Genomic DNA, 115,343 nt, shown 5'->3' on the forward strand with positions numbered 1-115,343 from the left:
AAAAGGCAAATGATACTGCCGGTATTGGTACCCGCGAGAACGTTACCAAAGTGTATTTTATTAACGGTGAACAGGGCGACCTAGAAACCTTGGTCTTATACATTCGTGGCTACGGCTTGTGGGGCACTATGTACGGTTTAATTTCATTGCAGCCTGACTTGAATACTGTGCGCAGTGTGAACTTTTACGAGCACAGTGAAACACCTGGCTTGGGTGGTGAAATTCAAAACCCTAAGTGGGTCGCACAATGGCAAGGCAAGGAAATTTACGGCGACAACAATGCAGAAGTTGAATTCGACGTAATGAAATCGCCAAAGCAAGAAAATCATGATGTTGACGCATTATCCGGCGCGACCTTGACCAGTAATGGTGTTGATAACTTGATGGCATACTGGTTCAGCGATAAGGCCTATGGCCCACTATTAGACAAAATTCGCAAGGGGGAGCTGAACAATGGCTAGTAGCGCAAAAGAAATGAAAGAAGTCCTATTTGGACCGATCTTTGCAAACAACCCTATTGCCCTGCAGATCCTTGGTATTTGTTCGGCATTGGCGGTCACCTCGAAAATGGAAAACACCGTGGTAATGTGTATTGCACTTACTTTGGTTACTGCGTTTTCGAACCTGTTTATCTCGTTAATTCGGAATCATATTCCATCAAGTGTACGAATCATCGTACAAATGACGATCATCGCAAGCTTGGTTATTGTTGTTGACCAAGTACTGCGCGCTTACGCTTATAGCATTGCAAAAGAGCTATCGGTGTTCGTCGGTTTGATTATTACCAACTGTATCGTGATGGGACGCGCCGAAGCTTTCGCTATGAAGAGCTCACCAGGGCTTTCGTTCCTTGATGGTATTGGTAACGGTTTAGGTTATTCCGTGGTCTTGCTGTTCGTTGGCTTTATTCGCGAACTCTTTGGTTCAGGAAGCTTGTTTGGCTATCAAATTCTCTCATTAGCGTCTGAAGGTGGTTGGTATCAGCCTATCGGCCTATTGATTTTGCCGCCAAGCGCATTCTTCATTATTGGTGGATTTATCTGGATACTGCGTACTTTCCGTCCAGAACAAGTAGAGCCGAAGGAATAAGGAGCCGATCATGGAAGCTTATATTAGTTTATTTATTAAATCGGTATTCGTTGAGAACCTTGCTCTGTCGTTTTTCTTGGGCATGTGTACGTTCCTCGCGGTATCAAAAAAGGTTAGCACTGCGTTTGGTCTAGGTATTGCTGTTATTGTTGTACTGGGTATTTCGGTACCGGTTAACAACTTGGTATACCACAACATTCTGGCGCCTGGTGCGCTAGGTTGGGCCGGTTTCCCTGATGCCGACCTTAGTTTCCTACGTTTCTTGACCTTTATCGGCGTTATCGCTGCTTTGGTCCAGATTCTGGAAATGGCTCTTGATAAGTACGTACCTGCTTTGTACAACGCGTTGGGTATTTTCTTACCGTTGATTACCGTGAACTGCGCTATTTTTGGTGGCGTATCCTTCATGGTTGAGCGTGATTATAACTTCACTGAAAGTATCGTTTACGGTATTGGCGGTGGCGTAGGCTGGGCATTAGCCATCGTAGCCTTAGCGGCTGTGCGTGAGAAACTGAAATATTCAGACGTACCAGATGGGTTGCGTGGGTTAGGTATTACCTTTATTTCAGTCGGTCTCATTGGTTTGGGCTTTATGTCATTCTCTGGCGTATCGCTGTAATAGCACCGGTAACGATAGTAACGAATAATTAAGAGGTACGAGTCGATGCAAGGGCAAGATTTGACATTAATAGCGCTCGGCGTAGGCATGTTTACCCTAATCGTGCTGATTTTGGTGGCAGTGATTATGTTTGCCAAGTCAAAATTGGTGCCGCAGGGCGATGTCGAGATTTTGATCAACGATGATGATGATAAGAAAATAACTACGCAACCAGGAACCAAATTACTTGGAGCCTTAGCGAACGCAGGTATTTTCGTGTCTTCAGCGTGCGGTGGTGGTGGCTCATGTGGCCAGTGTACCGTGAAAATTAAAGAAGGCGGTGGTGATATTCTACCGACCGAACGCGATCACATTAATAAGAAAGAAGCACGTGAAGGTACACGTCTTTCTTGTCAGGTGAACGTGAAGCAGAACATGAAAATCGAACTTCCTGAAGAAGTGTTCGGCATTCGTAAATGGGACTGCACAGTGAAGTCGAACGACAACGTTGCGACCTTCATCAAAGAGTTCGTGGTGCAGTTGCCAGAAGGCGAGGAAGTACCATTCCGCGCCGGTGGTTATATTCAGATTGAAGCTCCACCACACCATATTAAGTACAAAGACTTCGTGATGGACGATAAATTCCGTGGCGACTGGGAACGTTTCGGCTTCTTCGATATTGAATCGAAAGTAGACGAAGAAACAGTTCGTGCTTACTCAATGGCGAACTACCCAGACGAGAAAGGCATCATTATGTTGAACGTGCGTTGTGCAACACCGCCGCCGAACAACTTAAGTCTGCCTGCTGGTAAGATGTCGTCTTATATCTTTAGTTTACAGCCAGGCGACAAAGTGACGATTTCAGGACCTTTTGGTGAGTTCTTTGCCAAAGAAACTGAAGCGGAAATGGTCTTTGTCGGTGGTGGTGCCGGTATGGCGCCGATGCGTTCGCACATCTTCGACCAATTACGTCGTTTGAACACCGATCGTAAGATCTCGTTCTGGTACGGTGCGCGTTCGAAGAAAGAAATGTTCTACGTTGAAGATTTCGATATGTTGCAGCGTGAAAATGACAACTTCGAATGGCATGTGGCGCTCTCTGATCCACAACCAGAAGATGATTGGGACGGCGATACTGGCTTCATTCATAACGTTCTTTATGAGCGTTACTTGAAAGACCACGACGCGCCTGAAGACTGCGAATTCTACATGTGTGGACCACCGGTGATGAACGCGGCGGTTATCAACCTGCTCAAAGACTTGGGCGTGGAAGATGAAAACATCATGTTGGATGACTTCGGCGGGTGATCAGGGTGACACAGTTATCATCACTGCGTTGGATATGGCTAGCCTTTATTGGGCTAGCCTTTTTCGTTTCATGTAGTCATGCACCGCAACAAATTGCGGTGTCTGGCGAGACCATGGGTACGACGTACCACATTCGCTACGTTTCAGCGAACCCGCGCCATGACGCGGACAAAGTGAAAGAGCGAGTCAATGGGCTGTTGGCACAAATCAATAGTCAGATGTCGACCTATGATCCTGATTCCGAACTATCAAAGTTTAACCGCCGGGAAACGACTCAACCGGTAGTGATCTCGCGTTCGTTAGAACAAGTGGTGCGACGGGCGTTAGAAATCGCTGAGGAAACCGATGGCTTACTTGATGTCACCATTGGTCCCTTGGTTAATTTGTGGAGCTTTGGTCCCGAGCAACGGCCGGAGCAGGTACCTACTGAGGCTGAGCTAGCAGCTGCCTATGAGCGCACCGGGTACCAACACCTAACGGTTGAAAACCATCAGCTACAAAAGCATATTCCGCAATTGTCTGTGGATCTGTCGACTATCGCCAAAGGTTATGCGGTCGACCGTGTCGCCATTTTGCTTGAGCAGATGGAAATACAGAATTATTTGGTCGAAATTGGCGGCGAAATGAGCATGAAGGGCTCAAAACCCGGCAATCAGCCTTGGCGTATAGCCATTGAGCGGCCAGACAATAGCCAACGAGCAGCACAGCGTATTATTGAACCTGGTACCAACGCTGTTGCGACCTCCGGCGACTATCGGAATTACTTTCAAGAAGATGGCGTGCGCTATTCGCACATTATTGACCCAAGGACTGGCGCCCCGATTCAGCATAACTTAGTGTCGGTGACCGTGGTTACGGAAAGTTGCATGGATGCTGACGCTTATGCCACTGCAATGACCGTGATGGGGCCTGAAGCAGCCTTACAATTTGCCGAACAAAAGCAGCTTGCAGTGATGCTTATCGCACGTGAAAACGGCGACTATAAAGAGTACACTAGTACTGCGTTCAAACCTTTTTTGCAGTAACTCAGGAGGTCCGCATGGGGTTATTTCTATTAGTATTTGCCATCTTTTTAGTGGTGGTTCTGGCCATGTCGGTTGGGTTTATCGTGCAACAGAAGTCAATTTCAGGCAGCTGTGGCGGTATCTCTGCCCTGGGCATGGATAAAGCTTGTGACTGTGATGAACCATGTGATGACAAAAAAGCCCGCATGGAAAAAGAACAAGAGTGGCAAAAGAACCGCATTCATTAACGTCTAACTTGTAGAGTGGTAGTTATGGTAACGCCTGTTCATATACGTCCTAAAGCTGACGAAATATATCTCGACTGCAATGCCACAACGCCGGTCCTTCCGCAGATCGCGCATGCAGTGTCACATACGATGGAACAGGTGTTTGGCAACCCGAGTAGTAGCCATATTACCGGCTTACAGGCGCGCTACATTTTAGATAATGCGCGCCGCTTAGGGCGTGAAGTGATAGGTGCGCCGCGCGGTCAACTTATTTTCACCAGTGGCGCCACCGAAGGTATTCAAACCGCGGTATTGTCGGCGCTTACTGCTGCCAAGCGAAAGGGCGCGACGACCGCTGGAAAGTATCTGCTTTATGGTGCCACCGAGCACAAGGCGGTGCCGCAAGCGCTGGCCCATTGGAATGAATTGCTTGAAACCCAAGCAGAGTTAAAGGCTATTCCGGTTGACCGTAACGGTTTGCTAGATCTTGATTTCATCGCCCAGCATCTGCCAGATGCGCTTATGATTGCAACCATGGCGGTAAATAATGAAACCGGCGTACGGCAAGACCTCGCGACCTTAGAGAAAGTGATTCGCCAACATGGCCCTGACGTACCCTGGATGGTGGATTGCGTACAAATGCTGGGTAAAGGCGAGCTGCAGTTGGCGCAAACCAGTATTGATTACGCCCCGTTTAGCGGCCATAAACTGTATGGTCCCAAAGGTATTGGCTTTTTGTATGTGCGCGAACAGGCGCCTTTTACCCCGTTAATCATGGGCGGTGGACAAGAGCAGGGGTTCCGTGCTGGAACCGAAAACTTACCAGGTATTGCGGCGATGCATACCTTATTCGAGTTGCTGCTTGATCGCGAACAAGAGGTATTTAAGTCGGTTGCAACCCTAACCAGCTATCGCGACCAGTTGTTGGCGGCGCTGCGTATGGCATTCCCCACCTTAGAGCTGAATCATGCGTTTGAGTATTCAGTACCCACGACGCTTAACTTCTCGGTGCCTGACGTGCCGTCACGCGACATCATGGATGTGTTCGACGCGGCTAATATTCGCGTCAGTTCGGGCTCGGCCTGTAGCTCGAAAGTAACGCGTAGCTTTGTGTTAGACGCAATGGGCTTGGAAGACTGGCGTTCGCAATCAGCAATACGACTGTCTTTTGGCCCAGCAACCTGTCAGCAAACCATCGATTCGGCCTGTGAGCGTATCAAAGAAGCTGCTGACGCGCTGCGTCAGTCATGTTTATTGATCAGTGATACCAATGAAGACTTTGATAGCGAACTGGACGGTGTTGTGCAGTTGCGCTTTGATACCCAATGCTGCTACTTAGTTATTGACCGAAGTGCCCGTGAAATGGCGGTGATTGACCCGATCCCACAGCTTGCCGAGCGCATCGAAAAGCTCGTTGAATGTCAGCATTATCGGGTGAAAGCAGTGCTTAGCACTGAGCCACAAAAAACCGAGAGTACCGCCGCGATGCTGGCGCAATTGCTTTGTGCCAGTGGCTGTGATGCGGCGCGCGACAGCTTAGGCTGGCCATTGGCGGCACAAGCCGATTGCAGCAGCCCGGAAGACTGCGATGTGCCCACTGATGGCTGCCTATTAGTGGGGAACCGGCGCTTGTATCGAGTAGGTCAGCGCCAGCCTGTGTATCTGTTGAGTTCACCTATTCAGCCAACCGCTGCCGCCCGTGTTGATTTTGCCTTTATCGGCGAACAGACCGCACCTGAGCTATTAGCATCGGTGCTTGGTGACAGCACCTTAGTGTGCCCGAAGTGGGACGAAGACTTTAAGGTGACCACCAAACTAAGTGAATTGAACGGTGATGCTAAGCCTTACGAGTTGGTTAATATTGCGCCTGAACAGCAGCATGAGTGGTTGCGTCGGCCTGAAACCTTAGTGCTTGATGTGCGCGAGCAACAGGAACATCAAGTGACGCCGTTAGACCTACCAGCGCAGGTGATGAACGTTCCGTTGACCCGCTTGATACAGTTTCTGTACGACTACCGAGACGACTTTAGCGGCCGTCCGGTGGTGTGTTTGTGTCGTTCGGGCAATCGTAGTGGTGTTGCCGCGCAAGTGTTAACTCGCTTTGGCTTTTGCAACGTAAGCCATGTGGCCGGCGGCATGGCACTGTTAGAGAGCTAAGCGTGCGGTAAAGCCGTCTTTGCCGACGAAGTAACATTCGTCGGCATTACATGAAGCATTCCAAATATTGGCCTCACTCAAGGTTAACCATTCACTAGCGCTTATCGACGGCAATAAAGCGGCGCCGGAAGGGTTAGTGACAATCAACTGTTGCTGATCGGTAATGGTTAAGCTGTAAAGTGCACCTTCTAACGGTGGCTCTGCCAAAGCCGTGAAGTTATCGTCTTTGTATTCAACAATGCGTGGCCGCCGCTCGGGATGATTTAAGTCGCCCCCCACCATCACTACATGTTCATGGCTAAACGGCCACACGCTGGCAATACCGGCACTAGGGCCCGCAGCAATGGGCGTATCAATGGCTTTAAAGCGAATACCAAAACTCCGTTTTACCAGTAACCGTGCCGTACTTGCGTTGGCGGTACCCATGGCCCATGCGCCTTCGGTATAGCGAACACAACCGCCGCTTGCGGCAAGGCCGCCCTCGGCGCTTTGTGGTGGGCTATCGATAGCATTGCTCGACGACAGCCAATTGCGGCCATCGGTGGCTCGTAAAAGGTCCCACTGGCCATCAATACTGTCACCATATCCCCATGCTTCGTTGGTTTTCGGCGCCACCGCAAAACAGTTGAGGAACTGCTCACCGCCGGCGCGATAACGTAGCTGCCAGCTGGAACCGCCATTATTGGTGTAGTAAATACGTGAGTTGCCATTTTTGCCAATACTAAGTGCAAAGGCGTGCTGGGTATCGAGTGCTTCGATATCGCGGAATTCTAACGCGGTATTTGAGGGTTGGCTGTAGCTCCAAGTTTTGCCGCTATCGATGCTACGCGCAATGGTCGCCTTGCTACCGCTTATCCACACCACTTCTGGGCTGGGGGAACTGACGCCAATCCAATTGACGTCTGGGCGCGAGGGGAGCGGTTGTAAGCCGCTCGCGGTAGAGTTCGCGAGAAGCGCGATCATCGTGCTCGTCATCATACTTGTGATCATAGGGTACTCAAATTAACGAATGTACCTAGTTAAGATAAACCAAGCACTGCGTCGCCACAATGCTTGTCGTCACAAGTGTTTATGATTTCGATAATTTCACTCGTTGTAATCGTAACGCGTTGACCACAACCGAGACCGAGCTTAAGGCCATGGCGCCACCGGCAAGCCAAGGTGCAAGCAGTCCCGAGGCGGCGATAGGAATACCGACGGTGTTGTAGGCAAACGCCCAAAATAAATTTTGCCGAATGTTGCGCAGGGTCAACTCGCTCATTTCGATGGCGTGCACCAAGCTATCAAGATCCGCGCGAAGCAGGGCGATATCCGCGGCTTCAATAGCAACATCCGTGCCTGAGCCCATGGCGATACCTACGTCCGCAACAGCAAGGGCTGGGGCATCATTGACGCCGTCACCAACCATAGCGACTCGTTTACCCGCCGCTTGTAGTTGCTCTATATGCTTGGCTTTGTCTTCTGGCAGCACTTCGGCGATGACTTGATCAAGGCCGAGTTCATCGGCGATGGTTTGGGCGGTGCGCTGGTTATCGCCGGTCAACATCACAAGGTTTAAATGACGTTCACGGAGCCGTTGCAAGGCCTGTTTGGAGCTTTTACGAAGCGTGTCGGCGACGGCGACATAGGCGCTTAACTGTTGGTTTACCGCAACCGCCATCACGGTTTTACCCTGTTGTTGAAGCTCAGTGAAGCGCTGCTCAGCCGTATCACTGATACTGATCCCATGGTCACGCATTAATCGTAGGTTCCCAATCAGCACTTCGGTGGGGGTGTCAGTTTCAAGTTGCGCCACGACCCCTTTGCCGTGTTCGGCGTTAAATTCGCGTACTGAGACTGGCTTATTAGAGCCGTTGTCGCTTTCGACACCGCTCACAATCGCTTGTGCCAATGGGTGTTCCGATTGTTTTTCGACGGCAATTAGATAACTGGCGAGGATTGCTTTGTCCCACTTATCACCAAGTAACTCGAAGTCGGTGAGTTTTGGCTTGCCTTCGGTTAAGGTGCCGGTTTTATCGAACACAATGGTGTCCACTGAGTGCGTTATCTCTAACACGTCACTTTGCTTAAACAACACCCCCGCCTGGGCGGCACGACCTGAACCGGCCATGATAGATGTGGGAGTCGCAAGGCCAAGCGCACATGGGCAGGCGATCACTAACACCGCCACCGTAGCTTCAAACGCCTGGCGCCAATCACCCGGTGCTAAGTAACTGATCCAGGCAATAAAGGTCAGTAGCGCAATAACCAACACGACAGGTACGAAGACGCCGGCAACTTTATCGGCTAAGCGCTGTATCGGCGCTTTTGAATTTTGTGCCTGCTCAACCACGGCAACAATTTTAGCTAGGGCAGTATCCGCGCCTGTTTGCTGAACTTTGATGCGAATAAAACCACTGGTATTTAAGGTCCCGCCGATAACCTTGCTACCGCTGGACTTGCTTACCGGCATGCTTTCACCGGTTAACATGGACTCGTCAATTGCGCTTTCACCACTGATAACCTCGCCATCCACTGGAATGGTCTGGCCGGGGCGAACCTGCACGATATCGTCGATCTGCAAATCGGCGACCGCAACTTCTTTGGTGGTGTCGGGGCCTTGCTCGACGCTAGCTTTTGCCGGTTGCAGTTCAAGCAGTTGGCGAATGGCGTTCGACGAGCGACCTTTGGCGCGAGCCTCGAACCATTTACCCAAGACAATCAGGGTGATAAGCACTGCACTGGTTTCAAAATACAAGCCGTCGTGCGGATGGTAGTCGGCAGCGAACCAAGCCAAGTAAATGCTGTAAAAATAGGCGGCTGAGGTACCAAGGGCGACGAGCACATCCATATTGGCACTACCGCCGCGCAGAGCGTGATAGCTGCCCCGATAAAATTGCCAACCGATGACAAACTGTACCGGCGTTGCCAGCGCTAATTGGAACCATGGCGACATGAGTAGATCGGGTACTGGAACACCGGCCGTCCAACTGAAATGGCCAAACATGGTGTACAGTAGCGGCAGTGAAAGTAGCGCCGCCACAATAAACTTCACAAACTGTTTATGTTGAGCCCGCTGGCGTGGGTCCGCACCATCGTTGGCACTATGATCGACCACTTGTGCATCATAGCCTGCGTCTTTTACCGCTTTAATTAAGCGTTGCGCATCTAAGTTCGAGCCTTTAACTGCTGCCACCTCGGTGGCAAAGTTAACTTGCACATCAGTGGTACCTGAAACGCTGGTGAGGGCGCGTTCAATGCTTTTTGCGCAGCCGGCGCAACTCATACCGCTTAGCTGTAATTGCAGATGTTGCTGTTTCACTTAGACCTCCGAAAGAGTTCTTGTTGGCATTGATTGCGCGTCTAACGACTGACCGTTGCTATCAATGCTGGCATCACTCATCAGGTATAAATAGGTTGGCATAAGCTCGGCCGGGGTTTTTAATTTCATGGCATCTTCACCTGGGTAGGCCCGTGAACGCATGGTGGTGCGAGTTGCACCTGGATTAATCACGTTAACGCGGACCTTAGTGCCTTCGTATTCGTCAGCCATGACCTGCGCCATGCCCTCAGTGGCAAACTTGCTCACCGCGTAGGGTCCCCAGAACGCCCGGCCCTTACGACCAACACCTGAAGAAGTAAAGACAATACTGGCATGAGGTGCTTTCTTTAAGGCCGGCATCAGTGCTTGTGTCATCATAAACTGGGCGGTGACATTGACTTGCAGCACATCGTTCCAACTTTCGTGGTCGATATGCTCAAATGGCGACAACACGCCCAATAAACTGGCATTTTGTAATAACCCGTCAAGCTGGCCAAACTGTTCTTCGATGGTTGCACAAAGGCCTTGGTAGTGTGTTTTGGTGGCACCTTTCATATCCAGCGGCACAATAGCCGGCTCTGGTGCGCCTGCGGCAACAATGGTGTCATACACTTGTTCAAGTTTACTCACCGTGCGGCCGAGTAAAATAACCGTAGCGCCGGCCTTGGCAAAAGTGACGGCAGCTTCTTTACCAATACCGTCGCCAGCACCAGTGACTAAGATTACTTTCCCTTTAAGGTCGTAATTTGCTACGTTGTGTTTATGCATATCTGTCATTTTCGGCTTACACTTGCTGTGAATGTTGGGCATCAGTTTACTGTTTTTTGCATAGATTCTCAGCTATCGGCGAGAAATTCTTGGAAAATACTTTCAACTTAGGCTGCAGCGGTGTATAAAATTTTGTTAAGTTTGAGTCTTGTCCTACCAGTTAGAAAAGGCGATGATAGGCGAGACAGATAAAAGCATCAGCAGGTGCTCAACAGATAACAACTCGAACAAGGATTGGGGAAGCCTCATGAAAAAACTCTTGCTTGTAACGGCCATTGCTAGTGCCTTTACCTTAGCTGGTTGCGGTAGCGGCGAAGAAGCGCCACCATCGGCAACCACAGAAGTCGAAGTGAATGCGACACGCGCAGTATTTGATCCCAGTAACGGTGAAATACCCGTACCTTCGAACATACTTTTAAGCGGTAGTGTTGACGGTACTTTAAATATTCCAGTTGCGGATCCATCCGATAACAGTAACCCACAAGTTGCCCTCAACGGCCTCGATGGTTGGGGAACACATTCGACATTGACCTTCAGCTTTTCATTGCCAAACGATGAAAACGGCAACCCTGTTGAAGTTGACGCAGCTTCACTTGAAGCGGCAGGTAGCATTCGCGTATTTGAAACCATCATGGGTGGCACGGCAGTGAGCCCTGAATGTGCGGCGGCGAGCCCAGCGGCGACCTGCGCGGTTGCAGCTGAACTGACACACGGTGTCGACTTTATTGTGCGGGCCACGGGCGCCGCAGGTGTCGCAGTAATCCCACTACGGCCATTGAAAGCGAAAACCGGCTACATGGCGGTGTTAACCAGCAACATTCAAGACACCATGGGTCGCGATGTTAAACCATCTCAAACCTACGGCTTGATGAAACGCGACGCAGACACTGATCCAGTGTCGGGTGATGCTTCTGCGGTAGGGTTACAGCAATTAATTAATAGCCATGAAGACGCCCTCGTTGCGGCAGGTGTGAATCGTGATGAAGTGATCATGACCTCGAGCTTCACCACCCAATCTATTACCGATGTGTTCGGCGCAATTAAAGGGTTAATGGCTCAGCAGTTCACTCAAGGCGGTGGTCCAGCGTTAATGGCACAACCAACGGGTATGACCGTAGGTGATGCATTAGTTGCTGCGGGTCGCATGCAAGCGAACCCAGAAGACCCTGCTTATCTGGCTGCGGCATCGGCACAGTTGTATCAAGGCCAAGTGACCTTGCCATACTATTCAGCGGTGCCCACAGCTGAGAACCCGCAGGCACCACTTAACGGTCGCTGGCAGGCGATGTGTGATAGCCCAGTATCTATTTTAGGTGCGGTGCAAGCTGGCGCGCTTCCAGCCGAAGCCATCGATCCGTTGGCGTTTGAAGACCCATCGCGATTACTGCCACCGTACAACTGTTATGACTTCCCTGGTATTGACGAAGAACGTCACTTGACCAAGTATAACCCAGTACCCGCAACCACAGCGGCTGTTGATGTACCGGCAATTGTGACAGTACCAGAAGTGAATACGGCCAACATGGTGCGTGCAGCACAAGGTTTAGACCCAATCTCAGAGCCTGCCAATGGCTGGCCAGTGGTTATTTTCCAGCACGGTATTACTGGCGAGAAGACTAATGCCTTTGGTATTGCTGGCACCCTTGCAGTCATGGGCTTTGCGACAGTTGCTATTGATCATCCGTTGCACGGCGATCGTGGTTATGGCCCGATCAATGCAACTACCGGTAGCGCCACGGCTTATATGAACTTGGGTAGTTTGTTGACAGCGCGAGATAACCTGCGTCAGTCGATTTCAGACTTACTTGGTTTACGTCTTAGCTTAAACGCTGCGATGGGCGCGCCTTTGAATGGTCAAGATGTCTACTTCGTCGGCCACTCGTTAGGTGCCATCGCGGGTACTGGTTTCACCGCTATGACGAACCAACCAATGTCAGGTCAGTTAGCTCCTGCATCAGCGTTGTTTAACGTTAAAGCAACGAGCTTAATGGCACCTGGTGCGAGTGTGGCGAACTTCTTGCTGGCCTCACCGTCATTTGGTCCAGTCGTGAAGAGCCAGTTGCTTTACTCAGCGAATGAAGACTTTGCTGCCGCAGTCAATAGTGCTGCGCAACAAGGTGGTGTGTCTCCAACGTCGCCAGAGTTCCAGGGCTTGTTGATTCAAGTTTATCAACAGTTCTGGGCAGGTTTGTCAGCGGCTGAGCAAGCCGAAGTCAATGGTGTGTTCGAGCAGTTTGCATTTGCTGCACAAGCAGCGATTGACTCTGCGGACCCACTTAACTTCGCTGGCCAAGTGGTTACTAACGAAAGTCCGGTACACCTGATTGAGGTGGTTGGTAATGGCAGTGATGTATTACCTGACCAAGTGATTCCGAACGCGGTTCAAGGTAAGCCATTGGCTGGTACCGAACCCTTAATCGGAGCATTGCAACTACCAGCGGTAACGCAAACGGTGGCAAGCACCGACGGCACAACGGTGTCGGGTGCAGTGCGCTTCGTGGCAGGTGATCATGGTTCAATTGTTGACCCAACGGCGTCGGCCGCAGCAACCATGGAAATGCAGCTGCAAGCCGCAGGTTGGTTTAGCACCGGAGCGACAGCGATTCCGGTCACCGACACCAGCGTGATTAAACAATAACTGTTACACTGACAGTTCGTTAAAGACTAAAAGGGCCGCATTGTCGGCCCTTTTTTATCGGACAAGGTTAATTTCGGTAGAGTGAGGGCTCGATGGACTTTTTATTAGAAATAGCTGATTTTGTGGTAAAGGCAGCGATTATCGTGATTGCAATGACCCTAGTTATTGCAGTGATCAGCAATGTTGCACAGCGTCAGAAACGCCAAGAAGGCGAACTTCAAATACGTGATCTCGCTGAAGAATTGCGCAGCGGTGCGCGGCATTTAAGCCTAAAAATGCTGAGCAAAAAACAGCGTAAACAGCAGCAAAAACAACACAAAAAAGAAGCCAAGAAGCAAGAGCCTTCTGCCCAAGCGCGCATCTTTGTGATTGACTTTAAGGGCAGCATGGACGCCCATGAGGTAGAAAACCTGCAGCGTGAAATCAACGCCATCATTGGCGCTGCCAAGGCCGGTGACACGGTGTTTGTACGGTTAGAAAGCCCAGGTGGCGTGGTGCATGGCTATGGGCTTGCAGCGGCGCAATTACAGCGCTTGCGTGATGCTGAGCTGAAGCTAATTATTGGCGTTGATAAAGTAGCCGCCAGCGGTGGCTATATGATGGCGGCAGTTGCCGAGCAGATTGTCGCGGCACCTTTTGCGATTATCGGGTCTATTGGCGTCGTTGCGCAACTGCCGAACTTCCATCGTTGGCTGAAAAAACATGATGTTGAGTTTGAACAGGTCACCGCGGGTGACTACAAGCGTACACTGACCATGTTTGGCGAAAATACCGACGCTGGTCGGCGTAAGTTTAAAGAAGATCTCGAGCAAATTCATGAGCAGTTTAAACAGCATATTGTTGACTATCGACCGCAGGTCGACTTAGCTAAAGTGGCGACTGGCGAATACTGGACTGCTCAACAGGCGATTGGCTTCGATTTAGTTGATGAGCTTTGCACCACCGATAGCTGGTTGTTACAGCGCAGCAAAGATCATGATATCTACCAAGTTCGCTACCAGAGCAAACGACCGATCGGTGAAAGGATCGGAAAGAACGTTAGCGCCGTATTGATGAGTATTCGGGAGTTTTTGACAAAGTCGTAGGCTGAGGTTGTTATGAGTGACGATTTTGATGAATTTTTACGCGAGATGGCCGGGGTTAAACCCTTGGCCAGTGATGTTATTGAGCCTAAGAAAGAAAAGCCGACTGCGGCGCAGTTAGCGCGTCGCGAGGCCGCTGAAAAACACCTTGCGGATGATATAAATTACTTGTCGATGGAGTTCGTTGAGTTTGTTGAACCAGAAGCAATGATTGAATTTCGCCGTGATGGTGTGCAGCACGGGGTGTTTAAACGACTCAAACAAGCGCAGTATGGTATTGAAGCAAGTTTAGACCTACACCATCACTCGCTGCGCCGTGCGCGTGAAGCATTATTTGAATTTATTCAGCTGTGCCATCGACGCGGTGTGCGATCGGCGATTGTGGTGCATGGCATGGGGCGGCACTCGAAGCCGCATCCGGCCTTACTAAAGAGCTATGTTGCCAAGTGGCTGAAGCAGCTAGAGCCTGTGATGGCGTATCATAGTGCGCAACGTCACCATGGCGGCGCGGGGTCGGTGTATGTGATGCTACGCAAGAACTCCGAGCACAAGAATGAAAATCGCGAGCGCCATCAAAAGCGCTCTTAAAGCCTTTAACCAAAGGGAGTCGCCCGATGAAGCACCTGGTAACGGCCGCAATGCTTGCTTTACTTAGTAGTGGCTGTGTTGAGGCAAAGCCCGAGCAAACCCTGTCTGAACACGTTGCACAACAATTGCGTGAACGGGTAGACCAGCGCTACGATGCGAGCCTGAGCTATGCGGCGTTTGAGTTAAATACCTTGACCGCAGAGCTGGTGGTCACTGATGTCGGTGTCAAGACGCGAGTAGCTGCCCTTGATGATGGCCTGAATCAATTGTTATGGGCGGAACATTTGCGACTAACGGGCGACTGGCTATCGCAACAACGTAACCAATTACAACTGGATAGTGCCTTGATAAGCAATGCTCAGTTGACGATTGCCTATTATGGGTCGGGACAGTCCAACTTACACACTCTCATTGATAATGTGCAAGCGCAGTTGCCTGTGCATCGCGCCAGTGAGGAAGTTCTGTGGCAGGTCGATAAGGTGATGCTGGAAGACGTCGTGGTGAATTTATTTGACCAAGGGCGGCCATTAGTGAGTGTTAAATTAGCTCGGTTGGAGTTACCACCTTTGCATAGCCAACAAACCAGTCAGCAATGGGTAGATAGTGTGTTAGGGCCGTTACTTGAGCAGTTGATACAACAAGTGATGCGTGGTGATAACGAAACGATGACCGTCGATATGCCAGCGTTAATGCAATTTGCTTGGCGTGAAATGGGGGCGTTTTAGTCCGCCCCCAATTTTTGCGTGAGCAGCCGACTAAAGCTGCTCGGAAATATCACGTTCTTTCAGATCAGCGTTCTGATCGTTAAACACGTCTTTGTCGAGTTCACCTTCGCTTTTCGCTACGATTAAACTCACCATGGCATCACCCGTGACGTTCACCGAGGTACGTGTCATATCGAGCAGGCGATCAACACCGATAATCAGGCCAATACCTTCTACCGGAAGCCCCACTTGGCCAAGTACCATCGCCAACATAATCAAGCCGACGCCAGGTACACCAGCGGTACCAATACTGGCAAGTGTCGCGGTCAGCACGACCATCGCGTAATCAGCAATGCTTAGGTCAACTAAGTACACTTGGGCGATAAAGACCGTTGCCACACCCTGCATAATGGCTGTGCCGTCCATATTAATGGTGGCGCCTAAGGGAACGGTAAAGGAACCGACTTTATTGCTAACGCCAAGGCGCTTAGTGACGGTTTCTAGGGTAACCGGAATGGTGGCGTTACTACTGGAAATGGTGAAACCAAAAATCTGTACTTCACGCATTTTTTTCAAGAATATCCACGGATTTAAACCGGTGAAGCCCTTGAGAATCAGTGAGTAGGTGATCACACCGTGCAAAATGAGTACAGAGAACACCAACAAGAAATACTTGCCGAGGCTAAAGATAGTTTCGAACTGAGTTTCACTGAACAGTTTCGCCATCAAAGCGAAGACACCGTATGGGGCAAGGTTCATAAGAATCACAACCAGCTTCATGATCACTTCGTTGAAGTCTTCGAAGAAGCCTTTCAGTCGATCGCTGGACTTGCCGATTAATGCCATCGAAATACCAAACAGCAGGGCGAACACGATGATTTGCAACATGTTGCCGTTGGCCATGGCCGAGAAGGGGTTTTTCGGGAACAGGTCGATAATCACTTGAGCCAAAGACGGTGCTTGAGAGGCTTCAAAGGTTGCATCAGACTGTAGCTCGACACCAGAGCCTGGTTGAATCAACACGGCCGCAAAAATTGCGAACGAAATCGCAATAGCGGTGGTGATCATGTAGAGCACCACGGTTTTGCCACCAAGTCGCCCTAGGGTCGATGGATCGCTGATAGAACAGGTTCCAAGTACCAAAGAGACGAATACTAAGGGCACAACTAGCATTTGTAGCGAGCTAATGAAGATTTGCCCGACCACATGAAAGAGCCCTTTGGTAAGGTAACCTTCTACCAGAACACTTTCAGGAAAGAGGAATTTCAGCAAAAAGCCGACAGCAATACCGGAAAACATACCGATGACGATACGCGTCGTTAAGCTGAGCTTGTTATTATTATCACTCATGGAAATACCTGTCTTTGAATGTTTGATCTGTCATAGCCTACCAGAAACCCAGCAGTGATTTCACTTTTCTGCGTCACTGATGCGGTAAAGCAGCGAAAAAAAACGCTGACCTAGGCCAGCGTTTCGATGTTTTAGTGCGAGCTCGCTAAGCGAGCATCGTTACATGTATTGCGGGCCGAAGCCGTTGGTCCAGATCATCGCCGAGGTAACCATTAATACCACCAGCATAATAAGGCCCGCGGTAACCACTGAGCTGGCGTAGATAAAGCCGCGCTCCTCGGGGATATGCATCAGGATAGGTACGCCCGAATAAAGTAAGTAAACCGAATAGGCGACGCCTGCCAGGAAACCTAGGGTAACGAACCACAGCTCTGGGTACAGTGCGGCGATACCAGACATGATTGCTGGCGTTGCAGTATAAGCTGCAAGTTCCATTGACTGGGTAAAGGTGGGGGCTGCGCCAAAGGTTTTGGCCATCCAGTGAATCAGGTATGCCAACGCAAAAGCCGCGGCAATAATACCTATGTACATGGCAATAGAAAGTGTCAGTGCACTGCTTTGGGTTAGATACGTTGCCTCTCGGGCGCCGATGCTCCAGCCCAGTTGGGCAGACGCATAATACGCGGCGATACAGGGTATTAATGCAATGATAAGGATATGACTTAAGGCAAACGTCATGCTTTCATGACGTGCATCAATACTTTTCCACTCTTCGCGTGGATGTGCATATAGTCCCCAAATGTGATTCAAAATCATGGTGAACCTCTACTTCTATGTTGTTTTGTAAAGTTTATTATTATTTTTCTACGTCGAATTTTTAGTCGACTTATCATCTATATTGGTCGGATTTTCAGCAGAGTCAAGGCTTTTTCAGTGACACTTTGGGTATTTACCGAGTACACTGGTCAACAATGAAGTCCACTTTTAAATCAAGATGTTTGATCCACTCCATGAATTCACAGACCTTTGAAAAACTGCTGCAACCGATAAATAGCTTTTTACAGTGTGAGACCCCACCCGAATGGGTCGCTGAAGCAGCGAAGCCAGAAAATTTACCGGTGTTGCTACGCGACCATATGGTTTGCGAGCTTAAAGCCGCGCAAAGTGCGATGCTATTGATTCGTCGTTATGCGGTGGATAGCGCCAGTGGTGAGGCGCTTCTGCAATGGCTAAAACCCTACGAAGATTTTACCTATAGGCTACGCGGCGACTGGCGCACCTTGTCGGCGAAAAAGGGTTTGAAAAAAACACTGACGCCACGCTCTGATGCGGTGTATAGCCAAGACCTCATTGATAAAATGGTGATGTTAATTAAAGAGGAATTGCATCACTTTTATCAGGTGCTGGAAGTGGCTGATGCCCAGGGTATTGCCTATCAGACTGTCGCTTCGAGCCGGTATGCGCGTGAGTTATTCCGTCACGTACGTACTCACGAGCCAGCAACGTTGGTCGATAAACTTATTTGTGGGGCCTACATTGAGGCGCGCTCGTGTGAACGGTTTGCCAAAATAGCGCCCCATTTGCCAGCCGACATCGGCGCATTTTATCAGTCACTTTTACGTTCTGAAGCACGCCATTATCAAGACTATTTGAGCTTAGCTGAAACGATTGCCACGACGGATATTAGCGACAGAATTCGATTTTTTGGCGAGCGCGAAGCGGAGTTAATCCAAGGCTTTGACGACGACTTTAAATTTCACAGTGGTCGCCCTAAGGTAGCGGTTGTTGAATAAGTTCTGCAGCGCTGGCTGTGACCTTTAACATACTGCCCTGAGTGTACCAATCGCCGAGCACAAGGCGTTGACCTTCTGCGCCTGAAGACAACAGGTGTTGGTGGGTGGCTGGTCGATGGGTGTGCCCATGAATCATCTGCGGCACCTTATAACGGTTAAAATAGTCCACTACCGTCTGTGGATTCGCGTCCATAATGGCTAGTTCGGCTTCGCTCAGTGGTTTCTGCGTTTTACTGGTTTGGCGCAACTTACTGGCAATTTTCATGCGTAGGCTTAAGGGTAAGCGTTGTAATGCGCTTAGCAGCCATGGTTTGCGAATCCAGCGCCGAAAACGTTGATAACTATGGTCGTCGGTGCACAACAGGTCACCGTGTAAGATCAGCGTGGGCGTACCGTAAAGGTCAATCACACAAGGGTCGGGTAATAGCTCAATACCAGTGGCATGGGAAAATCGCTCGCCGATCAGGAAATCGCGGTTACCGGCAATAAAATAAGTGGGAATGCCGTGCTCGGTATATAGGCGCAACTCCTGTTGGACTTGCGCCGCAAAGGTACTGGTATCGTCATCACCAATCCACGCATCAAAAAGATCGCCAAGAATGTAAAGGCGGTCTGCGCCCCGCGCCGAATCACGCAAAAAATCGAAAAACAGGTGCGCAATATCGGGCCGTGCAGGGCTTAGATGAAGATCAGCAATAAACCAGGTTGCCAAAGCTTAGTCGCCTTCGACGGTGGCTTTTTCAATCAATACGTCGTCTTTTGGCACGTCTTGATGGAAGCCAGCTTGGGTTGTATACACTTGACCGATTTCTTCGACGACGTCCATACCTTCAACCACTGCACCAAATACACAGTAGCCCCAACCGCCGACGCTTTCGTTTTTAAAGTTCAAAAACTCGTTATCAGCAAGGTTGATAAAAAACTGACTGGTGGCGGAATGTGGGTCTTGGGTACGCGCCATTGCCACAGTGCCTTTGGTGTTTTTAAGGCCGTTGTCGGCTTCGTTTTCGATGGCTTCATGAGGTGTTTTTTGCACCATTTCATCATTAAAGCCGCCACCTTGGACCATAAAGCCTTTGATCACGCGGTGAAATAAGGTGCCACTGTAAAAACCTTCTCGTACATAGCGAACAAAGTTCTCTACAGTTTTAGGGGCTTTGTCTGCGTACAATTCTAACGTGATCGCACCGTGATTGGTGTGCAAAGTAACTTGCATGGGCTCAACTCCATATTTAAGACAGATAGATTAGATGAGATTAAACTTTGGTATTTAATTCTGGCAATAGTTTAGCACTGTTTGTGAGATGGCTACACCATGCGTTATCATTACCAGCTTAAACAGTTTAGTTTGGAGTCGTAAATTGCATGTTGAACATTTTTGATACCCTGCGCCGCAGTAAAGACGTATTTCAACCCATCACCCCAGGCGAAGTAAAACTCTACGTTTGCGGCGTCACCATTTACGACTACTGTCATATTGGTCATGCGCGTACCTATGTTGCCTTTGACGTGGTCGTACGTTATTTGCGAGCCAAGGGCTATAAAGTTACCTATGTACGCAATATTACCGATGTGGACGATAAAATTATTCGTCGCGCCAACGAAAACAACGAAGCGATTGATGCCGTGACCGAGCGCTTTACCGCCGCCATGCACGACGACTTTGACAAGCTGAACCTGTTGCGGCCAGATATTGAACCGACAGTGACCGGGCACATGGGCGATATCATTACCATGATTGAAACGCTGATCGCTCGAGGTCATGCTTACGTGGCGGACGATGGTGATGTGTTATTTGATGTCAGTTCGTTCAACAACTACGGCAAGCTGAGTAAGCAGAATCTTGAGCAGTTGCAAGCCGGCTCGCGAGTGGACGTGGCGCAAAATAAAACCGATCCACTTGATTTTGTGTTGTGGAAACGCGCTAAAGCCGACGAACCTAGTTGGCCTTCGCCTTGGGGCGAAGGGCGTCCAGGCTGGCATATTGAATGTTCGGCAATGAACAAACGTCATCTGGGCGAGCATTTTGATATTCACGGTGGCGGCTCCGACCTTATTTTCCCTCACCATGAAAATGAAGTGGCGCAAAGCTGCTGTGCCAACGATAGCGACTATGTGAACTATTGGATGCACAGCGGTATGGTGCAGGTAGATGCGGTAAAAATGTCGAAGTCATTAGGTAACTTTTTTACCATCCGCGATGTGCTTGCCGAGTATGACGCCGAAACCGTGCGCTACTTCTTGGTTTCAAGCCACTATCGTTCGCAATTAAACTATTCGACGGATAACCTTGACCAAGCGCGAGCAGGACTTGAGCGGCTGTATACCGCGCTGAGAGACGCGGCTCCGGCCGAGTTTGATGAAACCTTGGCAGGGCCTTATGTTCGCAGCTTTGAACAGGCGATGGATGATGATTTCAATGTCCCGGAGGCGTTGCCGGTACTATTTGACTTAGCGCGTGAAGTGAACCGTGCCGAGCCCGAGCAAGCAGCCAAGTTTGCTGCCATACTTAAACATCTCGGCGGTGTGTTAGGCTTACTACAACAGGCGCCGGAACACTTCTTACAAAGCGGGGCGAGTGGCTCTGAAACCGATAATGCCGCCATCGAAGCGCTGATCGCACGTCGCAACGAAGCGCGAGCCAACAAAGACTGGGCTGCGGCAGATGCAGCGCGCGATGAATTGCTCGCGTTAAAGATCGAACTTGAAGATACTCCGCAGGGAACACGCTGGCGGCGCATCTAAATTAACCACAACGAGGATAGCTATGGCATTTCCAACAGTTGAAGTAGTTGAAAGTTACAGTGCTGCACACAACGACTACGATGCAGTGATCTTGGTGGGTGATTATGCACAACAGCTACCCGCTGAATTTGCCGACTTTGTCGAACGTGCACAACAAAATGACCAACGCATTGGTAAACAGCCGCTATTGGTGACGGCCGATGTGTTCGGGGGCCGTTTAATTACTGCGCCCACCGGGCCATTAACCCGAGATTACGACGATGTTCGCCAGCTTGCCGATGCCGCCGGTGCAGCGGCTCATATTGCCCAGCAAGCAGGCGCTACGAAACCTTTATTGGTGGTGTTTGGTACGCAGAGCGACGCCCGCTACGGACAAGCAGAAGCGGTGGCCTATTGGGGTTTATGCCAGGCACTTTATGAGCCGCTGGAAGCCCGTGAAGCACTTGGCGAAGACGCTATCGAGACGATTAGCACCGTGGGTGTAGTCGGGGCGCTCGACCATGAATGGTTAACCGCTGTTGAAGCGGGCAAGCGCGTGGCGCGTGATTTATGTGGTACCGAGCCTGAGCGTATGGCACCGCCACGCTTTGCTGAATATTGTCAGCAAGCCTTTGCCCATACGCCGGTGAAGGTAACGGTGATTGATGACATCCAGCAGTTACATCATGAGTACCCGTTATTGATGGCTGTAGGTCGTGCGTCATTAGATGTCGAGCGACACTGGCCTTGTGTGGTGCGGCTCGAGTATTGTGCGCCAGCGGCGGAGCAGACACTGATGTTCGCCGGCAAAGGCATTGTTTATGACACCGGTGGTGCCGACTTAAAAACCGGTGGCCATATGGCTGGTATGAGTCGTGATAAAGGCGGTGCGGCTGGCGTCGCGGGCTTTATGAAAACCGTTGCAGAAATGCGCCCAGACACAGTAAATGTGGTCGCTGAATTAGGCGTGGTGCGGAACAGCATTGGTGCCGAAGCCTTTGTGGCTGATGAAATTATTAAAGCCCACAGTGGCGTTCGGGTGCGCATTGGTAACACCGATGCAGAAGGTCGCTTGGTGCTTGCCGATTTACTCTCGCACCTGCGTAGCCAAGCGGGAAATTACCCACGGCCGCAGTTGTTCAGCGTGGCGACCTTAACCGGTCATGCAGCACTCGCCAAAGGCCCTTATAGTGCACTGGTACCGAATGGTCCAGCACGTGCGACTGGCTTACCTGAACGCTTGTGGGAAGCCGGTGAAGTCTATGGCGATCCAACGGAAATCAGTTGGTCACGGCGTGAAGACTTCGCGTTCGTTGCGCCGCGGACCAAAGCAGACGATGTGTTATCGAGCAATAATGGTTCGTCGGCGGCGACACCGCGCGGGCATCAATTCCCAATGGCTTTTCTAACCATCGCTGCAGGCCTTGACCATCACGGTAATGATAGTGACCATCCGATCCCTTATGTGCATGTAGATATTGCAGGTAGTGGGGTGCAAGGTGGTGATTGGCAGCACGGTAAACCCAGTGCTGCGCCGGTGACGTGCTTTGCAGGTGCTTATCTGCACAAGTAAACACTGCACAAGTAAATAGTGATAAAACGCCGGAATTATTCCGGCGTTTCTATTTTTATCGACTCGAGCTCAGCTTTGGTTTTGCCATGCGCTTCAGGTTTACGCGTGGCGGGGTCAATGTGGACAAAGACAATATCGTCGGCAACACAGATATTCTGTTTGGTTTGCTTGTTACGCACCACACAGGTTAAGGCCAACGACGTACGACCTACTTTTTTCACGCCTAAACCAAATTCAACCACATCGCCCTGATAGGCCGATGTTTCGAAGCTAATAGCGCCAATATGCTTGGTTACCAAACTCTTGGCTTCTAGCTGGCAGGCGGCAAAAATATAGGCTTCTTCATCAATCCATTCAAGAATACGACCGCCAAACAGTGAGCCAGCGAAATTGAGGTCGTTGGGCATAACTAAGCGACGGGAAAGAAAGCGCATCATAAAAAAATCACTCCGTGAGTTGCATTGATGCGCTCAGTATATCTTATTGCAAGTGGCGCGCAAAAAAGTCTGCGATCAAGCGATAGCGGTGAATCGATGTTTCACGCCCGCGTAAGCCGTGTTGTTTACCTGGATAGGCCATAAGCTCGAACGGCAGCATGGCTTGTTGCAAGGCATACGAGAGCTTCGCGGTGTGGGTATACAGCACGTTGTCGTCGGCCATCCCATGATAAATAAGTAACGGTTGCTCGAGTTGCTCTGCATAGCTCAGTACGTCTGCAGCTTGATAACCTTCAGGGTTGTCGGCAGGCGTGCCCATGTAACGCTCGGTGTAGTGGGTATCGTAAAGTTGCCAGTCGGTTACGGGGGCACCCGCGACGGCGGCATTAAAATACTCGGGGTGGCGCAAAATCAAATGCAACGCCATATAGCCGCCATAACTGTGACCAAATACGCCGATGCGCTCAGCATCGATATACGGCAGTGATTGCAAGAACTTTGCACCAACCACCTGATCGGCAACTTCGGCTTGGGCCAAGTTGCGATAAATCACTTGCTCGAACGCTTTGCCGCGTTGTCCGCTACCGCGGTTATCGAGTTGAAACACCACATACCCTTGCTGCGCTAGATACTGGCTAAAATAATCGCCCCAACTATTGGTAACACGTTGGGCTCTGGGCCCGCCGTATACCATAACAATGACCGGATAGGACTGATTATCGACCATCCGCGCAGGCTTGGTGAGCTTATAGTACAACGTCTGTTCGTCGGCGGCGCTGAGTTCACCAAATTCAGGATAAGACCAATCAGCGAGATAACTGGCAAGCGGATGTTTCTCATCGATTAGGTTTTGTTGCAACCACACGATGCGCTCTCCCGTTGGCCCGTGCAAACTCACTTGTGGTGGCTGTGTGCTACTTGAAAAAAAGTCGATGTAGCTGCGTTGATCACCGGCAAAGGTGATCGTGTGCATACCGGCACGTTCGGTTAACTGAGTCGGTTGGCTGGGGTTTGCAGTGGTCATGCTGGCGCGATAAAGGTGGCGCTCAAGGGGCGTTTTTTTACGTCCAGTGAAATACACAAAGCCGGTGGTATCGTCTACCGCACTTAACCCATCCACTTGCCAGTCGCCGCTAGTGAGCTGGCGAATTAAGCTACCGTCGGTACGGTATAGGTACAAGTGTTTGAAACCACTGCGCTCTGAGCTCCAAATGAAGTGGCGCGAGTCTTCAAGAAATTTTAAGTCGTTGTGCAAGTTAAGCCAGCTGGTACTGGTCTCAGTCAGCACGGCGGTGGCGTCGTTACCGTTTCGTGGTTGCAGGTACAGTGTCAGTTGTTGTTGGTTGCGTGTTTGCCATTGGTAGCTGACGTTGGCGCTATTCGGGAGCCAATTGACGCGGGCTAGGTAGCCTGGTTGATGGCGCTTAGGTAGTCCTAACCAACGAGTTGTACGCTGTTCAAGGTGGTAGATACCAAGGTCAACGGTGGCATTGGTCGAGCCGGTAAAGGGGTAGCGTTGTTGTACTAATTCGGTGCGCTCGGCATAAACGTCAGTGCGCGAGTGTATTTCGACTGCTGAGGTATCGACGCGAGTCAGTGCAATACTAGCTTCGTCCGGGCTCCACCAGTAACCCGTCATACGTTTCATTTCTTCCTGCGCCACAAATTCAGCGACGGCATAGCCCAGGGTAGCGGTGCCATTGGTGCTAACTTGCTGGGTTTGCTCATTAACTAAATCAATGGTGTAGAGCGTACGATCGGCAACATAGCTGACATAGTTGCCCTGCGGTGAAAAGCGCGCATCGGTCGCTTTGGTGCTGCTGTCGAGCAGGCGTTTGACCGCAACGGGCTGTTGGTCATCGGTGGTTAACGTCGCTAAGTAAAGTTGCCCGGCGATAGGTATCAGTAACTGCGAGCCATTTGGCGACCATTGATAGTCGACGATGCCACTGGCACGAATACGCAGGCGTTCACGCCGCGCGCGTTCGGCCGCAGACATAGCGGTTGGGTCGGCGACCAGTTGGCTTGCGGCAACAATTAAGCGATGGCGTTGCTGACGAACGTCATACAACCAAAGATCGTTTACCTGAGGCTGGTCGACACTGCCTTTAAGATAAGCAATGCGGTTACCATCAGGCGCAAATTGCAGGTTCACCGGTGCGTCAGCGGTTAGGTTGGGCGCCGAAAAAATGCGCTCAATCGAGAGTTGCGCACGGCCGAAATTCTCGTTGCTTGTGATGCCCTGTGCGGCCACCGCGGTGGTCACAAAAAGGCCTACTATAAAACTCAGCGCGAGGGCTCGCATGCCTGCTTTCCTTGTAAACGTTAGTGTTTAAACGTTACCAGTGTAACAAAGCAGGCAGCGAGCTTGCTCTCGCTGCGTTAAGTTGTCTAAGGAATGCGCTAGAATTCGCCACGCAAACCAATGCTGAAGTTGCGGCCGGCAACAGGGGCGTTCATTTTCAAATAAGAGGTATGCACGTAGGCCAGTTTATCGGTGAGGTTTTCCGCTTTTAGATAAATGCTTAAGTTTTGCTGTGCAAAAGCTTGCGGGAACCAGTTGAACTGCGCATTCACTAAGCCGTAGCTGGGCGTCGCTGATTCGTTTGCCGCCGTACGGTTCTGTCGACTATGCCAAATATAGCCCACTTGAGTTTCCCAATTGCCCTGGTTGTAGGTTAGATCTGCACCAATACGTTGTGACGGAATACGCGGCAAGTTGCTCTGGTCGTCGCGAGTGTAGGCGCGGGTGTAGTCACTGAACGCCTGTAAGCGCCATTGTTCGTCGAGCTGCCAGAGACCGTTGATTTCATAGCCGAACAGCACAACGTCACGCTGGGTATATTCAACCACGGTGAGCCCTTCATCATGGTCATGCTCATCGTGTTGCTCATGCTCGTCGTGTTCATCATGTTCATCGTGGCTTTCGAGGTCGGCACTGTTGACGCCCGTGAAGCTTTCGAAAATATAATTATCGATGTGGTTAGCGTAAAAATTTATATTCAAATGATGGCCGTTTGATTCAAAATGTGCGCCTAAATCAAGACCTGTTGAAGTTTCCAACGCTATGTGTTGCTGACTGGGCTCGACAGCATAGCTGTGCTCACCCTCTTGATGTAGTTCGTAACCTAGCCCTAACTCGTAGGTTTGGGTGGCCAAATGGGCGCCATTGGCGAACAGTTCATTGGCCGTTGGTGCGCGTTGTGCATGGCTAACATTAGCATTGAAACGAATTTCAGGGTGCCATTGGTAACTGGCGCCAAACGACGCCGAAAAAGGCTCGAAGTTGTAACTGTTCTGCCCCGTCATTAGGCTGGGTGCCTCGGCCGAGACTTTTTCATAACGGATACCTGTTTGCCAGTTTAGATCTGCGCCTTGGGTTTCCGCTAACCAAAAGAAGCCATGGCGGTCGGTTTCACTGGGCGGCGCATAGGCTTCTTCACCGAAGGTCGTTTGTTGTTGACTGAAGCCATGGTAACCGATCGCGCCATACCAGTTGCCACTAAGGTGGTGGTTGGCGGTCAAACGCAATTCATGCTGTTTATTGGTAAAGCTGGTCGCTGTAATGTCAGCTTCTATTTCCTGGTGCTGGTAATCCGTGTAGGCGTAGCGTACTTCAAGCTTTTCAATGCCAGCGATGGGGTCCATGACGCCAGCATGGAGCTGAAATCGATCTTGCTCCAAGTCGGCGTAGGGTTGGGCTTCGGTCTCTTCTTCGTGCTCAGCGTGTTCCTGTTCTGATTCACCTTCGTGGTCATCATGGCTATGGCCGGGAATGCCGTAGCTTTGTTCAAGTCGGCCATAGGAGATGCCGGCGTAGCCATTATCGAAAAGATAACTTACGCCTAAGGTACCGCCTGCCGCATCAACAAAAGAGTTATTAATGGTGTCGACCTGTTCACCTTCTTCATTGGTAAATGTCGGCACGCTATAATCATCACTTTGCCGGGTAAAGCCGTCGAGGTGCCATACCGAAGACCCGACATCGGTAGTGATTCCGGCATTAATGTCGCGCAGGTTATCGACGCTGGCAAGGTTGCCACCAAAGAAGCCGCGCGTACCACCCACAAAATCTTGTGCGATACGCTCATCCACCACGTTGACGACACCACCAATGGCGCCACTACCGTATAACAACGTCGCCGGACCACGCATGATTTCGACTTGTTGTGCCACTGACGTTTCAGTCGTTACCGCATGGTCGGGGCTTCCTCGTGACACGTCTGCAGTATCGAGGCCGTTTTGCATGATCTTCACTCGTGGCCCATCCAGGCCACGAATAATTGGGCTTGAAGCTACTCGGGCAAAGTGTGTGGCGTTAATGCCAGGCTCTTTGGCCAGCGTTTCACCTAGGGTATGCGCTTGTTTTTCACGCAGCTCATCACCGCTTAGCACAGAGATAGGCTGGGCTGAGTTCAGTTCAGTCCGATTTAAGGGCGATGCACTTATAACAATAACTTCAGTGTCTTGGTGTTGGTGTTCTTGGGCTTGTTCATCGGCATTCGCCGGGCTAGCAAGTGCTTGCATCACAAGCAAAGCTAAAGGACTGTACTGCAACATAACCATCTCCAGTGTTATTGGGCTACGGTAAACTAGGTACTCGCTGAGTGTAGCGGCACCCTAAACAATGTAATGTTATAATATAACACTCGCGTTGAGGTTCAAGTCTTTTGAAACAATCCATTACAAAGCTTTAGAACAAAGGCTCGTGTCTGGGCGTCAGCTTCGCTAAAATCTAGTTTTTAGCTAATCGTTGATAGAGGAAGAACTATGCGAATTCGTACTCTCGTTGCAGCAGCGGTGCTGTCGACAGGCCTTCTGGCCTGTACAGAGCAAGCCGCACCTGTTGCACATGCTGCGGTAAGTGGCGATGCCAAAGCCTTGCAAGCTCACTTAGAGTTTCTTGCGAGTGATGCATTGGAAGGGCGTGACACTGGTAGTCGTGGTCATGAAATTGCCGCGCAGTACATTGTGTCAAATTTTAAAGCTCTAGGTTTAGAGCCGGCAGGTGATAACGGTACTTACTATCAACGTATTAAATTTCGCCGTAGTAGCCTCAAAGAGGGGAGTGCGAGCTTTAGTATCGACACCGGTGAAGAAGTGGTTGAGCTGGAGTATGGTAAAGAGTTTTTAACCGGCCCTAGCGCCTATGCCGAGCAAAGCGAAGTGACTGCGCCCGTGGTCTTTGTCGGCTACGGTTTAGTTTCTGAAGAATTCGGACTCAACGATTATGCCAATGTTGATGTCGACGGCAAAATTGTGATGATGGTGAGCGGTCGCCCAGCGGATCTTCCGAGCGAAGAAGGCGCCCATTTAAACAGCAGTAAAAAGCGCTTCGCGGCAGAACGTGGTGCGGTAGGGATCATTACCCTGCATACGCCAGCGCGTGAAGAAGTTCGGCCATTCAAAGTGAGCGCTATGTACCAGCGCGCACCAAGCGTGACTTGGCTTAATCAAGAAGGCGAGCCTAACCGCGCCTATAAGTCGCTGGTAGGTGGCGCCTATATTGACTTTAATGCAGCTGAGCCATTGTTTGCCAAGGCAGCGATCAGCATGGATGAAGTTTTTGCGCAGTTAGAAAAAGAACAGCAGCCGAAACCATTCGAGTTAGGTGTTTCGGTGACGCTGAAGCTGGCATCAGAGCATGACGAAATCAGTAGTCCTAATGTGGCTGCGATTTTACCCGGCAGCGACCCTGAATTAAAAAATGAATACGTGGTGTATACCGCACATTCAGATCACATCGGTATGACTCAAGATCTAAGCCAAGACGATCACATCAACAACGGCGCCATGGACAATGCTAGCGGTGTCAGTGTGTTACTAGAAACGGCACGGATGTTCGTTGAGTCAGGCGAACGGCCGAAGCGTTCAATTTTGTTCTTGTCGGTCACCGCAGAAGAGCGTGGCCTGTTAGGTGCAGACTATTTTGCGCACTTCCCTACGGTTCCTTTGCAGCAAATCGTGGCCAATGTGAACCTCGATATGCCGGTATTGTTGTATGACTTTGCTGACGTCATTGCTTTTGGTTCAACGCACTCAACGTTAGGAGAGTCGGTTGCCGAAGCGGCTGGACAGTATGGCATTGAATTAAGTGAAGACCCTATGCCGGAGCAAGCAATTTTCACCCGTTCAGATCACTACCCATTTGTGAAGAAAGGCGTTCCTGCGGTATTTCTGATGACCGGCTTTACCGCTAAAGGTGAAGACGAAAACGGTGGCGAAATTTGGGGGCAGTTCTTTGCTGAGCACTATCATCGGCCGAGTGACCAACCTAGCTTGCCAATCAACTATGAAGCAGGCGTGGTGTTCACCAACATTAACTATGAAATCGGTAAAACCATTGCTAATGACGCAGAACGTCCGCGCTGGTTAGCTGATTCATTCTTTGCCGACCTCGACTAATCTCAAGGTTTGTAATAGACAAAAAAAACAGCGCCTCGGCGCTGTTTTTTTATGCCTTAAGAGTTCTAAGGAACCCCTTAGCGCGGTTAGATAGGTGAGCCAGGAGGTAACGCTGGTGACCCCTCTAATGGCCACTCACCCTGGTTAAATAGCTGTTCTAAGGCGTCAACCGCAAGTGTGCGTGCGGCACTTTCTGGCGCTGCTTGCCAGGCGGCATACTCAGCTTTTAAAAAGTGTAAGACCCGGCCTTTGAGCACAGCACTTAGTGGCTGTTGATATAGCTCTGCGGTGGCAGTGAGCGCTTCAAATGCGATGCGTTCTTCAACCGTTGAAGCTTGCTGCTGGCGCGCCGGTTCAATAGCTGTGGTCGCTACTTGTGCAAACACTTGTGCCACCGACAGTCCCTGTGACTGGTCGTGTTGCTGGGCCAAGCGCTCCAAACGTTGGGGGTTCAACAATAGTTTCAAACTAAACCGTGCGGCACTGGCGGCCATGGTATCTGGGTCAGGAATAAGCCCGGTTTTGCCACTAAAGTTTTCACGGCTGGCGCGACTACCGTACGCATAGGGTAGTAATACATTGGCCACATCGGCGGGTAAGCTCAATTGCTCAGCCGAGAACGTTTGCGCGAGAATGTTTAATGCGCGCTGTTGTTGATTGGTATTGACGGGGCGTCGCTCAACTTTGCTGTCACCTTTGACCGCATAGGTATAGTGCTCACCGGCGATCATTTTCACCGCGGCTTCCGCTTGGTAACGATGCAATAGATAGGTGGGTACCAAAATAGCACGCAAGTCGCTCACCGGGGCGTCGGCCTTTAAATTGGCTAAACCGAACTGCTCAAGTGCCGTCGTGCGCACCGCCAGAATGCGTTCCAGTTCAGTGACCGGATCGCTGCCATTGTCCCACAGATGGGCGTCGGGGTGCGCACCACCCACCGGCCGAGCATCGGCGTCAGAAATAAAGGCTAACCCAAGTTCACGGTTTTCTTCGATGATGCGCGCCAGTTGTTCGCCGCCTTCACCATAGCCGTAACGCACGACTTGTTTATCCCAAATGCCCATACCCTCAGCATAAGCGTCGGCTAAGCTCAATTGGCCGCTGGTTCTATCGATACTGACCAACGGATGAGGGTAGTCCATCACCGAGGCGCGGTCGTGGCTGCTGGCGGCAAAGTTATGAGCAATACCCAAGGTGTGACCCACTTCATGGGCCGACAATTGACGAATACGCGCTAACGCCATAGCTTTAATGTTTGCTTCAAGCTGTTGCTGTTGCTCAGCACTTAAATCTTCGGCATAGGGCGCTAACAGGCTTTGGGCGATGAGCATATCTTGGCGGACTCGCAATGAACCTAAGGTAACATGACCTTTAAGTATTTCACCGGTGCGCGGGTCAATCACAGATGAGCCGTAGGACCAGCCACGCGTAGCGCGATGCACCCATTGAATAACGTTATAACGGATGTCCATTGGGTCTGCTTCAGCTGGCAGTTCTTTGACTTCAAATGCGTCCGGGTGGCCAGCTGCGGCAAATGCATCTTGCCACCAACGAGCACCGTCGAGCAGCGCACTGCGCACGGGCTCTGGTACCCCTGGATCTAGGTAGTAAGTAAGGGTGTCACCTTTGGCTAAACGATGCCGTGGGATATGTTTCACCGCCATCGACGCGCCAAGCGGAGCTGCGTAGTCACGGTGCTCTTCAGCCCAAAAACCACTTTGTGGGTGGAATTTACGTGGCTGATAGTTGGCATCGGGCAGGCGAATAAATGAGTGGTGCAAGTGAAGCGTTAAATGATCAGCATCAGCGGCTACTTGGCGCACATAACGACCGTTGCCTTGACCGCTAAAAGTGACCTTGGCTTCAAGTTCTAGGTTATCGGGAAAAGCTTTGCTACGCGCGGGGTAAACCACACTGCGATCGCTCGCTACTTTATAATTGCCTTGCTCGCTTTGCCCCAGTCGCTGCACCACGCCATGGGTATCACTGAGCAAGAACGGTGTGTAATTCACCACAATGGCAGTGCTATTGCTTGCGACCACTTTAAAGCCGGCAATCACCGAGTCGGCGAAAGCTTCGTCAATACTGGCGCGCTCTGCTTGGTTATCGGTATTGGCACGAAAATAGCTATTGTGGTGTACCAACAGCGCTTTATCGCCTTCAATTTGAAAGCTTGCTAAGCGGGTGGCACCAAGTTGACCACGGTCCAAGCCAATATCATTTGAGCCAAGGCCCCAAGGTAAACTGGTTTGAAAAATAAATTGTTGCTCGTCACGCGGGATCTCTAAAAAGTATTGCCCGGTTTGGCGGTCATGGTAGTACGTGAAAAAGCCCTTGTGGGCTTCCATGTCTGCGGTAAAGTCGTTAATGGCTGGCGTCGTCGATGCATTGGCAGCTAAGCTAAAGCCTGCCATGATGGCGAACACCAATGCCAACATGAGTTTTTTCATGAGGGGTTCCTTTTTAAAAAACGAAACGAGTGATGCATGCGTTATAACAAACCTACAGATGAAAGTAACCTGTTCGTTCTTGATCAGCGGTTAGCGAACGATAGTTTGCGATTAGGGGCGTTTGAGTTGTGTGACGTGCGGTTATTTAATGATAGCCGCTACGACTGGCTCATGCTGGTACCACGGGTACCGCTGGCGGTCGAGTGGCTTGATTTATCGGAGCTTGAGCAGCAACAACTGGGGCGTGAACTAAAACATGTAAGTCAGTGTTTGAAGCACTGGCAGCCCAACGCCAAGTTAAATGTCGGTGCCTTAGGTAATGTGGTTGCGCAACTGCACGTTCATTTGCTGCTGCGCTCACCCGATGATCCGGCTTGGCCGGGCCCGGTGTGGGGGCACTCACCCGCAGTTGCTTATAGTGCTGAGGAGGCCGCGGTACAGTGCGAGTTTTGGCAACGTCGGCTGGGCTTGCTGGTCGATCAGGATTAACCTACTTCGGTCAGCTCTTGTTGTAATTGCGCAACCCACTGTTGAATACGCTCTTCGCTAAGCTCGTATTGGCTGTCTTCATCCAGTGCTAGGCCAACGAAAAACTCATCATCGGCAGTCAGCGCTTTTGAGGCAGCAAACTCATACCCTTGGTTAGGCCAGAAGCCAATGCGGGTGCTGCCACTTGCGGCAAGTTCGTCGTGCAGCATGCCGAGGGCATCTTGAAACCAGTCGGTATAGCCCACCTGATCACCCATGCCGAATAAGGCCACCACTTTACCTTCAAGGTTTAAGTCCGCAATGTCGGGCCAGTGGCTTTCCCAGTCTTCTTGAATTTCGCCAAAGTCCCAGGTTGAAAGACCAAATATTAGCGTATCGAACGACTCGGCTTCTTTAAGTGGTACATCTTTGATATTGAACAACTCAACTTGCCCCGGTGGAAATTCTGCTTGAATTTTCTCTGCAGCAATTTCTGTAAAACAGGTGGTTGAGCCGTAAAACAGGCCGATTTTGTCTGTCATTTCGTTACCTTTACGTCAAAGCTTAGGGTGCCGTTATGGGTCACACTAGTGTACCAGAAAGCCGTGGTTTTGTGGTATTCTGCGGCGCCATAAAATCATGTAATTGCAGCAACCCGTGAACAGCGCAGTGAGGTAGAACGTGCAACAGGAAAACTTTGATCAGTTTATTGAGAAGTTAGAGCTGGTTTTTGATCAGGCAGTACAACAAGGTGATGATGACGAACTCTTCGCCAGTGGCTATTTACGAGGTCATTTCGACCTTGTGGTCGCGCAAATGGAGCTGCAAGACCAAGCCCATCCTGAAGCGGTATTACCGAGTTTGAGAGCGGCGCTCGAGGCGACCAAACATGAATTGAACCCGGTCGATCAGCAGCATATTGCCGCCATGGTCAATAAGCTCGAAGCAGCCGCCGACTAATCGTGCAGCAAGCGTTGGGGTTGTAGTCGCTGCCACAGCTCGGCAGGTAACGGTAGCGGCCGCTTGGTAAGAGCTGAAGCCAGTGCGTTAGCGGCTAAGGGCGCAGCGGTAAAACCGCGTGAACCGAGGCCGCCGAGCACCCACAAACCTTGATCAATTTCACCCACTAAAGGCAGGTGATCTTTGGTAGTGTTGCGAACCGCTGCACGATTGTTAACTGGTTCAAGCTGTGCCGGCCAACTGGCCGGAGCTAAGTTATCAACCAAGTTTTGTAAGTTTTCCTGTTGGTCGGCAGCGCGCGGTGTTAGGTCTTCACCGTCCCGTTCGTAGGTAGCACCAACACAGTGTTTATGGTCCGCGACAGGGGTAAAGTAACCTTTGTAACAAACCACCAATGGGCAATCGGCCGAGGTCTTGGTGGCGCGCACTTCGGTCACTTGACCGCGCACGTTTTGTAGCCCGATGGAAAAGGGTTGTAGCAATTCACGCAGGCCCGCGCCGCAGGCCAGAATCACGACACTTCGTTGCAGTACCTTGCCGTTAGCAAACTCTAACTGCCAACGGCTACCGGAGCTTGCCTTGGTGACACTGGTTAACTCGGCAGTTGTGGTCACCTCATAGCCATTTAAAAGGGCTTCCACCGTGCGCGCCGGTGCTAACCACCCGCCATTAGGGTAATAAAGGCTGGGACAGGCGGGCAAGTGTTGCCAAAGCTGCTGGGTTTGTTCAGCATTATAGAGCTGTACTAAAGATGAATCATAACCAGGGCCACCGTTGGCTTGGCTGCGAGTGATTTTTTCATAGCGTTGCGCCCGCGCTTCGGTGTAACCCAACTGCACCACACCAACAGGGTGCCATGTAGCTGCGCTCGTTTGTGTATAAAAATGCCTAGCGTAGTCAAAGGCTAAACTGAAATAGTTGGCAAGTGGGCTGCGCTGGGCATGCAGTAACGGATAAATGGCCCCCTGGCTGTTGCCCGAGGCCGCATCAGCCACCCCGCAACTGATGATTTCGATGGTTCGACCTAACCGCTGCAGTTCATGGGCTAAGCACGCAGCGGCAATGCCGCCTCCAATAATAGTGACCGGGCTGTCGGCAGCAGCAGGTTTAGCGGTTTGCGCCGTCACTGATTGGCCGTAGAGCATTTCGCGCTTACGGCCAAAGCCTTTGTCTTTGGTTACCTCAAAGCCGGCTTTTTGCAAGCCACGGCGCACATCACCTGCCGCAGTAAACGTGGCAAAGGTGCCTCCTGCAGCGGTGCTTGTCGCCATAGCGTCGTAGATATGTTGTTGCCACATTGCGGGATTTTTATCGGGGGCGAAGCCGTCTAAAAACCAGGCGTCGACAGAGTGCTGCGCGTGTTCCAGCCACGAAGGCAATTGGTCACTGATATCGCCTATCCACAAATCAAGAATAACGCGCCCGCCGGCAAGGTAACGTCGGTGACAGCCGGGTTCTGCCGGTGGATACACCGCCAATAGCTCGTCGGCGAGTGTTGCAAGCTGGGGAAAGGCGGTGAGGGCCTGAGCAAGATCTTGCTGTCGCAACGGAAATTTTTCAAACGAAATAAAATGCAGTACTAAATCTTCCGGTGCCTGTTCAAGCAACAGTTGCCAACAGGCCAGTAAGTTGAGCCCAGTGCCAAAACCCGTTTCAGCAATAACAAAGGGAACCGCGCGGGGAATTTGCCAGCGCGGCAGTAGATCATTATGCTGAATAAAGACGTAGTTGCTTTCGGCAAGGCCATTTTCGTTGGTAAAATAGATATCATCGAAATGCGTTGCCACCGGCAACCCGAACTCATTAAAAGTAATTTCAGCGTGTGTAGAGTTTGACACCGGTGTATCTCGAAATTAATTCGTTGATCATGCGCAGTAGTGTAACAATTTTAGCTAATAATTGCGGAAAGCAGACCACTTTTTTATTGAACTAAGCTAACATACACAAGCGCTCAGCAAGACAGGAAACTAGAATGAGAAGAGCAGTGATTACCGGTATCGGCATCGTGTCGAGTATCGGCGTGAACCAAAAGGAAGTACTTGAGTCGTTGAAAAACGGTCGTTCAGGTATTGAATATTCTCAAGAATTTGCCGATATGGGCTTGCGTTGTCAGGTCTGGGGACCCGTACGCGCTGAACCTAAAGATCATATCGACCGCAAAGCTTTACGCTTTATGGGTAACTCTGCGGCCTACGCCTACATGGCTATGGCGCAAGCGGTTGAAGACGCCGGCCTAGAAGAAGCCGACGTGTCAAATCACCGCACCGGTCTGGTGGTAGGCTCTGGTGGCGCTTCTGGCGAGCATCAAGTTGCTGCGGCAGATACCTTACGCGAAAAAGGCGTGAAGCGGGTAGGCCCTTACATGGTGCCACGTTGCATGGCTTCGACCACATCGGCGTGTCTGGCAACACCGTTCAAAATTAAAGGTGTGAACTATTCAATTAGCTCAGCATGTGCAACATCAGCGCACTGTATTGGTCATGCCTTGGAATTAATTCAACTAGGCAAACAAGACCGCGTATTTGCCGGTGGTGGTGAGGAGCTTCATTGGACCCTCGGCATGGAGTTTGATGCCATGGGAGCCTTGAGTACCAAGTACAATGACACCCCGCACAAAGCGTCACGCACCTATGACACTGACCGCGATGGCTTTGTGCCTGCTGGCGGTGGCGGTATTGTGGTGATTGAAGAGCTTGAAACAGCACTTGCGCGTGGGGCTAAAATTTACGGTGAAATCGTTGGTTACGGTGCCACTTCAGACGGTTATGATATGGTTGCACCTTCAGGTGAAGGCGCCGTTCGCTGCATGCAAATGGCCATGGAAAACGTCGATACGCCCGTTGATTACCTAAATACTCACGGAACAAGTACGCCTGTAGGTGATACCAAAGAGCTGGAAGCGATTCGTGAAGTATTCCCCGAGCAGACACCGATGATAAGTGCGACCAAAGCGATGACAGGTCACTCACTAGGTGCAGCCGGTGTGCATGAAGCTATTTATTCGCTACTGATGTTGGAACATGGGTTTGTGGCACCTTCCATTAATGTGGAAAACCTTGACCCTGGTGCCGATGGCATGAACATCATCACCGAAATGAAGCCCATGGAACTCACCACAGTGATGTCGAACAGCTTCGGCTTTGGTGGTACGAACGCCACCTTGGTGATGCGTAAATATAAGTAACGCAAGGTTTTTACCCACGAATTGAGTGGGTCAATGAAGCTGAAAAAGGTGCGCTTTGGCGCACCTTTTTGTATGCTAAGGGTTTTCAACCAGAGCCCACGGAATTATGTACATACTGGCCGATGCAAACCTACCTGAGCTCGATACCCTGATTGCGGCGCTAAAGCGCCAGACCGAGATGCCATTGCAGCTTGAACGTTTCAGTGGACGCCAGCCGAGTGCCCAGCAACTTGCTGCGGCCCACGTCATGTTTATTCGTTCGATCACCCGTGTTGACCAAAAACTTTTACAGCAGGCGCCGAATTTGCGTTGGCTTGGTAGTGCGACCATAGGTACCGACCATGTTGACCAAGCTGCGCTTGCAGCGGCTGGCGTCACTTTTCACAGCACGCCGGGGGTGAACGCCAACGCAGTGGGCGACTACGTGGCAAGTGCCATCGCCGCCATCGCCATAGAACAGCAACAATTGCCAACGGGTGAAGTAGCGATTGTAGGCGCAGGAAATACCGGCCGAGCTGCGGGGCAGCGGTTGGCAGGGCTAGGCTTATCGGTGCATTACTATGACCCGCCAGCGCTGGCGCGGGGCGAACAAGTGGTACCGGTGCATGACGATTGGCAACGTGTGCTGCACTCAAAGGTGATTAGTTGCCATGTTCCGATACAGCGCCACGGTCGTTATGCGACACATCATCTATTTGATCACGCAGCGCTGGCTGAGCTAAAACCCGAAACAATTCTAGTGAATGCCAGCCGCGGTGCCGTCGTTGCTGAACAGGCGTTGATCGAGCGCTTGCAACACCGGCCTTTAACGGTGGTGCTTGACGTTTGGGAACATGAACCGCAAATGGCTCTTGAGCTGTTGCAGCAGGTGACCTTAGCGACGCCCCATATTGCTGGGCATAGTTTGGCAGGAAAACTTGGTGGCAGCTGGCAGCTGCTTAATAAATGGTTGACGGACCAACAACTAAGCCTACAATTGCCGTCGCTTGCCGAGCTGTTGGCAAGCTATCCGCAAGGGCAAACTACAGCGCTGGCGGCCCCTAATGAACCAAATTGGCGCGAGCTGGCGCAGTGGGTGTTGCATTGTTACGATATTCGTGAGGATGATGCCGCACTGCGGGCCACCGCCTGCACTGCCGAAGACTTTGACCGTTTGCGGGCAAATTACGCAGTACGAAGGGAGCTTAATCAGCTACACTTGAACACAGGTGAGTGGGCGTTGTCAGCGCTATGGCAACAGCGCTTAGCCCAGCTTACATTTCAGATGCCAAACGAAAGGAGTAACTATGTCACGAGCATTTAATGTCGCTATTCTTGGTGCGACAGGGTTGGTTGGTCAGCATATGATCGAACTTTTAGAGCAACGCGACTTTCCAGTAGCGGAATTGTTTCCGCTGGCAAGTAGCAAATCCGCTGGCACCACCATTAAGTTTCGTGGCGAAGACGTTGAAGTGTTGGACGCTGAAAGTTTTGATTGGACCCAGGTCGAATTAGGCTTTTTCTCGGCGGGCGGCGCAATTTCACGAGAATTTGCGCCTCGAGCCGCTGATGCAGGTTGTATCGTCATCGATAATACCTCTGAGTTCCGCTACGACGAAGATGTTCCCTTGGTGGTGCCAGAAGTAAATGCGCATGCCTTGGCTGACTTTAGGAACCGCAATATTATCGCCAATCCGAATTGCTCAACGATTCAAATGTTGGTGGCTTTAAAACCTATCTACGATGCCGTTGGCATTGAACGCATCAATGTCGCGACCTATCAGTCGGTATCCGGTGGCGGTAAAGAAGCGATGGATGCTCTGGCCCAGCAAACCGCCCAGCTGATGAATGGCCGACCGCTCGAAAACGACTACTTTGCGCGACAAATGGCCTTCAACTGTATTCCACAAATCGATGCATTTATGGATAACGACTACACCAAAGAAGAAATGAAAATGCTGTGGGAAACGCAGAAAATATTCGCCGACCCAAGTATTGGAGTGAACGCCACGGCAGTTCGCGTGCCGGTGTTTTATGGTCATGCCGAAGCTGTGCACATCGAAACCCAACAGCCGCTTGATGCGTTACAAGCAAAAGAATTACTGCGGCAAGCACCGGGCGTGGTAGTGTTTGATAATAACGAAGACTTTCCGACTCAGGTGAGTCATGCGACAGGTACCGACGATGTTTATGTCGGCCGTATACGAAATGATATCTCTCATCCACAAGGCTTAAACCTATGGGTGGTTGCTGATAATGTTCGCAAAGGAGCCGCGACCAACAGCATCCAAATTGCTGAACATTTGATAAACGACTATATTTGATTAAGCAATTGATTTCTTTAGAATCCGATAATAACAGCTAAAAAGGACGAAAACGCGATGGCACGGATAATCATAGTTGCATTAATTGCAGCACTGGTTGCATTCTCGGCGGCAACAATGGCGCAGCAGGGTTCGCGTGCGTCGCGTTGGCAGCCAGAGCAGTTTGGTCCTATTGTTCCGACCGATACCATGTGGAGTATCGCCACTTACTATGGCCGTCAGCGCGGGGTGAGCCTATTTGAGATGATGGATGCCATTGTCGCAGCAAACCCTCGTGCTTTCCGCGATAATCGACCGGACTTTATGTTAACCGGGTTCTACTTGGAAATTCCTGAGCTAGGCAGTCTTGCCACTGCGCAAGACACTCCCAAAGCAGCCGTTCCAGCGCCTTCGAGCGACGCAGCCAGCACGGCCGAAAGCTCTGAAGCTGAAAGCCCTGAGGCCAAAAGCCCTGACGTAGAAAGCACTGCGGTGGAGAGCACTGCGGTGGAAAGTGAAATTGCGATCTCAGTTTCAGAGATGCAAGCCTTGCGGGGTCAACTATCTGAATCTATTGGATTAATTGAAAGCCTACAAACAGAGAATAGTGATTTACAGCAGCGCTTGGAAGCAGTCACCGAAGAGTTGAATTTATTACGCCAGCGCGCCGCCGAAGAGCAGCGTGCTTCGGCCGAAATCGAAACCTTAGCCAGTGAACTTAATCGCCAAGATCAGCAAGAACTGACCACGACGGACGTGCAATCACAGCCAAGTGAACGTAATCCAGCATTAGATGTTGAGCAACCTGTCGAGCAGACGACAGCAGAGCCAGACGCTGCATCAGAGTCTAATGCCGATAGCACAACCGCAAGCGCAGCAGAGACAGACGCCGCGACGGCAGTGGTAGAGGAAAAAGCTGAGGTGGTTAGCAAGCCTGTGGTGAACCGTCCACGTAGCCAACAGCGTAGCTGGCTGGACTGGCTGCTGAAGCCACTTCATTTGGGCCTGATGGCACTGGTTTTAGTGATTGTGTTAGGCGCGCTTTGGTACCTCGCTTATGTCCGTCGACTTGAGCGGGAAATGGCTGCAGAGCCTGCCGCCGACCAGCAAAGCGATAAAGGCGAAGAGTACAGCGATAAGGGTCAAGAGCACAGCGATAAAGCTGAAGAGTCAGCAGCGGGCCAAGAAGAAAGTATAAGGGACACGAGTACAGCGGATGATGGCGATGGCTTAGCCCCCGAAGACTGGCAGGAGATGCCCAGTGAACTAATGTCGACAGCTGATGAAGATGTTGAAATCACTGACGTTGATCTTGAGGCGTACCTAAGTCAACAGTCTGATGCGACTGCCGAGAGCGACGATGATGACGATGCAATCTCTCGTGAAGTCGATGCCTTGTTGGCATTTGAGCCTAGTGAGCAGGAATCTGACGACGAAGACTCTAAAGAATCCGCCGCGCCTGAACCTGTCAACGAGTATCGACAACCTGAGCCCGAGCCAGAAGACGACTCTTTTGGTGGTTTGAGCTTAGACGATAACTTTACCACCAGCGATAGCAAGGAAAGCGACGCTGAAGCGGCGGACGATGACTACGTGTCCATTGAAAGTTTGATGGAAGAAGCTGAGAGTGAAGCCAGCGAAGAGCTCGACGACCCTTACGACAAAGATAAACTGAACGAAGCGTTAGTCGGAGATGACGATAAACCGGTTGATTACGATATCTCCACCGAAGCCATGTTAGATGAGAGCAAATCGCCCGCAGCGCGGTTGGACTTAGCTCAAGTGTATATTGATATGGGTGAAATCGACGACGCTCGTAATTTGTTAGAAGGGATACAGGGCTGCGACGACGAAGAAGCTGAACAAGAAGCCGCGGCGTTATTAAAACAACTAAGTGAACAGGGCGGTCGATGAGTAGTACGCGCTTTGCGCTAGGAATTGAATACGACGGTAGTAACTATTATGGCTGGCAACGACAACGCGAAGTGACCTGTGTGCAGGAAGTGTTGGAACGGGCCCTCAGTAAGGTTGCCAATCATCCGGTCGAGGTTGTGTGTGCAGGGCGGACCGATGCGGGTGTGCACGCCACCGGGCAGGTGGTGCATTTCGATAGTCAAGAACCACGTAATGCACCGGCTTGGACCATGGGAGTGAACAGTAACTTACCTGCGGATGTTGCCGTGCGCTGGGTACGTGAAGTACCCGCAGACTTTAGCGCACGTTTCAGTGCGACCGGTCGCCGTTATCGTTACATCATTTGTAACACACGTTTGCGCCCGGCCATACTCGGCCGCGGGGTGAGTCACTACCACTTTGACTTACAGGTAGAGCGCATGCACCAAGCGGCTCAAGCATTGCTTGGTGAAAATGACTTTAGCGCCTTTCGCGCAGCGCAGTGTCAATCGCACTCACCAAACCGTTGTGTGACCCACATAGACGTCAGCCGCCACGAAAACTTTGTGGTTATCGATATCGCTGCCAATGCGTTTTTGCATCACATGGTACGGAATATCGTCGGCACCTTGCTTGAAGTTGGCAAGGGTGAGCAGGCAGTTACTTGGCCTGGTGAGTTGCTGGCGCAGCGCGATCGCACCCTGGCAGCAGCGACCGCTAAGGCCGAAGGCTTGTACCTGGTTGCCGTTGATTACCCGGAAACCTTTGGCTTACCAACACAAGCGGTGGGGCCACTTTGGTTGCCCGAAACTAGGCCTGCGAACTGACTAATAAGACCACTTTTTACTGCAAGGTCGGGGTAGATTGTGCTTTAATATGGCAAGTTTAGGCGACACGCCGTAATCACCAATTGAGATAAATGAGACGATATGAGCTGGATAGAGCGAATTCTTGCAAAGCCAAAAAGTGGAAAACGCCGCAATATTCCTGAAGGAGTATGGGCGAAATGCACCAGTTGCGATGCAATTATCTATAGTGCAGACCTCGAGCGTAATCTCCATGTTTGTACCAAGTGCGACCATCACATGCGGATGTCAGCACGAGGCCGTTTAGATAGCTTTTTAGATAGCGACACGGGCACCGAAATTGGCGCTGAGCTAGAGCCCAAAGACATTCTCAAATTTCGTGACTCAAAAAAATATAAAGACCGTATCGCCGCAGCACAAAAGGCGACCGGTGAAAAAGACGCGTTAGTGGCACAAAAAGGCAAGCTCAAAGGCATGCCGGTAGTGGCTGTGGCATTTGAGTTTAACTTTATGGGTGGCTCAATGGCATCAGTCGTTGGCGCTCGTTTTGTTAAAGCGGCAGAGGTCTGCTTGCGCGAACGCATTCCATTGGTGTGCTTTTCAGCGTCTGGTGGCGCACGTATGCAAGAAGCGTTGATGTCGTTGATGCAGATGGCCAAAACCTCGGCCGCCCTTGCGCGTATGAGCGAAGAAGGCTTGCCGTTTATCTCGGTGTTAACCGATCCAACCATGGGTGGTGTGTCGGCCAGTTTGGCGATGTTAGGCGATGTTAATATTGCCGAACCTAAAGCGTTGATTGGTTTTGCTGGGCCGCGCGTTATTCAACAGACGGTTCGTGAAACCTTACCTGAAGGTTTCCAGCGCGCTGAATTCCTGCTGGATCATGGCGCGGTTGATATGATTGTTGATCGTCGACAAATGCGTAACCGTGTCGCTTCGTTACTGGCGAAGTTCCAGCATCACGCGCCGGTGGCGGACGAATACTAAGTCGCAGTATGAATTCAACTGTTTCAGCACCTTCAGCAACAGCCGGGCTCGATGCCTGGCTGTGTTATTTAGAAGCCCTGCACCCGACGGAAATAGACCTGGGCCTGAGCCGCGTTCAGCAGGTCAAAGAACGACTGAATATCGACCCTGGCAAAGCGCAAGTGTTGACCGTTGCAGGCACCAATGGCAAAGGCTCAACAGTGCGCTACCTTGAGAGTATTTTGCGCGCTGCTGGCTACCGTACGGGCGCCTATATTTCCCCCCATATTTATCGTTACGAAGAGCGGGTTCGACTTCATGGGGCGCTGGCAAGCGCCGATGATTTTGTCCGTGCCTTTGCCGCGATTGAACAAGCGCGCGGTGATATATCCTTAACGTACTTTGAGTTTGGCACCTTAGCTGCCTTTTGGTTGCTGCAGCGCAGTGAACTTGATGTATGGATTTTAGAAGTTGGTCTAGGTGGGCGTTTAGATGCCGTCAATTGCTTAGCTGCAGACGTGGCCATGGTAACCTCGGTAGGCATTGACCATATTGGTTTTCTCGGCAGTGATCGCAACGGCATTGCCGCGGAAAAAGCCGGGGTTTTCCGAGCTGGAAAAGGCGCGGTGATAGGGGAACCAGACTTTCCAAAACAAGTGTTAAGCGAACTGCAAACCAAGGGTATCGAGCCACAATGTGTGGGTCACCAGTTTAATTATCAGCAAACCAGTGCCGACCACTGGACCTTTACCGGGCGGCGCAGTCAATTGCAGGCACTGCCGATGCCGCAATTGCCATTACCCAATGCTGCGACGGCACTAATGGCGCTTGAACTATTGAATTTACCGGTGACCGAGCAGGCCATTCGAGAAGGTTTAGTGAAGGCGGCAGAGCCGGGGCGCCTACAGTATGTGGCCGGTAATCCGGACTATTTGTTAGACGTTGCACATAACCCCCATGCCGCTGCCTTTCTGGTTGAGCATTTACGCAACCGGTTCGGCTCACGGCCAATTTACGCGGTGTTGGGGATGCTCAAAGACAAAGACATTGCAGGTACGCTGGAACAACTCAAACCGGCGGTTAGTGCATGGTACCTTGCGGATCTTGAAGGACCTCGTGGCGCCAGTGCTAAGGAGTTAGCGTCGGCGTTAGGTGAGGTAACGAACCAGCAACCGCCGCTTAGCTATCCCTGCGTCACCGATGCGTTTCGCAGCGCCTGTGACGCTGCTAGAGAGTCGCAACAACAACCACTAGTATTGGTGTGCGGGTCGTTCTACACTGTGGCTAAAATACCCAACGCGGAGTAAGCATGGCATCGCAATTACAAAATCGTATTGTTGGCACGATTATTTTGGTCGCCTTGGCGGTCATTATTTTACCGGAGCTGTTAGATGGCAAGGAAGTTCGTCAACAACAGGAATTTGAGGCCATGCCCTTACAGCCTGAGACAGACGTGGTAGAGCAGGAGGTTCAGTTACCCGCCACCGAGCTTGAAGGCACCCCCATTGAGGTCGGCCAAACGGACGCCGCTGAGGACCCCACGCAAGCAACGCTTGAGACCGCAGCGAAGGCACCGGAGATGACCGAACCTGAACCTACTTCGACCACCAGCACCGACCAGCCGCAAACTGCACCACCGACTGAGTCGCTCGCCGAACCTGGCTATGTGATTCAATTGGGGGCTTTCAGCAATGCAGAGTCCGTTGATAAATTAATCGAACAGTTGCAAGGGCAAGGTTTTACCGCCTACGGAGAAACCGTGCAGGCGAATGGCAAACAGCTGACGCGACTGTTAGTGGGACCGGCCTTGACGGAAACCGAGTTGCAACAACAACTGCCCAAGTTAAAAGAATTGACTGGGCTCAACGGTCGAGTGGTTCGCTTTGAACCGTAAAGCTCAATAAAAAGTGGCGTTTTTCCGATCGATTTCTGGTAAACTGCGCGCCTCTTCAACAGCCTTAGGATAGCCCTTATGGTCTGGATTGATTATGCCATTTTAATTGTTATTTCGCTGTCGACACTCGTGAGTTTAGTGCGTGGCTTTGTTAAAGAAGCAATGTCGCTTGCCGTGTGGGTTGCAGCCTTCTTTATTGCCAGCTGGTATTATGCTGATCTCGCCAGTTGGTTTACCGGTCTTGATGATCCCATGATACGCAATGCGGTTGCCGCACTTGCGCTGTTCGTAAGCACCTTAATTGTTGGTGCAGTGGTCAACTATGTGTTGGGCCAACTGGTACAGAAAACCGGTCTCACCGGAACCGATCGCGTTCTAGGTGGTGTTTTCGGTGCCTTACGTGGCGTTCTCATCGTCAGTGCACTGTTATTTTTTATGGACAGCTTCACCGGCTTGGCAAGTGTCGAGTGGTGGCAGCAGTCGGTGTTGATCCCGCATTTTGGTATCTTCATTCAGTGGTTTTTTGAATATTTTGAGCAAACATCTAGTTTTCTCCCCAACTAAGCAAATGAGGTTGTCGTAGCATGTGTGGCATTGTGGGCATAGTAGGTAAAGATCCGGTCAATCAAGCGTTGTACGACAGCTTGACGATGTTGCAGCACCGTGGACAAGACGCTGCAGGCATTATGACCGTACATAATAAGACGTTGCGTTTGCGTAAAGGCAACGGGTTGGTGCGTGACGTATTTCATACCCGTCATATGCATCGTCTTCAAGGGCGTATTGGTATTGGCCACGTGCGCTATCCTACAGCGGGCAGCTCTAGTTCTGCTGAGGCGCAGCCGTTTTACGTGAATTCACCGTTTGGTATTGCCATGGCGCATAACGGTAATTTGACGAATGCCGCTGAGTTGCAAGAACGCCTGTTTGCCAAAGCCCGTCGTCACATCAACACCACGTCAGACTCAGAAATTTTACTGAACATTTTTGCCCATGAGCTCTATCAGCAGCAAAGCCTAGAACTTAGCCCTGATGATGTGTTTGCCACCGTGAGTCGTGTGCATCGTCAAATTCGTGGTGCCTATGCCGTCGTAGCTATGGTGATCGGCCATGGTGTGGTTGCCTTTCGTGACCCTTGGGGTATTCGGCCATTGGTCTTAGGACAACGAGAAACCGAGCACGGTAACGAGTATATTGTCGCTTCAGAAAGTGTCGCCATTGACGGTACTGGCTTTGAATATTTGCGTGACGTTGAGCCCGGTGAAGCAATTTACATTACTGAAAACGGTGAGTTGTATTCGCGTCAATGTGCGGATAACCCACAGCATTGTCCATGTATTTTTGAGTACGTTTACTTCGCTCGGCCTGACTCGTTTATCGACAAAATTTCCGTTTACGCATCGCGCGTGAACATGGGCCGTAAGCTAGGTGAAAAGATAAAACGCGATTATGCCGATCTAGCGATTGATGTAGTGATTCCGATCCCTGAAACCAGTTGTGATATTGCGTTGCAAATTGCCAATGTGCTGGAAATTCCATACCGTCAGGGCTTCGTTAAAAACCGCTATATAGGCCGTACGTTCATCATGCCGGGACAAACCCTGCGACGTAAAGCCGTGCGCCGTAAATTGAACGCTATTGGCGCAGAGTTCCGTGGCAAGAATGTGTTACTGGTCGATGACTCGATTGTGCGAGGCACCACATCGGAACAAATTATCGAAATGGCGCGTGAAGCCGGAGCAAAGAACGTTTACTTTGCGTCAGCAGCGCCGGAAATTCGTTTTCCTAATGTCTATGGTATTGATATGCCAAGTGCTAACGAGCTTATTGGGCATGGCCGTGAAGCCTCTGAAATCAATGCGCTGATTAAAGCTGATGGGCTTATTTATCAAGACTTATCAGACTTAATTGCCGCGGTTAAAGAAGAAAATCCATCGATTAACCAGTTTGAAACCTCGGTATTTAGCGGTGAATACATCACCGGAGATATTAATCAAGGATACCTCGATCGCCTTGATGCCGCGCGCAATGATATTGCTCGTAACGGTGAGGAAGATACTGAAGATGCAAACCTTGAGATGCATAACGAAGACGACGAAAACTAGTCGTTGTCTGCTAGGTAGCTGAAACTAAATGCCCGCGTTACAACGCGGGCTTTTTTCGTTAGTCCAGTTGGAACGGGTACACCGAACCGAGCTTTAAAATTTGAGTGAGTTCATCAAGAGCTGTGCGCGACTCAGTAAGTAGCTGGGGGTCGCGTAGATCAGCAACACTAAGTTCGTCACGGTAATGTTGGTCAACCCACTGATTCAATCGCTCGAACAAAGTGTCGTTCATCAGTACTGCAGGGTTCACCGCTGCTAATTCATCGTCGTTTAGCGCAACGCGTAAGCGCAAGCAGGCCGGCCCACCACCGTTACGCATGCTTTGTTTAACATCGAAGAAATGCACCTTCTTAATCGGTGTATCACGTTGTACCAACTGCTCTAAGTACGCCGCAACCCGTGGATTATCCTGACATTCGGTGGGGGCGATAATCGCCATGGTACCGTCAGGCATTGTCAGCAGCTGGGTATTAAACAAGTAAGTCTGTACCGCGTCAGCTACCGACACTTCGCTGGTTTTAACACAAATAAAGTGCAGCGGCTCATCGCCAAACTTTTGTTGTATTTCAGCGAGCTTGGCTTCGGTGTCTAAAAACGCTTGCTCGTGATAGAAAAGCACGTTCTGGTTACCGACGGCAATCACGTCATTATGGAATACGCCCTGATCAATAACATCGGGGTTTTGCTGAATATAAACGGTATTCTCATCACTCAAGCCATGGAGTCGTGCAATCGCTTGCGATGCCTCAAAGGTTTGGCGAGCTGGGAACTTTTGCGGCGCTGGTTGGCTGGCATCAAAGGCATAACGGCCAAAGGTGAAAATTTCGACCCCGGCATGGCCGTACTGCGAGCATAAGCGCGTATGGTTGGCCGCGCCTTCATCACCAAAGTGTTCATTATCGGGTAAATGTAAGTGATGCTCGAAATAGCGTGAATTGGCGAACATAGCTTGTAGTATTCGGCCGCTGGTCATCGGCTCAAGCGAGCGATGAAACTTATTGGTCAGGTTGGCTGGGGTAAACTGCACGCGACCATTGGCTGTGTCGGCGCCAGGAGATACCGTCGCGGCATTGGCGGTCCACATACTCGAGGCGGAGCACACCGCTTGATAAATCTGCGGCGCTTCGGTGGCGGCTTTATAAAGGACATCGCCATCGGTACCGGTAAAACCAAGGCGCCGCAATATGGTGATATTAGGGCGTTCATGGGGGGCGAACACGCCTTGCACCATACCCATGTCGTGCAGCGCTTTCATTTTTGCCAGCCCTTGCTTTGCAGCTGAACGTGGACTCGAGACCGCTTTAGCGTTCGACAGTGAGGCCACATTACCGAATGATAATCCGGCGTAGTTATGGGTAGGGCCTACTAAACCATCGAAATTGACTTCAAAGTGCTTAGTGCTCACGAATTTCCTCCATTGCAGTTGCAAGCCAGTTAACAATGGCTATTATACTCACATGTGAGCGCTTGTGTAAGCCTTACTGTCGTGCAACGCCGCGTGTTTTGAGGTGATCCGAAATGTCCCTGCATGGCTATAAGCGATAAACGAATTTTTATTAATTTTGACAGGTATGGTTGTTTCATCTGTGTAGAAACGATATATCTAAAAAAGAATCCCATCTTATTAGGTTGCAAAGAGACGCATGGCAAAATCGCTAGTTATTGTCGAGTCGCCGGCCAAGGCGAAGACCATTAATAAATATTTAGGCAACGATTTCGTAGTTAAATCGAGCGTTGGCCACGTGCGTGACTTACCCACTCGAGCTACAGTGGAAGTTGCTAAGAAGTCGCCAGCGGAAGTTCGGAAGATGTCGCCAGAGGCGAAAGAAGCCTATCGTCAAGAACGTGAGTTTCGCAAGCTGGTGGTGCGTATGGGGATTGATCCTGAGCACAACTGGGATGCCCATTACGAAGTTCTGCCGGGTAAAGAAAAAGTCGTTAATGAATTACAGAAGCTAGCCAGCAAGGCAGATGCGATTTATCTCGCAACGGATTTGGACCGCGAAGGGGAAGCTATTGCATGGCACCTGCGGGAACTTATTGGTGGTGAAAGTGAGCGTTTTCGTCGGGTGGTTTTTAATGAAATCACAGAAAATGCGATTCAAGAGGCGTTTTCAGAGCCCGCAAGCCTGAATATAGATCGGGTTAATGCCCAACAGACTCGGCGCTTCTTAGACCGCGTGGTCGGCTTTATGGTTTCGCCTTTGTTGTGGAAGAAAATTGCCCGCGGCCTTTCTGCTGGGCGCGTCCAGTCGGTTGCAGTGCGTTTGGTTGTTGAGCGGGAGCGAGAAATCAAAGCCTTTGTGCCAGAAGAGTATTGGGACATCTACGCCGACTTGACCACCGAACAGCAAGCCGCCGTGCGCATGCAGTTGGCGAAGCACTTAGGTAAAACCTTTAAAGCGACCAACAAAGAGCAAGCGCAACAGGTTGTTGAGGCCTTGCGAAAGGCTAAGTTTGAGGTGGTTAACCGCGAAGACAAGCCTACGAGTAGTCGTCCGTCGGCACCTTTTATTACCTCCACCTTGCAACAAGCGGCCAGTACGCGGCTTGGCTTTGGCGTGAAGAAAACCATGATGTTGGCCCAGCGTCTCTACGAAGCTGGTCACATTACTTACATGCGTACCGACTCAACGAACCTTAGCGGCGAAGCAGTTGCAACCTGCCGTGACTTTATCAATAAAGAGTTTGGTAAAGACTATTTGCCAGAAAAGCCCAACCGCTATGGCGCCAAGAAAAACGCACAAGAAGCGCACGAAGCGATTCGTCCATCGAGTGTCAAAGTTCGCTCTGAGCAACTGAAAGACATGGAACGCGATGCTCAGCGTTTGTATGAATTGATTTGGCGGCAGTTTGTTGCCTGTCAGATGACTCCGGCACGCTATGACGCGACCACTATTACGGTCGCTGCCAGTGATTACGAGTTGAAAGCGCGAGGCCGCGTGATGCGCTTTGCGGGTTGGACAAAGGTTCAGCCACCGGCAAGTTCGAAAAGCGCCGAAGACGCAACCTTACCGGATGTGAAAAAGGGTGATCACCTGAACTTAAAGGACATCGACCCACAGCAACACTTCACCAAACCGCCAGCGCGTTTCGGCGAAGCTTCATTGGTAAAAGAATTAGAAAAACGTGGTATCGGTCGGCCGTCGACCTATGCCGCAATCATTTCCACGATTCAAGATCGTGGTTATGTACGCGTCGAAAACCGTCGCTTCTATGCGGAAAAAATGGGTGAAATAGTTAACGACCGACTGGTTGAAAACTTTGCGCGCTTGCTTAACTACAATTTCACTGCGGAAATGGAGCAGGCCTTGGATGACATCGCCGAGGGCAACCGTGAATGGAAAGAAACCCTAGACGCATTCTATGCCGAATTTTCCGATAAGCTTGCGCAAGCAGAAATGCCTCCGGAAGAGGGCGGTATGCGTGGCAATGAAATGATACTCACGGATATCGATTGCCCTAAGTGTGGCCGTAAAATGGGTATTCGCACCGCATCTACCGGGGTATTCCTGGGGTGCTCGGGTTACGAACTACCGCCAAAAGAACGTTGTACGCAAACCATCAATTTGCTACCGGGCGAAGAAGCGGTAAAAGTCACCGATGAGGACGAAGCCGAGACCGAAGCGTTACGAGCCAAGAAGCGTTGCCCTGAGTGCGGTACAGCAATGGACAGTTACCTTATCGATAAAGAACGCAAGCTGCACGTCTGTGGTAATAATCCAGCGTGTCCTGGCCAGTTAGTCGAGCAAGGTGAGTTCCGTATCAAAGGCTATGATGGGCCAGTACTCGAGTGTGATCGTTGTGGCAGTGACATGCAGTTGAAAACCGGGCGTTTTGGCAAGTACTTCGATTGTACCAATGACGATTGCAAAAACACCCGGAAACTACTTAAAAGTGGCCAGCCTGCGCCACCGAAAGAAGATCCCGTGCCGTTTCCAGAGTTGCCATGTGAAGACTCCAAAGCACACTTTGTGCTGCGTGATGGCGCCTCGGGCGTATTTCTATCGGCCAATACTTTTCCCAAGTCGCGTGAGACTCGAGCGGTAAAAGTTGCTGAACTGAAGCGCTTCAAAGATCGCATTCCGAAAAAGTTCTATTATTTAGCTGATGCTCCGACCGAAGACAGCGCTGGCAATGAAGCCATTGTGCGTTACAGCAGAAAGCAGAAAGAACAGTACGTGATCACCGAAGAAAACGGTAAGCCTACCGGTTGGCAGGCCCATTACCGTGATGGCGAGTGGGTCGAAAAGGAAACCAAAAAACGTAAGAAATAACCCGTCCACAATTGCGTTTTCGGACGCTTGTGCGAGCTCCATCTAGCGACTAAAGTTGCTAGACATCGTCAAGGAAGGCGATGCATGAATGACATGGAGGTCGTATGTTTTTGTTCTCTACATGGACATCAGTCCTATGGCGCATCGTCGCAAGCAGTCTGTTCTTTAGCTGCTTGTCGGCGACGCCAGCTTACGCTCAGCAAAGCTGCCCACCCTTTAGTTTCGATTCGGCGCCACCAGTAGCAACCGAACGCGCCACTAATAAGGTTACCTTTGAGTTACAAGCGGGCTTACTCAAGCCGCAAATTGAGCGTCTGCTCGCCCGCCACTTTGATGTGCAAGAACTTGATTGGCAGGCCTCTCCGCATTATCGCTGGTCGACGGACTTTACCTTAACGGCGGCGAACTGGGACCTTGCACTTGAAAAGCTGTTAACCCCCTATCAGCTACACCTCACCCTCTATGCGAATCATTCTGCTGTCGTTCGTGCCAACGCTGGAGCACGGCCATGAACCTATGGCGGGGCGTCGGCAGCCTGACCTTGACGATACTGTTGCTCAGTTGCAGTGCGGCGCCTGAGCCGCAGCAACTTGCGCAACGCCAAGCGCGCGCACTTGCCGAGTTAGCGCAGTTAGCAGCCCCCGCAACCACGGACTCAATCGCCGGCACTGTCAGGCGCACAGAACAACTTTATGTACCGCAAAGCGCTGACATAGCTGCGGATCTGCCGGCATGGTACAGCAAGCCGGTCAACATTAATGCCAAAGGCGTCGCCCTCGAAGATTTGCTAGCGGATGTGTTTGCCGATCTGCAGCTGAGTATCACCTATAGCGACACGGAGTTACGGCAACAGCCGGTGCAGCTCAACTTTGCTGGCGCCCGTGGTGTCGTTTTACAACGCTTGGCAGCGCAGTTTGATTGGTATTTAGAAATGACTGAGCACAGTATTCGTTGGAGTCGTTGGCGCACAGCAGAATTTGACGTGGCGTTTATCGCTGGGGCCAGTGACTTCTTTATGGGAAATAAAGAACGGCGACAACAGCAAGCGAATCAGGGTACCGCGCAACCACGTGCAGCGATGCAAGAAAGTAGTGATCAATTCAGTAATTTTAGCCATGCAAACTTAAGCGTCTGGGATGATTTACAACGGGCCCTTGGTTTATTGCTGTCAGAGCAGGGAGTGTTGAGCATCAACCAAAGCTCGACCTCAGTGTTAGTGAAAGATCGACCGCGCCATGTTGCGCAGATAGAAGCCTATCTTAGTCAACAAAACGAACGTCTAACGCGCCAAGTGGCCATCGAGGTGCGCATTGTCGAAGTGAGCTTTAGCGATGAAGATCAACTGGCCATTGATTGGCAGGCACTGGCTCAAAGTGCCGGAGGGAATGCCGTCGTGGGGCTCGCCAGTGGGCCTCTTAATGACCTCGGCGAAGCCTTGGGCGGGCAATTGTTTTGGCAACGTCAAAGCGGCCGTGCGGCAGGCTCTGAGGTGTTTATTGAAGCCTTGCAACAACAAGGTTTAGTGACCATTAATAATCAGCCTCGCTTACTGGGGTTAAACAATCAAATTGCGAAAATTGCGCTGCAAGACAACGCCACCTACTTAGCTGCAGCGAGTACCACCAATACACTGAATGTTGGCGCGACGACAAACTTAGAGCCAGGTATTGTGACCACCGGGTTTGAGCTTTATGTGTTGCCCAGTATTCGTGAAGATGAAGTCATTTTGCAATTATCGACCGAGCTTTCTGACTTACTGCGGATCGACGAAGTGCGCTCCGGAGAACAACTCATCCAAACGCCCCATACCAATCGCAAACAGTTCTTTATGCAAGCGGTAGTGGGTGATGGACAAACGCTATTGTTGTCAGGTCTGCGTAATGAACGTGAGCAACTAACCGAGCAGCAGTCGTGGCTAAGCTTTTTGTTGGGCGGAAAGCAACAGCAGCAGCGCCACCACAGCGAAACTCTGGTACTGCTAACACCGACCATAGTGCGTCGTGGGGTGGCGCAATGAGCGACTTTTGGCTAATTGATGGTTGGCGACAACAAAGTCGTACCACTCGAGACATCGACAATTACCTGCAACAAGCTAAGCAACGTGGTTTTAAAGGTTATGTTGTAGGTCGTCAGGGGCGCACTTACTGGTTAGCATGCGGCAGTGATGCTTTAACCAGCCCTACCCATGATGCTGCACTCTGTGTGCGGAACCATTTTAAGAAGTTAAAGCAAGCGGTTTACCTGAGCTTGTGGCAGGGAATGATTGTTTGTATTGCCTGGCAGGGTGAGCGGTTACAGCATTGTTTGAGCTGTCCGCACGATACCGACGGCATGTTGCAACTAGAGCTGGTGCTGCAGCGTATTAAACGTCAGGCCGAGGCACAGGCCACGGTGTTGATCGCCAAACAAACACCGACGACCTTGGCTGAGTTTTGTCAACAGCAGTTAGCGCAATGGCAACTGCTGCTTGAACAGCCACAGTTACGAGATTTAAAACCCACCGCCGCGTTGCAGTTGCGCTCATTGCAACAGTTGCCACCATGGCAGCGTCGGCAACGTATTTGGACCAGTTGTTTGTTACTTATGCTAGGTGGTGCTGCCAGTGCTTGGTATCTATGGCCGCAATTTGAAGCGCCACCGAACGAAGTAGTGCAACGCCGATTGGCGCCACCGCCAGGTACGGCGGTGCAGTTATTAGAGCAGTTGCCGCAATTGTTTGCTGGGTTCGAACATTTCGCAGGTTGGCAATGGCGCTCAGCGCAACTTCAAGGGCAAAGTTTACAGGCCATCGTGGTTGCTAGCTATGGCCGTGATGATGAGCTCGGTAGCCAGTTACCGGCCGGTTGGCAACATCAGGAGCAAGCGCAACAAGTCGTACTGACACGCGCTGTTGTAAGCCATGAGTTAGACCTATCGAGCCCGGCGCCTGAAACAACGTGGTTGATCGAAGGCCAGCGCTATTTTCCACAGCTGAGTATCAGCCGGGTGCAGTCCAATCAGAATACCGATTACCGCTGGCAACAGTGGCAATTAACCTTGCCGACAACGACCTTGACGGAACTTACTCGCTTGGCCGCATTGCTGCAGCAGCCCAATCTGCGTATTGCCGCGTTGAAGTTACAAAATGGTAAACAGCTAACCGCACAAATTACACTACGCCTTTATGAACCTTTACCGTTAACACAAGGAGAAGCGAACTCATGATTGAATTTAGTTTTGTGATAATGGTCATGGCTGGTTGGTCAAATGACCTTGCGGTTCCTGCAACCAACACGCCGTTGCAACAGCAGCTTAAGCAGGTCAGTGAGTTGCGCATTGAAGAATTAGAGGAGTTAAAGTCAGCGGCGCAGGTTCGTAGGTTACAGCACCAACTTCAGGTGGCGCAATTGCGGCAACAGATCACCGAGGTCACCACCGGCCAGGTGACGGCAACAGGCCCCCAGCCCAGCACTAGCCATGGGCTTGATAATGTGAACTTGCTCAGTGTGGTACGCAACGGGCAACAGGTAACCATATGGCTGCAACGCGGTGAAAAACGCTTTAGCGTGCAACCGAATCGTAGCAATGGTGAACAACTGCAGGTGCAGCTACAGCGCGACGAATTAATTTTGCGCCAGGCTGGCGAGCAGCGCCGTTTTTACTTGCAAGGAGATTGGTAACATGCGCTACATCACGCCAACGGAATGGCAAGAAGTGTCCGCTGACCAGCACTATTTGAATGAGTGCTTGGCCATCACCGAACAACAGAATGAAAGTGATACGGCAGTGGTAGTGACCGCCGACGGTTGCCTCATAGCGACCGCAGAGGCTTGGCAGCATGCCTCGTTGGCACTGCTCAATTTAAAAGTAGAACTGCAAGCTCGCCAACAATTTCGCACCAGCTTGCTTGGCGAAGTACGTGATGTGCGAAGTTTTCTCCATGATGCTGAAGCAAAGCGCCAACAGCAACAGCAGCAAGCAGGGGCTGCCAGGCCGTTTGACCGAACTCGAGCCCAGCTTGCGTTAGAAGATCTCATTTCCCAAGCATTGTTGTTGGGCGCGTCGGACATTCACTTAGTGTTTGATCCACAACGGGCAAGTTTGGCGTTTCGCGTGCATGGCTGCATGGTAGGGCATGTCGAGCGCTCCCGTGAAACTCTAGCGGCAGCTATCGCCGCAGCGCTGAATACGCGTTCGGATGACTTTCATGAACTATTCGATGAGCAACGCTTGTCGAGCGCGAGTATCAATGTAGTGGTGATGCAGCATGGCGAGCCGCAACGCTTGCGTTTACGGGTGCAAAAATCACCGACCCGAAATGGCTTCGCGGTGACGATGCGATTGCAGCTTGAACGTCAATCTATTCAACGTTTTACTGAGCTGGGCGCAAGCGCAGAGCTGATCGCTAAACTTAGCATTGCGCTGGAACAGGCGAACGGTCTGTTGATTATTGTGGGGCCTACGGGGCAAGGCAAAACCACCAGTTTAGCGGCGCTTAACTTAATGATTCCACCAGATCATAAAATCATTTCACTGGAAGACCCGATTGAAATTATCCAACCACATATTGAACAAAAGCCGGTGGCAGTTGATCACCCCGAGCTGAACTTTGCCAACATGGTTAAAGTGGCTTTGCGTGAAGACCCCGATGTGATCTCAATCAGTGAAATTCGTGACGCGAAAACCGCCCAAGCGGCGTACACGGCCGCCTTAACCGGTCATCTGGTGACCGCAACCTTGCATGCACATGACTGCTTCGGGGCGTTGCAGCGGTTAAATGACTTGGGACTGACAAATCGTGTACTTGCACAGCAGGGCGTGCTCTGTGGTGTGTTAGCTCAGCGGCTGGTAAAGCAAGTGTGTCAGCACTGTCAGGGGCAGGTTCCGGCTAGTGGTTGCAGCGGCTGTCAGAATAGTGGGGTAGGCCAGCGTCGGTTGGTGACTGAGTTTTTAGAGGTGACCGGCGAACTTTGTAACGCCTTACGCAACGATGAACTTGATAACTACCGCATGGAGTTACAACAGCGTGGTTGGCGCACATTGACACAGCAACTGCAGGCGGAGGATCTATGTCAGGTTTGAAGACATCGTTGAAGCGTGCGAATCAATTGGCCTTAATTGAGGATATTGCGTTGGCCATTGGCGACGGACTTTCAGTTGCACAGGCGTGTCAGGAGCTACAGCAACATGCAATGCAGCAAGGTTTAAAGCGTGAACAACGTGCCATCGAGGCAATGCAGGGAGCCGTATTTAGCGGTGTACCGATGGCAACGGCCATGCAGCAGTGGTTCGCTAACGATTTGTGTATGTTGGTGAGTATTGGTGAGCGTAGCGGTTTGCTCGATCAACTGGTTGCCGCCCAGCGCCAGTTCGAGCAACAAAGAGCGGCGGCGATTCAAGGCTTCTGGCGGCCGCTGATTTACCCTTTTTTAATGCTGCTGATAACGATGTTTGCTTGCTATGCCGTCGGCCAAAACGTCATGCCCAAACTGGCAGGTGGCTTACCAGAACTGCATTGGCCGGTACTCAGTCACTATTTATTAAACCTGAGTTCGGGCCCCTGGCTACCGCTTCTGGGCTTGGTGTTGATAGTGGTGCTGGTGGTGACGTGGGGGCCGTATCCGTTGATTGATCTACGGCGTGCTGGTTGGCGCTGGAGCGCGGCACGAGGAGCCTTTGTGATCCGCCGCTATTTTGATGGGGTGCTGTTATTGCAATCGCTGACCGTGTTACTGCGGGCAGGCACGCGGCTCGACCGTGCGTTACAGGCAATGCAGGAGTATGGCGCAGGCTCGTTAGCTTACGCCTTACCAGAATTGCGGCAACGACTTGCCAATGGCGAGCGCCGCCTAGTGGCGATTCTTGATTGCGGACTCCTATCACCAAGAATGCTTTTTAGGCTTAGCAATGGCAGTCGTAATGCGACCGAACATGGCACCTTACAGCGAGTTGCCCGCTATGCAGCGGCGGATGCGGTAGCGGCGTTGCGGCGTTTACGGGTGACGCTACAGGCGTGTTGCTATGCACTTATTTTAGGATTGCTGTTGGTCACTGTCGGAGGCATGGGCAGTATGCTGATGGCCGTGACCCAGCAGCATGTTCGTTAAAACGTGGCAGTAAATAATCAACATGGAGTGTTAAAAATGAAGAAACAACAAGGTTTTACCTTTATTGAAGTGCTCACCGTACTAGGCATTATTGCACTAGCGACGATTGGAACATTAGCTGTGCGCGATTGGGCGGTGGGAAATTCGCGGGTGAGTGAGGCCAAAAATCAAATTATAACGGTGCAAGCGGGAGCGCAGTTATGGCGCCCGCGCAGCGGAGACTTTACCGGTATTACCATGAGCTCAATGTCTGCCATTGCGGCGGTACCTGAGGCATGGGGAGATGGTGCTGGCATCAACCCATGGGGAGGTGCCATTGCGGTCGAAGCTGACCTAAGTGATTCCACACATTATGTAGTGACTATGTCAGGAATCGCTCAAGATGGTGAAGGGGCGCGTCTAGCTCGTGATTTCACCGACTATACCATCGATAGCAGCTATACCTCGGGCACGCTGACGCTGCGCTTTCAGGGATAGGGAAGGGAGGATCACGCATGCAGCACAAACCCCCTATGGCTCATCAGTCTGGTTACTTACTCGTCGAGTGGGTGATTGCGGCAGCAAGTTTAGCGGGGTTTGCGCTATTGCTAATGACCTTACTACAGGCCCGCGAGCCTCAGTATCAAAGGCAACAGCTGCAGCAACAGCAGCAACGCGATGACCATCGACAACAGCAGCGCTTACGTGACGTAAACGAACAGCGTTGGTTGCTGCAAATGCAACAAGGACCCTTAGGATGAAACATCGTGGCTATATTTTATTTGAGTTGGTGCTGGCATTAAGCTTGCTAGCCGGTTTACTAGTATTGAGTCAGCAATGGATGGCACGTGAACAAGCGGCACAGCAACGCAGCCATTGGCAACTGGAGGCTCATGCGCTACTGACTGCGATAGAGCAGTTTTGGCTGTCTGAAGCACGCCTACCAGAGCCGTTAAGTGAGCTAATTACGAAAGGCTATATCGCGCAAATATGGCAACCATGGGGCGCGCCATGGCAGTTATCCACCCAGGCAAATTTGCTGCGCTTACAGACACCAGCAGCGTCGGTAAGTGAAGCAAACTGGTTAGCACAACGAATTGCCGGGGCCGACGTGAGTCACACTGGTGATTTGCGCTTGCATGTTTGGCAGCCGGCGGTGTTAGCGCTGCGAGAGCGCTACCTGCATCGTATTGAAGATCCGCAACATCCGCAGTACTCGACCATGGCGGCCGACTTAAATATGAATGGCTATAGCGTCAAAAATGCGGGCTTGGTCGAAGCACAGTTAGTGGTTGCCCAAAGAGCGAGTGCACAACATGCTGACATTGACGACTTACGTAGCTCAAGTTTGACGGCAGCTGATCTAACTGCACAGCAAGCGATCATTGCTGGGTATGATGTTCAAAGCGTCGTAGCGCGACTCCAGCAACTAGAACAGCAATGGCAAGCCTGTCGAACGCAAGGTGGCTGTCAGTGACTGGCTCTGGTTGGCGGCGCCGCCGCCGAGCGAATTCTCAATCAGGACAAGCCGCCGTTGAGGCATTAATTGTGCTGCCGGTGGTCGTGCTAACGGTATTGCTAGTGGTGCAACTATTGTGGTTAGTGTTTGCCAACGCAACCTTTCGCGTGGCTGTTAGTTACAGCCTGCGAGCCGGCAGCATAAACCATGGCTCGCGGCTGGCGATGGAGCGCACCTTAGTAGCGGCAATGGCAAGCCTTGAGCCAGTTTGGTTTGCCGGCGAAGCGCCAGAACCAAGTCGGTTTGAGCTGCGCCGAATGCAGTTAAAGGTAACGGCCAAACAGTGGCTGCATTACCAACTGACAGGTAGGTTGCAGGTTCATCGTCCCACTGCTGAAACGTCACGCGAGGAATCAGAGCGACGCTACGATTTAACGTCGGCGCGCTGGCTTCAGGAGCTAGCTATCGATCATGCCAGGACGCGTACGAGCCAGGCGGATGCCCAGCGTTGGCAGCGACAGCGTGAGTTAGATATTGAGGTGTGGTGGTGCCTACCGCTTGAAGTGCCCTTTGCTGCTCAGGTCCTAAGCCAGATGAAACAGTGGTGGGGCGATCCGGCTCAACGTCACTGTGCCGTGCGAGAACAACTGCTTGGCCGGCCTATGTGGGCGTTACAGCGGCGCCTAGCCGCGCCGCTGCAAAGTGGTTACCGTGAAGGGCTTAACCCTTAGCCGGGGGCATGCCAAGTGTCACAGGCTTGCAAGGTATTTTGCATTAGGGTTGCAACGGTCATTGGGCCAACGCCACCGGGTACCGGCGTGATGTAACTGGCGCGTTCAGCAGCAACTTCAAACTCTACGTCACCCTTAAGTTTACCGTCAGCGCCACGATTGATGCCGACATCAATGACGACAGCGCCAGGTTTAATCCATTGACCCGGAATAAAGTTCGTTTTGCCAACTGCAACCACCACCACATCGGCGCGTTCGACGTGCTTTTGCAGGTCGTTGGTGAAGCGATGGCAGACGGTTGTGGTTGCGCCGCCGAGCAGCAACTCAAGGCTCATGGGCCGACCAACAATATTTGAGGCGCCAACAACCACCGCATTAAGACCATGCAGGTCGAGGTCGATAGATTCAAATAGCGTCATGACACCGCGCGGCGTACAAGGGCGTAATGCTGGGTTGCGCTGAGCCAAGCGCCCCATGTTAAAGGGATGAAACCCGTCAACATCTTTAAACGGGTCAATGCGCTCGAGTAATGCTTGGGCGTCTAACCCTTCAGGAAGAGGGAGTTGCACTAATATACCGTCAACGCTGCTATCAGCATTGAGTTCATCGATTAAACTCAATAATTCACTCTGGCTGGTGCTTGCCGGAAGGTCGTAAGACTTAGAGCTAAAGCCAACTTCTTCACAAGCGCGGCGTTTACTGCCGACATATACCTCTGAGGCCGGGTCTTCACCAACTAAAATAACCGCTAAGCCAGGTGCCCGAAGCCCTTGTTCAATACGTTGCTGAACACGTTCTTTCACTTGCGTGCGAACCTGTTGTGCGACTTTTTTTCCGTCAATAAATTGCGCGGTCATGTTGCTCCTCAAAGCTCACTCTAAAAAAGGTCTATAAAGATGCTTATTTTTACACGTTTTATGGCATGATTGTAGTTAAGTTTGCGGCATCGCACGGTCGCTGGTGTTGAATTTAACGACGAATTGTTGCAAATTTCAGCAGTCAGGCGAATTCACCAAAAAAAGGTTTGACGCTGCCATGAGCAGCAGGTAATATTCGCCCCCGTTGTCAGGCCGCGTCCTGCACGGGTTTTTGAAGATGTCGGCGAGTAGCGCAGCTTGGTAGCGCACTTGTTTTGGGTACAAGGGGTCGCTGGTTCGAATCCAGTCTCGCCGACCATTTTCAGTAGTACCGCGATGTTGTACCATGCGCCCGTAGCTCAGTTGGATAGAGCAACGGCCTTCTAAGCCGTCGGTCGCAGGTTCGAATCCTGCCGGGTGCGCCAATTTGCCCTGGCAAGACATAACAACAGTAGTGGTGGCTGTAGCTCAGTTGGTAGAGCCCCGGATTGTGATTCCGGTGGTCGTGGGTTCGAATCCCATCAGCCACCCCATTTTTCTGAAAGTCCCCCAAAGATTTATACGTTCGGCGAGTAGCGCAGCTTGGTAGCGCACTTGTTTTGGGTACAAGGGGTCGCTGGTTCGAATCCAGTCTCGCCGACCATTCGTATAATCTCTTGCCGTTGTTTCAATGAACCTCCCCTATAGGTTGAAAAATTCTTAATCTTAGAGCATATTGCTTAACTATTTGTTAATAAACTAATGAATGTGTTGAGATGAACTGTGCGGTTATCTGCAGAAGGCATGACTGCAGTTCGTTTGCCGAAAAAAACAAACATAAGAATTTAAAATGGCTCAAACTTCAGACAAACCGGCTTCTGTATCAACAGAAGACAGCGCAGCAAGCTTTGCGTATCTCATTTCCGAGCTCAGCACGAGCTTAATTAATGCGGCGCCAGACGAAGCTGAACTGCATATCGAACGCTCCCTTGCGGCGCTTGGAAGTAACGACCGCAAAGATCGTTGCTATGTGTTCTTATTCACCGATGACTATCGCCATATGACGAATACCCATGAGTGGGTGAATCGCGGTATCAGTTCACATAAAGACGACTTACAAAACATTCCGCTCGAAGCCATGCCTTGGTTCTTCACCAGCATGCGCGCCGACGGTAAAGTAGTGGTTTCTTGTACCGATCAGCTACCGGACGTTACCGGTGGTTTCAAAGAAGAGTTACAACGCGAGCAGATTCAGTCGATGCTGGCCGTGGGCATGTACTTAGAAGGTAAGTTGATTGGCTTTGTCGGCTGTGACCTTGTGCAACGCAGTACGCTTTGGAGCGACGAAGATGTGCGGCAAATGCAACTGGTGGCTGACATGATCGCTAACACCATTGCCCGCCATCGTACCGAGTCACAGCTTCATCAAGTGCAAAGTGAGCTGCGCGCGGCCAACGAACGCCTTGCCCAGCTAGCTCATGAAGATAGCCTGACCGGCTTAATTAATCGACGGGGCTTAGATGCCGTGTTAGAAACTGAGTTGCGCCGCACTCAGCGTAAGCAACAGTTTTTAAGTGTTCTTATGGTCGATATCGACCACTTCAAAGCGCTGAACGACAAGCACGGGCACTTAGGTGGAGATGCTGCACTGTGTTCTGTGGCGGGTATTCTATTAAAGACCTTCCAACGTAGTGGTGAAAAAGTTGCACGCTTTGGCGGTGATGAGTTTGTAGTGATTTGTCCGGTTATGAGCGCCGAGGTTGCAGAGCAACGCGCGACGGAATTATTGCAAGCCATTGCCAGCAACACCAGTGTCGCTCCAGTTACTGTGAGTATTGGCGTGCTGAGCTTTATTCCAGCCGCAGACACCACTCCAGGTAGTGTGCTGAGACAGGTTGATCGAGCCGTTTATGAGGCGAAAGATAAAGGCCGGAATTGCTTTGTTCGGCGCCCATTCGGCTAATTTCTACGGAAAAAAATAAGTCACACTACTCGACGCGACCGCATGCCTTCGCTATAATGCGTCGTCATTTTCAAGGGCCCCAATAGTGGTGGGCTCAAGGCCATTAGTGAAGCCGAGGTAAGAAAGCAATGCAGGTTTCTGTAGAGACAACCCAAGGATTAGAGCGCCGCGCCACCATTACTGTGCCAGCGGCAACCATTGACGAGAAAGTCAAAGAGCTACTAAAAAACGAGTACCGTAATCGCCGTATCAACGGTTTCCGTAAAGGCAAGGTACCACCGAATGTATTGCAAAAATTATTCGGCAAAGAAGCTCGCGGACGTGCTGCGCAAGAATTAATGCAGAGCAAATACTTTGAAGCGATCATGCAGGAAAAAATTAACCCTGCGGGTCCTCCATCCATCGAACCTAAAGTAAACGAAGCTGGTAAAGACCTAGAGTTTGTTGCCACGTTTGAAGTTTACCCAGAAGTTGAAGTGCAAGGTCTCGACAAAATCACCGTCGAAAAGCCTGATGTAGCTGTCACCGATGCAGATGTTGACACTATGCTGGAAACCTTGCGTAAGCAACACGCTGATTGGAAAGAAGTGAAGCGTAAGTCGAAAAAAGGTGAGCGTATCACCATCGACTTCACCGGTCGTATCGACGGCGAAGAATTTGAAGGCGGCAAAGCACAAGACTTCGCTCTTGAGCTTGGCCAAAGCCGTATGATTCCTGGCTTCGAAGACGATATTATCGGTATGAAAACCGGTGAAGAAAAAACCATCGAAGTAAGCTTCCCTGACGATTATCACGCTGAAAACCTTAAAGGTAAGAAAGCGGAATTCGATATTGTTGCGAAAAAAGTTGAAGAACAGGTGTTACCTGAGCTTAACGACGACTTCGTAGCAATGTTCGGTGTTACCGAAGGCGGCGTTGACGCGCTGAAAGCTGAAGTTCGTAAGAACATGGAACGTGAACTTAAAAACACCGTGCAAGCGAAAGTTAAAGAGCAGGTGTTGAAAGGTTTGGTTGAAGGTAATGAAGTTGATTTACCAAGTGCGATGGTACAGCAGGAAATTGATGGCTTACGTCGTCAAGCAATGCAGCGTTTTGGCGATAACCAAGCGCAAATGCCAGAGCTGCCTGCGAACCTATTCGAAGAACAAGCCAAAGAACGCGTAAAAGTCGGTTTGTTACTTGGTGAAGTAATTCGTACTAACGAACTTAAAGTCGACGATGCAAAAGTAGACGAAATTATCGCTAACAATGCATCAGCTTATGAAGACCCTGAAGAAGTTATTACCTACTATAAAGGTAACGACGAGTTGCTGCAGCAAGTGCGCAATGTTGCACTTGAAGAGCAAGCAGTTGACTTCATTCTTGAACAAGCAAAAGTTTCGGCGAAAAAGACCAGCTTTGATGAGTTGATGAACCCGAAAGAGAAGTAAGTTTGTCGATTCCGTACGCTAAGCGTTGACGGAGTGACTCGCAACTTGGTTTAATGGCTCGTATAGTCTTATACGAGCCATTTTTATTTGCAGGAGTAGTTTCTATGTCGGATCTCGCGCACGATCCTATCGCGCAATTAGTACCTATGGTGGTTGAACAAACTGCCAAGGGTGAGCGTTCTTACGATATTTATTCACGCTTGTTGAAAGAGCGAGTGATATTTATGTGTGGTCAGGTTGAAGACCACATGGCTAACCTGATCGTAGCGCAGTTGCTATTTTTAGAGTCAGAGAGTCCAGATAAAGATATTTTCCTTTATATCAACTCACCAGGCGGCGCCGTGACAGCAGGTATGGCCATTTATGACACGATGCGTTTCATTAAACCTGACGTTAGCACCGTATGCATGGGCCAAGCGGCAAGCATGGGCGCCTTCTTGTTAGCTGGCGGCGCCAAGGGTAAGCGCTATTGCCTACCGAACTCGCGGGTAATGATTCACCAGCCGCTTGGAGGTTTCCAAGGCCAGGCATCGGATTTTGAAATTCATGCCCGTCAAATTTTAGATATTAAAGAACGGATGAACCGCATGCTTGCGGAAAACACCGGTCGCGATTATGAACAAATCGCTAAAGATACTGATCGTGATTACTTTATGTCGGCCGATGAAGCCGTAAATTACGGCGTGGTTGATAAGGTACTCACTCAACGAGCTGGAGAGTAGCATGACTGATAAAACCGAAGGTAATGGCGAACAGCCATTGTTTTGTACCTTCTGCGGAAAAAGTCAGCACGAGGTTCGCAAATTAATTGCTGGGCCTTCAGTTTTTATTTGTGACGAATGCGTAGAGTTGTGCAATGACATTTTGGAAGAAGAGATCCAAAATATTGCGCCGCAAGAAGGCTCAGAAAAATTACCAACACCGAAAGAGATCCGCGAACATCTAGATGCGTACGTGATCGGTCAAGAATTCGCTAAGCGGGTGCTGGCGGTCGCGGTTTATAATCACTACAAACGTTTGCACAATACAGGTAAAGGTAAAGACGAAATTGAACTAGGCAAGAGTAATATTTTGCTGATCGGTCCAACGGGGTCAGGTAAAACCTACCTTGCGGAAACCCTAGCTCGTTTTCTCGATGTGCCTTTCACCATGGCGGACGCCACCACCTTAACCGAAGCTGGTTATGTGGGTGAAGATGTCGAAAACATTATCCAGAAGCTGCTGCAAAAGTGTGACTATGACGCTGAAAAAGCGCAACGCGGCATCGTTTATGTCGATGAGATTGATAAAATCTCGCGTAAGTCGGATAACCCATCGATTACTCGTGATGTTTCCGGTGAGGGCGTGCAGCAAGCATTGCTGAAGCTGATTGAAGGTACTGTTGCATCAGTGCCGCCACAAGGCGGACGTAAGCATCCACAGCAAGAATTTGTGCAGGTCGATACCTCAAAGATTCTATTTATCTGTGGTGGCGCCTTCTCTGGGCTTGATAAAGTCATTGAGCAGCGGGTAAGTGTCGGCACTGGTATTGGTTTTGGTGCTGAAGTGAAAGCCAAAGCGACCGAGCAAATGGCCAACCTAATTAAGCAAGTTGAACCAGAAGACTTGGTGAAATATGGCTTAATTCCAGAGTTTATCGGTCGTTTGCCGGTTGTCGCAACGCTAGAAGAACTTGACGACGAAGCCTTAGTGCAAATTTTGCAAGAGCCGAAGAACGCTCTTACCAAGCAATACGCGGCGTTATTTGAAATGGAAGACGTTGAGCTAGAGTTTCGAGATGATGCGTTGCGGGCGATTGCTCGTAAAGCAATGACTCGTAAAACTGGCGCTCGAGGTCTGCGTTCGATTGTCGAAGGCGTGTTATTGGACACTATGTACGATCTGCCGTCGATTGATAATGTTAGTAAGGTTGTGATCGATGAATCGGTGATTACCGGTGAGTCCAAACCTATTATGATTTATGAAAATCAAGATCAAGAAAAGCAGGCTTCAGGTGAATAACACCTAGTTTTAGTTTGATATTTATGCAAAAAGGGCCATTTAGGCCCTTTTTTTGTGCAAAACATTGAACTTTATCTGTATAGCCTCATATTAGAGGGTAAGATAATTAAATCTGACCTGACGTCATTAAATCTGGAGACATATATGAGCGAAGAACGGGTTGAACACCTGAGTATTCCTGTTTTACCACTGCGTGATGTAGTGGTGTACCCGCATATGGTCATCCCGCTATTTGTGGGGCGCGAAAAGTCAATTCGTTGCCTAGAAGCGGCCATGGAAAACAACAAGCAGATTTTTCTTTCAGCTCAAGAAGACGCTTCAATTGATGAGCCGGAAGAAAAAGACATCCACCGGATCGGAACTGTAGCCAATATCTTGCAACTACTGAAATTGCCTGATGGCACGGTTAAAGTTCTGGTTGAAGGCTCACAGCGCGCCGAAATTGATGCCTTTGAAGCTCATGAGGATTTCTTCCGTGCCAAGGTGCATTACTTAGATTCTGAAGTGATGCCGGAAAAAGAAGAAGAGGTCATGATTCGCTCGGCGGTGAATCAATTTGAAGGCTATGTGAAGCTTAATAAGAAGATACCGCCTGAGGTGTTAACCTCTCTGTCGGGTATCGAAGAAGCCGATCGGCTGGCAGATACCATGGCAGCGCATATGCCGTTGAAGCTAAATGATAAGCAGAAAGTACTAGAAATTACCGAAGTACGAGACCGTCTCGAATTTTTGATGGCGCTGATGGAAGGTGAAATCGACCTGTTGCAGGTTGAAAAGCGGATTCGTACCCGAGTTAAAAAGCAGATGGAAAAGAGCCAGCGCGAATACTATTTGAATGAGCAAATGAAAGCTATTCAAAAAGAGCTGGGGGAAATGGAAGACGGGCCTGACGAATTTGAAGCGTTAGAGAAGAAAATTCAAGAAGCGAAAATGCCCGAAGAAGCGGAAGTTAAAACCCGTGCTGAGTTGCAAAAGTTAAAAATGATGTCGCCAATGTCGGCCGAGGCGACTGTGGTACGAGGTTATATCGATTGGATGGTCTCGGTGCCGTGGAAAAAGCGCTCGCGGATCAAGAAAGATCTCGCCAATGCCGAGAAAATTCTTGATGCCGATCATTATGGCTTAGAAAAAGTTAAAGAACGCATTCTCGAGTATCTTGCGGTGCAACAGCGTACCAGCAAGGTGCGTGGCGCTATTTTATGTCTGGTGGGGCCACCAGGGGTAGGTAAAACATCTCTTGGGCAATCCGTTGCCAGAGCAACCGGGCGCAAATATATCCGTATGGCGTTAGGTGGTGTTCGTGATGAAGCTGAGATTCGCGGCCATCGACGCACTTATATTGGTTCTATGCCAGGTAAATTGATTCAAAAAATGGCCAAAGTAGGGGTTCGCAACCCGCTGTTTTTACTTGACGAAATCGACAAGATGGCGGCCGATATGCGCGGTGATCCTGCTTCGGCGTTACTGGAAGTATTAGACCCCGAACAGAACGTTAACTTTAACGATCACTACCTTGAAGTTGACTATGATCTCTCCGATGTGATGTTTGTTGCAACCTCAAACAGCATGAACATACCGGCACCATTACTTGACCGTATGGAAGTAATTCGACTGTCTGGTTATACCGAAGACGAGAAGCTGAACATTGCTAAGCGCCACTTGTTGACCAAGCAACTCGAACGCAATGGTTTGAAAGATAAAGAGTTGTTGATCAAAGACGACGCGATCTTAGGCATTATTCGTTATTACACTCGTGAAGCTGGGGTGCGCAACCTCGAGCGTGAAATTTCTCGTTTATGCCGCAAAGCAGTGAAGAAAATTGTGCTCGATAAGCGGCTTAAGAAAGTTGAGATCAACGCCGACAACCTTAACGAGTATTTAGGTGTGCAGCGGTTTGACTACGGTAAAGCTGAAGAGAAAAATCAAGTCGGTCAGGTGACTGGCTTAGCCTGGACCGAAGTCGGTGGCGACTTGCTGACGATTGAAGCGACGAATGTTGCGGGTAAAGGCAAAATCACCTCAACGGGCTCGCTGGGCGATGTGATGCAAGAGTCGATTCAGACGGCGTTAACCGTAGTTCGCAGTCGCGCGGATATGCTGGGTATTCCAGCGGACTTCCACGAGAAACGTGATTTACACGTGCACGTACCTGAAGGGGCAACACCTAAAGATGGGCCAAGTGCTGGTACTGCCATGGTAACCTCGTTGGTTTCATCGCTGACAGAAATACCGGTGCGGGCGGACGTTGCCATGACGGGTGAAATCACCTTGCGTGGTGAAGTGTTAGCCATCGGTGGCTTGAAAGAGAAACTGTTAGCGGCCCATCGCGGCGGCATTAAGCACGTGTTGATTCCGAAAGACAACGAACGCGACCTCGAGGAAATCGCCGACAATGTTAAAGGTGATTTGACAATTCAGCCGGTGCAATGGATTGACGAGGTGTTACAAGTGGCCCTTGAACGTCAACCTGAGGTTAAAAACGCCAACTAAAAACGAGAAAATGCGGCCTTGAAGGCCTTAACATCGCTGGAGGCCGCATTCTTTCGTCAAAAAAATTGTGAAAAAGGGTTCTCAATCGAAATTGTTGTGGTAGCCTAGAGTCAAAGTGATTGGTCAAGCATAACTAATAAAAGCTCTGGCATACCACTTTAACGACAGGGACACGTAACTGTAGTCGGAGACCTGTTGTACGGCTTGAACCATATGTTCGAGCTTGTTATAACCTTCGCTGGACCATTCGAATTGCAAATGGAACCATGCAAATCTGATAATAACAATCTAAGGGGATGATACTGTGAACAAGTCTCAGTTAGTTGACAAAATTGCAGACGGAGCAGAGATTTCTAAAGCTGCTGCTGGACGTGCTCTCGACTCTTTCATCGAAGCGGTAACAGATGCTTTGAAAAAAGGTGAGCAAGTTGCACTTGTAGGTTTTGGTACATTCAGTGTACGTGAGCGTTCAGCTCGCACTGGCCGTAACCCACAAACTGGTCAAACGATTCAAATCGCTGCAGCAAAAGTACCTTCTTTCAAAGCCGGTAAAGCGCTGAAAGACTCAGTAAACTAATCACTGCGGAGCGGTAGTTCAGCTGGTTAGAATACCGGCCTGTCACGCCGGGGGTCGCGGGTTCGAATCCCGTCCGTTCCGCCAGCGAATAGCGAAAGTAACCCGAAGCATGTCTTCGGGTTATTTTTTTTCCGCGTAATGGGATAGAATAACGCGCGGTAAAAAATCGAACACTTTTTGAGGTTAATAGAATTATGTTGGACAGGATTCGTGAAGGGTCACAGAGCTTTCTTGTGAAAGCTATATTAGTACTCATCGCGTTAACGTTTGCACTAGCAGGGATCGGCGGGTATATCTCGAATACTCCTGAACCATCAGTCGCTATCGTTAATGGTGAAGAGATTACCCAGACAGAGTTTGATCGTGCAGTTGAAAATGAACGTGCACGTCAGCAACAGCAGCTCGGTGACTTCTATGAGCAACTGGCGAGAGACCCGCGCTATACGCAAAACTTGCGCAGCCGTGTTGTGAACGATCTGGTCAATCAAAAATTATTAGAGCAAGCAGCAAAAGCGCAAGGTTTGCGCGCGTCTGCGGCTCAAGTGAAAGCGGCCATTCGCGATATTTCTAGCTTTAAAGTGGCAGGTCAGTTTGACAACGAAATGTATCAAACGACCCTACGTAGCTTGGGTTATACCCCAGACGGTTTTGCCGCTTTAATTCGTCGTGACTTGGTGACCCAACAGTATGTTCAGGGCCTTGTTGATAGCGAATTCGTGTTGCCCAGTGAAGTCGATGCCACCCAGCGTTTACTTGGCCAACTACGTAGTGGCCGATTTGCCCAATTGGCAACCGCCGACTATCTCGATCAAGTTGAGGTGTCTGACGCACAAGTGCAGAGCTGGTATGACGATAACCTTGACCGCTTTGCTATTCCAGAGCAGGTGAAAGTTGCATATGTAATGGTCGATGCGGGGACTGTTGCCGAAGCCGTAGAAGTTAGCGACGAAGAAGTCCAAGCCTATTACGAGGGCAACCAAAGCCGTTATTCAAAAGCACCTCAGTATCGTTTTTCACACATTTTAATTGAGTCAGGCAATGACGCTGATGCGGCCAAAGCAGAAGCTGAAGCTTTGCGTGCTGAGCTTGAAAACGGCGCTGACTTTGCTGAGCTAGCTGCACAAAGTTCCGACGATATTTTCTCGGGTGAACAAGGCGGTGATCTTGACTGGATAGAGCCCGGTACCATGGATGCCGACTTTGAAGAGGCTGCATTTGCGTTAGAAGACGTGGGAAGTATCAGCGATGTTGTGGAAAGTAGCTTTGGTTATCACATCATCAAACTTACCGACAAGCGTCCTGGCAGTGTGACACCCTTGGCAGAGGTTCGCAGTGAAATAGTTGCGAACTTGCGCGATGAGCAGGTCAAGCAACGTTATTACGAGCTACAGCAAGACGTTACCGAGCTTACTTTTGAGGTGCCAGATACCTTTGCACCAGTGACCGAGGACCTCGGTATTCAAGCGCGCGAAACCGACTGGTTTAGTCGGAATGCGGCGCCAGGTGCGTTAAGTTCGCCAGTAGTCATTACAGAAGTCTTTAGTAACGACCTTATCAATGAAGGCCTGAACAGCGACTTGATTGAAATCAGCGACACTGAGTCAGTGGTGGTACGCGTGGTTGACCACAAAGCAGCGGCAACCAAACCATTAGCTGACGTACGTGAGCAGGTTGTTGAAAATGTTCGTCTTGAACAAGCACAAGAGCTTGCGCTGCAGGCGGCCGATGAGCTACTCACCCAGGTACGTGAACAGCAATCAGTCACCGCTGTTGAGTTCACTGAACTGAGCGAGGTTTCGCGTCAAACGACCGACCACCCGCGTGCAGTGGTGCAACGGTTATTTGATATGGCTGCGCCAGCGGCAGGTCAAGTTAGCGTAGATACTGCAACCACGAGCAATGGTGACGTGGCGATTGTGGTACTTGAAGCTGTTACCGAAGGTAATGTCGATGCAGCGCGTACTGCTCAGTTACAAGAGCAATTGAAAAACAGCTACATGCAACAGTCGTATCAGGGAGTGATTGAGGCGCTGCGCGCTGATGCCGAAATCGAATTGCGACTAAACTCGAGTAACGACGAAAGTTAACAGCTGGTTCGTTAGCGATAACCGAAAGCGCACACTGTCAGCAGTGTGCGCTTTTTTTTGTTAGCGAGGATACAGATCGGGTAATACTGAACCGGTTTCTTGTTGGCGCTGCTCAGCCGCCTTTAGCGCCGCCTGAAAAGCTCGCCAAAGGGCTTTCCCTTCGTGCCAGTTAGCGCTGCCTGCGGCAAAACGACAGCGCTGCAGGTGTTCGATTTGACTTCGTAAGGGGGCATGGTCAAGTTCGTCGGCAACGCCGCTTAGCTCGGCGCTGGTGCGACCTGCGTAGTGTCTTGCCCAACGTTTGAGCAGTAACTCTACCGCCGCCGCATCGTTGCGCGTACAAGCATGCTTTAACGCCTTGAGATGTTGCTGGTAATTGTCGGATGTTGCGTTTGTGGCGCTAGCGGACGAGTTAGCGCGTTGTTTACGCCGTGCCAGGTAGCCAACAGCGAGCAGTGTCAGTAACCACAGAAGTGCGAATAGCAGCGTTAGCAACTGCCACAGCTGTACCTGTTGGTACCATACCGTACTAGCTGCCACTGGGGTCTCCTCGACCTCAGTAGAGGTAGCTGCATTGGTTGGCGTCGATGTCTCTGCTGCGTTCGTTACCGGCTGGCTAGACTGTGGCGAATCAACGCCAGTGCCCCCGGCTTTGGCGATGATGGCAAACTGCTGAGCGGGTGCGGTGGCATTGTCCTGTTGGCGCAATTGCGTGTTAAACCACGGCAATGTTAATTCGGGCAGCCGCAATTCACCGGCTTGATGCGGAATCACCGCCACGCGCACGGTCTGCTGCGAAATCAAACGGCCATTACGTTGATTAGCACTAGACTCGGGCGCTTCTGGGTAGATACTTGCGCCTGGAATGGCGAGTTGGGCGACCAGCTCGTCGAGACGTGGCAATTGATCGGGAAGTGGACCTATCGCTGATAACCGATAGGTCAGGTTAATCGGTTCACCTTGACTAAATTGTTGTTCTTCGGTGTCTTGAGGAGCGCTCTCGCTACCCACACTTACCGACAGCGTGACCAGCTCGGCGGGCAGCCAATCGTGCCCCGTAGGCCAGCTAGGCGGAATAGGTTGCACCCTAAGTGGTAGATCTTCGGCTGCGGTAGTGATCGACTCCGTGGACGAGAACGTGGGAAATAACGTGCGTTTGCTTTTTACGTTAATTTGTCCCTGAAACAACGGCCCCTGAATCACTTGTTCACCTGAGCGTTGCGGGATCACGACGAAATCGCGAGAAAAAACTTGGAATTTACGGCCATTGATAATTTCGCTGGTTTCCGAATCGCGGCCAACTTGCCGGATATCTGCTTGCTCCAACTTAGGCGGAATGATGTTACCACTGTGCAGGTTTGCCGCGAGATAGAGTTTTGCGGTTAGTTGCACCTGTTCTTGCACATAAACTTGGTCACGGTTGAGTTCAACCTTGATAAAAGCTTTACGCTGATCAAGCAATTTATCACTCTGTTCGGCAGCAACGACTTCGAGGTTTAAACTATTACTCTGCACATCGAGCAAGTGAACCGGGCCAATGGCATAGTCACCGGCGTCAGCGGGGGCTCGCACAATGGTATTGAAAGTCGTTTGTTCGGTCGTGACACCATTAATGATTTGGGTATTACGACTACTTGAACTGCCTAACACCTCAAATTCTTGGAGGGCTTGCTGGGGCTGCCATAGGGTGTCACTCACTAACTGATTCACGGTCAAAGTTAGAATAAAGGTGTCGTTCGCCACAATTGGGTTTTTATCAACACTTATGGCAACTTCAGTGCTGTTACTTGACTGTGCGGCACTGGCGGGTAGCCAGGTCACTAAAGCAACCAAGAGCAGTGTGTTAAGTAACGAGTAAAACTTTGCGCGATACACTACCACTGTTTTTGAACTCCTTGCGGCGGACGTTGTTGGGTACGACGTTTTTTGGTTTCTTCAAGCATTTTTCGTTGCAGCAAAAAGGCTGGGTTGTCGTCGATTCGGTTCAGCCATTGTTCCATTTGCTGGCGTTGTTCTTCACTGAGCTGCTCGGCCGAGGGGCCTTGTGCCGACGGCGGTGTTTCGCTGTCCGGCTGCTCAGCGGGCTGCTTGGACTCTTGCGGCTGCGGCTTTTGACCTTGTTGCGGGTCTTGGCTCTCAGACTCGGGCGGTGATGAAGTGTCACCGGGCTCAGCCGATGATTCAGTGCCGGCCGCATCACCATCGTTAGGCTCGCCATCACCATCCTGCTGTTGTTGCTGCTGGCCGTCGCCTTGTTGCTGTTGCTGCTGTTGACGTTGCTGTTCTGCTTGTCGTTCGGCTAATGCTAAGTTTTCTTGCGCCTGAGTAAAGTCCGGGTCGCGATTGAGTGCTTCGGCGTAAGCATTGGCTGCTTCATCATAGCGTTCTAACTGCATCAGGCTATTGCCTTGGTTATAGTAACCTTGCGCATTATCCACCTGGGAAAAGTCGGTCAGCGCTTGTTCGTAGCGGCCTGCTCGATAGTTTGCCGTGCCTCGTTGCCAGGCATCTTCGGCAATTTCTGCGGCGCGCTGATAGTCTTCGTTTTTCAGGGCTTGATCCGTTTGCTGATAGGGCGTTTGCCACAATTGCTCGTGCCAAGCGAGCCCATCGTTGTCAGTTTGTGCGGCGGCAGGTGCACTTATGAACAAAGGAACGGCGCTGGTGACACTGAATAAGATGAGCAATAGGCTGCCGCGGCGAATCATCGGCAGCAATAACAAGATGCCAGCTATAATCAACCAAGGCCCAAGGTCATACCAAGCATCACCGCGTTGGTCATCGCGTTCTTTACCATCGCGCGAAAGCGGGTCCATAGCGGCCAGGTAAGCAATATCTTGAGGGTCTTGTCGTAGCTTGCTAAAGCGTCCATTGCTTAGTTCTGCGAGCTGCTCAAGCCGAGTTGGAGTAAGTCGAGGGATAACTACATCGCCCGCATTGTTGCGCAACAACTTGCCCGTTTCCAGCTCAATAGGGGCTCCTTGTTCGGTTCCCACCGCAAGCACGGCCAGACGATGCGGGTGATTACGCACGAAGCGCGTGAGCTCTTGTTGATCGCGGGTGTCTATGCCATCGGTGAACCAGTAAATATCACCCTGCGGATAACCGGCTTCGCGTAACAGTCGGTCAGCGAGATTAAGAGCGCTAATGGGATCACTGCCGGGACTTGGCATAATCTCTGGACTCAATGCGCGAATAAGGTTGCCAAGACTGCTGGCATCCGCGGTCAGTGGGCTAATTACAAAGGCATCACCGGCGTAGGCAATTAGGCCGGTATCGCCGTCAAGGTGTTCACTCGCTAATTGCATGGCCTTGTAGCGCAGTTGGGTCAGCCGATTGGGGGCGACGTCGGTCGCGCGCATCGACAGCGACATATCTAATACCACGACTTGACCAGCGTCGAGCTGATACACCGGTTGCGGTATCCGTTGCCAGGTTGGCCCGGCACTGCCTAAGGCGAACAGCAGAAGTGCTAATGGTAAAGCCCAGTAACGCGTAGCCGATTGCTTATCGGGTGCAGACGTGACGAGTAACGACGCCAAGTGGGGAGCAATAACACTATGCCAGCCACGACTGTTACGCCGCGAGCGCCAACTAAGCCAGATCAAAAGCATGATAGGTAGCACGCTGAGTAGCCACCAAGGCCGGAGAAAATGGAATTGGCTTAACACTTGCTCAATTTGCATGGTTGAGCCTCCGCAGCGATGCCAACTGTTGGCTTAACCTTAAAACTAAAAGAAGTACGAGAGCGGCACCTGCTGGCCAATAAAACAATTCCGTTTGTGGGCGCCGAAGCTGTTCGTCACCGGCAACGGGTTCATAGGCGTCTAAGGTTTGATAAATACGCTCAAGCTCTTCGGTACTGCGCGCTCGAAAATATTCGCCGCCGGTGGTTTCAGCCAATCGACGTAACATGCCTTCATCAAGGTCGCGGCTAGGGTTCACCTTGCGCTTGCCAAAAAAGCTATCGACGATAACTTCTTCCGCGCCGACGCCAATTGCGTACACCTTGATGCCATAATACACAGCGAGCCGGCGCGCCTGCTCTGGTGATACGTCGCCTGCGGTGTTCTGACCGTCGGTTAACAGGATTAGTATTTTATTGCTTTGCTCGTTATCGCGAAAGCGTTTTACTGCCAAAGCCACGGCGTCACCAATGGCGGTACGTTCGCCAATCAAGCGTAATTGCGCTTCGTCTAACAACTGTTCGACACTGGTAAGGTCGTAAGTAATAGGCGACTGAACATAAGCGGTGTCGGCGAAGAGGATTAGGCCGAGCTTATCGCCCTGACGGCGGGCGATAAAGTCACTGACTACATGCTTGACCATATCAAGACGATTGGTCTCATAACCCTCAAGCTGCATATCGGCAATTTCCATACTGCCGGAAAGGTCGACCGCTAGCATCATCTCCCGAGCTTCACTGCGTATCTGTACGGGCTCGCCAAGCCATTGGGGGCGACACGCGGCAATGATCAATAAGCTCCAAAGAAGCAACGCAAACAACCTTAGCCAACGTCGCTTCGGCGATGACGGCAGGTTGCTATGGGTGGGTTCTAAGTGAGCCACCTTTAAGGTTGAGTAGTGTGGTGGCTGCGGCCGTCGTAGCCACCAGAGTAAAGGCGCCAGGAACCAAGCCAGCGCTAACCAAGGCCAAGCAAAGTGAATCATCGATTGGCCTCGCTGGAAAGTTGTCGCTGCTTTGGTGGCAGCGCACGTTTTAACCACAATCGAGCAAATTGGTAATAGCGTTGCTGCAATGCATCAAGTTCACTCGTGTGCGGCTGATAGGCCGCTTGTTCGACGCTTGTGAGTAACTCAGCGAAGTCTGCCGCGTTCCGCGTCGCCAACTGTTGCAGTAAGAACGTACGCCACGAGCTGCCCGTTAAACCCGCCATTTGGCTGCTAGGGAAATAGCCTAAGCACGCTTGCTTGAGCACCAAAGTGGTTGTATTCAGTGGCAGGCGTGGTGAGAGTTGCCTTAGGGCCGCGCGCCGCACGCGCCGCAGACGATAGCGCCTTACCAGCCACCAGGTGAGCAGAGTTATGATAAGCAGGACCGCGCCGGCGACTATGTACCACCCCGCTGCCAAGGGCCACCAATGGGCTGCCGGTGGCGCTACAATATCGTGCAGTTGCTCGAGTTGTGACGAGGTGTCGATCATCGCATCACCTCGGGCCATTGCTGTTCGATACTTTGTGCGGCACTAAACGGGTATAAGTTAAGGTTCAACTGCTGTAGTTCCTGCATGAAGTGCTGTTGATGCGCCGCTGCGTGCTGTTGGTAAAGCTGTCGCGCTGTGCCATCACCGGCGGCAAACTGCCAGTCGTTGGTGCCGTCGCTGAGCGCAACGTTTTGCTGTTGTAACTGCTCGGGTAGGCGCGCCTCAAGTGGATCGGAACATTGAATGATCTGCAAGGAACAGTGGCGCTGCAACGCCTGTAACAGGCGCGAGGTAGACTCATTGTAATACGCAAAGTCGCTGATCACATGAATGATTGAGCCGGGCTTTGCCACATGTTGCGTGCGTCGCAGTAGGTCGTCCAACACATTAAGTGAGGTCTCGGTCGAGGCTTGCTGTTGCCAGGCGGATAAACTTTCGTTTTGCAGCTCTACCAGTTGCTGCACAATACGCATGACCCCATGCTGGCGCCCTTGGGGCCGAACTTCGATGTGCCGAGTAGGGTGGCCAATCACCGCACCGACGCGGTCACCGCGCTGTGCTGCGAGCCAGGCCATTGCCGCCGCAATATGACATGATTGCACGCTTTTAAGCAATAACTCGCTGCCCAAGTGCATCCCATAGGAGAGGTCGACGACAAATAACACTGGACGTTCTCGCTCTTCGCGAAATAACTTGGTGTGCGCCGTGCCTGTACGAGCGGTGACGCGCCAATCGATGGCACGCACATCATCTCCGGCCTGATAATGCCGTACTTCATCAAATTCCATCCCGCGGCCACGGGTTTTACTCAACAGCGCACCGCTTTGAGACTTTGGTGGGTGCAGCCGGCGATGACGCGCAAAAGCTCCCACTTTACTGCGATAATACATCAGCTCTGCGGCGCCGACGCTACGGCCGTTGCTTTGCCACTGTTTGAGCCACTCTTGCGCATCTATCATAGTCAGAATTTGTCACCTTCAGCTGTCGCCAAGCGCCGTTATGGAGTTGGAACTTCTTGTAAAATAACTTGTAGCGCTTGGTCTGCGGTCACACCGTCGGCTTCGGCCTGATAACTCAATATGATCCGATGCCGCATAACGTGCGGGAATACCGCCTGGATGTCGTCGGGGGTGACAAAGTCACGGCCGTTGAGCCAGGCTTTTGCGCGTGCACAGCGATCAAGAGCAATGGTTGCACGAGGGCTGGCACCGTAACTCAACCAACGCGCTAAATCGGCATGGTAGTGTTCTGGCTGACGTGATGCAATGACCAGTTGTACTAGGTAGTTTTCAACGTTTTCATCGATAAAGGTTTCCAGCACTTCCTTGCGCGCGCCAAATATATCGCTTTGCTGCAGTGGTGTGGGCATGGCCACTTCCCCATGCAGTTCTTCGCCGCGAGTTAAACGTAAAATGTCTAACTCGGTGTCGGCGGCTGGGTAGTCCAGGTTTAGCTGCATTAAAAACCGATCAAGCTGTGCTTCAGGTAACGGGTAGGTACCTTCCTGCTCGAGCGGGTTTTGCGTAGCGAGCACCATAAACAACTCAGGCAAGGGATACGTCGTTTGGCCAACGGTTATTTGACGCTCCGCCATTGCTTCTAACAGTGCAGACTGAACTTTGGCAGGTGCCCGGTTAATTTCATCAGCCAAAATAACATTATGAAACAAAGGCCCTTGCTGAAATACGAACTCACCGGTTTCAGGTCGATAAATATCAGTGCCGGTTAAATCTGCTGGCAATAGGTCAGGGGTGAACTGAACGCGGTGGAAGTCACCTTCGATTCCTTTGGCGAGGGCATTCACCGCGCGCGTTTTAGCTAGCCCAGGTGGGCCTTCGACGAGTAAATGGCCATCAGCCAGTACGGCGATAAGCAAGCTCTCAGTGAATTCGGGTTGCCCTAAAACCTGACTATCTAGGTAATTGCGCAGGCTTTGAAACTGTTCTGCAGCCATGTCGACCTCTAAAGTGTTAGCGTGTGTCTATACTCTATTATGCACTGTAACGAAAACAAGAGTTTAATTCTGCGGATTAAACGGCTAAAATTTGTAATAATCTATGAGGTCTGACCAGATTACGTGGTGACCTAATTTACCAACAGAGGTAGTTGAACATGACGTCACGTCAACAATTGACAACCGCAAACGGAGATCGCATTGCCGTTGTGGCCGGCTTGCGTACGCCGTTTGCGAAACAAGCAAGCTATTTTCACGGTATTCCAGCACTCGACTTAGGCAAAATGGTCGTGCAAGAAATGCTCAATCGTTACGGCTTAGACGGCAAAGAAGTTGAACAACTGGTGTTTGGCCAAGTTGTGCAAATGCCATCGGCGCCCAATATCGCACGTGAAATTGTGCTAGGCACAAGTTTACCGGTCGGTACCGATGCTTACAGTGTGTCGCGTGCCTGTGCGACCAGCTTTCAGTCGACCGTTAACGTGGTGGAGTCAATGTTGGTGGGCAATACCTCGGTAGGCATTGCCGGTGGTGCAGACTCCTCTTCGGTGTTACCTATCGGCGTGTCGCGTCGACTGGCACATGCGTTGGTCGATTTAAACAAAGCGCGCAGCTTAGGCCAAAAATTGGCGATTTTGAAGCGCTTGAGCTTTAAAGATTTGGCACCAGTACCGCCAGCTATTGCAGAATACAGCACCGGCTTAACCATGGGGGATACGGCTGAGCAAATGGCGAAGAGCCATGGCATTAGCCGCGCTGATCAAGATGCCTTGGCACACCGTTCACATTCTTTAGCCCATGAAGCATGGGAAGCTGACAAGCTCAATGACGAAGTCATGACGGCTTACGCGGAACCTTATAAAGACTTCTTGCGTCGCGACAATACCATTCGAAGCAATAGCACTTTAGATGGCTATGCCAAGTTGAAGCCAGTCTTTGACCGCAAGCATGGCTCGGTAACAGCTGCCAACAGTACACCTTTAACCGATGGTGCTGCAGCGGTGCTATTGATGACCGAAAGTAAAGCCAAAGCACTTGGCTATGAAGTTTTGGGGTATATCAAGAGCTACGCGTTTAGTGCGATTGGCGTTGAGAAAGACATGCTCATGGGGCCGTCGTATGCTACCCCTATCGCGCTTGACCGCGCTGGCATGAAGCTGTCTGATCTTGATTTGATTGATATGCATGAAGCCTTTGCGGCACAAACTTTGGCTAACGTGAAAATGTTTGGTAGCAAAAAGTTTGCCGAGGAAAAACTTGGTCGCAGCGAAGCTATCGGCGATATCGATATGGACAAATTTAACGTACTGGGTGGCTCTATTGCCTATGGCCACCCCTTTGCCGCAACGGGTGCTCGCATGATCACGCAAACCCTGCGTGAACTGCAACGTCGCGGTGGCGGCGTCGGTTTAACCACCGCCTGTGCCGCCGGTGGTTTAGGTGCAGCAATGATTTTGGAGACAAACTAATGACTGATACGCAACGCGCATTTACTTTAGAAACTCGTGATGATGGCGTGGCAGTCATTCATATTGACGTGCCTGGCGAGTCAATGAATACCCTCAAAGCAACCTTTGCTGATGAAGTCAGCGATGTCTTGGCTAAACTTGAGGCGTTATCGACCCTCAAAGGTGTGGTTGTGATAAGCGACAAGCCGGGCTCATTCGTAGCTGGTGCCGACATCAGCATGATCGACGGTTGTGATAATGCTGCCGATGCCGAGAGCCTAGCACGACAGGGCCAGGCGATGTTCGATCGTATCGAACAGTTAAAGGTTCCAGTGGTTGCGGCCATTGATGGTGCCTGTTTAGGTGGTGGCCTTGAATTAGCGTTGGCCTGTCACTATCGCATTTGTACGGACAGCAAAAAAACCGCCATTGGCTTGCCTGAAGTACAACTCGGCTTGCTGCCTGGTTCCGGTGGTACCCAGCGCCTACCGCGCTTAATTGGCATTCAGAAAGCGTTGCCGTTGATGTTAACGGGTAAGCAATTACGCGCAAAACAAGCCAAGAAGCAGGGCATTGTGGATGAAGTGGTGCCGGCGAGTATTTTGCTCGACGCTGCGGTTGAGAAAGCTCTAAACAGTAAGCCGCGCGTGCAAAAAGTTACTCACAGTCTCATGAACAAAGCGCTTGAAGGCACCAGCGCTGGGCGTGGCATTATTTTCAAAAAGGCCCGTGAACAGGCACAGAGCAAAGCCAAGGGCAATTACCCAGCCTTGGATAAAATTATTGATACCATCGCTTATGGTGCCGACCGAGGTATGAGCGAAGGCTTGGCCTATGAAGCACGGCAGTTTGGCGAATTGGCCATGACCCCGGAGTCGAAGCAGCTGCGCGGAATTTTCTTTGCCACCACGGCAATGAAAAAAGAAACCGGTGCCGGTGATACGCAGCCGGCAGCTGTGAACCGTGTAGGGGTGTTAGGTGGCGGCTTAATGGGCGGTGGCATTGCCTATGTCACGGCGATTAAAGCCGGGCTGCCGGCGCGGATTAAGGATATTGCAGAGCCTGGTATCACCCATGCGTTGAAGTACAGTTACGACTTACTCAATAAAAAAGTGAAACGTAAGCATTTACGTCGCGCTGAGATGGAACAGGCAATGTTACGGCTCAGCGGTAGTCTCGACTACAGCGGGTTTGAGCGGGTCGACGTGGTGATTGAAGCGGTGTTTGAAGACCTTGAGCTGAAGCAAAAAATGGTGGCTGATATTGAAGCTGTGGCACCTGAGCATGCGATTTTCGCGACCAACACTTCCAGTCTCCCCATTACGCAAATTGCGGCCAAGGCTGAACGGCCACAAAATGTGATCGGGTTACACTACTTTTCACCCGTAGATAAAATGCCGTTGGCGGAAATCATCACCCATGACAAGACCTCTGAGCAAACCATCGCAACCACAGTTGCGCTGGCGAAGAAGCAGGGTAAGACACCAATAGTGGTCAAAGACGGTGCCGGTTTCTATGTAAACCGTATTCTTGCCCCTTATATGAATGAGGCCGCTCGTCTGGTGCTTGGCGGTGAACCTATTGATGCGGTTGATAAAGCGTTAGTGAAGTTTGGTTTCCCAGTGGGCCCGATGAAGCTGATGGATGAAGTTGGCATCGATGTTGCTGCCAAAGTTGCGCCCATCATGGCGAATGAGCTTGGTGATCGTTTCCGGGCTCCGGATGCGTTTTCGAAACTACTCGATGACGACCGCAAAGGTAAGAAGAACAAGAAGGGCTTTTATAGTTACTCAGGTAAAAAGCCGGGTAAAGAGGTTGACGCTGAGGTCTACAGCTTGCTTGGAGTGCACCCTGAGGCCAAACTAACCGCCACCGAAATGGCGCAACGTACGGTGTTCTTGATGTTGAACGAAGCAGTCTACTGTCTGGCTGAAGGTATTATACGCAGCCCGCGCGACGGTGATATTGGTGCCATCTTTGGTATTGGTTTCCCACCATTCCGTGGTGGTCCGTTCCGCTATATGGACAGTCTTGGTTGTGCTGAGGTGGTAGGGCAGCTTCGCGCCTATGCCAAACAACATGGCGAACGTTACGAGCCGGCTCCGTTATTGGTTGAAATGGCCAACGAGGGACGTCAGTTTTACCCTGAATAAGTTGTAACAACACTGGCCAGCTGTACCTTAAGAGCACATAAGTGCAGCTGGCTAGGTGTTTTTGACGGTCGCTAAAGTGGTTCTGATATGGTCTAAGAAGTGCTCACGACGCAGCGGCTTGGCAAACAAGAAGCCTTGGGCAAACTCGCAATTAAGGGTATTCAAGGTACTGGCTTGGTCATGATCGACAACCCCTTCGGCGACCACATCGAGCCCCATGTTATGCGCCATGGCAACAATGGAAGCGACCATGTTACGGTCACGTTCTGCGCCGTTAATGTCGTCGATAAAGGCTTTATCGATTTTCAGTGTTTGAATTGGGAAACGTTTCAAGTAAGCCAGTGACGAGTAGCCCGTGCCGAAGTCATCAAGTGCCAAATGAATACCGCAGTTATTTAGCTCTGTCATGATCTCAATCGCGCGCTCAGGGTCGTCCATAACCACCCCTTCGGTGATTTCTAACTCTAGATGTTCAGCCGCTAAGCCTTCTTCCTGCAGAATCGTCATAATGCGCTTGGTTAGATCGGGTTGTAAAAACTGCTTCGCCGAGAGGTTTACTGCCACACGCCCCTGTACGGCTCCCGCCGCGACCCATTCACTCATATCACGGCAGGTTTGCCGTAATACGCGCTCACCCACATCAATAATTAAGCCAGTTTCTTCGGCAAGTGGAATAAACTCGCTTGGGCTAATCACGCCCGTATCGGGTATCTCAAGACGAACTAGGGCTTCAAGGCCAACAAACTTATTCGTACGCAACGAAACCTTCGGTTGGTAATGTACCTGTAAGTAGTTGTTCTTCAGAGCGTTACGCAGTTGGTTTTCGACCTGCAACCGGCGTACGGCGTTTTTACTCATTGATTCACTAAAGAACTGATAGGTGTTACCGCCACGATTCTTAGCGTGGTACATCGCCGTATCGGCATTTTGCAGTAATTCCTGTGACGATTGCCCGTCGTTCGGATAAACCACAATACCAATCGAGCTGGTCACTACGATGTCATGGCCACTAATATGAAACGGCTTCGACAAACACTCGAGAATACGTTCCGCAGCAGAGGTAATAACGCGCACATCGGCGGTATCTTCGAGCAGCAGGTTGAATTCATCACCACCGAGACGATAGAAGGTATCGTGTGGGCGGCCAACCTCGGCAACACGCTCAGCAACATGCATTAACAAGTGGTCACCAATTTCATGGCCTAATGAATCGTTAATTTTTTTGAAGTCATCCAAATCAAAGAGTAACAACGCATGCATAATACGTTTGCGGACTAGGTTCGAATGACTCATTTGGAAATAAGAACGGTTTGGCAGCCCCGTTAAGGTGTCGGTATTTGAAAGACGTCTTAATTCACTCTCAGCATTTTTTCGATCGGTGATATCAGAGAAGGTCGCAACGTAATAGGAAATTTCGTTGCCTTCATCGAAAATAGCATCAAAGGTGAGTTCCATTTGGTACACGGTGCCGTCTTTACGCAGGTCTTCAATTTCGCCGTGCCAACTACCGTGCTGCTGGACCATTTGAATAATTTGGTTCAAGTAATCAGGACTATAGAGTTTCAATTCAAGCTTTTGACCCAACATGTCGTCGCGCCGATAGCCGGTAATTTTACTGAACGACTGGTTGGTCTCAACGACTTTAAATTTGTGGTCATAAATACAAACACCGTCGGAAATATTGGTAATAGACGCTGCGAGCATTTTTAAACGTTCTTCAGCGGTCACGAGCGGGGTGATGTCTTTAAGTGTACCGGTCATGCGCGCGGGTTGTTGTTGATCGTCATAAGTGACAATTCGGCCTCGGTCGAGCACCCACATCCAACCTTTATCAGTGGCGATGCGATAGGTTTGTTCGTAGTGACCGGTGCGACCGTCTAAGTAGTCGCGTAATGCGCGTTGAACTTTATGAAGGTCGGACTCGTGAATATTTGAGGTGCTTACATCGATACCATCGCGGATACCGTCTTGCGGGAAGCTCTTAAGCTGGCGCCAGGTGTTATGGCGGTGTAACTCGTTGGTTTTTATATCCCAATCCCAAAGTTGGTCGCCACTTCCCCACAAGCTAAGCTTCAGTCGCTCTTCGCTGTCGCGTAATAAATGTATGGCTTGGCGTCGCGCACCTAAAATAGTACCAAAGGCTAAAAGTAACCCAAGCAGCAATGCCACATAGATCGCAATCGCCCATGGTGACAGCCACATGGGCGCGGCGACCGTCACATTCAAGCTGCGCTCACCTACCCAGGCGTCGCCATTTTCTGAAGCTTGTACAATAAATTGATAATCGCCAAAGTCGATATTGGTATAGGTTGCGCGGCGATAGTCAGCGTCGGTATAAATCCAGTCTTTATCGAAACCGTCGAGTTTATAGCGATAATAAAGTTTTTGCGCGGCAGGGGCGTAGGGCGCACCAAATTCAATGGTTAGCGGCTGGTCTAACGTTGGTAGGTGTAGGCTTTCGGCACTGTAGAGTTGGGTACGGTTCCGTTCGTCAAGCTCATTAGCATTGACCGGCTGGTTCGCAACACGCAGCGTGATCAATTCCACACGCCAGTCTTCTGCGTTTACTTGCGCAGTTACTGGAGCGATAAGCGACAAAGCTAACAGCCCAGTCAACCACCACTTAATCACTAGTGTCTTGAAACGCACGTGTCATCCCATTGTTAGGTCGTGTTCAGGCACAACTCTTATTTTTGTTATATATCCGTCAAGTTAAACAATAATTGCGCGGCTGTCAAAGCCCTTGAGGCGTTGCTGTTATAAAGCCTTGATCGTCTGCTGCAAGTAAAAGTTGACGAATGCGCTGTATAAAAAATTCGGTTGTATGGTTTTCCAGCGCTTGTGCAATAAATTCTAAACGTTCAAAGTTCACATCATGCTGCGCAATACAGGTCCATAACCGCTGGCTGCGCAATCGGAGGTTGGTATCAGGCGCGCGAAGTTTTTGCACGAGAAAGCCTCGAATGGCATCTAGCTCTTGCGCTCCAAGCTCTTCAAGTTGCTCAACAAAAGCATGTGTGAAGGCGTCAATTCGAGCACTTAAAATGTCCGCGTTATAGCTACTGCTTTGCACATATAAAAGTAGGTGCGGGCGTTGTTCAATGGGCATATAGGTGCTGCCCACCACATAACCTAACTGTTGATGAGTACGTAACTGGTTAAATAAGTGCGGTTGAATAAATTGGTTGAGTAGCAGCACGGTGGCTTGCTCTAAAATAGCCGTCGAATGCCCTTGAATCACCAATAAGGCTGCATGGTCATCATGCAAGGTACGTAATTGACCGCGTTGTTCGAATTTACCGTTACGTTTTAGTTCAGCGACCGCGTGCGTCGGCGGAACTTGTGCTTGTAGGTCGTCGCTTAATTGAAATAACCCTTGGGCGCTTTCTAAAATTGGTGCGACGCGTTCTAAGGTGAGATCACCATGGGTAAACAAACGAATTTCAGCCTCGCCGAAGAGTTGCTGATGCCATTGTTCAAAAGCTTGATGGTCGACCTTACTTAGGCTTGCTGCCAAGTCGCTTAAGGCATACATATGCGGCTGCAAAAGTACGTTGAGCCGAGCAAACAATAGGTTCAGGGGGCGATTAGCCAGCGCCGACTGCCAATTCGATTGTAGCTTCTGGTGAATATCGTGCCATCGCGCCGTACTGAACTTAGGCGCAATAAAGCGTTTCAATAAGGTTGCGGTTAGTTCAGCAATACCCGCAGAGTAACCACTTACATGCAGGGTTATACCGTAATGTTGAGGGTATATATTAAAGTGTAAGCCAGCGATTTCTGCGTCGTAGCATTCTTCGTTGAAGCGGTCGATCATTAACTCGCACCATAATCGCGCACAGGCGTAATGTTGTGCCGAACGAGTTGCTTGAGGTAACACGAACTGGCAGTAAACATGCGCCTTGGGCGCGCGGAAATCAGGGTCTTGCAGGTGCCAATGCGAAAGCCCCTCACTAACTTTATAAAAGTTGGGGGTTGAGCTTCGTGGCTCTGCTAACGCCAGCGGCGCAGCAACGGGCTTTAAGTAAGGGTTCGCAGCTGGCAGCGTGGCCCAGGCTTCACCTGGCTGCGACCATTGGGTAATCTGTGCATCAGTGAGCGCTTTAAGTTGATAGTCCGTGCCGTAGATAGGTTCATGGGTATCGACCTCAACCTGTCGATGAATGTGGGTGGCGCGCATATTTGTCGGCACCATAGCGCCCAGCAACTGGCGAGCTTTGGTAAGGTTCAACTGATCCATACGGTAGTCACCAAAAATCAAATCATGCTTTGAGTAATGGTGCATGTTGATTGCCAGTTGAGCAGCTAAGTCAGCTGTTCGTGCGGGCTCTTGAAAACGGAAGGCATTGGCAATGGCGACTTGCCGCTCGTGGTAACGCCAAGCCTCAAGGCCTTGTTGTTCAATGAGCCGCAGGGTGGCAAATACTTGTTCGATGATAAGGTCGGTGGCAGCCATTCCCTCATCGGTAAGCTGCATATTGATATTGAAGTCTTTAAAGTTGCTACCACTAATGCCACCCCCTGCCGCCAGGCTATTCACTAAGTTACGGCGGTGCAGTTCGGCAAACAAACTACCTGGCCCTTCGTAGCCAAGTAAATGGGCGATGAAACTGGTGGTTTTATAGGCGTAATCATCATCGATTCCGGGTAGGGCAAAGGCCAAAATAAGTCGCCTGGCGTCTTTAACAGGGCGGACATTGAGTTGAATACCTAACTGCTCTGGCAAATACAGGGGCTCGGTCTCGCCGGTAACGGCTGGACCCTTACCGCGAATGGCGGAAAAGTGTTCGGTTGCTAAGGCCTCTAACTCTGCAAGTGACTGTGGACCGGCCACAACTAGGGTCATGCGGTTGGCTCGATACCAGTGGTCAAAGAAGTGTTCCACCTTGGCTTTAAGCGCGTGGGTATCGCCGTTATCGGTTAAGGTTGCTAAGTTACCGACGGAAAATTTATGAAACGGGTGTGCCGGATTCGAAGTCGCTTTGTGCACTTGATACAGTCGCCGCAACTCGTCCTTTTTCTTTAGTTGAAACTCCGCTTCAATCGACTGAACTTCTTTGGTGATCCACTCAGGGTTAAACGTCGGCTGATAAAAGAACCGCGCGAAGCGATCAAGGGCGTCGCTAAAGGCGTCACTGTCACAGTTGAAGTAGTAGCTGCTAAACTCAGTACCTGTCCACGCGTTATGCTGACCGCCATGTTGGTGTATAAAATCTTGGTAGGCGGTTGCGCTTGGATAGCCTTGAGTTCCAAGAAATAACATATGCTCAAGAAAATGAGCGAGCCCTTGGTAGTCTTTTGGATCTTGAAAATGGCCCGCCGCAACCGCTAAGGCTGCGGTGCTTTGCGGTGTTTTTGCATCATGAACAAGGGTGCACTGTAGGCCATTAGCAAGGGTGACCATCGCATAATCGCGATGGTCAGTAGGGCTTTGAATACTATCCGTATAACGGTCGAGGCTGTTGCTCGGCTCCATACACTCCCCAAATTATTCGTGTGTTGCGGAGGTGCGCTGGCAACGGCCTAATTATTGATCCAGCGGCGTGTCAAAATTTTCAGGACGGTCGAAGTCACCTTGGTAGTTAGCCAGCTTGCCGTCATCAAATGTTAGCGTAACGCTCCGACGATAATCGTTATTGGTACCAGATTCCATATTAAAAACGTAATACCAAGTGTCGTTGTCAAAAGCGTTTTCTGCAACTGGAACACCAAGTACGTAGGCGACTTGTTCTTTCGTCATACCAACCCGCAGTTGGTTAACATCGCGTTGCTCAAGATAATTTCCCTGCGGTACATCAATACGATAGACAAGTTTGTCAAATACGGAGCAACCACTTAATGCGATCACCATGCCGATTAGCATAAGTTTTTTCATAAATTATAGTTTACTTCTAGTTTGAGGAACTCATTAGTAACGATGATAAACAAAGCTATCGTGAATAACTAGCCTTGCACACAAGATTGACCGCAATCTTGTGTGATTGTTCCCTTTGACTAGGATGCGGTGGCTAATAACTCAGCGGCATTTGCTTTGGTTGCCGCCGTAATACTGTCACCGCCCAGTAGGCGGGCGAGCTCTATCACGCGATGATCGTGATCTAGGGCTGTCATTTTGGTCTCGGTACTCTCGCCATCGGTGACTTTATCGACCCGTAACTGTTGATGAGCTAATGCCGCAACTTGCGGTAAATGAGTAACGCAAATGACTTGATTGTCTTTACCTAGTTGGCGCAACAACTTGCCCACAGTCGCTGCGGTGGCACCACTGACGCCCACATCGACCTCGTCAAACATAAGTGTTGGTGTTGTCATTTGGGCGGCGGTGATCACCTGAATGGCGAGGCTAATGCGCGACAGCTCACCCCCTGATGCAACCTTGGCCAAGGCTTGTAGTGGTTGGCCAGGGTTGGTCGTCACCTGGAAGCTAACGATATCGGTACCGAGCTTCGTCGCTGTAGCTTGCTCTTGGTGCTCGACCGCAATCACGAAGCGACCATGGGGCATATTGAGTGCCCGCATAGACGTTGAAATTTGTTCACTAAGCTCGGTTGCTGCGCGCTGGCGTTGCTTGGCGAGTTTAGCGGCTGCTTGACGATAATGCTGCGCTGCAGTTTGCACCTTTTGATCTGATTCGGCTAATTCAGCTTCGGCATTTTCTAGATCTTCAAGCTCTTGGCTAAGTTGTTGATGCAACTGGGGTAGCTGTTCAGGATCAAGCTGATGTTTGCGGGCAAGTTGAACTGCCTGCGTCACTCGCCGCTCAGTTTGCACGAGCAAGTCATCGTCGATTTCAATTGCGTCGCTATAGAGCCGAAGTTCACGCGCGGCCTCTTCAATCTGCACACTAGCTTCTGCGAGCAATTTCACCACGGGTTCAAGCTGGGTATCGTTACTTAATTGCTGCTCGAGGCGTTGCAGGGCATTTTGTACCAAGCCATAGGCATTATTATGCTCACCTTCAAATAAGGCATTAAGTGCGAATTGGCTGTCTTCTTGCAGCTCCGAACTATTGCTCAGGCGTTTGTGTTGTTGCTCCAACTGAGAATATTCATTTTCTTGCAGCGCAAATTGGTTCAATTCTTCGACCTGATAACGTACTAATTGAGCACGCGCTTGGCGTTCCTCTTGTTGCTGCTGTGCAAGTTTTTGTTGCTTGCGCAATTGATACCAGTTCTGGTAGCGGTTTGCGACTTCGGCGAGCAAGTCGGCGTGACGCGCATAGGCATCGAGCAGTTCCAGTTGGTGTTCCGGCTTGGTGAGGAGTTGGTGTTCATGCTGGCCATGAATATTCACCAGCAGTGGCGCCAGCTGTTTAAGCTGACTCACGGTAACGGGGTAACCATTGATCCAGGCTTTAGAGCGGCCTTCGCGCGTAATTAAACGCCGCAGCACGCAATGATCTGGTTCTTCTTCATCAAGTAACTCGCTGTCATTGAGCCAGCGCTCTGCCGGTGAAGCCGAATTGACTTGAAAGCTTGCAATCACTTCCGCCTTATCGGCTTCTGCACGAATGGCGTCGCTCTCTGCACGGTTCCCCAAGCACAGCCCTAAAGCATCAAGGGCAATGGACTTACCGGCACCCGTCTCGCCTGTGATGGCGGTCATGCCGGTGGTAAAATCTACGGTTAATTGACGAACCACGGCGAAGTTGCGAACTTGTAAATGCATCAACATGCGGAACCTCTCTTTTACACCTGTTACTGTGTTTACATACAGTAGTTATACAGTATCTATACAGTATTGCAAGGTGTGCGTTAAAAGAGTCGGCTACCCCATCCAAGTTTGTTTCTTAAAACTTTGAAATAACTATGATCTTTGGGATGAATTAAACGCAGGGTATGGGGGTATTTGCGGATCAGTACCTGATCGTTGGGCAACACTTCCATGCGTCGATGGCCATCGCAACTAATCTGTAAGTTACCATTATGCGGGGCTGGATGTAGGTGCAGGGTACAGTCCGCATCCACCACGATAGGGCGGCTACTTAAGGTATGGGGAAACATAGGCACTAACGAAATGGCGTTAAGATTTGGGGTCATGATGGGGCCGCCGCCAGACAACGAATAGGCGGTTGAGCCAGTAGGGGTGCTGATAATGAGTCCGTCAGAGCGCTGGCTGTAGACAAAATCACGGTCAACGTAAACTTCAAACTCAATCATATGAGCCACTTTGTCGGAGTGCAGCACTACTTCGTTAATGGCACGCCCAACTTCTTTGCGTTGGCCGTCACGAATCACTTCTGCCTGAAGCAAAAAGCGTTGTTCGGCGAGGTACTCGCCGCGTAACACGGGCAACAGTTGTGCAACCACATGATCTGGGTCTAAGTCGGTTAAAAAACCAAGGTTGCCGCGGTTCACGCCGATCACGGCAATGTCGTTTTCACAGAGCACACGAGCGGCGCCGAGCATATTTCCATCGCCCCCCACTACCACCGCAAGGTCGGCCGCTTGACCAAGGTCGTCAAGGCTAAAGGTTGGGCTATCACTCTCAGCTAGTTGTTCAGCGGTGCGCTGCTCGATAATCACGTTGACACCAGCAGCTTTAAGCTCGCGTTCAAGCGTCAATAGTGTCGTACGAGTGGCTTCATGGTTGACCTTGCCCAAGAGCGCAATACGCTGAAAGGCGAAGTGTTGCGTTGCTGCCATGTAAATATCCTCAATTTTGTACGGTTTAGCCTTGAATCGTCAACGAGCGCCCCCATAACTGACGGCAAGTGAGCACACGCTTAGTTATACCACACTGAAAGAGTAACGAAACATGACAAAACACGATTCTGCTGAGGAAAATAAGCAAACTGAAGTTGAACTGGACAATCAAGAGCAGGCGACGGAAGCAGCGGCCTCTGAACAGAAGCATGATGACAACGAGCAACCTGCCGAAGAACAAGCAGCCGTTGAAGGCGACCCAACAGAGGAACGTTTAGCGGAACTTGAGCTAGCACTAGCGCAGGCGGAGCAACGCGCGGAAGAATCAAAGGATCGTGCGGTTCGTGCTGTTGCTGAAATGGAGAATGTGCGTCGGCGGGCGAGCATTGATATTGAGAAGGCACATAAGTTTGCCTTAGAGAAGTTCGCCAATGAATTGCTCACCACCGTCGATAACCTCGAGCGCGCTTTAGCAATTGCGGCTGAGGAAGACAGCATCAATGCGAACTTCCTGGAAGGTATCGAGTTGACCCATAAAGGGTTACTGACGACGCTGCAAAAGTTTGATGTTGAGCCAGTGGGCGAAGAAGGCGACGCCTTTAACCCAGATCTGCACCAAGCAATGTCGATGCAGGCGGCGGAAGATAAAGAAAATAATACTATTTTGGCAGTGATGCAAAAAGGCTACACCCTAAGTGGTCGTCTATTGCGCCCCGCCATGGTAATGGTCGTAAAAAACTAGCAGTTGCAATGCTGCTCGGGCTGAATAAATAAAGGTTGGCAAAAATTTTTACAATGCTGCAGTTGCGGCTCTTGTAATTCTCGATCGAAGCCCCATTTATCAGTCACTTTAATGATGATTCTGCTGTGGAAGGCATTGAAAATGACTCAATGCACCCCATATCAGGAATAACGAATTAGTTTTGAATGTTGGAGTTGGAGACACACATGGGCAAAATTATTGGAATCGATTTAGGAACCACAAACTCGTGCTTAGCGGTACTTGATGGTGATAAGCCGCGCGTCATTGAGAACGCGGAAGGTGAGCGTACTACGCCTTCGGTTGTTGCATTTACCGATGACGGCGAAACGTTAGTGGGCCAGCCGGCGAAACGCCAGGCGGTGACAAACCCTAACAAAACATTGTTTGCGATTAAACGCTTAATCGGACGTCGTTTTAAAGACGAAGAAGTACAGCGTGATATCGGCATTATGCCGTATAAAATTATCGAAGCTGAAAACGGCGACGCTTGGGTCGAAATCGGCGACGACAAAAAAGCACCACCACAAATCTCTGCAGAAATCTTGGCGAAAATGAAAAAGACCGCAGAAGATTATTTGGGTGAAAAAGTAACGGAAGCGGTCATTACTGTACCAGCTTACTTTAACGATGCTCAGCGTCAGGCTACCAAAGATGCGGGGCGTATCGCTGGCCTTGAAGTAAAACGTATTATTAACGAGCCAACAGCTGCTGCCTTAGCCTATGGCCTCGACAAGAAGAAAGGTGATAACACTATCGCAGTGTATGACCTTGGTGGCGGTACCTTTGATATTTCAATCATCGAAATCGATGAAGTTGAAGGCGAGCACACGTTTGAAGTATTGGCGACCAACGGTGACACGCACCTTGGTGGTGAAGACTTTGACAACCGTTTAATCAACTACTTGGTTGAGCAATTCAATAAAGACCAAGGTATCGATTTACGCAAAGATCCACTTGCAATGCAGCGTCTGAAAGAAGCTGCCGAGAAAGCGAAAATCGAATTGTCGTCAGCACAACAAACGGAAGTAAACCTACCGTATATTACTGCTGACAACACCGGTCCTAAGCACTTAGCAATCAAAGTAACGCGCGCCAAGCTTGAGTCGTTGGTTGAAGACTTAATTAGCAAGTCGCTAGAGCCAGTGAAGCAGGCGCTTGCAGACGCAGATTTATCGGTGAGCGATATTCAAGACATTATCGTGGTTGGTGGTCAGACACGGATGCCAAAAGTACAGCAAGCTGTGACTGACTTCTTCGGTAAAGAGCCACGTCGCGATGTCAACCCTGACGAAGCCGTTGCCGTAGGTGCAGCCGTACAAGCAGGTGTCTTGCAAGGTGATGTGAAAGACGTATTGCTACTTGACGTAACTCCATTGTCGCTTGGTATTGAAACCATGGGCGGGGTCATGACCAAGCTAATTGAGAAGAATACGACGATTCCAACCAAGCAATCGCAGACGTTCTCAACAGCGGAAGATAACCAGTCAGCGGTAACCGTGCATGCGATTCAAGGTGAACGTAAGCGCGCCAGCGATAACAAGTCACTGGGTCAGTTTAACCTTGAAGGTATTCGTCCTGCACAACGTGGCGTGCCGCAAATTGAAGTAACCTTTGACCTTGATGCGGACGGTATCTTGCACGTGTCAGCAAAAGACAAAGACACTGGTAAAGAACAGAAGATCACCATTAAAGCTTCTTCAGGCTTGAGCGACGACGAAGTTGAAAACATGGTTCGTGACGCCGAAGCACATGCTGAAGAAGATCGTAAGTTCGAAGAAATGGTGCAAGTTCGCAACCAAGCAGATGCCTTGGTTCACGCAACCCGTAAGCAACTTGAAGAAGTTGGTGAAGGTTTAGATAGCGCTGAGAAAGAAAAAATCGAAGCGGCTATCGGTGAGCTAGAAACCGCTGTGAAGAGCAACGATAAAGAAGAAATCGAAGCGAAGCAGCAGGCATTGGTTGAAGCTTCTGGCAAGCTGATGGAAGCCGCACAGCAACAAGCACAGCAGCAACAAGGTGCTGAAGCGGGTGCTGAAGGCGAACAAGCGAAGCAAGACGACGACGTTGTTGACGCTGAGTTTGAAGAAGTGAAAGACGAAGATAAAAAGTAATCATACGCCCACCGGGTGTCTGTAATCGAAGCGCACGGGGGTTGCCAGTAGGTGGCCTCCGTGTATTCGTTTCAGAACGTAGCTAAATAGGAAAGTGGAAGACGCAACATTATGGCGAAACCAGATTTGTATGAAGTGCTGGGCGTAAGCAGAGATGCCAGCGAACGCGACATCAAGAAAGCCTACAAGCGTATGGCGATGAAGTACCATCCAGACCGTACCAAAGGCGATAAAGACCTTGAAATGAAGTTTAAAGAGGTTAAAGCCGCTTACGAGGTGCTTTCGGATCCACAAAAACGTGCTGCTTATGACCAATATGGTCATGCTGCATTTGAGCAAGGCCAAGGTGGCTTTGGTGGCGGTGGTGCCGGCGCCGCAGACTTCGCGGATATTTTTGGTGATGTGTTCGGTGATATCTTTGGTGGTGGCGGTCGACGTGGCCAGGCACAAGCTGCGCGTGGTTCAGACCTGCGCTACAACCTCGAGCTGTCCCTAGAGGAAGCTGTACGTGGTAAAGAAGTCGACTTGAAGATACCTAAGCTGTCTGAGTGTGACGATTGTGACGGTTCAGGTGCGCAGAAAGGTTCAGGTGCGGAAACCTGTTCGCACTGTCATGGCAGCGGTCATATTCAAATGCGCCAAGGGTTCTTTGCAGTACAACAGCCTTGTCCGCACTGTCGTGGGCGCGGTAAAGTGATTAAGAATCCGTGCCGTACCTGTCATGGTGACGGCCGCGTTGAGCGCACTAAAACGCTGAATGTAAAAATACCAGCGGGCGTGGATACCGGTGATCGAATACGCCTCAATGGTGAAGGTGAAGCCGGCGAAATGGGCGCTCCAGCGGGTGACCTGTACGTACAGGTGCATGTTCGCGAGCATTCAATTTTTAAACGCGATGGCAATAACCTATATTGTGAAGTACCTTTAAGCTTTACCCATGCTGCGCTGGGTGGCGACATTCAGGTGCCAACTCTGGAAGGTAAGGTTAAGCTTAAGATACCCACTGAAACGCAAACTGGAAAACTATTCCGCCTGCGTGGCAAGGGGGTTCGCTCGGTCCGCACGGGCGCTGTTGGTGACTTAATTTGTAAAGTTGTTATCGAGACACCGGTGAACCTTTCCGAAGAGCAGCGTGAGCTGTTACGACAACTTGATGAATCTATGGGAAGTGGCGATGAAGCTGCGCGCTATCGGCCGAAAGAAAAAGGCTTTTTTGATGGCGTAAAACGCTTTTTCGATGACCTCCGCGGTTAAGCCTCAGCCCGCTTAAACAGATTGGAGAAACGCGATGCGCACCCTAAAATATGGACTTGTTGCCGCCGGTTTATTAAGCCTTGTGGCTTGTACGCAATCACCGACTGGTCGGTCGCAGTTACAATTGTTCAGTAGCAATGAAATTGCGCAACTGGGTGCGCAAAGTTATAGCGCTCTTAAAGAGCAAGAAAAGGTCTCCAACGATCCCGCATTAAATCGTTATGTGCAGTGTATTACCGACGATCTTATAGCCGCGCTGCCAGCGCCATGGGCACAGCAACAATGGCAAGTGACGGTGTTCGACAGTGAAGCGGTGAACGCGTTCGCACTGCCAGGCGGTAATATTGGCGTTTACACAGGCCTTATTGAGGTTGCTGAAAATCCAGCTCAGCTTGCAGCGGTCATTGGCCATGAAATTGGTCATGTGATTGCACAGCATAGCAACGAGCGGATGTCGAACCAATTTGCGGCTGGCTTAGGCATGCAGCTTGGTGGCTTGTTGATCGGCCAAGAAATGGAAAGCGAAGAGGCGGCACTGGTCATGGGCGCACTGGGCGTTGGCGTGCAATTAGGTTATTTACTTCCGTATTCACGGATTCACGAAAGTGAGTCAGACGAACTAGGTCTCGGCTACATGGCAGCCGCCGGTTATGACCCTCGCGAAGCCGCTGAGCTATGGCGTAATATGGCGCAGCAGGGCGGTCCAACGCCACCGGAATTTCTATCGACGCATCCGTCGCCACAAACGCGAATTGAGAAGCTTGAAGAGTTAGCGGTTGATGCAATGCAAACCTATCAACAAGCCCCCAAAGCCAACTGCCGCTTATAGAAAAGCGATGTTAGCTGTTTGCTGTTAGCTGTTCGATAAGAGCTGAAACATAGAGCGATGTTCGCTGTTTGCTGTTAGCTGTTCGATAAGAGCTAAAAACTAGAGCGATGTTCGCTGTTCGATGTTTGATGTTCGATAAGAGCTGAAACATCGCTTTCGCCTTTTCCAACATCGAACATCAAACATCAAACATCGCTTTCGCCTTTGTGCATAACGCATAACTTTTCGTTCTAAACCATTCCCCCTTGCCGCCCGTATAATTCCCCATTTCCATCTGATGCGAGGAACTATGCTTAAAGCTTGGTTTGCAATCCCTTTTTGGCAACGTGTGCTCGGAGCCTTTGCTATTGGCGTCGTGGCGGGGCTGATCGCGCCTGATTTTGCCGTGGCCCTTAAACCGCTGGGCGATCTATTTATACAAGCCTTGAAGATGTTGGTTGCGCCATTGATCTTCTGCGCCATAGTGAACGCGATTCTGCAATTCGGGGAAGGTGAGAACTTAGGTCAAATCGGTGCCAAGACCGTTGGACTCTTTTTGCTGACAGCGGTGATAGCCAGTGTCATTGGCTTGAGCGTCGGTAGTTTACTTGATATTGCACCAACCCATGAGTTGGCGGCTGCGGCCGATCACCAAAATAAAGTCGTGCCGGGTCCGGTCGAAGTCTTCCTCAATATGATCCCAGTGAACCCTTTTGCTGCTCTTAGTGAAGGGAAGATTTTACAAATTGTGGTATTTGCCGCGTTGGTTGGTATCGCGATTCGGCAGGTAGGTGCGCCAGCACAGCCATTGGGTGACACCCTTAAGGCTGGCGCGCAAGTGATGTATCGCATCACGAAAATGGTGTTAGAGCTCACGCCGTTGGGAGTTCTTGGCTTAATGGCATGGGTTGTGGGGCACTACGGATTAAGTAGTTTAGCGCCGTTAGCGGCATTTGTCGGTGCGATTTATTTGGCCTGCTTGATTCATATCGTGGTGGTGTATGGCGGTATGGTTAGGATGGCCGGCATGTCACCGTGGTTCTTTTTTAAATCGGTGTTCTCGGCGCAATTAGTCGCCTATACCACCTGCAGTAGCTTCGGGACCATTCCTGCGGCACACCAAGCCATCACCGAGCGGCTAGGGGTTAAAAAGTCGTATGCCAGCTTCGTATTGCCGTTAGGGGCAACGATTAACATGGACGGCTGCGGCGGTATCTATCCGGCGATAGCTGCGATATTTATCGCGCAGTTGTACGGTATTCCACTAGAATGGATGGATTATCTATTAATTACCGGTACCGCAACGCTCGCCTCCATAGGAACCGCGGGCGTGCCTGGAACTGCGTTGGTGATGCTGACAGTAACCCTTAATGTGATAGGCTTACCGCTTGAGGGGATTGCCTTTATTGCCGCCATCGATCGAATTATTGATATGGCCAGAACGGCAACCAACGTGACCGGCGATATGGCGGTGGCCGTCGTTTTAGGGCGGAGCAACCCAAACAACCCTGAAGCTATGAGTGCAGAGGTACAACAATCGACATGAAAATAGCGGTGATCGGCGCCAGTGGGCGTATGGGAAAGGCGGTCATAGATGAACTGGCGCAGCAGCAATTAACCTGTGTTGCGGCGATTGTCGGTGATCAGTCAGCGTCATTAGGCCAACGCGTTACTACAGCGCCAGAGCAAGCGCTTTTCTACACAAGCGGAGATGAGCTAACGACGGCCGATATCGATGTGGTGATCGATTTTAGCTTGCCTGAAGCTCTCGCCCACAACCTGACGCTGGCAGAGCGACTCGGAGCGGCCATGGTGGTGTGTACCACTGGCCTCGAGACTGAACAGCAGCAATTGTTACAGCGCGCTGCAACGTCGATACCTTTGCTTTATGCGGCAAATACCAGCGTCGGCATCTGCGTGCTTGAGCAGCTGGTTGCAGTGGCCAGTGCTGCCATGCCAGCGACAGATATTGAAATTTTAGAAGCCCACCATAGTGCCAAACGTGATGCACCTTCAGGTACCGCGCTTGCGTTAGCGCAGGCGGCTGCAGGTGGGCGAGGGCAAGACCTTGCCGCTTGCGATGCGCAGATCCGTGGGCCGTCGGCACGTCGCCCGGGTAGCATTGGCTTTGCGGTTCAGCGCGCCGCTGACATTATCGGTGAACATAGTGTGTTAATGGCACAACCGGGTGAACGCCTTGAACTGAATCATCGAGTCAGTGACCGTCGGGTGTTTGCCCGCGGAGCTGTGCAAGCGGCACAATGGCTGGCGCAGCAACCTGCAGGCTATTACCAGATGCGCGATATGCTTGATCTGAACGCCGTGCTAAAGCAATTGCTGGCGGAAATTTAACTAGACGTGGTGGCGGTTTTTCATTAAAATAGTCCCAATTTGCCAACCTGTGGTTGGTAAGCTGAAAACGCGCACTTTTTAGCTGGTGCAAGGTAATCAACGGGGAAGTCATTCAATGATTCACCCGTTTTTTTATGTACGGAGGTTAACCTTGAGTATTCTAGCAAGCCATTCAGCGAGCAAAGCCATATTGGTGCTTGCGGATGGAACTGTTTTTCACGGCACTGCCATAGGTGCTGGTGGCACGGCAGTCGGCGAAGTTGTTTTTAACACCGCAATGACTGGCTACCAAGAAATTCTCACCGATCCCTCCTATGCTGAACAAATCGTAACTCTTACTTATCCCCACATTGGCAATTACGGCACCACCCACGAAGACGAAGAATCAAACCGCGTTTGGGCGAAAGGTCTGGTGATCCGTGATTTATCTCTCAAAGCGAGTAACTTCCGTTTAGAGCAGTCATTAGGTGACTATCTTCGGCAGCGCAATGTGGTAGGTATTGCGGATATCGACACCCGTAAACTCACGCGTTTACTGCGTGAGAAAGGGGCACAGAACGGTTGTATTATGGCCGGCAATGTCGATGGTGAGTTAGATATTGATAAAGCATTAGAGTTGGCTCGCGGCTTCCCTGGCCTTCAAGGCATGGACCTCGCAAAAGAAGTCACCATTCGTACGCCCCATGAGTGGACCAGCAAAAGTTGGCAGCTTGGCAGCGGTTTTAGTGAGCTTGGCGAGGCGAAATTTCACGTTGTGGCCTATGATTATGGCTGCAAACGAAATATTTTACGGATGCTTGCCGACCGAGGCTGTAAAGTCACCTTAGTGCCTGCCGAAACACCGGCCAGCGAAGTAATGGCAATGCAGCCCGATGGCGTGTTTTTATCAAATGGCCCGGGTGACCCAGAACCTTGTGACTATGCCATTAAAGCGATCCAAGAGTTGATTGCCGCCGAAGTTCCGGTATTTGGAATTTGTCTTGGCCACCAACTTCTGGCGCTCGCCAGTGGTGCAAAAACCGAGAAAATGAAGTTTGGTCACCATGGCGCCAACCATCCCGTACAGGATCTTGCCAGTGGGCGCGTGATGATTACCAGCCAGAACCACGGCTTTGCGGTTTCCGAAAACAACCTTCCGGACAACCTTAAGGTGACACATAAATCACTGTTTGACGGTACTTTACAAGGTATCCATCGTACCGACGTTCCCGCCTTTAGCTTCCAGGGACACCCTGAAGCCAGCCCGGGACCGCACGATGCAGCACCTTTGTTTGACCACTTTATTGATTTAATGAGTCAGCGCGCGCAGTAAGCGCTGCCTGAACGGAGGACGAACCGACTTATGCCTAAACGTACCGACATAAAAAGCATCCTCATTCTTGGCGCTGGCCCAATTGTCATTGGCCAGGCCTGTGAGTTTGACTATTCCGGCGCGCAAGCGTGTAAAGCGCTGCGCGAAGAGGGTTACAAGGTCATCTTGGTAAACTCGAACCCGGCAACCATCATGACTGACCCAGAAATGGCCGATGTGACCTATATCGAGCCGATTCATTGGGAAGTTGTGGCAAAAATTATTGAGGTTGAGCGGCCTGATGCAGTGCTGCCGACCATGGGTGGACAAACAGCACTCAACTGCGCACTGGAACTCGACAAGCATGGTGTGCTCGATAAATACAATGTCGAAATGATCGGTGCGAACGCCGATGCGATTGATAAAGCAGAAGACCGTGATCGCTTCGATAAAGCCATGAAAGCGATCGGCTTAGAGACCCCTAACGCCGAGGTGGCACACGATCTTGATGAAGCCTTTGATATAGTCGGTCGCCTTGGTTACCCCTGTATTATTCGACCGTCGTTTACCATGGGCGGCAGTGGTGGCGGTATTGCTTATAACCGCGAAGAGTTCGAAGAGATTTGCCGTCGTGGTCTTGACCTCTCGCCCACCAATGAATTGTTAATTGACGAATCTTTGATTGGCTGGAAAGAATACGAGATGGAAGTTGTCCGCGACAAAGCCGACAACTGCATTATTGTTTGTGCTATCGAAAACTTCGATGCCATGGGTATCCATACGGGCGACTCCATTACGGTCGCACCAGCACAAACCTTAACCGATAAAGAATACCAAATTATGCGTAACGCAGCGCTGGCTGTATTGCGTGAAATTGGGGTCGAGACAGGTGGCTCTAACGTGCAGTTTGGTATCGACCCAGATACCGGTCGTATGGTGGTGATCGAGATGAATCCGCGGGTGTCGCGTTCATCGGCGTTGGCCTCAAAAGCGACGGGCTTCCCGATTGCCAAAGTGGCTGCGAAATTAGCTGTCGGTTATACCCTGGATGAACTGGAAAACGAGATCACTGGCGGTCGCACACCGGCTTCTTTTGAGCCAGCACTCGACTATGTCGTGACCAAAATTCCACGGTTTAACTTCGAGAAGTTTGCCGGTTGTAACGATCGCTTAACCACCCAAATGAAGTCGGTAGGTGAGGTTATGGCGATTGGCCGTAACCAACAAGAGTCGTTACAAAAAGCTCTACGCGGTTTAGAAATTGGCGCGACGGGATTCGACCCAATGGTCGACCCGAACGACCCTGAAGCCCGTGGCAAAGTTATTCGCGAGCTCAAAGAGCCGGGTGCTGAGCGGATCTTCTATATTGCCGATGCCTTCCGTCTTGGCATGACTGTACGTGAAGTGTTTGAACAAACACGCATCGACGAATGGTACCTGATCCAAATTGAAGAAATTGTACTGTTAGAAGCTGAAATTCAGAAGCTTGGCATGACCGGACTTGATGAACGTGTGTTGCGCGTGTTGAAACGCAAAGGTTTTGCCGATGCGCGCATTGCCGACATTTTGGATGTTGCAGAAGCGGAAATTCGCCGCCGTCGACACGAGTTGGGCGTGGTTCCGGTTTATAAGCGAGTAGACACCTGTGCCGCAGAGTTTGCCTCGGATACAGCATACATGTATTCGACCTACGACGAAGAGTGTGAAGCGGCACCAACGGATCGCGACAAGATCATGGTGATCGGTGGCGGACCTAACCGAATTGGTCAAGGTATCGAGTTCGATTATTGCTGTGTTCATGCGGCGCTAGCGTTGCGTGACGACGGCTATGAAACCATTATGGTGAACTGTAACCCAGAAACGGTTTCGACCGATTATGACACGTCAGATCGCTTGTACTTTGAACCCATCACATTAGAAGATGTACTTGAAATTGTTCGCGTTGAACAGCCAAAAGGTGTGATTGTTCAATACGGTGGACAAACACCGCTTAAATTAGCGCGTGAACTCGAGGCCAATGGTGTGCCAGTGATTGGTACCTCGCCTGATGCCATTGATCGCTCGGAAGACCGCGAACGTTTCCAAAGCGCAGTGCGTCGCTTGGGCCTTAAGCAACCCGAAAATGCGACCGTCACCAAAGTAGACGAAGCGTTACGCCAAGCAGGGCGTATTGGTTATCCACTCGTGGTTCGGCCGAGCTACGTGTTAGGTGGCCGAGCGATGGAAATTGTCTATGATGAAAGCGACTTACACCGTTACCTCACTGAAGCTGTGAAGGTTTCTAACTCAGCGCCAGTGTTACTCGACCGCTTCTTAGACAATGCCGTTGAAGTCGACGTGGATGCAATTTGTGACGGTCAAGATGTGTTTATTGGCGGTATTATGCAGCACATCGAGCAGGCCGGCGTTCACTCCGGTGACTCTGCCTGTTCATTACCGCCTTACTCGCTGAGCGATAAAATTCAAGATGAGTTACGCGACCAAATGCGTAAACTTGCGTTTGAGCTAAACGTTCAAGGCTTGATGAACGCACAGTTCGCGGTGAAAGGTGATGATGTTTACCTGATTGAAGTGAACCCACGCGCCGCCCGAACCGTACCTTTTGTTTCAAAAGCGACGGGTGTTCCGTTAGCCAAAATTGCTGCGCGCGTAATGGTTGGGCAAACCCTTAAACAACAAGGCTACGATAAAGAGGTGATTCCACCTTACTACTCAGTAAAAGAAGTGGTGATTCCTTTTGCCAAGTTCCAAGGTGTAGACCCTATTCGTGGTCCAGAGATGCGCTCAACGGGCGAAGTGATGGGCGTCGGTGAAAGTTTCGAAGAGGCCTATGCGAAAGCCAATTTAGGCGCGGGTGAAGCCCTTGCCAAAGCAGGTAAAGCGTTATTGTCTGTGCGTGATGGCGATAAAGCGCGCCTATTCGACTTGGCGCGCGGCTTAATAGCTCTCGGCTTTTCACTTGAGGCGACGCGCGGTACAGCAAAAATGCTGGGCGAGGAGGGCATTAGTTGCTCGGTCGTCAACAAGCTGCAAGAAGGCCGACCGAATATTGTTGATGCCATCAAAAACGGCGAGTACAGTTATATTATTAATACTGTTGAGGGCCGCCAGGCGATTGAAGACTCGGTCTATATTCGTCGCGAAGCACTCTTGAATAAAGTGATTTACACCACCACCTTAAATGCTGCCTTTGCAACGGTTAAAGCAAATACAGCAGACGATCGGGCGCGGGTGAATTCACTGCAGTCACTACATAAAAGGGTTGAAACAGCATGAGCCAGATTCCAATGACAACCCGTGGCGCGGAAATGCTACGGGAGGAATTGCAACAATTAAAAAGTGAAGATCGACCGCGTATTATCGCGGCGATCGCTGATGCGCGCGAGCATGGCGATTTAAAAGAAAATGCTGAGTATCACGCGGCGCGAGAGCAGCAAGGTTTTTGTGAGGGGCGCATTCAAGAAATTGAAGCGAAACTTTCAAATGCCCAGATCATCGATGTCACCAAAGTGCCGAACCAAGGCAAAGTTATTTTTGGTGCCACCGTTACCTTGTATAACACTGCGACCGACAAAGAAGTCACCTACCGGATTGTTGGTGATGATGAAGCGGATATTAAGCAGAACTTGATTTCAGTCAACTCACCCATCTCACGTGCGCTTATCGGCAAGCAAATCGATGACGTTGCGCGAGTCAATACGCCAAACGGTGAAGTGGAATATGAAGTGGTGTCGGTCGACTACCGCTAACCCATCGCTAGGCCGACGTACTAACTTTTATCATTTAAGAGCGCGACGAGTTCGCGCTCTTTTTGATCGCGCTCTATTTTGCTGCTCGGGGTAGGCCGATGATAGCTCTCTACGTCTGGGAACACCTCTTCTATGGGGTGACCTAGGGCCTTTGCTATCGCGTGCGCGACCGAATGCGAGCGCGCCTTACGGGACGCCACCTTCGAGATCAACGAAGGGCTTTTCCCTAGAGCTTTAGCAAGCATCGAAAAATCAAATCCTCGCTGGGCTAATTCCTTTTTAATTTTATTACTATCCATCGTCGCTCTGCTGTGGTTGAATGTGTTCAATGTGAACTTAAATGGAGTTCACAGTGTATTCAAATGAACTAAAAAGTGGGTCAAAAGACAAAAATTAAGGAAAAATAATGTCAAATGACACAAAAATAAATACTACACATAGGGCGCTAAAAAGCAAAGTAGAAATACTCAGTATGGACGAGTGCATTGCCAGGTTACGGCTTTATTTTGGTGACCTACCACTGGCAAAAATGATGCGTAAGCTCGGTATTCCCAACTCGACCTATGCAAATTGGCGAAAAAGAGGAACCGTAACGAGTGACCAATTAGTCGTTGGCTTGATTAACGCAGGTATTTCTTTAGATTGGTTTTTCTCACCGAATAAGCAGCTGAACTATCCAACCCCGTCGCAGCTTCATATTGCCGAAACGGTACAGTCTGATTACCAACGTGAGTCGGAGCAGCGCACACAGGTGATTAAGGCGGTAGAGGCGGTGGAGCCGTTGTTTGAAATGTTTAAACTACGCAAGACGGAAGAGAATCAAGCGTTATTGGTGGAGACCTACCTAGCCAAACGCAGTGACCATGTAACCGTAGGTTTTGCTGTTAAACAAGTCGCAAAAGCGCTGGCGCACGCGCAACGCTCTGCTAAGGGACCGCGCAACTAATTGCGCGGTAACTGAATCTTACCTTCTGGGCTGGGCTTATAAAGGGTGACTATTTTACCGACCACCTGCACCCGATACGCGTGCGTATGCGCCAAAATCGTTGCATAGACTTGCTCACGTAACTCACGATCTTCTTCAGGTACCTTCACCTTGATCAGTTCGTGGTGATTAAGTGCAAGTTCAATTTCTGCCATAACCCCTTCGGTTAAGCCATTGGCGCCTAATAAAACCACCGGTTTTAGGCTATGCGCCAAGCTTTTTAGGTGTTGTTTTTGTTTATTGCTTAAAGTTAACCCTTCAGCCATGTAATAATATCCTACTATCTCTTGAATTTTCGCTATTCTACCGCCATCTGGGTAGTAGAAGCTAGTTTGGTATTGAGACAATGGGCAAAAAACGATCAGCAAGTAGCACACGATGGTTACAAGAACACTTTAGTGACCACTATGTACAGAAAGCGCAAAAGCAAGGTTTGCGTTCGCGCGCCGTGTTTAAAATTGACGAGATCCAAAAAAAGGATCGCATTCTAAAACAAGGTATGACCGTGGTTGACTTAGGTGCAGCCCCGGGTGGTTGGTCCCATTATGTGGTGGAGCAATTGGCCGGCAACTGCCAAGTGATCGCTTGTGACATACTGCCGATGGATCCGATTGCGGGCGTCGACTTTCTCGAAGGCGATTTTCGTGAAGAGGCGGTTCTCGACGCCTTGCTGACCCGAATCGGCGGTAAGAACGTAGATGTAGTATTGTCGGACATGGCACCGAATATGAGTGGCAACGACAATGTTGATTTGCCGCGCTCAATGTATTTGGTGGAGTTGGCGCTTGATATGTGCCGGCAAGTCTTAAAACCAAATGGCAGCTTTGTTGTTAAAGTGTTCCATGGACAAGGATTTGAAGAATACCTAAAGGCGGTTCGCGCGGCCTTCACCACGGTGCGAACACGTAAACCAGACTCGTCTCGGGCACGCTCTCGAGAGGTCTACTTGGTAGCGACGGGATACAAATTGTAGTACGCTGTGGCAAGCGAGCTAAGCAACGCAAATAAATGAGGTAGTCAGCTTTGAGCGATATGGCAAAAAATTTAATTCTTTGGCTAGTGATTGCTGTCGTATTGATGACAGTGTTCAATAGTTTTAGTCCTGGCGGTGGCAACAACGCCCAGGTTCCGTACAGCCAATTTGTTTCGCAAGTAAACAACGGCGGTATCCGTAAAGCTGATATCGACGGACGGGTTATTACTGCGCAGTCACGGACAGGCGATTCGTTTACCACGGTGATTCCGATGAATGACCCTGAGTTGATGAATGACCTGCTGAAAAACAACGTCGAAGTCGTCGGCAAACCACCAGAAGAGCCGAGTATTCTTACCTCGATCTTCATTTCTTGGTTCCCGATGCTGTTGTTAATTGGGGTATGGATTTTCTTCATGCGTCAAATGCAAGGCGGTGGCGGTGGCCGCGGAGCCATGAGCTTTGGTAAAAGCAAAGCACGGTTAATGAGCGAAGACCAAATCAACACTACGTTTAGCGACGTTGCCGGGTGCGACGAAGCCAAAGAAGAAGTGACAGAGCTGGTCGACTACTTGCGTGATCCGACTAAATTCCAACGTCTGGGCGGTAAAATTCCTAAAGGCGTGTTGATGGTTGGCCCTCCGGGTACGGGTAAAACCTTGCTTGCGAAGGCGATCTCTGGTGAAGCGAAAGTACCGTTTTTCTCGATTTCAGGCTCTGACTTTGTCGAGATGTTTGTCGGTGTGGGTGCCTCACGTGTACGTGACATGTTCGAGCAAGCAAAGAAATCTGCGCCGTGCATCATCTTTATTGATGAAATTGATGCCGTAGGTCGTCAACGTGGTGCTGGCCTTGGCGGCGGACACGATGAACGCGAACAGACATTGAACCAAATGCTAGTTGAAATGGATGGCTTTGAAGGCAACGAAGGCATTATCGTGATTGCCGCGACCAACCGTCCAGACGTATTAGACCCTGCATTGTTGCGCCCTGGTCGTTTCGACCGTCAGGTGATGGTCGGCTTGCCAGATGTGCGTGGTCGTGAACAAATTTTAAAAGTGCATATGCGTAAAGTCCCACTTGGGGACGATGTCGATGCCTCGTTGATCGCTCGTGGTACGCCAGGCTTCTCGGGTGCTGACTTAGCCAACTTGGTGAACGAAGCTGCGCTGTTTGCCGCCCGCTCTGATAAGCGCGTGGTTGCGATGGAAGAGTTCGACCAAGCAAAAGATAAGATCATGATGGGGGCTGAGCGCCGGTCAATGGTCATGACGGATGAAGAAAAAGCACAGACTGCCTATCACGAAGCAGGTCATGCCATTGTTGGCCGCTTAGTGCCAGAGCATGATCCGGTTTACAAGGTATCGATTATACCGCGTGGGCGAGCGCTTGGTGTCACTATGTACTTGCCGGAGCAAGACCGCGTAAGCCATTCGAAACAACACCTTGAAAGTATGATCTCAAGTTTGTTTGGTGGACGTATTGCCGAAGCTATTATTTACGGTGATGAAAAGGTGACGACAGGCGCATCGAACGATATCGAACGTGCCACCCAAATTGCTAAGAAAATGGTGACGCAATGGGGCTTGTCCGAGAAAATGGGACCTTTGCTTTACGCGGATGACGAGAACGAGGTCTTTTTAGGTCGCTCGGTAACACAGCACAAGCACATGTCAGATGAAACTGCGCGTGCCATCGACCAAGAAGTGAAGCTGTTTATTGACCGTAACTACGATCGTGCACAGCGGATATTGGAAGAAAACGAAGATATCTTGCACAGCATGAAAGACGCGTTGATGAAATATGAAACCATCGATGCCGCTCAAATAGATGACTTGATGAATCGTCGCACGGTGCGTGAGCCAAGAGATTGGCAAAAGAAAGACCGTAACGATGATACTGGAGGAGGCGCAGCTACCAGTGCGGATGACGAGCCGCTAACTGGAAAGCCTGGTGACGCCCCAGCAAGTTAACAGCTAAGAGCCCCGGAAACGGGGCTTTTTTTTGAGGAGCTAAAATTAAAATGATGGAAGACGTAGCTCAACCCCAAGTGATGGGCATTCTCAATGTGACTCCGGACTCTTTTTCCGATGGTGGTCGGTTCAATCGTATTGACAGCGCCCTGCGCCAAGCCGAACAGATGATAGCCGATGGTGCGGTTTACCTTGATGTTGGTGGCGAATCAACGCGACCAGGTGCGCCATCAGTAGGCGTCGACGAGGAGCTGGAACGGGTGATACCCGTGGTCACCAAACTGGCGCAGGAATTCGATGTAAAGCTGTCAGTAGACACCTGTAAAACTGCGGTGATGGCCGAGGCGCTGGCCCATGGTGTTGGCTTCATTAACGATATCCGTGCCTTGCAAGACGATGGCGCCTTAGCGCTGTTGGCGCAGCACGATGCCGATGTGTGTTTGATGCACATGCAAGGTGAGCCAAGAACCATGCAGCAACAACCGCGCTACGACGACGTAGTGACTGAAGTGAAAGGTTTTTTGCAGGAGCGCATTCGTGCCTGTGAAGACGCGGGCATTTCGCGTGAGCGGATTTTTCTCGATCCAGGCTTTGGATTTGGCAAAAGCGTCAGGCATAATTACCAGCTGCTGCAACGTATGCAAGCACTACATGAATTACAACAACCGCTGTTGATCGGGCTCTCACGTAAATCGATGCTTGGTCATGTGACTGACCGCGAGGTGAGTGAACGGTTACCAGCGAGTATTGCCGCGGCGACCATTGCCGCGATGAAAGGGGCGCGAATTATTCGCGTACATGATGTCAGGGAAACGGTTGATGCAATGAAAGTCGTTGCAGCAACCTTGGCTGGAGAATTCAGTTGAGTCAACGTAAGTATTTTGGCACCGATGGTGTCCGTGGTCGGGTAGGCGACTTTCCAATTACACCGGACTTCGCAATTAAATTAGGTTGGGCTGCAGGTACCGTTTTATCGCGCTCTGGTAACCAGCGCGTGTTGGTTGGTAAAGACACCCGCCTGTCGGGTTACATGTTAGAGTCTGCCTTGGAAGCTGGCTTACTGTCGGCCGGTGTCAGCGTCGAATTCCTCGGCCCTATGCCAACGCCAGCAGTGGCCTATCTAACGCGTAACTTTCGCGCCGCAGCGGGCATTGTGATTAGTGCCTCGCATAACCCGTATTACGATAATGGTATCAAGTTCTTCTCCGACTCGGGGAGCAAGCTGCCTGATAGTGTGGAAGCGGAAATTGAGCGTTTGCTCGATGAGCCTTTGGTGTGTGTGCCGTCGGAGCAAATGGGGCGAGCGAGCCGCATCGACGACGCGCCCGGACGCTACATTGAATTTTGTAAGAGTGCCTTCCCGTCGGAACTATCGTTAACGGGTTTGACCATTGTTGTTGATTGCGCCCATGGCGCAACCTACCACATCGCGCCCGATGTGCTCCGTGAGTTAGGTGCGACAGTGCATGAGATTGGTACTGCCCCTAATGGTATTAATATCAATGCAGATTGTGGCGCAACAGACTTAGCAGCGTTACAAGCAAGCGTGCGCGAGCACAAAGCGGACCTGGGTTTTGCCCTTGATGGTGATGGTGACCGCTTAATGATGGTAACCCCAGACGGCAGAGTCGTTGATGGCGACGATGTGATCTACATTCTGGCGCGGGCAGCCCAGCAAGATGGCTTGTTACAAGGTGGTATTGTCGGCACATTGATGTCTAACTTCGCCTTAGAAAAGTTTTTCTCTGAGCGCAATATTCCTTTTGTGCGGGCCAAAGTGGGTGACCGCTATGTGATGGAAGAGCTGGTGAAACGCGACTGGAAAATTGGTGGCGAAAACTCAGGCCACCTGATCAACCGTCAATTTCATAGCACAGGTGACGGCATTATTGCCGGCTTGCAAGTGCTGACAGCCATGCAGCGCGAGCAATGCAGCCTTAGTGAATTGTTGCGCGGCTTTGAAAAATACCCTCAAGCACTGATTAACGTACGTTTCAAGGCGGGCTCAGACCCACTCGCAGATGCAGCCGTACAATCGGCGGTGGCGGATGTTGAACAGAAGCTGGGTAACGAAGGGCGGGTGCTACTGCGTAAATCGGGCACCGAACCCTTGATTCGCGTGATGGTTGAAGGTCGTGAACCGAGTTTAGTTAAAACCTTAGCGCAGCAAATCGCTAGCGAAGTTGAAGCGGCGGCGAATTAATAAGCAGTCTCGCGCTTTTGTGGTATTCAGTACTTGTAAGTTGGCGGCAGGTTATGTAATATCTCGCCGCTCTTAAGGTCGCATTTAGAACGCACTTAGTAGAGGCATTTATGCAACGGCAACCGTTAGTTATAGCGAACTGGAAAATGAATGGCAGTCGCCAACTTACCAGCCAGCTGGCGCAAGCGCTGCGTGCTGACACAGGGTTGTTAAATGATGTCACTGTGGTGGTTTGTCCCCCTGCAGTATTGTTGCCGGCCTGGCAACAAGAAGTGTTCTACGATGATGTGCACTTAGGTGCCCAAGACACCAACGAGAATAGCGCAGGCGCGCACACTGGCGAACACAGTTTGCCATTGGTGAGCGAAGCTGGCGCGGAATATGTGCTGGTGGGGCATTCTGAGCGTCGCCAAGCCTACGGTGACTCAGACCAACGCGTGCAGGCGAAAGTCGATTCGATTTTAGCCTTCGCGGGGCAGAAATTAAAAGTGGTCCTCTGTGTTGGCGAGCAAGAACATGAGCGCGACAGTGGTGACACAGTTAAAGTTATTGAACGACAGTTAGCTACAGCGTTAGCTAATGTCAGTGCGGGGCAACTGGCACATGTAGTGGTTGCTTACGAGCCTGTTTGGGCCATTGGTACCGGTAAAACGGCGAGCCCAGAACAAGCACAAGACGTACACGCATTTATACGGAATTGGTTGCAGCAACAGTATGATGCTGCAGCAGAAACAGTGCCATTGCTGTATGGTGGCAGTGTCAAAGCAGATAACGCTCCAGCGTTATTCGCAGAATCAGACATTGATGGCGGCTTGATTGGCGGCGCAAGTTTAGAACCAGAGGCGTTCCTTGCAATTTGCCGCGCAGCGCAAGCCCGGAGAAGTTAACTATGTACGAATTTTTATTGATTGCCTATCTTATTGTAGCCATTGTCTTGGTCGGATTTATTATGATCCAGCAAGGTAAAGGGGCCGACATGGGCGCATCTTTTGGTGCTGGCTCATCGAACACAGTGTTTGGATCAGGCGGTTCGGGTAACTTCTTGACCCGTACAACAGCGGTTATCGCGATTGTATTCTTTATTTTGAGCTTAGTACTAGGTAATTTGTCGTCAGGAACCGGTGACGTAGAGAGCGAATTCGATACTATCGAAACGCCAGCACCTGTTAGCGAAGAAATTCCGACCTCAGGTTCTGGTAGCGACGTACCAGAGTCTAACTAAGTTAAGATTTATGCGGATGTGGTGGAATTGGTAGACACGCTATCTTGAGGGGGTAGTGCTTTAGGGCGTGCGGGTTCAAGTCCCGCCATCCGCACCAAATTTGCAACCTGTTAGCGGTTGCGTTTCCTTCGGGAATCTTTATAATATGGACACGTTTTCGGACGCGGGGTGGAGCAGTCTGGTAGCTCGTCGGGCTCATAACCCGAAGGTCGTAGGTTCAAATCCTGCCCCCGCAACCATTTAACAAAGGGTCCAGTGTTTTAAAAGCCCCGCAGCAGTTCGGGGCTTTTTACTATGTGACCTCTGCTGCAATGCCGTACGACATTAGATGTCGAGCGAATTAGCAGTCATAACACTGGGCGTTTACGCCCTTTTTTTGTTTCAGGAGTTCAGGAATTTGGCACGTATTGAAGAACGCTTAGTCACCATGATAGAGCCAGCGGTTGCGGCGCTAGGCTTTGAATTATGGGGCGTTGAATTTGTCCGCGCAGGTAAACATTCGACCTTGCGCGTGTATATTGACCATGACAATGGTATTGGTGTTGACGACTGCGCAGATGTAAGCCATCAAGTAAGCGCGTTGTTGGACGTCGAAGACCCGATTAATAGCGAGTACTACTTAGAAGTGTCTTCGCCGGGAATGGAACGTCCGTTCTTCAGTGCGGCGCAAATGAACGACTATTTAGGTGAAACCGCAGTAGTAGAGCTGACGATGGCGCAGCAAAATAGACGCAAATTTAAGGCTGTCATTAAGGCAGTTGATGGCGATGCCGTCGAATTCGAGGTCGAGGGTGAATCAATGAAGGTGAACTACTCGACAGTGAAAAAAGCTCATTTAGTTCCTCAGTTAAACTAAGGATTGCGCAGGCGAGGCAAGATAATGGCAAAAGAAATTTTATTAGTTGCAGAAGCTGTTTCGAACGAAAAAGACGTTTCGAAAGACAAAATCTTTGAGGCTCTCGAGTCTGCGTTAGCGCATGCAACGAAAAAGAAATATGACGGCGATATCGAGGTACGCGTAAGTATCGATCGCACCACCGGCGATTTTGATACCTTCCGTCGCTGGCTGGTAGTAGACGATACTGAACAACCACTAGAAAATCCGTATCGCGAAATCAGCTTAGCAGCAGCACAGTATGAAGATGAATCTGTGCAAGCCGACGACTACGTTGAAGAACAAATTGACTCGATTGAGTTTGACCGGATCACAACCCAAACGGCAAAACAGGTCATCGTGCAGAAAGTACGTGAAGCTGAACGGGCGAAAGTGGTTGACGAGTATCAGGATCAGGTCGGTGAAATGGTAACAGGTACCGTTAAGCGAGCTAACCGTGAACATGTACTACTTGATTTAGGTAACAACGCTGAAGCGATGATCTATCGTGAAGAAATGTTACCGCGTGAATCGGTACGTACCGGTGACCGGGTGCGAGGTTTGCTTTACGAAGTGCGTCCAGAAGCGCGTGGTGCACAACTCTTCGTGAGTCGTACCAACCCTGATTTCTTGATCGAATTATTCCGCATCGAAGTGCCAGAAATTGGCGAAGAGATGATTGAAATTCGTGGTGCTGCGCGGGACCCAGGTTCACGGGCGAAAATTGCTGTGAAAAGCAACGACCGCCGCATTGACCCGGTGGGTGCTTGCGTAGGTATGCGCGGCGCACGCGTGCAAGCAGTTTCAGGTGAACTCGGTGGCGAGCGTGTCGACATTGTGTTGTGGGATGACAACCCAGCACAGTTTGTGATTAACGCAATGGCGCCTGCTGAAGTGGCATCTATTGTGGTTGATGAAGACGCCCACACTATGGATATCGCTGTGGAAGAAGGCAACCTAGCCCAAGCCATAGGTAAAGCTGGCCAAAACGTACGTTTGGCAAGTCAGCTCACCGGCTGGCAGCTGAACGTGATGTCAGTAGATGAATTTACTGAGAAGAATGAAGCTGAAGCACAACGTCTGCTCGATTTATTCACCAAGCACTTAGCTATTGATGAAGATTTCGCAGCAGTATTGGTCGACGAAGGATTCTCTTCACTTGAAGAAATCGCGTATGTGCCAATGGACGAATTGTTAACCATCGAAGGTATGGACGAAGATATCGTCGATGAGCTACGTAACCGCGCGCGTGGTGTTTTAACCACCAAGGCGTTGGCGGATGAAGAATCGCTCGAGAGCGTCGAACCGGATGAAACCTTACTTAACTTGGAAGGTTTGGACCGTCATTTGGCTTATGTATTAGCTAGTAAGGGAGTTGTTACTCTTGAAGACTTGGCTGAGCAGGGCATTGACGATCTCGCAGAAATTGAAGAGTTAACCGAACAACGGGCTGGTGAGCTAATTATGCAAGCGCGTAATATTTGCTGGTTCGGTGACGAAGAATAAGATCAACGGGGGTACGACAGACTATGGATGAAGTAACGCTGGATAAACTAGCTAAAGATGTAGGTACGACAGTTGATCGTTTGGTGACGCAATTCGCCGAGGCGGGCATGAAGAAGCAGCCGGGCGACTCCGTTACAGAAGACGAAAAGCAAGTGTTATTAGCGCATTTGAATAAGGCCCATGGCGGCAAAGGCCCGCAAGAGCCAAGTAAAATGACGCTTAAACGCAAAGAAAAAAGCACGCTTAGCATTGGCGGTGGCCCTGGCAAGAGCAAGTCAGTGCAAGTGGAAGTGCGCAAGAAGCGTACCTACGTGAAGCGCTCTGCAATGGAAGACCAGCAGAAAGCTGAGCAAGAGAAAGCCGAACAAGAGAAGGCTGAGCAAGAACGCATTGCGGCAGAAACGAAGCGCAAAGAAGAAGCGCAGGCAGCCGCGGAAGCGAAAGCCAAAGCTGAACAGAAAGCGGCTGAAGAAAAAGCGAAGCAAGAAGCGGCTCGCAAAGAAAAAGAGAAAGCTAAAGCCAAGGCTGACGCAGAGAAGCGTGCGGCAATGACCCCTGAAGAGCGCAAAAAAGCAGACGAAGCGAAAGCTGAAGCTGAACGTTTGCGTAAAGCACAGGAAGAAGAAGCTCGTAAGAAAGCCGAAGCAGAAGCGAAAGCGCAAGCCGAAGAAGCTCGTAAACTAGCGGAAGAAAACTCGGCGCGTTGGCAAGAAGAGGAAGCGAAGCGGAAAAAAGCGGAACAGGAAGATGTTCACTTTACCACCTCGCAGTACGCGCAAGAAGCTGAAGACGAGCAAGACGTTGACGAAGAGCGTCGGAATCGTAAAAAACAAAAACGTCGTCGCGGTGATGATGATCGTGATGATACCCCACGTCGTGAGAAACGTCGTAAAGGGTCGAAGCGCTCAAGCTTACAGCATGCGTTTAATAAACCTGCTGCACCGGTCGAACGCGAAGTAAAAATTGGCGAAACCATTACGGTGGGTGAGCTGGCGAGCCGCATGGCCATCAAAGCGAGTGAAGTTATCAAAGCGATGATGAAAATGGGCGAAATGGTAACCATTAACCAAGTGCTTGACCAAGAAACTGCTACGTTAGTAGTGGAAGAAATGGGGCATAAGGTTGTTGTTGTCAGTGATAATGCCTTGGAGCAAGAAGTTCTTGCTGATCGTAATGACGATGAAACCACGCAAAAAGCACCACGTGCGCCGGTTGTGACCGTTATGGGTCACGTCGACCACGGTAAAACTTCATTGCTGGACTATATCCGTAAGGCCAAGGTCGCATCAGGCGAGGCCGGCGGTATTACCCAGCACATAGGTGCGTATCACGTGGAAACGGATCATGGCATGATCACCTTCCTCGATACCCCAGGACACGCAGCGTTTACCTCAATGCGAGCGCGCGGCGCAGGTGCAACGGATATCGTTATTTTGGTGGTTGCTGCCGATGACGGCGTGATGCCACAAACCATTGAAGCCATTCAGCATGCCAAAGCAGCTGAAGTGCCATTAGTGGTCGCAATTAACAAAATGGATAAGCCAGAAGCAGATCCAGATCGTGTGAAGAACGAACTTGCCCAACGTGACGTTATTCCTGAAGACTGGGGTGGCGATGTACAGTTTGTGCCAGTGTCGGCACACTCTGGCGACGGCGTAGATGCGTTACTTGAAGCTATCTTGTTGCAGTCTGAAGTACTTGACTTGCAAGCCATTACAGATGGCATGGCGCACGGTATTGTGATCGAATCTCGACTTGATAAAGGTCGTGGTCCAGTGGCCTCGATTCTGGTTCAAGAAGGTACCTTGAATCAAGGTGACATCGTCTTATGTGGTTTGGAATACGGCCGTATTCGTGCGATGCGCGACGAACTTGGGCGCGATGTGAAGCAAGCAGGACCATCGATTCCAGTGGAAATTCTGGGTCTATCAGGGGTTCCGCAAGCCGGTGATGAAGCGACCGTTGTTAAAGACGAGCGTAAAGCGCGTGAAGTCGCGAACTACCGTCAAGGCAAGTACCGTGAAGTGAAACTCGCCAAGCAGCAGAAAGCGAAACTGGAAAACATGTTTGCCAACATGCAAGAAGGTGACGTGAGCGAATTGAATATCGTCTTGAAATCAGACGTTCAAGGCTCGCTGGAAGCTATCGCCGAATCGGTACAGAAGCTGTCAACGGATGAAGTTAAAGTGAACATCATCGGTAGTGGCGTAGGTGGAATCACCGAAACCGACGCATCACTTGCGGGTGCTTCAAACGCCATTATTGTCGGCTTTAACGTTCGTGCTGATGCGTCGGCCAAGAAAGTTATTGAGCAAGAGTCTGTGGACCTAAGGTACTACAGTGTCATTTACGACTTGATTGACGAAATCAAGTTGGCAATGGGTGGCATGTTAGCACCAGAATTTAAGCAACAGATTATTGGTCTTGCTGAAGTTCGTGATGTCTTTAAATCACCGAAAATTGGCGCCATCGCTGGTTGTATGGTTACCGAAGGTATCGTTAAGCGTTCAGCACCGATTCGTGTACTGCGCGATAACGTGGTTATCTACGAAGGCGAGTTGGAATCACTGCGTCGTTTCAAAGACGACATCGCAGAAGTTCGCAACGGTATGGAATGTGGTATCGGTGTGAAGAACTACAACGATGTCAAAGTTGGCGATCAAATCGAAGTCTTTGAGACCATCGAAATCGAGCGGAGCCTCTAAGTTATATGGCGAAAGATTACAGTCGCACGGAACGAGTAGGGCAGCAGTATCAACGTGAAATCGCGTTGATACTGCAACGCGAGATTAAAGATCCGCGGGTCGCCATGGTGACGGTTTCGGCGGTAGAAGTGTCGCGTGACCTTGCCTATGCCAAAGTGTTCATCACCTTCATGCAGGACGACGACGAACAAGTCAAACAAGGCCTCAAAGTCTTGAATGCAGCTTCCGGTTTCGTCCGTTCGATGTTGGGTAAGCGGGTACGTGCGCGTATTGTGCCGGAACTACGTTTTGTGCACGATCCTTCACTTAACGAAGGTATTCGCATGTCGAAGTTGGTTGATGAGGCAGTGCGTCGCGATGAGCAACGTCAGAAGCCAAAGGATGAACACGGAGACGATTAATGGGACGACGTAAATCGGGCCGCACAATTAGCGGTGTGATTGTCTTAGATAAGCCTCTGGAATTGACCTCAAACGCTGCACTACAAAAGGTGCGGCGTTTTTTTAATGCCCGCAAGGGAGGTCATACCGGCGCCCTTGACCCGCTGGCTACCGGAGTATTACCCCTTTGCTTTGGCGAAGCCACAAAACTTTCGCACT

96 protein-coding genes and 7 tRNA genes (2 of these 103 running past the window's edge) are annotated in these 115,343 nt (G+C 50.5%); 75 read left to right on the plus strand and 28 right to left on the minus strand.

The features are described 5' to 3' along the window. The 7 genes in view from PSI9734_RS00320 to PSI9734_RS00350 are tightly spaced (at most 60 nt apart) and all read left to right on the plus strand, a layout consistent with a single transcriptional unit that may run on beyond the window. Nucleotides 1–461, plus strand: the 3' portion of a protein-coding gene (locus tag PSI9734_RS00320; protein WP_173919137.1) for a Na(+)-translocating NADH-quinone reductase subunit C. Its footprint begins 328 nt before the window's first position; 461 of the gene's 789 nt are visible here — the last part of the coding sequence; its start codon lies off the left edge, out of view; the stop codon is at nucleotides 459–461. Next, on the plus strand, nucleotides 454–1,089 hold the full coding sequence (locus tag PSI9734_RS00325; RefSeq protein ID WP_173919138.1) for an NADH:ubiquinone reductase (Na(+)-transporting) subunit D: 636 nt from the start codon (nucleotides 454–456) through the stop codon (nucleotides 1,087–1,089). The genes PSI9734_RS00320 and PSI9734_RS00325 overlap by 8 nt, the downstream gene beginning before the upstream one ends. Nucleotides 1,090–1,099: 10 nt before the next feature. Next, the gene (gene nqrE, locus PSI9734_RS00330) at nucleotides 1,100–1,708 is read left to right on the plus strand and encodes an NADH:ubiquinone reductase (Na(+)-transporting) subunit E (RefSeq protein WP_173919139.1); all 609 of its coding nucleotides are present in this window, start codon (nucleotides 1,100–1,102) and stop codon (nucleotides 1,706–1,708) included. A 60-nt stretch (nucleotides 1,709–1,768) separates the two neighbouring features. Further along, nucleotides 1,769–2,995, plus strand: a complete 1,227-nt coding sequence (gene nqrF / locus PSI9734_RS00335) for an NADH:ubiquinone reductase (Na(+)-transporting) subunit F (protein WP_173919944.1) — start codon at nucleotides 1,769–1,771, stop codon at nucleotides 2,993–2,995. Between the two features lie 5 nt (nucleotides 2,996–3,000). Beyond that, nucleotides 3,001–4,020 carry an FAD:protein FMN transferase gene (locus PSI9734_RS00340; protein ID WP_246194656.1) on the plus strand — a complete coding sequence of 340 codons (1,020 nt, stop codon included), beginning with the start codon at nucleotides 3,001–3,003 and terminating at the stop codon, nucleotides 4,018–4,020. Nucleotides 4,021–4,034: 14 nt separating this feature from the next. Further along, nucleotides 4,035–4,247, plus strand: coding sequence for a (Na+)-NQR maturation NqrM (gene nqrM, locus PSI9734_RS00345; RefSeq protein ID WP_173919140.1), 213 nt, complete (start codon nucleotides 4,035–4,037; stop codon nucleotides 4,245–4,247). Nucleotides 4,248–4,271: 24 nt separating this feature from the next. Continuing rightward, nucleotides 4,272–6,383 (plus strand): aminotransferase class V-fold PLP-dependent enzyme, encoded by a 2,112-nt coding sequence (locus PSI9734_RS00350; RefSeq protein WP_173919141.1) that lies wholly within the window; start codon nucleotides 4,272–4,274, stop codon nucleotides 6,381–6,383. Here the strand turns inward: PSI9734_RS00350 and PSI9734_RS00355 are convergent. From PSI9734_RS00355 to PSI9734_RS00365, 3 genes are all read right to left on the minus strand, one after another. Beyond that, nucleotides 6,372–7,361 carry a WD40/YVTN/BNR-like repeat-containing protein gene (locus PSI9734_RS00355; protein ID WP_173919142.1) on the minus strand — a complete coding sequence of 330 codons (990 nt, stop codon included), beginning with the start codon at nucleotides 7,359–7,361 and terminating at the stop codon, nucleotides 6,372–6,374. The genes PSI9734_RS00350 and PSI9734_RS00355 overlap by 12 nt on opposite strands. A 91-nt stretch (nucleotides 7,362–7,452) precedes the next feature. Next, nucleotides 7,453–9,684 (minus strand): heavy metal translocating P-type ATPase, encoded by a 2,232-nt coding sequence (locus PSI9734_RS00360; RefSeq protein ID WP_173919143.1) that lies wholly within the window; start codon nucleotides 9,682–9,684, stop codon nucleotides 7,453–7,455. Continuing rightward, nucleotides 9,685–10,452: a YciK family oxidoreductase gene (locus PSI9734_RS00365; protein ID WP_217420751.1), complete on the minus strand. Its 768-nt coding sequence runs from the start codon at nucleotides 10,450–10,452 to the stop codon at nucleotides 9,685–9,687. Nucleotides 10,453–10,699: 247 nt separating this feature from the next. Between PSI9734_RS00365 and PSI9734_RS00370 the strand changes: the two genes are divergently transcribed. From PSI9734_RS00370 to PSI9734_RS00385, 4 genes are all read left to right on the plus strand, one after another. Then, entirely contained in the window at nucleotides 10,700–13,090 is a 2,391-nt protein-coding gene (locus PSI9734_RS00370; protein ID WP_173919145.1) for a VolA/Pla-1 family phospholipase, read from the plus strand. A gap of 92 nt (nucleotides 13,091–13,182) precedes the next feature. Continuing rightward, nucleotides 13,183–14,175, plus strand: coding sequence for a protease SohB (sohB, locus tag PSI9734_RS00375; protein WP_173919146.1), 993 nt, complete (start codon nucleotides 13,183–13,185; stop codon nucleotides 14,173–14,175). Between the two features lie 12 nt (nucleotides 14,176–14,187). Continuing rightward, the gene (smrA, locus tag PSI9734_RS00380; RefSeq protein ID WP_173919147.1) at nucleotides 14,188–14,760 is read left to right on the plus strand and encodes a DNA endonuclease SmrA; all 573 of its coding nucleotides are present in this window, start codon (nucleotides 14,188–14,190) and stop codon (nucleotides 14,758–14,760) included. Between the two features lie 26 nt (nucleotides 14,761–14,786). Next, a complete protein-coding gene (locus PSI9734_RS00385) occupies nucleotides 14,787–15,485 on the plus strand; it encodes a hypothetical protein (protein WP_173919148.1) in 699 nt (232 codons plus the stop codon). 30 nt (nucleotides 15,486–15,515) lie between these two features. Here the strand turns inward: PSI9734_RS00385 and PSI9734_RS00390 are convergent, their stop codons facing one another. Both PSI9734_RS00390 and PSI9734_RS00395 read right to left on the minus strand, forming a co-directional pair. Beyond that, nucleotides 15,516–16,814, minus strand: coding sequence for a dicarboxylate/amino acid:cation symporter (locus PSI9734_RS00390; RefSeq protein ID WP_173919149.1), 1,299 nt, complete (start codon nucleotides 16,812–16,814; stop codon nucleotides 15,516–15,518). Between the two features lie 159 nt (nucleotides 16,815–16,973). Continuing rightward, on the minus strand, nucleotides 16,974–17,570 hold the full coding sequence (locus PSI9734_RS00395) for a Yip1 family protein (RefSeq protein WP_173919150.1): 597 nt from the start codon (nucleotides 17,568–17,570) through the stop codon (nucleotides 16,974–16,976). 194 nt (nucleotides 17,571–17,764) lie between these two features. Between PSI9734_RS00395 and miaE the strand changes: the two genes are divergently transcribed. After that, on the plus strand, nucleotides 17,765–18,547 hold the full coding sequence (gene miaE / locus PSI9734_RS00400) for a tRNA isopentenyl-2-thiomethyl-A-37 hydroxylase MiaE (RefSeq protein WP_173919151.1): 783 nt from the start codon (nucleotides 17,765–17,767) through the stop codon (nucleotides 18,545–18,547). Here the strand turns inward: miaE and lpxH are convergent. Both lpxH and PSI9734_RS00410 read right to left on the minus strand, forming a co-directional pair. Beyond that, entirely contained in the window at nucleotides 18,525–19,259 is a 735-nt protein-coding gene (lpxH, locus tag PSI9734_RS00405; RefSeq protein ID WP_173919152.1) for a UDP-2,3-diacylglucosamine diphosphatase, read from the minus strand. The two genes, miaE and lpxH, sit on opposite strands and share 23 nt — an antisense overlap. Before the next feature lie 3 nt (nucleotides 19,260–19,262). Then, nucleotides 19,263–19,763: a peptidylprolyl isomerase gene (locus PSI9734_RS00410; protein WP_173919153.1), complete on the minus strand. Its 501-nt coding sequence runs from the start codon at nucleotides 19,761–19,763 to the stop codon at nucleotides 19,263–19,265. A gap of 149 nt (nucleotides 19,764–19,912) precedes the next feature. Here PSI9734_RS00410 and cysS point away from each other — a divergent pair, with 149 nt between their 5' ends. Together cysS and PSI9734_RS00420 are read left to right on the plus strand one after the other, a co-directional pair. Continuing rightward, entirely contained in the window at nucleotides 19,913–21,292 is a 1,380-nt protein-coding gene (gene cysS / locus PSI9734_RS00415) for a cysteine--tRNA ligase (RefSeq protein WP_173919154.1), read from the plus strand. Between the two features lie 22 nt (nucleotides 21,293–21,314). Further along, the gene (locus PSI9734_RS00420; protein WP_173919155.1) at nucleotides 21,315–22,844 is read left to right on the plus strand and encodes a M17 family metallopeptidase; all 1,530 of its coding nucleotides are present in this window, start codon (nucleotides 21,315–21,317) and stop codon (nucleotides 22,842–22,844) included. Nucleotides 22,845–22,879: 35 nt separating this feature from the next. On the opposite strand, the gene PSI9734_RS00425 is transcribed toward PSI9734_RS00420, so the two are convergent. The 3 genes from PSI9734_RS00425 to PSI9734_RS00435 all read right to left on the minus strand — a co-directional run bounded on the left by PSI9734_RS00425 (nucleotide 22,880) and on the right by PSI9734_RS00435 (nucleotide 27,841). Next, nucleotides 22,880–23,278, minus strand: a complete 399-nt coding sequence (locus tag PSI9734_RS00425) for an acyl-CoA thioesterase (RefSeq protein ID WP_173919946.1) — start codon at nucleotides 23,276–23,278, stop codon at nucleotides 22,880–22,882. 46 nt (nucleotides 23,279–23,324) lie between these two features. Beyond that, on the minus strand, nucleotides 23,325–25,586 hold the full coding sequence (locus PSI9734_RS00430; protein ID WP_173919156.1) for a S9 family peptidase: 2,262 nt from the start codon (nucleotides 25,584–25,586) through the stop codon (nucleotides 23,325–23,327). A gap of 98 nt (nucleotides 25,587–25,684) precedes the next feature. Further along, nucleotides 25,685–27,841, minus strand: a complete 2,157-nt coding sequence (locus tag PSI9734_RS00435; protein ID WP_173919157.1) for a TonB-dependent receptor — start codon at nucleotides 27,839–27,841, stop codon at nucleotides 25,685–25,687. A 210-nt stretch (nucleotides 27,842–28,051) separates the two neighbouring features. On the opposite strand from PSI9734_RS00435, the gene PSI9734_RS00440 reads away from it, so the two are divergent. Beyond that, entirely contained in the window at nucleotides 28,052–29,686 is a 1,635-nt protein-coding gene (locus tag PSI9734_RS00440) for a M28 family metallopeptidase (RefSeq protein WP_173919158.1), read from the plus strand. An 86-nt stretch (nucleotides 29,687–29,772) separates the two neighbouring features. On the opposite strand, the gene PSI9734_RS00445 is transcribed toward PSI9734_RS00440, so the two are convergent. Beyond that, the gene (locus tag PSI9734_RS00445) at nucleotides 29,773–32,136 is read right to left on the minus strand and encodes a zinc-dependent metalloprotease (RefSeq protein WP_173919159.1); all 2,364 of its coding nucleotides are present in this window, start codon (nucleotides 32,134–32,136) and stop codon (nucleotides 29,773–29,775) included. 36 nt (nucleotides 32,137–32,172) lie between these two features. On the opposite strand from PSI9734_RS00445, the gene PSI9734_RS00450 reads away from it, so the two are divergent. Beyond that, the gene (locus PSI9734_RS00450) at nucleotides 32,173–32,625 is read left to right on the plus strand and encodes an HIT domain-containing protein (RefSeq protein ID WP_217420741.1); all 453 of its coding nucleotides are present in this window, start codon (nucleotides 32,173–32,175) and stop codon (nucleotides 32,623–32,625) included. On the opposite strand, the gene fldB is transcribed toward PSI9734_RS00450, so the two are convergent. Beyond that, a complete protein-coding gene (gene fldB / locus PSI9734_RS00455; RefSeq protein WP_173919160.1) occupies nucleotides 32,622–33,146 on the minus strand; it encodes a flavodoxin FldB in 525 nt (174 codons plus the stop codon). The genes PSI9734_RS00450 and fldB overlap by 4 nt on opposite strands. 139 nt (nucleotides 33,147–33,285) lie before the next feature. Between fldB and PSI9734_RS00460 the strand changes: the two genes are divergently transcribed. Then, a complete protein-coding gene (locus tag PSI9734_RS00460) occupies nucleotides 33,286–33,564 on the plus strand; it encodes a YfcL family protein (protein WP_173919161.1) in 279 nt (92 codons plus the stop codon). Here PSI9734_RS00460 and mnmC read toward each other — a convergent pair. After that, on the minus strand, nucleotides 33,561–35,402 hold the full coding sequence (gene mnmC, locus PSI9734_RS00465) for a bifunctional tRNA (5-methylaminomethyl-2-thiouridine)(34)-methyltransferase MnmC2/FAD-dependent 5-carboxymethylaminomethyl-2-thiouridine(34) oxidoreductase MnmC1 (protein ID WP_173919162.1): 1,842 nt from the start codon (nucleotides 35,400–35,402) through the stop codon (nucleotides 33,561–33,563). The genes PSI9734_RS00460 and mnmC overlap by 4 nt on opposite strands. 134 nt (nucleotides 35,403–35,536) lie before the next feature. Here mnmC and fabB point away from each other — a divergent pair, with 134 nt between their 5' ends. The 10 genes from fabB (at nucleotide 35,537) to purF (ending at nucleotide 46,694) form a co-directional block, all read left to right on the plus strand. After that, nucleotides 35,537–36,748, plus strand: a complete 1,212-nt coding sequence (gene fabB / locus PSI9734_RS00470; protein WP_173919163.1) for a beta-ketoacyl-ACP synthase I — start codon at nucleotides 35,537–35,539, stop codon at nucleotides 36,746–36,748. A gap of 106 nt (nucleotides 36,749–36,854) precedes the next feature. Then, complete coding sequence (locus PSI9734_RS00475) at nucleotides 36,855–38,051, plus strand: 4-phosphoerythronate dehydrogenase (protein ID WP_173919164.1); 1,197 nt, start codon at nucleotides 36,855–36,857, stop codon at nucleotides 38,049–38,051. Further along, a complete protein-coding gene (locus tag PSI9734_RS00480; RefSeq protein WP_173919165.1) occupies nucleotides 38,035–39,051 on the plus strand; it encodes an aspartate-semialdehyde dehydrogenase in 1,017 nt (338 codons plus the stop codon). Before PSI9734_RS00475 ends, PSI9734_RS00480 begins: the two co-directional genes overlap by 17 nt. Nucleotides 39,052–39,108: 57 nt before the next feature. Next, the gene (locus tag PSI9734_RS00485; protein WP_173919166.1) at nucleotides 39,109–40,944 is read left to right on the plus strand and encodes a FimV/HubP family polar landmark protein; all 1,836 of its coding nucleotides are present in this window, start codon (nucleotides 39,109–39,111) and stop codon (nucleotides 40,942–40,944) included. Beyond that, complete coding sequence (gene truA / locus PSI9734_RS00490) at nucleotides 40,941–41,750, plus strand: tRNA pseudouridine(38-40) synthase TruA (RefSeq protein ID WP_173919167.1); 810 nt, start codon at nucleotides 40,941–40,943, stop codon at nucleotides 41,748–41,750. The genes PSI9734_RS00485 and truA overlap by 4 nt, the downstream gene beginning before the upstream one ends. Nucleotides 41,751–41,852: 102 nt before the next feature. Next, on the plus strand, nucleotides 41,853–42,716 hold the full coding sequence (gene accD / locus PSI9734_RS00495) for an acetyl-CoA carboxylase, carboxyltransferase subunit beta (RefSeq protein WP_173919168.1): 864 nt from the start codon (nucleotides 41,853–41,855) through the stop codon (nucleotides 42,714–42,716). Between the two features lie 8 nt (nucleotides 42,717–42,724). Beyond that, entirely contained in the window at nucleotides 42,725–44,002 is a 1,278-nt protein-coding gene (folC, locus tag PSI9734_RS00500; protein WP_173919169.1) for a bifunctional tetrahydrofolate synthase/dihydrofolate synthase, read from the plus strand. Between the two features lie 2 nt (nucleotides 44,003–44,004). Further along, nucleotides 44,005–44,589 (plus strand): SPOR domain-containing protein, encoded by a 585-nt coding sequence (locus PSI9734_RS00505; RefSeq protein WP_173919170.1) that lies wholly within the window; start codon nucleotides 44,005–44,007, stop codon nucleotides 44,587–44,589. A 78-nt stretch (nucleotides 44,590–44,667) separates the two neighbouring features. Beyond that, nucleotides 44,668–45,153 (plus strand): CvpA family protein, encoded by a 486-nt coding sequence (locus PSI9734_RS00510; protein ID WP_173919171.1) that lies wholly within the window; start codon nucleotides 44,668–44,670, stop codon nucleotides 45,151–45,153. A gap of 20 nt (nucleotides 45,154–45,173) precedes the next feature. Next, nucleotides 45,174–46,694, plus strand: a complete 1,521-nt coding sequence (purF, locus tag PSI9734_RS00515) for an amidophosphoribosyltransferase (protein ID WP_173919172.1) — start codon at nucleotides 45,174–45,176, stop codon at nucleotides 46,692–46,694. Nucleotides 46,695–46,752: 58 nt separating this feature from the next. On the opposite strand, the gene astB is transcribed toward purF, so the two are convergent. Continuing rightward, nucleotides 46,753–48,099, minus strand: coding sequence for an N-succinylarginine dihydrolase (gene astB, locus PSI9734_RS00520; protein WP_173919173.1), 1,347 nt, complete (start codon nucleotides 48,097–48,099; stop codon nucleotides 46,753–46,755). 238 nt (nucleotides 48,100–48,337) lie between these two features. Between astB and topA the strand changes: the two genes are divergently transcribed. The 11 genes from topA to PSI9734_RS00575 all read left to right on the plus strand — a co-directional run bounded on the left by topA (nucleotide 48,338) and on the right by PSI9734_RS00575 (nucleotide 59,226). Beyond that, complete coding sequence (topA, locus tag PSI9734_RS00525) at nucleotides 48,338–50,971, plus strand: type I DNA topoisomerase (protein ID WP_173919174.1); 2,634 nt, start codon at nucleotides 48,338–48,340, stop codon at nucleotides 50,969–50,971. A gap of 104 nt (nucleotides 50,972–51,075) precedes the next feature. Next, on the plus strand, nucleotides 51,076–51,483 hold the full coding sequence (locus tag PSI9734_RS00530; protein WP_173919175.1) for a hypothetical protein: 408 nt from the start codon (nucleotides 51,076–51,078) through the stop codon (nucleotides 51,481–51,483). Beyond that, complete coding sequence (locus PSI9734_RS00535; protein ID WP_173919176.1) at nucleotides 51,480–52,988, plus strand: hypothetical protein; 1,509 nt, start codon at nucleotides 51,480–51,482, stop codon at nucleotides 52,986–52,988. Before PSI9734_RS00530 ends, PSI9734_RS00535 begins: the two co-directional genes overlap by 4 nt. Beyond that, nucleotides 52,985–54,175 carry a hypothetical protein gene (locus PSI9734_RS00540; RefSeq protein WP_173919177.1) on the plus strand — a complete coding sequence of 397 codons (1,191 nt, stop codon included), beginning with the start codon at nucleotides 52,985–52,987 and terminating at the stop codon, nucleotides 54,173–54,175. Before PSI9734_RS00535 ends, PSI9734_RS00540 begins: the two co-directional genes overlap by 4 nt. Continuing rightward, entirely contained in the window at nucleotides 54,172–54,630 is a 459-nt protein-coding gene (locus PSI9734_RS00545; protein ID WP_173919178.1) for a hypothetical protein, read from the plus strand. The genes PSI9734_RS00540 and PSI9734_RS00545 overlap by 4 nt, the downstream gene beginning before the upstream one ends. A 1-nt stretch (nucleotide 54,631) precedes the next feature. Then, the gene (locus PSI9734_RS00550; protein WP_173919179.1) at nucleotides 54,632–56,032 is read left to right on the plus strand and encodes a GspE/PulE family protein; all 1,401 of its coding nucleotides are present in this window, start codon (nucleotides 54,632–54,634) and stop codon (nucleotides 56,030–56,032) included. Beyond that, entirely contained in the window at nucleotides 56,020–57,057 is a 1,038-nt protein-coding gene (locus PSI9734_RS00555; protein ID WP_173919180.1) for a type II secretion system F family protein, read from the plus strand. The genes PSI9734_RS00550 and PSI9734_RS00555 overlap by 13 nt, the downstream gene beginning before the upstream one ends. A 36-nt stretch (nucleotides 57,058–57,093) precedes the next feature. Further along, complete coding sequence (locus PSI9734_RS00560) at nucleotides 57,094–57,534, plus strand: type II secretion system protein (RefSeq protein WP_173919181.1); 441 nt, start codon at nucleotides 57,094–57,096, stop codon at nucleotides 57,532–57,534. A 17-nt stretch (nucleotides 57,535–57,551) separates the two neighbouring features. Next, on the plus strand, nucleotides 57,552–57,797 hold the full coding sequence (locus PSI9734_RS00565) for a hypothetical protein (RefSeq protein ID WP_173919182.1): 246 nt from the start codon (nucleotides 57,552–57,554) through the stop codon (nucleotides 57,795–57,797). After that, complete coding sequence (locus PSI9734_RS00570; protein WP_173919183.1) at nucleotides 57,794–58,513, plus strand: hypothetical protein; 720 nt, start codon at nucleotides 57,794–57,796, stop codon at nucleotides 58,511–58,513. The genes PSI9734_RS00565 and PSI9734_RS00570 overlap by 4 nt, the downstream gene beginning before the upstream one ends. Beyond that, nucleotides 58,510–59,226 (plus strand): TadE/TadG family type IV pilus assembly protein, encoded by a 717-nt coding sequence (locus tag PSI9734_RS00575; RefSeq protein ID WP_173919184.1) that lies wholly within the window; start codon nucleotides 58,510–58,512, stop codon nucleotides 59,224–59,226. The genes PSI9734_RS00570 and PSI9734_RS00575 overlap by 4 nt, the downstream gene beginning before the upstream one ends. On the opposite strand, the gene folD is transcribed toward PSI9734_RS00575, so the two are convergent. Beyond that, nucleotides 59,223–60,083 (minus strand): bifunctional methylenetetrahydrofolate dehydrogenase/methenyltetrahydrofolate cyclohydrolase FolD, encoded by an 861-nt coding sequence (gene folD / locus PSI9734_RS00580; protein ID WP_173919185.1) that lies wholly within the window; start codon nucleotides 60,081–60,083, stop codon nucleotides 59,223–59,225. The two genes, PSI9734_RS00575 and folD, sit on opposite strands and share 4 nt — an antisense overlap. Before the next feature lie 242 nt (nucleotides 60,084–60,325). Between folD and PSI9734_RS00585 the strand changes: the two genes are divergently transcribed. The 12 genes from PSI9734_RS00585 (at nucleotide 60,326) to ppiD (ending at nucleotide 70,610) form a co-directional block, all read left to right on the plus strand. Continuing rightward, nucleotides 60,326–60,402, plus strand: a tRNA-Pro gene (locus tag PSI9734_RS00585). A 29-nt stretch (nucleotides 60,403–60,431) separates the two neighbouring features. After that, nucleotides 60,432–60,508: transfer RNA gene (locus tag PSI9734_RS00590), tRNA-Arg, on the plus strand. Nucleotides 60,509–60,540: 32 nt separating this feature from the next. After that, nucleotides 60,541–60,616: transfer RNA gene (locus tag PSI9734_RS00595), tRNA-His, on the plus strand. A gap of 33 nt (nucleotides 60,617–60,649) precedes the next feature. Continuing rightward, nucleotides 60,650–60,726, plus strand: a tRNA-Pro gene (locus tag PSI9734_RS00600). Nucleotides 60,727–60,912: 186 nt separating this feature from the next. Further along, nucleotides 60,913–62,025, plus strand: coding sequence for a sensor domain-containing diguanylate cyclase (locus PSI9734_RS00605; protein WP_173919186.1), 1,113 nt, complete (start codon nucleotides 60,913–60,915; stop codon nucleotides 62,023–62,025). 128 nt (nucleotides 62,026–62,153) lie between these two features. Then, entirely contained in the window at nucleotides 62,154–63,455 is a 1,302-nt protein-coding gene (gene tig / locus PSI9734_RS00610; RefSeq protein WP_173919187.1) for a trigger factor, read from the plus strand. A gap of 104 nt (nucleotides 63,456–63,559) precedes the next feature. Then, the gene (gene clpP / locus PSI9734_RS00615) at nucleotides 63,560–64,177 is read left to right on the plus strand and encodes an ATP-dependent Clp endopeptidase proteolytic subunit ClpP (protein WP_173919188.1); all 618 of its coding nucleotides are present in this window, start codon (nucleotides 63,560–63,562) and stop codon (nucleotides 64,175–64,177) included. A gap of 1 nt (nucleotide 64,178) precedes the next feature. Continuing rightward, nucleotides 64,179–65,456, plus strand: a complete 1,278-nt coding sequence (clpX, locus tag PSI9734_RS00620; protein ID WP_173919189.1) for an ATP-dependent protease ATP-binding subunit ClpX — start codon at nucleotides 64,179–64,181, stop codon at nucleotides 65,454–65,456. 144 nt (nucleotides 65,457–65,600) lie between these two features. After that, nucleotides 65,601–67,946, plus strand: coding sequence for an endopeptidase La (lon, locus tag PSI9734_RS00625; RefSeq protein WP_173919190.1), 2,346 nt, complete (start codon nucleotides 65,601–65,603; stop codon nucleotides 67,944–67,946). A gap of 304 nt (nucleotides 67,947–68,250) precedes the next feature. Further along, nucleotides 68,251–68,523, plus strand: a complete 273-nt coding sequence (gene hupB / locus PSI9734_RS00630) for a nucleoid-associated protein HU-beta (RefSeq protein ID WP_173919191.1) — start codon at nucleotides 68,251–68,253, stop codon at nucleotides 68,521–68,523. Nucleotides 68,524–68,530: 7 nt separating this feature from the next. Continuing rightward, nucleotides 68,531–68,607, plus strand: a tRNA-Asp gene (locus PSI9734_RS00635). A gap of 110 nt (nucleotides 68,608–68,717) precedes the next feature. Then, nucleotides 68,718–70,610 carry a peptidylprolyl isomerase gene (gene ppiD, locus PSI9734_RS00640; RefSeq protein WP_281351410.1) on the plus strand — a complete coding sequence of 631 codons (1,893 nt, stop codon included), beginning with the start codon at nucleotides 68,718–68,720 and terminating at the stop codon, nucleotides 70,608–70,610. Between the two features lie 60 nt (nucleotides 70,611–70,670). Here ppiD and PSI9734_RS00645 read toward each other — a convergent pair whose 3' ends face one another. From PSI9734_RS00645 to PSI9734_RS00670, 6 genes are read right to left on the minus strand one after another with little or no spacing between them, the layout of a single operon-like run. Continuing rightward, nucleotides 70,671–72,491 carry a BatD family protein gene (locus PSI9734_RS00645; protein WP_173919193.1) on the minus strand — a complete coding sequence of 607 codons (1,821 nt, stop codon included), beginning with the start codon at nucleotides 72,489–72,491 and terminating at the stop codon, nucleotides 70,671–70,673. Further along, a complete protein-coding gene (locus PSI9734_RS00650; protein WP_173919194.1) occupies nucleotides 72,485–74,296 on the minus strand; it encodes a VWA domain-containing protein in 1,812 nt (603 codons plus the stop codon). The genes PSI9734_RS00645 and PSI9734_RS00650 overlap by 7 nt, the downstream gene beginning before the upstream one ends. Next, nucleotides 74,286–75,281, minus strand: a complete 996-nt coding sequence (locus tag PSI9734_RS00655; RefSeq protein ID WP_173919195.1) for a vWA domain-containing protein — start codon at nucleotides 75,279–75,281, stop codon at nucleotides 74,286–74,288. Before PSI9734_RS00655 ends, PSI9734_RS00650 begins: the two co-directional genes overlap by 11 nt. After that, nucleotides 75,278–75,775 carry a DUF4381 domain-containing protein gene (locus PSI9734_RS00660; protein ID WP_173919196.1) on the minus strand — a complete coding sequence of 166 codons (498 nt, stop codon included), beginning with the start codon at nucleotides 75,773–75,775 and terminating at the stop codon, nucleotides 75,278–75,280. Before PSI9734_RS00660 ends, PSI9734_RS00655 begins: the two co-directional genes overlap by 4 nt. Beyond that, nucleotides 75,772–76,734: a DUF58 domain-containing protein gene (locus PSI9734_RS00665; protein WP_173919197.1), complete on the minus strand. Its 963-nt coding sequence runs from the start codon at nucleotides 76,732–76,734 to the stop codon at nucleotides 75,772–75,774. The genes PSI9734_RS00660 and PSI9734_RS00665 overlap by 4 nt, the downstream gene beginning before the upstream one ends. Nucleotides 76,735–76,772: 38 nt before the next feature. Next, complete coding sequence (locus PSI9734_RS00670) at nucleotides 76,773–77,729, minus strand: AAA family ATPase (RefSeq protein ID WP_173919198.1); 957 nt, start codon at nucleotides 77,727–77,729, stop codon at nucleotides 76,773–76,775. 158 nt (nucleotides 77,730–77,887) lie between these two features. Between PSI9734_RS00670 and fadI the strand changes: the two genes are divergently transcribed. After that, complete coding sequence (gene fadI, locus PSI9734_RS00675) at nucleotides 77,888–79,198, plus strand: acetyl-CoA C-acyltransferase FadI (protein ID WP_173919199.1); 1,311 nt, start codon at nucleotides 77,888–77,890, stop codon at nucleotides 79,196–79,198. Continuing rightward, the gene (gene fadJ, locus PSI9734_RS00680; protein ID WP_173919200.1) at nucleotides 79,198–81,330 is read left to right on the plus strand and encodes a fatty acid oxidation complex subunit alpha FadJ; all 2,133 of its coding nucleotides are present in this window, start codon (nucleotides 79,198–79,200) and stop codon (nucleotides 81,328–81,330) included. The genes fadI and fadJ overlap by 1 nt, the downstream gene beginning before the upstream one ends. A gap of 51 nt (nucleotides 81,331–81,381) precedes the next feature. Here the strand turns inward: fadJ and PSI9734_RS00685 are convergent, their stop codons facing one another. From PSI9734_RS00685 to nadK, 5 genes are all read right to left on the minus strand, one after another. Then, the gene (locus PSI9734_RS00685; RefSeq protein ID WP_173919201.1) at nucleotides 81,382–83,979 is read right to left on the minus strand and encodes an EAL domain-containing protein; all 2,598 of its coding nucleotides are present in this window, start codon (nucleotides 83,977–83,979) and stop codon (nucleotides 81,382–81,384) included. 85 nt (nucleotides 83,980–84,064) lie between these two features. Further along, the gene (locus PSI9734_RS00690) at nucleotides 84,065–86,806 is read right to left on the minus strand and encodes an insulinase family protein (protein ID WP_173919202.1); all 2,742 of its coding nucleotides are present in this window, start codon (nucleotides 86,804–86,806) and stop codon (nucleotides 84,065–84,067) included. 51 nt (nucleotides 86,807–86,857) lie between these two features. Continuing rightward, on the minus strand, nucleotides 86,858–87,193 hold the full coding sequence (gene bamE, locus PSI9734_RS00695) for an outer membrane protein assembly factor BamE (RefSeq protein WP_425500046.1): 336 nt from the start codon (nucleotides 87,191–87,193) through the stop codon (nucleotides 86,858–86,860). A 131-nt stretch (nucleotides 87,194–87,324) separates the two neighbouring features. Next, on the minus strand, nucleotides 87,325–89,004 hold the full coding sequence (gene recN, locus PSI9734_RS00700) for a DNA repair protein RecN (protein WP_173919204.1): 1,680 nt from the start codon (nucleotides 89,002–89,004) through the stop codon (nucleotides 87,325–87,327). Nucleotides 89,005–89,084: 80 nt separating this feature from the next. Beyond that, nucleotides 89,085–89,975, minus strand: coding sequence for an NAD(+) kinase (nadK, locus tag PSI9734_RS00705; RefSeq protein ID WP_173919205.1), 891 nt, complete (start codon nucleotides 89,973–89,975; stop codon nucleotides 89,085–89,087). Nucleotides 89,976–90,087: 112 nt separating this feature from the next. Between nadK and grpE the strand changes: the two genes are divergently transcribed. The 9 genes from grpE (at nucleotide 90,088) to greA (ending at nucleotide 102,303) form a co-directional block, all read left to right on the plus strand. Next, nucleotides 90,088–90,717 carry a nucleotide exchange factor GrpE gene (gene grpE / locus PSI9734_RS00710; protein ID WP_173919206.1) on the plus strand — a complete coding sequence of 210 codons (630 nt, stop codon included), beginning with the start codon at nucleotides 90,088–90,090 and terminating at the stop codon, nucleotides 90,715–90,717. A gap of 206 nt (nucleotides 90,718–90,923) precedes the next feature. Then, nucleotides 90,924–92,849, plus strand: coding sequence for a molecular chaperone DnaK (gene dnaK, locus PSI9734_RS00715; protein ID WP_173919207.1), 1,926 nt, complete (start codon nucleotides 90,924–90,926; stop codon nucleotides 92,847–92,849). 111 nt (nucleotides 92,850–92,960) lie between these two features. Then, nucleotides 92,961–94,103 (plus strand): molecular chaperone DnaJ, encoded by a 1,143-nt coding sequence (gene dnaJ / locus PSI9734_RS00720; RefSeq protein WP_173919208.1) that lies wholly within the window; start codon nucleotides 92,961–92,963, stop codon nucleotides 94,101–94,103. Between the two features lie 34 nt (nucleotides 94,104–94,137). Further along, on the plus strand, nucleotides 94,138–94,932 hold the full coding sequence (locus PSI9734_RS00725; protein WP_173919209.1) for a M48 family metallopeptidase: 795 nt from the start codon (nucleotides 94,138–94,140) through the stop codon (nucleotides 94,930–94,932). 289 nt (nucleotides 94,933–95,221) lie between these two features. Further along, nucleotides 95,222–96,457 (plus strand): dicarboxylate/amino acid:cation symporter, encoded by a 1,236-nt coding sequence (locus tag PSI9734_RS00730; RefSeq protein ID WP_173919210.1) that lies wholly within the window; start codon nucleotides 95,222–95,224, stop codon nucleotides 96,455–96,457. After that, nucleotides 96,454–97,263, plus strand: a complete 810-nt coding sequence (gene dapB / locus PSI9734_RS00735) for a 4-hydroxy-tetrahydrodipicolinate reductase (RefSeq protein WP_173919211.1) — start codon at nucleotides 96,454–96,456, stop codon at nucleotides 97,261–97,263. Before PSI9734_RS00730 ends, dapB begins: the two co-directional genes overlap by 4 nt. Before the next feature lie 151 nt (nucleotides 97,264–97,414). Continuing rightward, complete coding sequence (carA, locus tag PSI9734_RS00740; protein WP_246194668.1) at nucleotides 97,415–98,575, plus strand: glutamine-hydrolyzing carbamoyl-phosphate synthase small subunit; 1,161 nt, start codon at nucleotides 97,415–97,417, stop codon at nucleotides 98,573–98,575. Nucleotides 98,576–98,605: 30 nt separating this feature from the next. Continuing rightward, nucleotides 98,606–101,830 (plus strand): carbamoyl-phosphate synthase large subunit, encoded by a 3,225-nt coding sequence (carB, locus tag PSI9734_RS00745; protein WP_173919213.1) that lies wholly within the window; start codon nucleotides 98,606–98,608, stop codon nucleotides 101,828–101,830. Further along, nucleotides 101,827–102,303: a transcription elongation factor GreA gene (gene greA, locus PSI9734_RS00750; protein ID WP_173919214.1), complete on the plus strand. Its 477-nt coding sequence runs from the start codon at nucleotides 101,827–101,829 to the stop codon at nucleotides 102,301–102,303. The genes carB and greA overlap by 4 nt, the downstream gene beginning before the upstream one ends. Before the next feature lie 20 nt (nucleotides 102,304–102,323). Here the strand turns inward: greA and PSI9734_RS00755 are convergent, their stop codons facing one another. After that, on the minus strand, nucleotides 102,324–102,602 hold the full coding sequence (locus PSI9734_RS00755; protein ID WP_173919215.1) for a helix-turn-helix domain-containing protein: 279 nt from the start codon (nucleotides 102,600–102,602) through the stop codon (nucleotides 102,324–102,326). Nucleotides 102,603–102,775: 173 nt separating this feature from the next. Here PSI9734_RS00755 and PSI9734_RS00760 point away from each other — a divergent pair, with 173 nt between their 5' ends. Beyond that, nucleotides 102,776–103,249: a helix-turn-helix domain-containing protein gene (locus tag PSI9734_RS00760; RefSeq protein WP_173919216.1), complete on the plus strand. Its 474-nt coding sequence runs from the start codon at nucleotides 102,776–102,778 to the stop codon at nucleotides 103,247–103,249. On the opposite strand, the gene yhbY is transcribed toward PSI9734_RS00760, so the two are convergent. Continuing rightward, the gene (gene yhbY / locus PSI9734_RS00765) at nucleotides 103,246–103,554 is read right to left on the minus strand and encodes a ribosome assembly RNA-binding protein YhbY (RefSeq protein WP_173919217.1); all 309 of its coding nucleotides are present in this window, start codon (nucleotides 103,552–103,554) and stop codon (nucleotides 103,246–103,248) included. The two genes, PSI9734_RS00760 and yhbY, sit on opposite strands and share 4 nt — an antisense overlap. Nucleotides 103,555–103,634: 80 nt before the next feature. Here yhbY and rlmE point away from each other — a divergent pair, with 80 nt between their 5' ends. The 13 genes from rlmE to truB all read left to right on the plus strand — a co-directional run. After that, a complete protein-coding gene (gene rlmE / locus PSI9734_RS00770; RefSeq protein WP_173919218.1) occupies nucleotides 103,635–104,261 on the plus strand; it encodes a 23S rRNA (uridine(2552)-2'-O)-methyltransferase RlmE in 627 nt (208 codons plus the stop codon). Between the two features lie 50 nt (nucleotides 104,262–104,311). Then, nucleotides 104,312–106,234 (plus strand): ATP-dependent zinc metalloprotease FtsH, encoded by a 1,923-nt coding sequence (gene ftsH, locus PSI9734_RS00775; protein ID WP_173919219.1) that lies wholly within the window; start codon nucleotides 104,312–104,314, stop codon nucleotides 106,232–106,234. 53 nt (nucleotides 106,235–106,287) lie between these two features. Then, nucleotides 106,288–107,100 carry a dihydropteroate synthase gene (gene folP / locus PSI9734_RS00780; RefSeq protein WP_173919948.1) on the plus strand — a complete coding sequence of 271 codons (813 nt, stop codon included), beginning with the start codon at nucleotides 106,288–106,290 and terminating at the stop codon, nucleotides 107,098–107,100. After that, nucleotides 107,097–108,437, plus strand: a complete 1,341-nt coding sequence (gene glmM, locus PSI9734_RS00785; RefSeq protein ID WP_173919220.1) for a phosphoglucosamine mutase — start codon at nucleotides 107,097–107,099, stop codon at nucleotides 108,435–108,437. The genes folP and glmM overlap by 4 nt, the downstream gene beginning before the upstream one ends. A 110-nt stretch (nucleotides 108,438–108,547) precedes the next feature. Continuing rightward, entirely contained in the window at nucleotides 108,548–109,324 is a 777-nt protein-coding gene (gene tpiA, locus PSI9734_RS00790; protein WP_173919221.1) for a triose-phosphate isomerase, read from the plus strand. 2 nt (nucleotides 109,325–109,326) lie between these two features. Continuing rightward, on the plus strand, nucleotides 109,327–109,659 hold the full coding sequence (gene secG / locus PSI9734_RS00795) for a preprotein translocase subunit SecG (protein WP_173919222.1): 333 nt from the start codon (nucleotides 109,327–109,329) through the stop codon (nucleotides 109,657–109,659). Between the two features lie 12 nt (nucleotides 109,660–109,671). Next, nucleotides 109,672–109,756 (plus strand) — tRNA-Leu (locus PSI9734_RS00800). 65 nt (nucleotides 109,757–109,821) lie between these two features. Then, nucleotides 109,822–109,898: transfer RNA gene (locus PSI9734_RS00805), tRNA-Met, on the plus strand. 158 nt (nucleotides 109,899–110,056) lie between these two features. Next, a complete protein-coding gene (gene rimP, locus PSI9734_RS00810; protein WP_173919223.1) occupies nucleotides 110,057–110,515 on the plus strand; it encodes a ribosome maturation factor RimP in 459 nt (152 codons plus the stop codon). A gap of 24 nt (nucleotides 110,516–110,539) precedes the next feature. Beyond that, on the plus strand, nucleotides 110,540–112,039 hold the full coding sequence (gene nusA, locus PSI9734_RS00815; RefSeq protein ID WP_173919224.1) for a transcription termination factor NusA: 1,500 nt from the start codon (nucleotides 110,540–110,542) through the stop codon (nucleotides 112,037–112,039). A gap of 23 nt (nucleotides 112,040–112,062) precedes the next feature. Continuing rightward, nucleotides 112,063–114,744 carry a translation initiation factor IF-2 gene (gene infB / locus PSI9734_RS00820; RefSeq protein ID WP_173919225.1) on the plus strand — a complete coding sequence of 894 codons (2,682 nt, stop codon included), beginning with the start codon at nucleotides 112,063–112,065 and terminating at the stop codon, nucleotides 114,742–114,744. A gap of 5 nt (nucleotides 114,745–114,749) precedes the next feature. Beyond that, complete coding sequence (gene rbfA, locus PSI9734_RS00825; protein ID WP_173919226.1) at nucleotides 114,750–115,145, plus strand: 30S ribosome-binding factor RbfA; 396 nt, start codon at nucleotides 114,750–114,752, stop codon at nucleotides 115,143–115,145. After that, nucleotides 115,145–115,343, plus strand: the 5' end (the start) of a protein-coding gene (truB, locus tag PSI9734_RS00830) for a tRNA pseudouridine(55) synthase TruB (protein WP_173919227.1). It continues 743 nt past the right edge of the window; 199 of the gene's 942 nt are visible here — the first part of the coding sequence; it begins with the start codon at nucleotides 115,145–115,147; the stop codon falls past the right edge of the window. Before rbfA ends, truB begins: the two co-directional genes overlap by 1 nt.

This window comes from Pseudidiomarina piscicola, assembly GCF_902806985.1.
In the GTDB taxonomy this organism is placed as follows: domain Bacteria; phylum Pseudomonadota; class Gammaproteobacteria; order Enterobacterales; family Alteromonadaceae; genus Pseudidiomarina; species Pseudidiomarina piscicola.

Excerpts from the sequence above, each read along its gene's own strand:
- PSI9734_RS00325 (WP_173919138.1), top strand. The coding sequence starts at position 454 with ATGGCTAGTAGCGCAAAAGAAATGAAAGAAGTCCTATTTGGACCGATC.
- nqrE (WP_173919139.1), top strand. The coding sequence starts at position 1,100 with ATGGAAGCTTATATTAGTTTATTTATTAAATCGGTATTCGTTGAGAAC.
- nqrM (WP_173919140.1), top strand. The coding sequence starts at position 4,035 with ATGGGGTTATTTCTATTAGTATTTGCCATCTTTTTAGTGGTGGTTCTG.
- PSI9734_RS00350 (WP_173919141.1), top strand. The coding sequence starts at position 4,272 with ATGGTAACGCCTGTTCATATACGTCCTAAAGCTGACGAAATATATCTC.
- PSI9734_RS00355 (WP_173919142.1), bottom strand. The coding sequence starts at position 7,361 with ATGATGACGAGCACGATGATCGCGCTTCTCGCGAACTCTACCGCGAGC.
- PSI9734_RS00365 (WP_217420751.1), bottom strand. The coding sequence starts at position 10,452 with ATGCATAAACACAACGTAGCAAATTACGACCTTAAAGGGAAAGTAATC.
- PSI9734_RS00370 (WP_173919145.1), top strand. The coding sequence starts at position 10,700 with ATGAAAAAACTCTTGCTTGTAACGGCCATTGCTAGTGCCTTTACCTTA.
- sohB (WP_173919146.1), top strand. The coding sequence starts at position 13,183 with ATGGACTTTTTATTAGAAATAGCTGATTTTGTGGTAAAGGCAGCGATT.
- smrA (WP_173919147.1), top strand. The coding sequence starts at position 14,188 with ATGAGTGACGATTTTGATGAATTTTTACGCGAGATGGCCGGGGTTAAA.
- PSI9734_RS00385 (WP_173919148.1), top strand. The coding sequence starts at position 14,787 with ATGAAGCACCTGGTAACGGCCGCAATGCTTGCTTTACTTAGTAGTGGC.
- PSI9734_RS00390 (WP_173919149.1), bottom strand. The coding sequence starts at position 16,814 with ATGAGTGATAATAATAACAAGCTCAGCTTAACGACGCGTATCGTCATC.
- PSI9734_RS00395 (WP_173919150.1), bottom strand. The coding sequence starts at position 17,570 with ATGATTTTGAATCACATTTGGGGACTATATGCACATCCACGCGAAGAG.
- miaE (WP_173919151.1), top strand. The coding sequence starts at position 17,765 with ATGAATTCACAGACCTTTGAAAAACTGCTGCAACCGATAAATAGCTTT.
- PSI9734_RS00410 (WP_173919153.1), bottom strand. The coding sequence starts at position 19,763 with ATGCAAGTTACTTTGCACACCAATCACGGTGCGATCACGTTAGAATTG.
- cysS (WP_173919154.1), top strand. The coding sequence starts at position 19,913 with ATGTTGAACATTTTTGATACCCTGCGCCGCAGTAAAGACGTATTTCAA.
- PSI9734_RS00420 (WP_173919155.1), top strand. The coding sequence starts at position 21,315 with ATGGCATTTCCAACAGTTGAAGTAGTTGAAAGTTACAGTGCTGCACAC.
- PSI9734_RS00425 (WP_173919946.1), bottom strand. The coding sequence starts at position 23,278 with ATGCGCTTTCTTTCCCGTCGCTTAGTTATGCCCAACGACCTCAATTTC.
- PSI9734_RS00430 (WP_173919156.1), bottom strand. The coding sequence starts at position 25,586 with ATGCGAGCCCTCGCGCTGAGTTTTATAGTAGGCCTTTTTGTGACCACC.
- PSI9734_RS00435 (WP_173919157.1), bottom strand. The coding sequence starts at position 27,841 with ATGTTGCAGTACAGTCCTTTAGCTTTGCTTGTGATGCAAGCACTTGCT.
- PSI9734_RS00440 (WP_173919158.1), top strand. The coding sequence starts at position 28,052 with ATGCGAATTCGTACTCTCGTTGCAGCAGCGGTGCTGTCGACAGGCCTT.
- PSI9734_RS00445 (WP_173919159.1), bottom strand. The coding sequence starts at position 32,136 with ATGAAAAAACTCATGTTGGCATTGGTGTTCGCCATCATGGCAGGCTTT.
- PSI9734_RS00450 (WP_217420741.1), top strand. The coding sequence starts at position 32,173 with ATGCGTTATAACAAACCTACAGATGAAAGTAACCTGTTCGTTCTTGAT.
- fldB (WP_173919160.1), bottom strand. The coding sequence starts at position 33,146 with ATGACAGACAAAATCGGCCTGTTTTACGGCTCAACCACCTGTTTTACA.
- fabB (WP_173919163.1), top strand. The coding sequence starts at position 35,537 with ATGAGAAGAGCAGTGATTACCGGTATCGGCATCGTGTCGAGTATCGGC.
- PSI9734_RS00475 (WP_173919164.1), top strand. The coding sequence starts at position 36,855 with ATGTACATACTGGCCGATGCAAACCTACCTGAGCTCGATACCCTGATT.
- PSI9734_RS00480 (WP_173919165.1), top strand. The coding sequence starts at position 38,035 with ATGTCACGAGCATTTAATGTCGCTATTCTTGGTGCGACAGGGTTGGTT.
- PSI9734_RS00485 (WP_173919166.1), top strand. The coding sequence starts at position 39,109 with ATGGCACGGATAATCATAGTTGCATTAATTGCAGCACTGGTTGCATTC.
- truA (WP_173919167.1), top strand. The coding sequence starts at position 40,941 with ATGAGTAGTACGCGCTTTGCGCTAGGAATTGAATACGACGGTAGTAAC.
- accD (WP_173919168.1), top strand. The coding sequence starts at position 41,853 with ATGAGCTGGATAGAGCGAATTCTTGCAAAGCCAAAAAGTGGAAAACGC.
- folC (WP_173919169.1), top strand. The coding sequence starts at position 42,725 with ATGAATTCAACTGTTTCAGCACCTTCAGCAACAGCCGGGCTCGATGCC.
- PSI9734_RS00505 (WP_173919170.1), top strand. The coding sequence starts at position 44,005 with ATGGCATCGCAATTACAAAATCGTATTGTTGGCACGATTATTTTGGTC.
- PSI9734_RS00510 (WP_173919171.1), top strand. The coding sequence starts at position 44,668 with ATGGTCTGGATTGATTATGCCATTTTAATTGTTATTTCGCTGTCGACA.
- purF (WP_173919172.1), top strand. The coding sequence starts at position 45,174 with ATGTGTGGCATTGTGGGCATAGTAGGTAAAGATCCGGTCAATCAAGCG.
- topA (WP_173919174.1), top strand. The coding sequence starts at position 48,338 with ATGGCAAAATCGCTAGTTATTGTCGAGTCGCCGGCCAAGGCGAAGACC.
- PSI9734_RS00530 (WP_173919175.1), top strand. The coding sequence starts at position 51,076 with ATGTTTTTGTTCTCTACATGGACATCAGTCCTATGGCGCATCGTCGCA.
- PSI9734_RS00535 (WP_173919176.1), top strand. The coding sequence starts at position 51,480 with ATGAACCTATGGCGGGGCGTCGGCAGCCTGACCTTGACGATACTGTTG.
- PSI9734_RS00540 (WP_173919177.1), top strand. The coding sequence starts at position 52,985 with ATGAGCGACTTTTGGCTAATTGATGGTTGGCGACAACAAAGTCGTACC.
- PSI9734_RS00545 (WP_173919178.1), top strand. The coding sequence starts at position 54,172 with ATGATTGAATTTAGTTTTGTGATAATGGTCATGGCTGGTTGGTCAAAT.
- PSI9734_RS00550 (WP_173919179.1), top strand. The coding sequence starts at position 54,632 with ATGCGCTACATCACGCCAACGGAATGGCAAGAAGTGTCCGCTGACCAG.
- PSI9734_RS00555 (WP_173919180.1), top strand. The coding sequence starts at position 56,020 with ATGTCAGGTTTGAAGACATCGTTGAAGCGTGCGAATCAATTGGCCTTA.
- PSI9734_RS00560 (WP_173919181.1), top strand. The coding sequence starts at position 57,094 with ATGAAGAAACAACAAGGTTTTACCTTTATTGAAGTGCTCACCGTACTA.
- PSI9734_RS00565 (WP_173919182.1), top strand. The coding sequence starts at position 57,552 with ATGCAGCACAAACCCCCTATGGCTCATCAGTCTGGTTACTTACTCGTC.
- PSI9734_RS00570 (WP_173919183.1), top strand. The coding sequence starts at position 57,794 with ATGAAACATCGTGGCTATATTTTATTTGAGTTGGTGCTGGCATTAAGC.
- folD (WP_173919185.1), bottom strand. The coding sequence starts at position 60,083 with ATGACCGCGCAATTTATTGACGGAAAAAAAGTCGCACAACAGGTTCGC.
- PSI9734_RS00605 (WP_173919186.1), top strand. The coding sequence starts at position 60,913 with ATGGCTCAAACTTCAGACAAACCGGCTTCTGTATCAACAGAAGACAGC.
- tig (WP_173919187.1), top strand. The coding sequence starts at position 62,154 with ATGCAGGTTTCTGTAGAGACAACCCAAGGATTAGAGCGCCGCGCCACC.
- clpP (WP_173919188.1), top strand. The coding sequence starts at position 63,560 with ATGTCGGATCTCGCGCACGATCCTATCGCGCAATTAGTACCTATGGTG.
- clpX (WP_173919189.1), top strand. The coding sequence starts at position 64,179 with ATGACTGATAAAACCGAAGGTAATGGCGAACAGCCATTGTTTTGTACC.
- lon (WP_173919190.1), top strand. The coding sequence starts at position 65,601 with ATGAGCGAAGAACGGGTTGAACACCTGAGTATTCCTGTTTTACCACTG.
- ppiD (WP_281351410.1), top strand. The coding sequence starts at position 68,718 with ATGTTGGACAGGATTCGTGAAGGGTCACAGAGCTTTCTTGTGAAAGCT.
- PSI9734_RS00650 (WP_173919194.1), bottom strand. The coding sequence starts at position 74,296 with ATGCAAATTGAGCAAGTGTTAAGCCAATTCCATTTTCTCCGGCCTTGG.
- PSI9734_RS00655 (WP_173919195.1), bottom strand. The coding sequence starts at position 75,281 with ATGATTCACTTTGCTTGGCCTTGGTTAGCGCTGGCTTGGTTCCTGGCG.
- PSI9734_RS00660 (WP_173919196.1), bottom strand. The coding sequence starts at position 75,775 with ATGATCGACACCTCGTCACAACTCGAGCAACTGCACGATATTGTAGCG.
- PSI9734_RS00665 (WP_173919197.1), bottom strand. The coding sequence starts at position 76,734 with ATGATAGATGCGCAAGAGTGGCTCAAACAGTGGCAAAGCAACGGCCGT.
- PSI9734_RS00670 (WP_173919198.1), bottom strand. The coding sequence starts at position 77,729 with ATGGCTGCAGAACAGTTTCAAAGCCTGCGCAATTACCTAGATAGTCAG.
- fadI (WP_173919199.1), top strand. The coding sequence starts at position 77,888 with ATGACGTCACGTCAACAATTGACAACCGCAAACGGAGATCGCATTGCC.
- fadJ (WP_173919200.1), top strand. The coding sequence starts at position 79,198 with ATGACTGATACGCAACGCGCATTTACTTTAGAAACTCGTGATGATGGC.
- PSI9734_RS00690 (WP_173919202.1), bottom strand. The coding sequence starts at position 86,806 with ATGGAGCCGAGCAACAGCCTCGACCGTTATACGGATAGTATTCAAAGC.
- bamE (WP_425500046.1), bottom strand. The coding sequence starts at position 87,193 with ATGCTAATCGGCATGGTGATCGCATTAAGTGGTTGCTCCGTATTTGAC.
- recN (WP_173919204.1), bottom strand. The coding sequence starts at position 89,004 with ATGTTGATGCATTTACAAGTTCGCAACTTCGCCGTGGTTCGTCAATTA.
- nadK (WP_173919205.1), bottom strand. The coding sequence starts at position 89,975 with ATGGCAGCAACGCAACACTTCGCCTTTCAGCGTATTGCGCTCTTGGGC.
- grpE (WP_173919206.1), top strand. The coding sequence starts at position 90,088 with ATGACAAAACACGATTCTGCTGAGGAAAATAAGCAAACTGAAGTTGAA.
- dnaK (WP_173919207.1), top strand. The coding sequence starts at position 90,924 with ATGGGCAAAATTATTGGAATCGATTTAGGAACCACAAACTCGTGCTTA.
- dnaJ (WP_173919208.1), top strand. The coding sequence starts at position 92,961 with ATGGCGAAACCAGATTTGTATGAAGTGCTGGGCGTAAGCAGAGATGCC.
- PSI9734_RS00725 (WP_173919209.1), top strand. The coding sequence starts at position 94,138 with ATGCGCACCCTAAAATATGGACTTGTTGCCGCCGGTTTATTAAGCCTT.
- PSI9734_RS00730 (WP_173919210.1), top strand. The coding sequence starts at position 95,222 with ATGCTTAAAGCTTGGTTTGCAATCCCTTTTTGGCAACGTGTGCTCGGA.
- dapB (WP_173919211.1), top strand. The coding sequence starts at position 96,454 with ATGAAAATAGCGGTGATCGGCGCCAGTGGGCGTATGGGAAAGGCGGTC.
- carB (WP_173919213.1), top strand. The coding sequence starts at position 98,606 with ATGCCTAAACGTACCGACATAAAAAGCATCCTCATTCTTGGCGCTGGC.
- greA (WP_173919214.1), top strand. The coding sequence starts at position 101,827 with ATGAGCCAGATTCCAATGACAACCCGTGGCGCGGAAATGCTACGGGAG.
- PSI9734_RS00755 (WP_173919215.1), bottom strand. The coding sequence starts at position 102,602 with ATGGATAGTAATAAAATTAAAAAGGAATTAGCCCAGCGAGGATTTGAT.
- PSI9734_RS00760 (WP_173919216.1), top strand. The coding sequence starts at position 102,776 with ATGGACGAGTGCATTGCCAGGTTACGGCTTTATTTTGGTGACCTACCA.
- yhbY (WP_173919217.1), bottom strand. The coding sequence starts at position 103,554 with ATGGCTGAAGGGTTAACTTTAAGCAATAAACAAAAACAACACCTAAAA.
- rlmE (WP_173919218.1), top strand. The coding sequence starts at position 103,635 with ATGGGCAAAAAACGATCAGCAAGTAGCACACGATGGTTACAAGAACAC.
- folP (WP_173919948.1), top strand. The coding sequence starts at position 106,288 with ATGGAAGACGTAGCTCAACCCCAAGTGATGGGCATTCTCAATGTGACT.
- tpiA (WP_173919221.1), top strand. The coding sequence starts at position 108,548 with ATGCAACGGCAACCGTTAGTTATAGCGAACTGGAAAATGAATGGCAGT.
- secG (WP_173919222.1), top strand. The coding sequence starts at position 109,327 with ATGTACGAATTTTTATTGATTGCCTATCTTATTGTAGCCATTGTCTTG.
- nusA (WP_173919224.1), top strand. The coding sequence starts at position 110,540 with ATGGCAAAAGAAATTTTATTAGTTGCAGAAGCTGTTTCGAACGAAAAA.
- infB (WP_173919225.1), top strand. The coding sequence starts at position 112,063 with ATGGATGAAGTAACGCTGGATAAACTAGCTAAAGATGTAGGTACGACA.
- rbfA (WP_173919226.1), top strand. The coding sequence starts at position 114,750 with ATGGCGAAAGATTACAGTCGCACGGAACGAGTAGGGCAGCAGTATCAA.